Origin of the sequence: Chromohalobacter sp. (assembly GCF_039830575.1) — a bacterium.
GTDB classification, from domain to species: domain Bacteria; phylum Pseudomonadota; class Gammaproteobacteria; order Pseudomonadales; family Halomonadaceae; genus Chromohalobacter; species Chromohalobacter israelensis.
The window spans coordinates 1-113,880 of sequence record NZ_JBDOOX010000015.1 but is presented as its reverse complement, the minus strand read 5'-3'; the positions used below and the strand labels follow the sequence as shown (position 1 = coordinate 113,880).

Genomic DNA, 113,880 nt, shown 5'->3' with positions numbered 1-113,880 from the left:
ATTTTTCCGACGAGGCGCTGCGCCAACCGCACATCCGCGAGGCCGACCGCGTCCTGCGATCATGCGTGCACTGCGGCTTCTGCAACGCCACCTGCCCGACCTATCAACTGCTGGGCGACGAGCGCGACGGCCCGCGCGGGCGCATCTACCTGATGAAGGAGCTGCTCGAAAGCCGCGACGATGACGACCAGGTCACCCACGAAACGCAAACCCACCTCGACCGCTGCCTGAGCTGTCGCAACTGCGAGACCACCTGCCCCTCGGGGGTCGAGTACCACAAACTGCTCGACATCGGGCGCGCCGAGGTGGACCGCCGTGTGGGACGCTCTGCCAAGGAGCGAGCCCTGCGCTACGGGCTGCGCAAGGCGCTGGTCGAGCCCCGGCGGTTTCAAGCGTTGCTCGCCCTGGGCCAGACTTTCCGCCCGCTGGCGCCGACCTCGCTGAAGGCCAAGATTCCGTCCCGCGCGTCCCGTGCGGGACGTACCGCACCCGCGGCACATACCCGCCGCATGCTCGTGCTCGAAGGCTGCGTGCAACCGGGGTTGTCGCCGAACACCAATGACGCCGCAACCCGCGTTCTCGACCGACTGGGCATTGCCCTGAGCTCGGCCCCCGCGGCAGGCTGCTGCGGCGCCATCGACTATCATCTCAATGCCCAGGAGGCTGGCCGCGAGCGCATGCGGGCCAACATCGACGCCTGGTGGCCATACATCGACCAAGGCGTCGAAGCCATCGTGCAGACTGCCAGCGGCTGCGGGGCGTTCGTCAAGGAATACGGCGACATGCTCGCCGACGACCCGCGCTACGCCGACAAGGCCAAACACATCAGCGCCCTGGCCAAGGACCTGGTGGAAATCCTGCGGGAAGAAGACCTGGACGCATTGGCGATTCACGGCGACGCACGACTCGCCTTCCATTGCCCTTGCACGCTGCAGCACGCCCAGAAACTGGGCGGCGCGGTGGAAAGCGTGCTCGGCCGCCTGGGGTTCACACTGTCCCCGGTGCGCGATCCCCATCTATGCTGTGGATCGGCGGGGACCTACTCGATCACCCAGCCCGCCTTGGCAACACAATTGCGCGACGACAAGCTCGACGCGCTCGAGGCCGGTCAGCCCGAGCAGATCGTCACCGCCAACATTGGCTGTCAGACTCACTTGGCAGGTGCAGGCCGCACCCCGGTCCGGCACTGGATCGAAGTCGTCGATGAGGCGCTGACCACGGCACCGAATGACGAGGCGCGGACAGCGTAGCTCGTAGCTCACATTTCCCACAGGAGACCTGCATGAAAACTCAAGCCGTACTCGAACTCAGTGACGTCAACCGGCTGCTCGACGCCGGACAACAGGAAGCCGAGGCCAATGGCTGGGCGGTAACCATCGCCGTGGCCGATGCCGGCGGCCATCTGCTCGGCTTGCGCCGCCTGGACGGCGCAGCCCCGTTCAGCGCCGGGATTGCCACCGAAAAGGCCCGCAATGCCGCCATCGGCCGCAAGGAAACCCAGGCCTTCGAGGACATGATCAACAATGGCCGCACCGCCTTCGTCAGCGCGCCGATGCAGGCGTTGCTCGCCGGTGGCGTGCCGGTGGTCGTCGAAGGCGAGGTCATCGCCAGCGTGGGGATCTCGGGCGTCAAGCCCGACCAGGACGTGCAGGTCGCCAAGGCGGCCGTGGCAGCGCTTTCCTGAACGCCCTGCGAGACATCCTGACGAAAATCTCACCCCGCGAGGCACGCGTCGGCGTGCCTCGCGATTCGCCACACTTTCTGCCCCCGCCAGTTACGGTGACGCTGTCGCCGATGCCGTGCGAGGAGACCGAGGTAGCCACCGACATGCTCGCCACGAGTCGAAGGCGCCCAAGCCGCATGCGCGAGTGGCATGTCACTCGCGCATGCGGCATGAGCTTCCTCATCACCTTAATTTAAAAACACCATACGACTCGCGCACTTTTTTAATGACTCACCAATGCTTTTATTAAATCCCGAAAGACACACTCGGAATTAATCCAGCAACACAATAGCACCAATATAATCATTATTGACATAAATGCTTACGCGCCCTTAAATAAAAGCATAATTAAACTTGGGGGACAGGGCAATGCACGATCTCGAAGAACAGCAGGACGATAATATATTCATACTGCTCGAAAATACACGCTGTTCGAACGGCAACCGTACGTCTTTATTATTCGAGAACCCGGTTTTCGAGGTTATATGCTATCGCAACGACGCGTTGCGCGCCGCCTTGCGGGAGATCGACGAGCTGCGTGGACAGGGCTATTACCTCAGCGGTTACCTCGCCTACGAAGCCGGTTATGCGCTTTCCGACAAGCAGGATTTCGCCTTTTGCCGGCGCCCTTCGAGCGACACGCCACTGGTGCATTTCTATGCGTTTCGGGACGTACGGCGTTTGTCCCAGCAGCAAGCGAGCCGGTTCCTCGAGTCACGGACTCCCGATGCCACGCCGTCGGCCATTCGCCACCTGGCACTCAATGAAACTCGCGACCGTTACCTCAACAATATCGAAAAGATAAAGTCCTATATTCGTGAAGGCGATACTTATCAAATCAACTACACACTGAAGTATCGCCTCGAATACCAGGGGTCGCCGATCGCCTTGTATAGAAAACTTCGTCATCGACAAAAAGTCGAATTCGGCGGATTTCTGAACTTTCCGGAATATTCGGTCCTTTCCTTGTCGCCGGAGCTGTTCCTGCGCAAACAAGGCACCGCGCTGGAATCCAAGCCCATGAAAGGCACTTTCCCGCGCGGCGTCACGCCGCAGGAAGATGCCGGCATTCTCGACACCATGCGTCATGATGCCAAGACACGCTCGGAAAACGTGATGATCGTCGATTTGCTGCGCAACGACATCAGCCGTATCGCCTCACCGGGGTCAGTAGCCGTCAAGAACCTGTTCGAAATACAGACATTCGAGACGCTGCACCAGATGATTTCCACGGTGACCGGCAGTATCGCCCCCGATGCCAGGATCGAGCATGTCTTCCGCGAACTGTTTCCGTGCGGTTCGATCACAGGCGCCCCGAAGATACGCACGATGCAGATCATCGAAGAACTGGAGCGCGAGCCACGCGGCGTCTATACCGGCGCGATCGGGTATCTCACGCCGCACAACGACTTCTGCTTCAACGTTCCCATTCGCACCTGCATCGCGCATGCCGACGGTACGGCGGAGATGGGCGTCGGCGGCGGCGTGCTCTTCGATTCCAATGCCGAGGCGGAGTATGCGGAGTGCCTGCTCAAGGCACGCTTCCTGACGGGACTCAATCAGGACCTGCAACTGATCGAGACGATGCGTTATTCCAACGCCGAGGCACGCATCGAGCACCTCGAGGAACATCTGCAGCGCCTGGCGCGTTCGGCGCACGATCTGCAGTTCGTCTTCGATGGGCCACGCGTGCGTGACGCCCTCGGCGAGGCCATCGCGGATCTTCGTCACGACGCCAAGGTGCGCTTGTTGATGGCACACGACGGTCAGCTCGAGGTGACCACGGCTCCGCTGCCGGCCATGCCCGAGAGTACGCAGACCGCCCGCCTGGGGATCAGCGACCAGCGTATCGACCGACGCGATTTCCTGCTGCAGTACAAGACGACGGAGCGTTCGCTGTACGAGCAGGCTTACCAGCACCACCGAGAGGCCGGCGACTACGACGTCGCTTTTCTCAACGCTGAAGGACGCCTGACCGAGGCGAGTCGCCACAACCTGTTCATCGAAAAGGACGGCCTGCTGCTGACGCCGCCGCTCGAGGAAGGCGTATTGCCCGGCATCGCCCGGCGCATGCTCATCGAAACGAGTTGCGAGCGTTGCTGCGAGCGCCCGCTGACCCCGCAGGATCTGCTGGACGCCGATGCCATCTGGTTGACCAATGCCGTGCGTGGCGTCGTGCCGGTCACGCTCGGCAAGCAGGCTCGCCAAACCCTTATCGCCGTGGCCGGTCAGGAGGCTGCACATGCTTTGCTTGATTGATAACTACGATTCCTTCACCTACAACATCGTGTCCTATCTCCAGCAGTTGGGCACCGATCCCTGGATCGTCAAGAATGACGCGATGACGCTGGACCAGCTGGCACATCACGACATCGACGGCATCCTGATATCGCCCGGCCCCTGCACGCCGGAGCAGTCAGGCATCACGCTGGCGGTCATCAAGGCCTATGCCGGCAAGATACCGATCCTGGGCATCTGCCTGGGTCACGAGGCCATCGCTCAAGCCTTCGGCGGTCGCGTCGAACATGCCCGCGAGGTCATGCACGGCAAAGTGTCGACGATCCACCATGATGGCAGGGGCGTCTTCTCGGGCGTGATCAACCCCGTGCGCGTGACGCGCTATCACTCGCTCATCGTCACCCGTCAGTGCATGCCGGCCGATTTCGAGATCAGCGCCTGGACCTGCGACGAACGCGGTCGCATCGATGACGTCATGGGAATTCGTCATCCCACCATGGACATCGAGGGGGTGCAGTTTCACCCCGAATCGATACTCACCGAGTACGGCCATCTGATGCTGGCGAACTTTCTCAAACGCCTACCGACGGCGCGACGACGCGAGGCCGCTGTCAGCGCCTAGCCGAACATCGACACACCGCTCCGCGGGGTGACAACCCGTATACAGACGTTTTCGTAAAGGACTTACTTTCATGTACACCGCCACCGACCCCTTCGCCCCGGCACGTGAAAGCGAGATTCTCGCGCGCCTCACCGACAACTGGAATCAACGCGTCACGGTGCGCAAGGCACGGCTCGACCTGAGCGATTACTACGACACCAGCGCCCCGGACTTCCCCCCATCGATGGTGCCCTTCTGGGACGATCCGCGCTTTCAGGCCATCGACGAGGCGGAGAAACGCCGCGTGCTCGCCGGCGCCTGGATCAATTACAACGAGAAGACGATCTTCGTCGAGGACAAGGTCATCAATCCGTTGTGCTCGCTGTTGATGATGGACGCCCTGCCAGGCGTCGACGATACCGTGTCCAAGAAGGCCATCGCCCAGACACAGGTCGACGAGCAGTTCCATATCCTGATGTGCCTGGAAGTCTGCGACTGCGCGCGCCGCCAGCACCAACTCCAGGACCTGCTCATTCCCACGCCCCTGCTGGGGCAACGCATGGAGGCCAGCCTCGCCAAGGCGGAGAACGAGCGCGAGTTCGCCCTGATCCGCATGGCCTACGCCACCGTGGCCGAGATGACCATCAACGTGTTCCTGAAGCGGCTCTCGCAGGACCGCAGCATTCAGCCCCTCAACCGTCTCAACACCGAACTTCACCGGCAGGATGAAGCCTCGCATGCGGCCATTTTCGGCGAAATCACCCGCGCCGTTTACGAAAGCCTGGGGGCCGGGCAGCAAGCCATATTTCGCGCTCACCTGTTGCGCGCCATCGACGACTTCGTCGAACTCGACGTGGGCTTCTGGCGGGTCATCCTCGACCACCTCGAAATTTCCGAACGTCACGGCATACTGCAAGACATGACCGCGAAAAGCCGCGCAAGCCGCTCACTTCGCGATTACGCGGCATTGGTCAAACTATTGCGGCAGATCGGCATCGACGAGGGGCCGAGCTTCATCTTTCAATAACGACATGCCCAGGGCATCGACTGAAAAGTGCCTAGGCATGGAACTCGCGACCGGCCAGCGTCGGTGCGATGATGCCGGTGCGCACCACGAAGTCGCCGAACGCTTCGCCCGGCTCGCGCTCGGCGGCGTAGCGTCGGATCAAGGGCGTGAGTTCCTCGAGAATGGTCGCTTCGTCGATGTTCTCGCGATAGAGCTTGTTGAGCCGCTCGCCGGCGAAACCGCCACCCAAGTACAGATTGTAACGCCCGATGGTCTTGCCCACGAAGCCGATCTCCGCCAGGTACGGACGCGCGCAGCCATTGGGGCAGCCCGTCATGCGCACGATGATGGCGTCGTCGGCAAGCCCTGCCTCGCGCATGATCGCGTCCAGACGATCGATCAACGACGGCAGGTAACGTTCGCTTTCGGCCATCGCCAGACCACAGGTCGGAAACGCCACGCAGGCCATGGCGTGGCGGCGCAGCGGCGTCGCCTCGACCGTCATCCGGTAGCGATCCAGCAGATCGTCGATGATCTCGCGACGCGCCTCGGGGACCTGGGTGATGATCAGGTTCTGGTTGGTGGTCAGCACGATGTCGCCGTCGTGCGCCTGGGCGATCTCGCGCATGCCCGTCATCAGCTGCGGCCCGCCGTCGCCGTCCGCCAGGCGGCCGTTCTGGACGAACAGACCGTAATGCCAGAGGCCGTCCTCGCCCTGGTACCAGCCGAGCCGATCGCCATTGTGCGTCAGCGCCAGCTCGCGCGCCGGCGACAGTGCCTCGCCCAGGCGCGCCTCGACCTCCTCGCGAAACCCGTCGACCCCCAGGGCCTCGACGGTATATTTGAGTCGCGCCTGCTTGCGATCGTGTCGATTGCCGTTGTCGCGCTGCACCAGCATGATCGCCTCCGCCACGGCCACGACGCGATCCGGCGTGCAGTAGCCGACGATGTCGGAAAGCCGCGGGAAGGTCGCAGGCTCGCCGTGCGTCATGCCCATGCCGCCCCCGATGCAGACATTGAATCCCTTGAGTTCGCCTGCCTGGACATCGGCAATGAAGCCGACATCGTGGGCGAAGACATCGACGTCGTTCTCCGGCGGAATCGCCAGGGCGACCTTGAACTTGCGCGGCAGATAATGCCGCGTGTACAGCGGCTCGACCTCGTCTTCGGCTTCCCGGGGGCCGCCCGCCACGCGTTCTTCGCCGAGGAAAATCTCGTGGTAGGCCCGGGTACGCGGCAACAGATGCGCACTGATCTCGTGCGCGAGATCGTGGACCTGGCGATGGATCGTCGAGCGATGGGGGTTGGCGGTGCAGATCACGTTGCGATTGACGTCGCCGCAGGCAGCGATGGTGTCCATCATTGCCTTGTCCAGTGCCTGCAGGTGCCCGCGCAGATTTTCCTTGAACACGCCGTGATACTGAAAGGTCTGGCGCGTGGTGATGCGCAGCGTGCCATTGGCATAACGCCTGGCGTTATCGTCCAGCGTCAGCCACTGCTCGGAGGATACGCGACCGCCCGGCAGGCGCAGGCGCACCATGAACGAGTACAACGGCTCCAGCTTGCGGTGACGGCGGTCGTCGCGCAGATCGCGGTCATCCTGCTGATAGAAACCATGGAACTTGGTGAGCTGGGTGTCAGCGTCGCTGACCGCCCCCGTGGCGCGATCCGCCAGGCTTTCTTCGAGGGTGCCGTACAAGTAGTGGCTGTCGACCTTGAGACGCTCGTTCGGATGCAGCTCGTCGAACGATACGTCGCGCAATTTGGCGATGATATCCATGTCGGTCTCCCGCATCTCAGTAGACGTCGCGCTGATAGCGCTTTTGCTGCTGCAGGTCGCGCAGGTACTCGGCAGCGGCCTCTTCATCGTGACCGCCTTGCTCGCGGATGACATCGAGCAAGGCCTGATGCACGTCCGGCGCCATGCGATCGGCATCGCCGCAGACGTAAAGGTAGGCACCGGCCTGCAACCATTCATAGAGTGTGGCGGCCTGTTCGCGCAGACGGTCCTGCACATAGACCTTGTCTTGCTGGTCGCGCGAAAACGCCACGTCGAGCCGTGTCAGCAATCCCGTCTTGCGCCACTGCAGCCACTCGGCCTGATACAGGAAGTCGCTGCGCCGTCGGCGATCGCCGAAGAACAACCAGTTGTCGCCGCTCGCGTCCCGTGCCTCGCGCTCCTGCAGGAAGGCACGAAACGGCGCCACGCCAGTACCGGGGCCGATCATCACGACCGGTGCCGAATCGTCGTCGGGCAGCTTGAAATGCTTGTTGTGGTCGATGTAAATCGGCACCTGGTCGCCGGGCTTCACGCGGTCGGCCAGATAGGTCGTGGCCACGCCGTTGCGGGCACGGCCGTGGGTCTCGTAGCGCACCACCCCCACCGTGAGGTGTACCTCGTCCGGCGCGGCGGCCTGGCTCGAGGCGATCGAGTACAAGCGTGGCGGCAGCTTGCGCAGAGCACGGATGAAGCTCTCCGCTTCCACGCCCTCGACGGGAAAGCGCTCCAGCACATCGATGATATGCCGCCCCTGCAGCCAGTCACGCAGCTCGTCACGCGATTCCTCGTCGAGCAGGCGCCGCAGCTCGGCATCGTCGCTGATCTCGGCCCACTGATTGAGGAAGGGACGCGTCAGAGTGGTAATCTCGAAATCGCGGAGCAAGGCGTCCCGCAAGCGCCGCCCCTCCTCGAGCGGCGCCTCGCCATCCAGCCGCAAGGCCGCCAGCAGCTCATCGACGTAGTCGGGGTCGTTCTGCGGCACGATGCCCACGGCATCGCCCGGCAGGTAGTCCAGCCCCGACTCCTCCAGCGAGAGCTCGACATGCAGGGTCTGCTTGTCGGAGTCCTCGGTGTTGAGCGGCTTTACCTCGAGCACTTCCGCCTGGAAGGGATGGGAACGCGAATAGGTCGCCACAGCACGCTCGGCGCTGGCAGCGCCCCCGCCATCGGTCGGCGCCGAGGCCCCCGCAAGCTCGGCGAAGGCCGCGAGGGTGGACTCGATCCACTGGCTGGCGGTGTCCTCGTAGTCGACATCGGCATCGACACGCGCGCACAAGCGCTGGGCGCCCAGGGATTCGAGCCGCGAGTCGAGTACCTTGCCGGATTCGCAGAAGTATTCGTAGCTGGCGTCCCCCAGCCCCAGCACCGCGAAATGATGATCCTCGCCCAGGCGCGGCGCCTTGCGGCCGGCCAGCAACTCGTAAAAGCCCAGGGCACCATCGGGGGGATCGCCGTCGCCTTGCGTGCTGACCACCGCCATCAGGCGTGTGGCGCGCTTGAGATCCTGCTTGCCGAAGGACGCCATATCCTTCAATTCGACCTCCAGGCCCCGCTCGCGTGCCCGAGCCGCGGCCTGCTCGGCCACGCCCTCGGCATTGCCGGTCTGACTGCCGAACAGCACGGTCAACGGTTCGCCCGGGGGCGAGGCCGACGACACGACACTCGCCTCGCTCACCGGCGCCTGCGCGTCCAGGCCGGCCAGGTAGCCCTGCAGCCACGCGCGCTGTCGGGCATCGAGGTCGGCCAGCGCCGCGTTGAGCCGATGTGCCTGATCGGCGCTGAGGGGACTGTTCGATTCGGACAGGGGTCCTTGCGACATTGGGCCTCTCATCATTGCCATGGGTGGACGTAAGACGAAGACCTCTAGGCTAGGCAAGTCCTAAAAGAATGAAAAATTCTAAAGCGCGATTTTTATATTCTCATAAGGATTAAAAGTGGTCTGGCGGCAGGTATCATTTGCCTGCGAACCACCTGGCCTCGCCGACAATGACTCTCTAGACTGGGGCCGAGTGCTTCCCTCACCTCAAGGAGACGACATGAGCGCATCGCCGGTCACCACGCAGTGGATCGACATTCCGTCGCATGACGGCCAGAGCTTCAAGGGCTATCTGGCCCTGCCACCCGCGGGCCAGGGGCCCGGTATCGTGCTGATTCAGGAAATCTTCGGCGTCAACGCCCATATCCGCAGCGTCGCCGAGCAGTACGCACAGGACGGCTACGTGGTCCTCGCCCCGGATGTCTTCTGGCGTCAGGAACCGGGCGTGGAACTCGCCTACGAAGGCGCCGACATGGACAAGGCCTTCAAGCTCGTTGGGGACATCGACTTCACGGTGGCCGTCAAGGACCTTGCCAGCACCACCCAGGCCTTGCGCCAGCGCGCCGAATGCGACGGCCAGGTCACCGCCATCGGCTACTGCATGGGCGGCATCCTCGCCTATCTCGCCGCCATCGAGTCGGGCGTCGACCGCGCGGCAAGCTTCTATCCGGGCGGCATTCACAAGCACCTGGACAAGGCGTCGCGCCTCGACGTGCCGGTGCAGTTCCATTTCGCAGGCAACGACGGGCACATCCCCGCCGAGACCGTCGACCAGGTCCGCGCCACCTTCGCCGACCGCGACGACGTCACGATCCACGTCTACGAAGGGGCCGACCACGGCTTCAACTGCTGGGCCCGCGGTGCCTACCATCGCCACGCCGCGGCGCTCTCCCACGGCCGTGCCCTGGTCTTCCTGGAAGGGCGGGACTGATCGCGGCACGCGCCCACGCCCGCGAGGTCGCGACACCGGGCCTCGCCGGCCCATGAGCGGTTACCCTCTGCGCCTACCATGGAGCTCCCATGTCATATCGACTCTTTATCGCCAACAAGAACTACTCGTCCTGGTCCATGCGCCCATGGGTGGCGCTCAAGGCGCTCGACATTCCCTTCGAAGAGGTACTGACACCGTTCGATGGCGCCGGCCCTCAGACGGCTTTCACGTCGTTTTCGCCCACCGCCAAGGTGCCATGCCTGCATGAGAACGACAGCGTGGTCTGGGACTCGCTTGCCATCATCGAGTATGTCGCCGAGGACCACCCGGACCTCTGGCCTCGGTCACGTGCGGCCCGGGCCTGGGCACGTTGCGCCACCGCCGAAATGCATTCCGGATTCCCGGCCTTGCGTGACGAATGCTCCATGAACTGTGCGTTGCGCATCGAACTGGGCACGCCGAGCGAGGGACTCCAACGGGACCTGGAGCGGCTGGAGACCCTGTGGTGCGAAGGCCTGCAACGTTTCGGCGGGCCGTGGCTCGCCGGTGAACGTTTTACGGCCGTCGATGCTTTCTTCGCTCCGGTGGCAGTGCGCGTCCAGGGCTATGACCTGCCGCTCGGAGAGACGGCACTCGCCTATGCGCAACGTCTGCTCGAGCATCCCGGCGTCGCTGAATGGGTATCGCAAGGCATAGCCGAGCCATGGGTCGACGACCCCCATGAGCAGGATTGCCGTCGCGGCCGACGCGTCCTTGCAGACCGCCGCACATAACGACCACGCTCACGCACCGCTCACCGGGCGGTGCGGCCTTCGAGACGACTCGCCGATCGACGAACGCCGTGTTTCATCATCCAGAACACCTGCGTCACCGCCTACGTCGCGTGCTTTTCTGCCTCGCCCCACCCTCGGTCTAGACAAACAAAAAACCCTTTAAAAACAATAATTAAAGAATAAATAATCATGCCAGGAATTGCCTGGTGTAACGCACGATCAAGGGGAGCAGTGTCACTCGGCGTGGCGATGCGGACCAAGAAGCAACTGACAACTCATGAGATGGCTTCTCATTTACATTTGTTCTCGTTTACTATTCCACGCGATCGAGCACAGGGTGCGTGTCTCCGGGATCGATCAGTACGGTAATCACCATCAGGAGCCTCTCATGACATCGCTACGACACCTCTGCATGGCGACGGCCGGTATCGCCGCGCTTTCCGCGACGCTTCCGGCCGACGCCAGGTCCCTGGAGACCGCCTACGGTACGGTGGAGGTCGCCGACGATCCCGCGCGTGTCGTCACGCTCTATACCAACGCGCTGGATACGTCCCTCACGGCTGGCGTGAAACCGCTGGGCGCCGTCGCCACGCGAGGCGGCGACGGCGTGGCGCGTTATTTCGGCGAGCAGGCCGATGGCATCGAGATCGTCGGCACCCCGCGCGAGACCAACATCGAAGCGGTAGCGGCGCTCGCGCCGGACGTCATCCTGGCCTCGCCGCAATTGCCCGAAGCTCAGTACGACCTGCTGTCGCGTATCGCACCGACCGTGGTGCCGGATGTCGAGCCCTACCAGATGGAGAGCTGGGAGAACGAGGCACGGGCCTACGGCAAGGCACTTGGGCGCAGCGACGCCATCGATGACGCTATCGCCGAGATCGACGCCAAGGCCGAGGCGTTGAGCGAACGCCAGAACGGCTCCCCGACCGCCAGCCTGATTCGCTGGATGCCGCAGGGCGCCATCGTGATGGCCGACAACATCTTTGCCGGCACGCTGCTCACCAAGAGCGGTTTCACGGTCGATGATGGCGGTACCGTCAAGGGGGGACGTCCGCACAGCGACCCGTTGAGTCTCGAGAACCTTTCGCGGATCGACAACGACTGGCTGTTCCTGGCCACGCTGAACGCCGAGGGTGACGAGGCCTACGAGGCGGCCAGGCAATCACCGGCCTTCGAGCGTCTCGATGTCGTCCAGCGCGACCGGGTGGTCAGCGTCGACGGCCAGCTGTGGACCAGCGCCACCGGGCCGATGGCGGCCAAGGCCATCCTCGACGATATCGCCTCCGCCATGGATACGGCCCAATGATTGCGCTCCCGGGCGCTTGAGCACTTGCTGGTAGCGATGCCTTTCTTATGCGTGTCCTGACTCATTGCCTGTCATTCGGCAAGCCTCGCTCCCTGATCCGCCTGTGGCTTGGCCTGACCGGCCTGCTGGCCGCCATCGCGCTGTCGAGCTTGCTGTACGGCGCCGGCGATATCGGCCCCGCGCGCGCCTGGCAGGCCTTGCAGCACATGGGCACCGCCAGCGGCGGCGAGGCTCGTTTCGTGCTGACCGAGCTACGCATGCCACGGCTGTGGATCGGCCTGGTGGTGGGCGCCGCCCTCGGCATCGCGGGCGCGCTGCTGCAGGCCGTGACACGCAATCCGCTGGCAGAACCCGGCTTGCTGGGCGTCAGCGCTGGAGCCGCCTTCGCCGTGACGCTGGCGATCCTGTGGGGGGCCGATACCGCCACGCTACGCGTCTCGGTCGCCCAGCTCGGCGCCCTGGGCGGGTGTCTCTGCGTGCTCGCCGCCGCGCGCCTGCAAGGCATCGGCGATGACCCCGTCCGCCTCATCCTGGCCGGCGCCATCCTGTCGGGTCTGCTGCATTCGCTGTCGTCGCTGATTCTCCTCTACGACCAGTCCACGGCGGATGAAATTCGCTTCTGGGTGGTGGGCAGCCTCGCCGGCCGCCAGCTCGACGACCTGGTACCGCTGTTTCCCAGCCTGGGCATCGCCGCATTGCTGACCGTCATGCTCGCACGCCCACTGGCGGCGCTGGCACTGGGCGAGCAAGTCGCCATCGGGCTGGGACATCACCCTCGTCTGGTGCGTCTGCTGGTGATCGTGGTCGTCGCCCTGCTGGTGGGCGGCGCCACTGCCGCCGCCGGGCCCATCGCCTTCGTGGGACTGGTGGTCCCCTTCGCCGCGCGCGCGCTGGCCGGCCCCGACATTCGGCGCACGCTATGGTTGTGCCTGCCGCTGGGCCCTATCGTCGTCGTCAGCGCGGATATCGTCTCGCGGCTCGTGGTACCGCCCTCCGAACTCCCGCTGGGCGTGCTCACGGCGCTGATCGGCGCCCCCGTGCTGATCGGCGTGGTACGTGGCCGCCGGCTGCCGACGCTATAGGCCGCACATGTCCGACGCTTCATTCACGACACCTTCCGCGGGCCACGCCATGACGTCCCCCGTCGATGCTTCGAACGCGGTGCGCCAGGACAAGTACTACCTCGCGTTGCCGCTGGGCCAGCGCCCTCCCCTGCGCGTGATCGTCGACAAGCGCAACCTGCTCGCCAACCTGCTGTTGCTGGGTCTTCTGCTGATGCTGGCAGGCGTCTCGCTGAACACCGGCAGCGCCGCCTCGTTGTCGCTGCCGGCGACGCTGCGCGCCCTGTTCGGAGAAGGCGACCCGCTCGACATCTTCGTGATCCGCGACTTGCGTCTGCCTCGGGTGGTTGCCGGCATCGCCACGGGAGGCGCCTTTGCCCTGGCCGGCTGCCTGATGCAGACCGTCGCGCGCAACCGCCTGGCCACGCCAGGGATCGTCGGCCTCGACAACGGCGCCACCGCTTTCGCCGTGGCCTCCGTGGTGGGCACCGGCATCAGCCTGGCCCCGCCGGCGATGGCCTTGACCGGCGCCGCCGTCGCCGCGGCGCTCACCTTCGGCTTGACGGGCCGCATCGGCGTGCGCGGGTATCGATTCCTGGTCGCCGGCATCGGCGTCGGTGCCGTCTTTGGCGCTCTCACCCAGCTCATGCTGACGCGCGTCTCCATCGACGCCGCCAATGCGGCCTACCCGTGGACGGTGGGCAGTCTCAACGCCCGCCCCGATCACGCGGTACTGAGCCTGTCGCTGGCCCTGCCGCCTGCCTTGCTGGCTGGCATCTGGCTGACCCGCTCGCTGACCGTGCTGCGACTTTCCGATGCCGTTGCCACCGGTCTGGGCGTCGCGACGAGTCGTTGTCGAATGATCGCTCTCGGCATCGCGGTGGTCCTGACCGGCCTGGCCGTGGCGGTGGCAGGCCCGGTGGGCATGGTGGCACTGATCGGCCCCGAGTTCGCGCGCCAGCTGAGTGCCAGGAACACCGTTCCCGTGGTCGGCGCGACCCTGGCCGGCGCCGTGGTCATGATCGCCGCCGACCTGCTCGGGCGCGTGCTGCTCGCGCCCATCGAGATCCCCGTGGGGATCGTCACCGCCCTGATCGGCAGCCCGCTGCTGCTGTGGATACTCTTGAATCCCAACGCCAGGACCGCGCCATGACACACGACATATCCGCCGGCGAGCGCGACGCTACCCGGCCCGACACGCCCTCGACCACGCCAGCGCCGGACATGACGGTACGGGATCTGTCACTGTCCTACGGCCCGGTCGCGGTGATCGAGAACCTCGACCTGCGATTGCCGCCGGGCCGGGTCACGGCGATCGTCGGCCCCAATGGCTGCGGCAAGTCGACGCTGCTGGCCGGCCTTTCGCGGCTGCTCAAGCCCCGGGACGGCACGGTGCTGCTCGATGGCGCGGACATTCAGCGCCTGCCGAGCCGCCAACTGGCCAAGCGCCTGGCGCTGCTGCCGCAACAGCCCCATGCCCCCGAGGCGCTGACCGTGGCCGAGCTGGTACGCTTCGGTCGGCACCCGCATCAGAGCTGGCTACGCCAATGGTCTCCGGAGGACAAGCGGATCGTCGACGCGGCGCTGGACATGACGGGCCTGACGCCGCTTGCCCAGCGCCCCGTGGATGCCCTCTCCGGCGGCCAGCGCCAACGCGCGTGGATCGCCATGGCCATCGCCCAGCAGACCGCAACGCTGCTGCTCGACGAGCCCACCTCGGCGCTCGACCTCGGCCATCAGGTCGAGGTCTACGAACTCATCCAGTCGCTGGCGACAGCGGGCAAGACCATCGTCATGGTCATCCACGACCTGGCGAGTGCATGCCGCTACGCCGATCATCTGATTGCCATGCATCAGGGCCGCGTCGTCGCCGAGGGGCCACCCGGCGAGACGGTCACGCCGGCGCTGGTCAAGCGGCTGTATGGCGTCGAGTGCTCGCTGATGACGGACCCCGCCACGGGCGCGCCACTGCTCACCAACGTGCGCCGCACGCGAGACGTCCTCGACGGCAGCGCGACCTAGCCGCCCTGTCACGGACGCGCATCTCTGGCTACCATCACGCCAGCGGCCCGCCCGGGTAACACGCCCGGTGCCGCACTCTTCATGATCAATCAGGAGCATGTCATGCGTGATGGGTTTCACTTCTACGAGCCCCGCCAGGGCCACGACCTGCCGCACGATCCCTTCAATGCCATCGTCGGGCCCCGCCCCATCGGCTGGATCTCTTCCCGGGACCGCGACGGCCACTTGAATCTGGCGCCCTACAGTTTCTTCAACGCCTTCAATTACACCCCGCCGATCGTGGGCTTCTCCAGCATCGGCTACAAGGACAGCGTGCGTAACATCGAGGCTACCGGCGAGTTCTGCTGGCACCTGGCGACCCGAGCACTCGCCGAGCAGATGAACGCCAGCTGCGCGGCCGTGGCCCCCGAAGTCGACGAATTCGCGCTGGCCGGCCTGACGCCGCGTTCCTCCCGGGTCGTCGGGGTCCCGCATGTCGCCGAAGCCCGCGTTACCTTCGAGTGTCGGCTGAGCCAGGTGGTGCGTCTGCAGGCCGCCGACGGGACGTCGCTCGACACCTGGCTGGTGCTCGGCGAGGTCGTCGGCGTGCATATCGACAAGCAACTGCTTCGCGACGGCGTCTACCAAACCGCCGCAGCCCACCCCATCCTGCGTGGCGGCGGTCCCGCCGACTACTTCGAGATCAGCGCCGAGCAGAACTTCAAGATGGCTCGCCCGACATGACGACATTCCCGACACCGGCGCGCGAATGCCAGCATGTGTCGCCGCCCGTGTCGTCCCAGGCTTGTTGTTCCATACTGTCAGCGTCCCCGACGTGACATGGGCGACACGACGGGGCGCAGATGGCAACATCCCCGAAACACGACCGTTGACCCTGAAGGAGGCAGACCATGGCAGGCGGATGGTCTAAAGACGGCGCCGTCCAGGAGCAGATCGACAGCACCATCGAGGACGCCCTGGAACGCGCGCGGAGCGAGCTCCCCAGCGGGGAGAGTCTCGCGTACTGCGAAGAATGCGGCGAGGCGATTCCCCAGGCGCGGCGCGAAGCGATAAAGGGCGTGCGATTGTGCATCGCATGTCAGAGCGAGCGCGACAAGCAGCGCACCACCGTGAGTGGCTACAATCGGCGCGGCAGCAAGGACAGCCAGCTGCGCTAGCCCCGTGTCTGATGCTTCTCCGTCACGCCTGAACCTGCCCGCATGATGTCCAGCGAGGCGTGACACTCCACCTCCTGGCCGGGCGCGGCCATTTCAGTCGCACCGTCTTCCCTGCCCCCGGGCGGTGGCATTCCCTCTGCTTTCCCCGTTCAAGCGGCGTCCTGCCCGCCGGTCCGGCGCTGGCTGCCGCCTGCACGCGTCCGCGCATCTTTCGACCTGTATCCCGGGCCGCCTCCTGCGGAAAGATTATCGTCGGCCATGACTTCACAAACCTCTTTGAAGATTGTATAAAATATAAAACCCAACAAGATCGAACGAAGGTGGCTCATGAAACGGGTGCACGTCATCGACTCCCACACGGCGGGAGAGCCGACGCGGCTGGTCATGGAAGGCATGCCGGCGCTTTCCGGTCGTACCATCGCCGAGAAATGCGACGACTTCCGCGACAACCACGATGCATGGCGACGGGCCATCATGCTGGAACCGCGCGGGCACGACGTGCTGGTCGGCGCGCTGTACTGCGCCCCCGAATCCAGTGATGCCAGTTGCGGGGTCATCTTCTTCAACAATAGCGGCTATCTCGGCATGTGCGGCCACGGCACCATCGGGCTGGTGGCATCACTGCATCATCTGGGGCAGTTGGCGCCGGGCTGTCACAAGATCGACACGCCGGCGGGCCTCGTCAGCGCCACGCTTCACGACGACGGCGCCGTGACCGTGCGCAATGTCCTCTCCTACCGTCATCGCCGCCGGGTCCCCGTCGAGGTGCCGGGCTACGGCACCGTACACGGCGACATCGCCTGGGGCGGCAACTGGTTCTTCCTGGTCAGCGATCACGACATGACCCTCGAACTCGACAACGTCGAGGCCCTCACCGACTACACCTGGGCCATTCGTCAGGCGCTGGAGGCGCAGTCGATCACCGGGGAAAACGGCGGCGTGATCGACCACATCGAACTCTTCTGCGACGACCGCGAGGCCGACAGCCGAAATTTCGTGCTCTGCCCCGGCAAGGCCTATGACCGCTCGCCCTGCGGCACCGGCACCAGCGCCAAGCTCGCCTGTCTCGCCGCCGATGGCAAGCTGGCGCCGGGGCAGATCTGGACACAGGCGAGCATCTGCGGCAGCCGCTTCGAGGCCTTCTACGAGCGGGAGGGCGATGGCATTCGTCCTTCGATCAAGGGGCGCGCGTATCTCAGTGCCGACGCCACACTGCTGATCGATGAGCGGGATCCCTTCGCCTGGGGAATCGCGGGCCCATGACGCCTTTCATCTCGACGCCTCAGCGCCGGTCACCACGCTGCGCTGAGGTCACTACATGCAATGGACCAACCTTCGAGGAACAACGATGAACGATGCCATCTTTACCGGCTGCATTCCCGCACTGATGACGCCATGCACCGCCGACCGCCAGCCGGATTTCGACGCTCTGGTCGCCAAGGGCCGTGAACTGATCGAGCTGGGGATGAGCGGCGTGGTGTACTGCGGCTCCATGGGCGACTGGCCGCTGCTGAGCGAAGCACAACGTCAGGAAGGTGTCGCCAGGCTGGTCGAGGCGGGCATCCCGACCATCGTCGGCACCGGAGCGGTCAATTCCCGGGAGGCCGTTTCCCATGCGGCCCATGCGGCCGAGGTCGGTGCCGCCGGGTTGATGGTCATTCCCCGCGTCCTGTCCCGGGGCACGTCCGCCACCGCACAGAAGGCCCACTTCTCGGCCATCCTGGAGGCCGCGCCCGAGCTGCCGGCGGTGATCTACAACAGCCCCTACTATGGCTTCGCCACTCGTGCTGACCTGTTCTTCGCGCTTCGCGCCCAGCATCCGAACCTGATCGGCTTCAAGGAGTTCGGTGGTGCCGATGATCTGCGCTATGCAGCGGAGCACATCACCTCACAGGACGCCGAGGTCACTCTGATGGTCGGCGTCGATACCACCGTCTATCACGGCTTCGTCAACTGCGGCGCCACCGGCGCCATCACCGGTATCGGCAATGCCTTGCCCCGCGAAGTGCTGCATCTCGTGACGCTCAGCCGGAAAGCCGCCCAGGGGGACGTGGTCGCGCGCCGTCAGGCCAAGGAGCTCGAAGAAGCGCTCGGCGTGCTGTCCTCCTTCGACGAAGGCGCCGACCTGGTGCTTTATTACAAGCATCTGATGGTCCTCAACGGCGAGCAGGAATACGCGCTGCACTTCAACGAGACCGATGCACTCAGCGACGCCCAGCGGCACTATATCGAAACCCAGTACGAGCTGTTCCGTACCTGGTACGCGAACTGGTCCGCCACCCTGGACGATGCCTGATGCACCACCCTGCCTGACACGACGCGCTGTCCAGCGGCACGCTGGCAGATCGCGCCCTGCCATACCGGGAGGTCCAAGACCTCCCGGCTCCCTTTCCCGGTGCCACGCCCCGCGTCTTCTCGGCAACCCGGGACGGCACCGGTGCCGCCCTGCCTCCATCTTGGACATTCACGACAGGTTGTATACAGTATGCGAAATCCAATCTTCGGCAGGGGCCGGCCATGGCGACTTACAAGACACGCGCGCAATTCGTCGCGGACGACCTGCGCGGACGCATACTGGGCGGTGAATTCAAGGGCGGCACCCAACTGCGCCAGGATGCCCTGGCCAGGGACTACGACGTCAGCCGCATTCCTGTCCGCGAAGCCCTGCTGACCCTGGAATCCGAAGGCCTGGTCGAGTTTCATGCCCACCGGGGCGCCTTCACCACCGAGCTTTCCGTGGCCAAGATTCGTGAACTGTTCGATCTGCGCGTACTGCTCGAGACCTACGTTCTGCGCCATGCCATCAATGGCCTCACCGACGCGGATCTGAAAAAGGCCGAAGACATCCTGCTCAAGTACGATGAAGCACTGAATTCCGGCGGCGATATCGATAACTGGAGCGAGTACAACTTCGCCTTCCACCAGGCGCTGTACGCGCCGGCAGACTTGCCTGAAACGCTGTCGCTGATCAGCCAGTTGAACACCAAGTCCGATCGCTACATTCGCATGCAACTGGTCTATACGCAGGAAATCGAGAAGGCCGAACGAGAGCACCACGGCCTGCTCGAACTGGCCCGCCAGCGCGATGCCGACAAGGCCTGCGAATTGTTGAAGACGCATATACAGGAAGCCTGCGAAGGCATCGTCGCGCTTCTGGACGAACGCGCGAAGCAGGTGGAGGCTCCCTAGCGCCGCTCCTCTCGCCGCCCCTCTCTTCGAGCACGCCCTCCCCCTCGACCTGCCAGCGATGCGCCACCGGGCGCATCGGCACTGGCGTTCCCTGCTCCCCTCGTCTCCGCCCCACGCGGTCAGACACCTGCCTGTCATCCCGTCCGAGGTCGCGTCTCTCTACTGCCGGCACCGTATTCGCGCATCGCATCACGACTTTGGTCGATGCGGTATTGAAGCTGGCATCGACATATCTTATATTTTATACAATCGACAAATACAACAGGCACCACCGCGAGGAAATCTCCATGGGCTCACAGGATCAGGCCGTCCACGACAATGCCGATCAGGCCGACGTCATCGTCGTCGGGGCCGGCGTGATCGGTATCGCCAGCGCCCTCGCGCTGAGTCGCCGAGGCTTGAACGTGATGGTGGTGGACAAGCAGGCCCCCGGCATGGGGGCTTCCTTCGGCAACGCGGGCCACATGGCCACCGAGCAGGTCTTTCCCATCGCCGATGCGTCGATCATCAAGCGCCTGCCTGGCATGCTGATGGACCCCAAGGGGCCACTGCGTCTGGACTGGCGCTATCTTCCCAAGGCGCTGCCCTGGTTCATCCGCCTGCTGTCGAATCTGCGCCCGGCGCCTTATCAGGCCAGTGTGAGTGGACTTCGCACCCTCAACGAGGCGAGCCTCGACGCCTGGCGACGGCTCCTCGACACGGTCGATGGTGCCCACCTGCTCAAGCAAGACGGCTCCTTCATGGTCTACGAGCAGGACAGCTCGTTGGCCGCGCTGCAGGCATTGCAAGCCTGCATGGCAACGCAGGGCGTGCCGGTCGAATCCTGGTCGGGCAACGCCATCCGTGATGTGGCGCCACAACTTTCCGACGCGATTCGCGGCGGCCTGTTCTTTCCTGCGACCGGCCATGTCGTCGACCCCCTCGCGCTCGTCCGGCATCTGGTGACGGCGGCCAAGTCGGCGGGCGTCACGTTCTGTCAGGACGACGTCGTCTCCGGCCACGTTCATGCCCAGGGAGTCACGCTCGAGGCGGCCGGCGCCGGGCGGCTCCACGGCCGCCAGGTGCTGGTGGCCTGTGGCGCTCACTCGGCACCGCTCACCACCCGTCTCACCGGGATACGCGTCCCGCTGGATACCGAGCGAGGCTATCACCTGATGCTGCCCGGCGAGCAGTCGCGCCTGCCCCTGGCGGTCACGTCGATGGAGCGTCGCTTCATCATGACACCGATGACGGACGGCCTGCGTCTGGCGGGCACCGTGGAATTCGCGGGACTGAAACGACCGCCCGACATGGAAAGGGCCTGGCAGCTGCATCGCTTGAGCCAGGGCCTGTTCAAGACGCCCCTCGATGCCGCCGCAGCGACCCCCTGGATGGGATTTCGTCCCTCGCTGCCCGATTCGCTGCCCGTCATCGATAGCGCGCAAGACGGCAGGGTACTGCTGGCGTTCGGGCATCACCATCTGGGGCTTACCCAGGCCGCGGTGACGGCCGAACTGGTGGCCGAGCTGGCAACGTCAGGCGCCACGGAAGCCGGCACTTCCCGGCGGCCGCCTTCTGTCCGTGACCGAGCACTTCCCGAGCTGGCGCCTTACCGGCTCGATCGCTTCTAGACGCAATCCCCTCAACTCAGACAACAAGACCGAAGGAGATCTCATGTCCTCACCTCAAGGCCCCACAAGGCTACCCGGCATGATGGAGGTGCTCGCCGTCATGGTGGGCTTCATCGCCATCATGTTCCTCAGCATCAACGTACTCGGCCTTCCCATTCAGCTTGCGCTGTTCGCCTCCTGGTTCCTGGTCATGGCACTCGGCCTCAAGCTCAAGATGGCCTATGCCGACATGCAGCGAGGCCTCATCGACGGCATCCACAATGGCATGGAGGCGGTACTGGTGCTGACCACCGTCGGTGCGCTGATCGGCACCTGGATCGCCGGCGGAATCGTGCCCAGCATCATCTATTACGGGCTGACGGTCATGAACCCGCAGATCTTCCTGTTCGCCGCGTTCGTGATCTGCGCCCTGACCTCGCTATCGACCGGTACCTCCTTCGGGACCGCGGGCACCGCCGGGGTGGCCATGATGGGCATCGGTCACAGCTTCGGCATTCCGCTTCCGCTGGTGGCCGGCGCGGTCATCTCCGGCGCTTACGTCGGCGACAAGATGTCGCCGCTGTCCGACACCACGGTGATGACCGCCTCGCTGTGCAAGGTCAACCTGATCGACCACATCCGTTCCATGATGACGGTCAGCGCGCTCGCCATTCCCATCGCCTCCATTCTGTTCCTGATTGTCGGCTTCTTCTATGTGAGCGGTGACGTGGATACCTCGCGCGCCACCGTCGCCATGCAAGCGCTCGAGGCCAACTTCACCATCAGCCCCTGGCTGCTGCTGCCGGCGGCGATCGTCATCGGGTTGCTGACGCGCCGCTACCCGGCCATTCCGGTCATCACCTTCGGCGCGGTGCTGGGCAGCATCTGTGCCTGGTGGGCACAAGGTGTCGGCCCCATCGATGCCATCCGCATCGCCTACGTGGGCAACGCCATGCAGTCCGACGTGGAGTTCCTGAATACCCTGCTCAATCGCGGCGGCATCGAGTCCATGCTCGGCGTCGTGGCGCTGATCCTGTTTGCCCTGGGGCTCGGCGGTTTGATGAGCCAGGTGGGCATCCTCAAGGCGATCAGCAATGGCTTTCTGCGCTGGGCCAACAATCCGGGCCGCTTGACGGTATCGACCATGCTGGGCGGCTTCTTCGGCAACTTCTTCGGTGGCGCGGCCTATGTCTCGCTGATTACCGCCAGCACCATCACCGAGAAGAACTATGACGATCAGGGCGTGGATCGGCGAGTGCTCTCGCGCAATGCCGAAGCCGGCGGCACCATCACCACCCCCATGGTGCCCTGGACCGACGGTGGTGTCTTCATGGCCACCACCCTCGGCGTCTCGACCATGGCCTATCTTCCCTTCCTCTGGTACCACATGCTGGTGATCGCGATCACGATCCTTTACGGCTACGCCAACATCGCCATCTGGCGGACCCAGCCCAAGGCGGATGGCCAGGATAACGCCAACCCACGGCAGAACTTCCAGGCCTCCTAGCGCGTCGCCAGGAGTGCCTGCGTCATCCGACAAGCCCTGCGTCCTGCAGGGCTTGTTCGGTTGCAAGAGACTTTCCACGACCCGGTCATTGGCTCATGGACCGCATGCACCGCGTGATACAATAGCGCCACTTTCGTATCCGCAACGCAGGACGCCGCCATGTCCCTCGATGACCTTCATCTCAATCTTCGCAACCTGACCCCCGAGGACTATCCGCAGCTCAAGACGCTGATGGACCGTGTCTATCACGATATCGGCGGCGCGTGGCCGAAGCGCACCATCGAGCGCTTGATCAGCGAGTTCCCCGACGGACAGATCGCCATCGAGGATGACGAGACCCTGGTCGGCGTGGCGCTGACCGCCCGCGTCGACTATGAGGAGTTTTCCAACCCGCACCGCTACGACGATCTGATGGACCAGCGGGAGATCATTCTCAATGCCCCCGAAGGCGACGCCATGTATGGCCTGGACGTGTTGATCGATCCGGCCTATCGCGGTTACCGGCTCGGCCGGCGCCTCTACGAGGCCCGCAAGGATCTGTGCAAGTCATTGAACATGCGGGCCATCCTCGCCGGCGGGCGGATTCCCAATTATCACCAGTACGCCAGCGAGATGTCGCCGGCCGAGTATCTGGATCAGGTTTCGCGCAAGGAGATTCACGACCCCATCCTCTCCTTCCAGCTGGCCAACGACTTCCAGGTCAAGCGGCTGCTGCGCAAGTATCTGCCGGAAGACGAAAAATCCCAGGGCTACGCGACCCTGCTCGAGTGGAACAACATCCTTTTCGAGCCTGCCGAGTCGGTACTCGACACCCGCAAGACGCAGGTACGGGTGGGCGCGGTGCAGTGGCAGATGCGCGAGTTCTCCTCGGTGGAGGCGGTCTTGCAGCAGGCCGAGTACTTCGTCGATGCGCTGTCGGACTATCAAAGCGATTTCGCGGTTTTCCCGGAGCTCTTCAACGCGCCGCTGATGGGCCTGCAGGATCGTGCCGCCCAGCAGGACCAGATCGCCGCCATCCGCTTTCTGGCCGGCTTCACCGAGCGTTTCAAGACCGAGCTGTCGCGCATGGCGGTGTCCTACAACATCAACATCGTCGCCGGCTCGATGATCGAGGAGCACGAGGACGGGCACCTCTACAACATCGCCTACCTGTTCCACCGTGACGGCAACATCGAGGCCCAGGCCAAGCTGCACATCACGCCTCAGGAGCGTCGCGACTGGATCATCGAGGGCGGCGACGACCTGCGGGTCTTCGATACCGATGCCGGGCGGATCGGCATCCTGATCTGCTACGACGTCGAGTTCCCGGAGCTCTCGCGCCTGCTCGCGGATCAGGACATGGACATCCTCTTCGTGCCGTTCTGGACCGACACCAAGAACGGCTACCTGCGGGTGCGTCACTGCGCCCAGGCGCGGGCCATCGAGAACGAGTGCTACGTGGTGCTCTGCGGTAGCGTCGGCAACGTGCCTTCCATCGAGAACATGGAGATCCAGTACGCGCAGTCCTCGGTATTCTCGCCCTCGGATTTCGCCTTCCCCCACGATGCGGTGCTGGCCGAGACCACGCCCAATACCGAGATGATCATGTTCTCGGATCTGGACCTGACCCGTCTCACGGTGGTCCGCAACGAGGGCTCGGTGACCAACTTGAAGGATCGCCGCCAGGACCTGTTCGACCTGCGCTGGCGCGACTGGTCGTGGAAATCGGGGGGCCGGCCATCCGGCTCGCGTCAGGACGATGCCTGAGTCGAGGCGCTGACGGGGAACGGCGAGAAGGAGTCCCGCGATGAAATGGTGGAACGCCTGGCGTGGCGCGCGTCACCCCTTCCCCGCCGAGGCCTGGGCCGAGGGCCTCGCGCGGGTGCCCCTGTTGCAGGCGTTGCCGGCGGAGGAGGCAAACCGCCTCGGCGAGCGCGCCTGGGCCTTTCTGCGGCGCAAGCGACTGGCGCTGTTCGACGACGAACTGTTCGATCTCCCCGCGCGCCTGGCCCTGGTCGCCCAGGCGTGCCTGATGACGCTGCACTGGTCGGAAGACGAGGCCCGCGAGGCCTTCGCCAACGTCCACGAGGTGCGCGTGCTGCCGGAGGCGTTCCGCCGCAGGGTCGAGGAGATGGACGAGGCGGGCGTGGTCCACGAATACGAGGACGAGCGCGTCGGCGAAACCTGGCATCAAGGGCCCATCGTGCTGGCGTTGTCGGACATCCAGGAAAGCGGCGGCTGGGGCGGCTTCAACGTCGTCATCCACGAGTTCGCCCACAAGCTGGACATGGGCAACTCGCTGGACGCCGACGGCTTCCCGCCCTTGCCGCGCGATATCGATGCCCGCGACTGGCACCGCGTCTTCACCGGCGTGTGGGACGACCTCCAGGCGCACCTGGCTCGCGGCGACGCGCCCCCCATCGACGACTATGCCGCCAGCCATCCCGGCGAATGCTTCGCGGTCTGCTGCGAGTACTTCTTCACCGCACCGGACATCCTCGACGCCGCCTATCCCGAGCTTTACGCACTGCTTGCCCGCTACTTCCGGCAGGACCCGCTGCAGCGCTGTCCGTCTCACTGAGCGCTCACTGGCGAGTGCGGGCGCGCTCGTAGAGCGCCGGGCCCTCTCCCTGGGCCTCGTCACCTTGATCGCTGCCATCGGCCGTGCCATTCCCGCGGTCCTCGCCGTCGGCGGCCGGGTCGGCACCGTCACCGACCACTTCGGAGAGCGTTTCCAGCGGCGACGACACCAGATTCTCGAGCGCCTCGCGGATCGCCTGGCCGGCCACGCTGCCGAAATCCACCGCGCCGGGATCGTCGAGCGGCAAGCGCATGGGGATGTCGAGTTCAATGGTGCCATCCTCGCTCTTCAGGACGCCGACCAGCGTCTTGAGCGGCAGATCGGTGGCCGAGGCATCGACCTCCTTGCCGAGCTCGAGCCGATGCAGCACGAGGTGATTCCGTGCTCGCAGCCGGCCTTGCTCGAGCCGGTAATCGAGATCCAGCGTGGCCTGGCCCCGCTCGACGGCGTAGCCACCGAACTCGCGCAGATAGGGGGCCAGAGTCTCGAGATCGAGATGCTCGAAGTGCAGGTTCAGGTTGCCGTTCAACGCATCGCCGAGCGGATCGAAGGTGCCATCGATGCGCAGCGGCGATCCCTCCGCCACCTGGCCCTCGAGCGTCAGCTGGGCGGCGCTCGCCTGCTCGGCACCGATCTGTCGCCACTCGCCATTCAACTCGGCGAAATCCAGCGCGAAGGGGCGCGGCAGATGACGGTCCGTGAAGGCCACCGCCCCACGCTCGATGGCCAGCGTGCCGATCGCGACATGCATGCCCGAGCCTCCGCCGCCCCCTGTCTGCTGCGGCGGCTGCCAAAGGTCGAGGTTGGTGTCGAGCCGCTCGTCGATCGTCACATCGAGCCAGGGGGCCTCCAGCGACACCCGCTCGGCGGTCAGTGCCGGCCGCGCGCTGGCGAACGTCAGCCCTTCCACGGCGAGGCGCTCGGCGCGAGCGACGGGCCGATCCGTGTCGGGGTCATGCATCTCGAGCCCTTCGATCCCGCCCTGACCGTTGACCTGGGTGCCGGCATCGCTGGCACGGCCTGAACGCAGTCGAATCCGGGCGTCCAAGGCGCCCGACGACGGCTCGGCGCGCACGACATGGGCCAGGTAGCCCGACAGCGCGGTCAGCGGTACCTGATCGGCGTCGAGATCGATATCCAGCGTCCATGGCGAGAAGCCCATCTCGCCCGTTCCCTTCAGCGTGCCACCACGCCAGTCCGCCTGACCTTGCAGGGCAAAGGGACGATCATCGCTGTTGTCATAATGCCGTGCCTCGAGATCGAGGTTTTTCAGGCTCAGCGTCAGCGGCGCGTCGGGACGCCGGTTGATCCAGTCCAGCCGACCGTCGCTGACCGTGAGCCGATCGATGCGCAGCGGTGCCGAACCGCCTCCTCCACCGCCGTCGCCGAATAGCCGAGCCAGGTTCCACTCGCCCCCGGCGCGCCAGATGAGTTGCAGACGCGGCGCCGTCAGATCCACCCGTTCGAAGCGCCAGCCGGCGTCGAACAACGAGTGCCAGTCGAGGGTCGCCACCACCCGCCGGCTCGCGAACACCGGCGTGTCGGCCTGACCGGCGATACGCAGTCCGTCGAGCGTCACCTGGTGGCGCCACGGGGTGAGGGTGACGTCATCGATGGTGACCTGACGGCCGCTGCGCTCGGTCAGCATCTGGCTGAGGCGATGGTCGATATATGCCGGTAGCGCCCACCACCAGGCGACCAGCAAGAGCACCACCCCCGCCAGTACACTCAGTCCCCAGCCAAGGCGGCGCTTGTGCGCCGGTCGTGCCGTACTGCGATGGGAATGCGGCATGTCGTTTCCCGTTTCGTCGGATCATGGATGAAGACGCATCCGGACAGTAGAAAACGCCCGCTGACCAGGCATGTCATGGCATGCCTGGCAGGGGCGTTTCCGACCTGGCGGCGCGTCGTGTCGCGCGTTACTGCAACAGTCGATCGGCGAGCTCGTCGAGGTCGCTCACCGTCATGTCGGGCTCGTCACCCCAGGGATCGAAGGGGGCCTCGGCACTGCGCCGAATCCAGGCGGCATGCAGGCCGGCATACTTGGCACCTATGATATCGAAGGGGTTGCTGGACACCAGCCAGGTGTCGGCGGCTCGAGATTCGGTGCGCTGGCGCAGATAGGCATAGACCGCCGGATCGGGCTTGAAGCGCTTGATGTCGTCGACACTGACCACGGCGTCGAAGCGTGCCTTGATGCCCGCTTGCGACAGCAGCCCGGAGACCGCCTCGTCGGTGCCATTGGAAAACGCCACGCAACGCACCCCGGCGTTGGCGAAACGCGCCAGCCCGGCGTCCACATCGGGAAATGCGGGCAGGCGCGTATAGAGATCCAGCAAGTGTTCCTTGGCGACATCGGACAGGCGGCCACCGAGCGCACGGTCGGTGAATTCAAGGGCCTCGCGGGTGCAGTCCGAAAACCGCGCATAGGCCCCCATCAGGGAGCGACGAAACGCATATTCGAGTTGCTTGTCGCGCCAGCGTTGCGAGAAGACGTGCGCCTTTTCGGCATCGCCCAGCTCCGTGGTCAATGCTTCCACCACACCATGGGTGTCGATCAAGGTGCCGTAGACGTCGAAAGCCAATACACGCTTGTTCATGTGTCGTCCTTATCACGCTGCCCAAGGGAATGCTGAAGAAATCGGCGAGCAGGATGAAGCACAAGGCGCCCGAAGCACAGAAGACGAGACATGACTTGGCAGTGGACGAGTCTTCGAGCATCGCGCGACGCAGTGATTCGCCTGCGTGGCCATGGATGCAGTGTTTCCCTGAGTGGATGGCGGGAAACCCCAAGCCCTTTCAGACTGGTCGTTTTTGCGAGTCACGACAAGCGGATTGCGGGCCGAGACATGACAGCGCGAGCCCAGCGCCGCACAATAGGCGGTGACAGGCCGACGGTCGCCGTCGGCACGCACGATTCCGGTCAACGAGGCAACGCATCCCCATGGCATTCAAGGTATATGTAGACGGTCAGGAAGGCACCACAGGACTGCGGCTGCTCGATTATCTCGCCGCACGCGACGATATCGAGCTGCTGCGCATCGACGCCGACAAGCGCAAGGACGCCGCCGAGCGCGCACGCCTTCTCAACGCCGCCGACGTGGCCTTTTTGTGCCTGCCGGACGCTGCCTCGCGCGAGGCCGTGGCCCTGCTGGACAACCCGGCGACCTGCCTGATCGACGCCAGCACCGCCTTTCGCACCGACCCCGATTGGGCCTACGGCCTGCCCGAGCTGTCACCGGGGCAGCGCGATGCCATCCGCGCCACCAAGCGCATCGCCAACCCGGGCTGTCACGCCAGCGCCTTCGTCATGCTCACGCGGCCCCTGGTCGAGGCCGGCCTGCTGCCCGCCGCGACACCGCTGACAGCATATTCGATCACCGGCTACAGCGGTGGCGGAAAGCAACTGATCGCCGCCTACGAAGCCGGCCAGGACGACGCACGCCTGGCCGCGCCGCGCCCTTATGCCATGGGCCTTGCCCACAAGCACCTGCCGGAGATGCGCGTGCACGGCGGCCTCGACCAGGCGCCGGTCTTCACCCCCATCGTCGGCCCCTTCCTCAAGGGCCTGTCGGTGACGATTCCCCTGCATGTCTCGCAATTGCCGGCAGGCACCACCGCCGCGGCACTGCACGAGGCCTATGTCGCGCACTATGCCGACGAGCCCTTCGTGCGCGTGATGCCGCTGGATGACATGGCCAACCTGGATGGCGGTTTCTTCGAGGTCCAGGGCTGCAACGATACCAACCGCGTCGACCTGTTCGTGTTCGGCAATGCCGAGCAGATCGCGCTCGTCGCCCGGCTCGACAACCTGGGCAAGGGCGCTGCCGGCGCTGCGGTGCAGAGCATGAACGTGCACTTGGGCCTGGACGAGACCACCGGCCTCTCGGCGTGAGCGCCGGGGCTCGCTCCATGATCGACATGCCCTTCGTAAAAGCCGCTTGCCGTTAGCGAGCAGTGTGGCCAGGGTCCCGGCGCTAATCAGAGGCTCTCCTTGGCAAGACGGAAACCGGAAAACGCCCAACGCGCATGTGGCGGGAAGAAGTTGCGATAGGTGGCACGAATGTGATCGGCCGGCGTCGCGCAGCAGCCACCCCGCAACACCATCTGGCCGGACATGAACTTGCCGTTGTATTCCCCCAGGCTGCCCGGCAACTTGCGAAACCCCGGATAGGGGCGATAGGCGCTGCCGGTCCACTCCCAGACATCGCCGAACATCTGGCTCGGCGCGCCGGTGGTCGCGGCGGCAGCTACCGGCTGCAGATGGTCCTGCTCGACGAAGTTTCCCTGCCCGACGCTGCCCCGAATGGCGGCATCATGGGCCACCGTCTCCCACTCGGCCTCGGTGGGCAGGCGGGCGCCGGCCCACTGTGCATAGGCATCGGCCTCGAAGAAGCTGACATGGCAGACCGGCGCGTTCATGTCGACCGGTACCAGGCCGCCCAGGGTGTAGTGATGCCAGACGCCGTCGCGCTCGACCCAGTAGAGCGGCGCCTGCCAGCCTTCTGCCTTGACCGTCGCCCAACCATCCGATAGCCAGTAGTCAGGTGTGTCGTACCCTCCCGCCTGCATGAACGCGAGAAACTCGCCATTGGTCACCGGACGCTCGGCGATCTGGAAAGCCTCGACGAACTGGCGGTGGCGCCCCATCTCGTTGTCATAGGCGAACCCCTCCTCGGTGTCGTCATGGCCGATGCAGCGAACGCCGGCCGGGTAGGCATGCCAGCCGAGCGCAGCCACGTCATGCTCAGGGGACGACGCCAGGTCGTCCCGGTAGACCGGGCACAAGGGGTTCTGGGCCAGGATGTGCTTGATATCCATCAGCAGCAGCTCCTGATGCTGCTGTTCGTGCGGCAGGCCCAGCTCGAGACGCCGGAGAATCTCCTGGAGATGTTCCTGCGGTGGATCGCTGAGCAGCGCTTCCATGGCCCGGTCGACGTGAGCGCGATAGCGATAGACATCGTCCACGGTCGGCCGCGAGATCATGCCGCGCTCGGGCCGGGGGAACGGCGTGCCGTGGGTCACGTAATAGGAATTGAAGAGATGATCGTACGCGGGATCGAGGGGCTGGTAGGCGGAATGAAACGGTTTCAGGATGAAGGCTTCGAAGAACCAGCTGACATGGGCGATGTGCCATTTCGGCGGGCTGACGTCCGGCATGCTCTGCACCATGTAGTCTTCCTTGTGCAGAGGCGCGCAGATGGCCTCGGTGGCGGCACGGATCCGCTGGTACGTGCGCAGCCATTCCTTGGTATGCAGGTTGTCCGGCGTTTCGATCGTCGAATCTTTAGCGGGTGACATGAACGACTCCTTTCTCAGTATCACTCCATTGACGTGGATCCGGCGGGCCAGGCCGCCGGGGCCTAAAGGGCAAAGCGTATCGATCCTGTAAACAGCGAGAGCGCTTCCGCGCCGAGTCCTCCGACGATCAGCAGCACGCCCGCCACGGCCATCGTGGAACGCGCCCACAGGCCCGACAGCACATGCACGGCGGACTGGCGACTGCCGAACATCATCGGCGCGACGATGCGCAGGTAATAGAACAGCGAGACGACGGTGTTGATCACCGCCACGAGCGCCAGCCAGGCGTAACCGCCCTCGAGGGCGACGCGAAACAGCATCAGCTTGCCGAAGAATCCCACCAGCGGCGGGATGCCCACCAGGGACAACAGCGACACGATCAGTATCGTGGCCGCGATCGGTGCGTGCCGGGCCAGTCCCCGGTAATCGTCCAGCGCGGTACGTCCCCGCAGGTGCGTGACCACGGCGAAGGCAGCCAGGTTGGCCGTGGCATAGCTCGCCAGGAAGAACACCAGTGCCGGCAGGGCCTGATCGCTGATACCCACTACCACGATGGCCATCAGGGCATACCCGGACTGGGAAACCGATGACCAGCCCAGCAGGCGACGCACGTCCGTCTGTCGCAACGCCGCCACGTTGCCCAGCGTCATGGTGGCGACGGAGATCGAGGCCACGATCGCGCGCCAGGCGACATCCGGCGGCAGCAGGGAAACGAAGCGGGCCAGCGCTACCGCGGCGCCGATCTTGGGAATGACGGTCAGAAAGGCTGCCGCCGGTACCGGTGAACCCTGCGCCACGTCCGGCATCCAGGCGTGAGCCGGAAACGCCGCCAGCTTGAAGGTCAGCCCCAGCACCACACAGGCCGTGGCGATGGTCAGTGCCAGGCGATCGCTGTCCGTGGCAAGCGCCTGGGCGATGTCCGGATACCCGGTACTGCCGGTCAGGCCGAACAGCACCACCACCCCGATCGTCAGCAATGCATTGGTCAGGGCGCCGATCAGGAAATACTTCATCCCGGCCTCCAGCGCGGGCGCCCAGCCACGGTGATAGGCGGCCAGCGGGTAACTGGCCACCGAGGACAGCAGCACGCCCAGCACCAACTCCATGGTATCGCTGGCCGAGGCCATCATGATGACGCCCAGCAGAGCGAACAGCACCAGCGCGTAGTACTCGCCATGGCGGCGATCGGTCCGCATCCATTCAGGCGACATCGCGACGACCAGCGCACCGGCGACCAGCACCACCAGTTTGCTGGCGAGCGCCACGCCATCCAGCGCCCAGACATCGGCAAACGTCAACCGCGGCGCCCCGCCCCATTGCGCGACGGTCAGCCCCGCGCCGAGGCCGATGGCGAGCAGGGCCAGCACGGCTGCCCAGTGATGTTGCCGCTGACGGACGAAGCTGGAGAACAGGACGATCGCCACGGCACCCAGCGTCAGGCTGATTTCCGGCAGTACGTCACCGATAGGCATCAGTGGCCTCCCACCAGCAGCGTCGCCGATGCCTCGACCAGGGTCAGCAGAAACGCCGGCGCCACGCCGATGATCACGAAGCCTGCCGACAGCACCGCGAGCACGCCCCACTCGATGGGACGCAGATCCTCGAACTGCGCCCAGCGCTCCGGCATCGCCCCGAAGAACACCTTCTGCAGCATCTGCAGAAACAGCGCCGCCGTCACCAGGATGCCCAGCACACCGATGACGGCGAGCCATGGATAGACACCGAAGGTACCGGCAAAGATATGGAACTCCGCCACGAAACCGGCCAGGCCGGGCAGGCCCAGGCTGGCAAAGGAGGCGAGCACGGCGAAGGCGGTCAGCCACGGGGCCTGACGAAGCAGCCCCCCGTAGCTGTCCAGGTCATACTCCTCGGTACGCTGCCAGAACGAGCCGCAGATGAGGAACAGCGCCCCGGTAATCAGACCGTGCGCCACCATTTCCACCGTGGCCCCCACCAGGGCCAGCTCGCGGGCATATTCGGCGTCCTGGATCAGGGCGCCGGCCACCGCGATCCCCAGCACCGTGTAGCCCATGTGATTGATCGACGTGTAGGCAATGCGCCGCTTCAGGTTGCGCTGGCCGAGCGCCACGAAGGCCCCGTAGAGAATCGATGCGACCGCGAACAGCGCAATGACCAGGGCATGGCGAGAGAACGTCTCCGCCATCATGGCGAACGGAATGCGGATGATCCCGTAGGTGCCCATCTTGAGCAGCACCCCGGCGAGAATCGCCGAGACCGGCCCCGGGGCATCGACATGCGCCTGGGGCAGCCAGGTATGCACGGGCACCATCGGTGTCTTGATGGCGAAGCCGAGCATGAGGGCGAGAAACACCAGAGCGGCCGTCATGCCCGCACCCGCCAGCGGTTGCTGCTCGATGACCACGCGCATGTCGAAGGTATGCGGCTCGACCGACAGATAGAGCCCGATGATCGCCAGCAGCAGCAACAGCGAGCCGCAGAAGGTGTACAGAAAGAACTTGAACGCGGCGAGCTGCGCCTGACCATGCCCCCAGCGGCCGATCAGGAAGAACATCCCCACCAGGCTCAGGTCGAAAAAGACATAGAAGAGCAGCAGGTCCAGCGCCAGGAAGACACCCAGAGACACGGACTGCAGAAAGAGCATCCAGGCGTAGTACTGGCGAGGCTGATGCTTCGTGTCCACGGGGTAGGCGATGCTGGCCGAGAAGACCAGGGCACTCATCGTCGCGACAGCCAGGGCAATGCCATCCACGCCCAGCCTGTAGCCCATACCCAGGCCGGGTACCCAGGGCACTTCCTCGACGAACTGGAATAGCGCGCCTTGCGGATCGAACTGTCGCCACGCCCAGATCAGCAATAGCACCGGCAACACCGAAACCGCGATGGCACATCGGCGAGCCGTGGTCTCGGTCCAACGGCTTGAAACGGCGAGTGCGAGGGCCCCCAGCATGGGAAGCCCTAGGGCTGCAGTCAAAATCAAAGGAGCGCTCCTATGCTCAGGATGATCAGGATCGCGGCGAGTCCGGCCGCGATACCGGTGTAGTAGTGATGCATCTGCCCGGTATGCGCCCGACGTGCCACTTGTCCCGCCCAGTCGATGCCCTTCGCGAGCTGGTTCGTGGCACCATCGAACGCGCCTTCGCCACGCCGTTCTCCCAGCTTGGCCAGCCACGCACCAAAGCGGGCACTGCCCCGGATCCCGGCATCCACGGCGCGATCGTCGAAGCGTGCCAGGCCATGGCTGAACATCAGCACGGCATTCGCGCCACGTGTTGCCAGCATCGGCAGGCCCAGCCAGTCCGCCACGCCGGTTCGCGTGGCACCATGTCGGCGCGCCCCCGTCACTTCACGACGCACCGCCCAGAAGCCCAGGACCACGCCCAGCGCCACCAGCAGTAGCGATACGATCAGTTCCCACAGCTTGGCCTTGGGAAAGTGCACGGACAGCAAATCGGCGAGGCCATTTCCGACACCGGGCCACCAGAGTAGCGACAGCGCCAATGTGCCTGCCGCCAGCAGGTAGAGCGCGGCGGCTTCCGCCCGGGAGTGGCCGGGCCGGGAGACAGCCTCGCTCATGCGGTCATGCCGCCCCGGACCGAACGCCAGCAGTTGAAAGCGCGTGGCGTACAGCGCACTGAGACCTCCCGCCACGGCGACGATAACGGCAAGCCAGGACGCCTGATGGCCGGCGGCCGTGACGATCTTCTCCTTGCTCCACGCCGCACTCAGCGGAACGACGCCCGCCAGCGCCAGGCTGGCCACCATGCTGGCTGCCGCGACGCCAGGAAGCAGGCGACCCAGGCGCATCGCCGTCAGCGAATAGCTGTCGACATGGCGTTCGGCGATGCCGGCGGCCAGGAACAGCGCCGCTTTGGTGAATGCATGCGTGACGAAGTGCACCAGGGCGACGCCGGGAAAGCCCGCCCCTGCCGCCAGCCACATCAGGCCATATTGGGCCGATGTCGAGGCGGCCAGCAGCTTTTTGGCATGGCCCTGAAGATAGGCCACGAGTCCCCCTGCCAGGGCAGTGGTCAACCCCAGCGTGATGGCGACCGGCGCAAACCAGGCGACGGCGGAGAGTTCCGCATGCAGCCGGACCACCAGGTAGATCCCCGCCGCGACCATGGTCGCCGCATGGAGCAATGCCGACACCGGTGTCGGCCCGGACATGGCGGCAAACAGCCAGGGAGAGAACGGCACCTGGGCGGATTTCGCGGCGGCGGCCAGCACGACGCCGGCAACGAACACGTCCAGCCGCCACCCATCGAGTTGGGCCAGGTCTGCAAAGGCAAACGACCCCGTGCCGGCGAACGCTGCCGCCGCGGCGATGTACAGCCCCAGATCCCCGAAGCGAGTGACCAGGAACGCCCAGGCGGCATCCCGCAGGTTGCCGGCCTTCTGCCATTCATGGGCGATGAGCGCCCACGAGCATGCCCCGACCAGTTCCCAGGCGATCAGCAGGGTGACGAAATCCTCGGCCAGGACGAGCAGTTCCATCGCGCCGACGAACGCCGTCAGCAGCGCCACCAGTCCGACGGGGGGGCGCACCGTCTCTCTGCCACTGACCGGCGATGCTTCATGGTAGGCGCTGTAGACGATGATCGGCGCGGCGATCAGTGGCACGACGATGGCGAACACGGCGCTGGTGGACGTCATCCCGAGTGACAGAACGATTCGGGAGCTCCAGCGATAGGTGCCGCCCCAGTCCGCCGTGACCGCGATGCTCACGAGCAGCAAGGTAGCGACCGTGATCGCCACCCCCGCCAGGGTCAGCACGGCACGGCCCCTGTCGTCGCCCGGCCAACGCTTGCCGACCCCATGGATGACGAGGGCAGCCAGCAGCGGCAAGAGAGGAACGAACCACAGCATCAGTGCTTCAGCCCGGTCAGCGATTCGGTCATGTCGGCCTGTTTACCGCGGAAGACCGCGACCACCAGGGCGAACCCCATCGCCATCTCGATGGCCATCACGGCCATGACGATGATCGTCAGCAGTTGGCCTTCCGGCGCTCCGGCCCCGCTGAAGGCCCAGAACGCCACCGCCGCCAGCATGACACCGTTGAGGATCAGCTCCAGTCCCATCATCAGCATCACGAACGACTGCTGGGAAAGCGCGCCATAGATCCCGATACCGATCAGTGCCGCTGCCAATAGCAAAAGTGTGGTGAGTGTCATGCAAGCCTCCCTGCCTGTCTGTCCCGCTCAGTGATGATGGTGATGATGGTGATGCTCGCCCTCGCCCTCTTCGTCCTCCTCGGGCTTGCCTGCCGGGTCGCCGCCCGGTTCCAGCCCCGGCGGCATCGAGCCCTCCGCCGCCGCGCCATAGCGCCCGCGATGGCTCGACAGCACCACCACGCCGATCATGGTGGTCAGCAGCACGAGACCCGCCGATTCGAAAATCAGCATCGAATCACCGAGCATTTCGTTGCCCAGTGATCTGACGGGGTCGAGGCCTGCCGGCACCGGCTGATCGGGAAAGACTGCCAACAGGGCCATGGCGCCCAGTACCAGAAAACCGGCGACGCCAGCCCCGATGGCGATACGTTCCTGATGGACCATGTTCATGGGATTCAGGCCGGCCGGGTTCATCATGAACATGACCATGAACAGCGCCATGACCGTCATTTCCACGGCCATCATGAAGAACATGGCAACGCCCAGGTATTCCGCCGCCAACAGGATCATGATCATGCCCACGGCGATGAACGACACCAGCAGAAAGAAGGAGGCCCGTACCATCGAATCGGTGCGAAACACGCGCCACCCGGTGACCACCGCCAGCGTGGCCAGCAGCAGAAACGCGATATCGACACCGAGGCCGTGATTCATGCTCTCCATCACAACAGCGCTCCTATCCCGGCCCATACCAGATCGATGAACGACAGCGGCAGCAACACGACCCACATCAAGGTGACGCAGCGCTCCGGCGCCAGTCGCGGCAGTAGCCGCCCGAGCAACAGCAGCACGCTCAATACCGCCAGCATCTTGAGGGACATCCATACCGGGCCGGGCAGCCAGGGCCCCAGCCAGCCCCCCAGGAAGGCAGTCGCTGCCACGCCGCTGAACGCGACCAGCATGCCCGCCCGGGCCATGTCCCAGACCAGCCGTGGCGGCCCCGAGATCTCCGAGGCCGTGCCGCCGGCAAGATCCGTCGAATCGGCCAGATTCAGCGGCCCCCAGAAGGTCATGCCCAGGCCGACGATGAGAAACAGCGGCAGTCCCAGTGGCTGGCGGATGACATTCCACAGGCCTTCCTGCGAAGCCACCACCTGGGTGAACTGCAGCGATTCGGCCGGCAATGCCACGCCGATCAGCACGAACATGCTGATCAGGATGTAGGAAAGCCCCAGCGCCACGTACCGGTACCCGCCGATCAAGGCCAGTAACGAATTCGCCGACCAGCCATGCAAGAAGATGACGACGGTCGCCAGCGCTTCCACGCTGCCCCACAGCACCACGCTGGTGACCAGGTCCGTGGCGACCAGCGATGCCGACCATGGCACCACCGCCAGCCCGCCCGCCGCCAACGCCAGATACAGGGCCGGTGCCAGCCGCCAGGCCCGCCAATCCGGCGCTTCGGTGGCATTGGCGTGCTGGGTCAGCAACCAGGCGCCGCGCGCCATCGGCGCCAGCCAGATACCTCCGGCCTGGGGGGTGCCAAGCGCGCTGGCAACCAGGCGATCGAGCACGGCAACGGCATAACCGCCGACAACCAGCATGAAGATCACCATGAGAACCGGCAGAAACAGCTCGCTAAACATCGTTCCCGGTGCCTCCCCGTACCGCCCGGGACTCGCCGGATGGCCGTGTGCCGACAGGTTGATCGGTCAACCCCGCGACATCCAGACTGGCGACCGCCGCCAGGGCATCGCCCCACTCCAGCCCGGGTAACAGCTCGTCGAAGAGCGCGCTCGCATCCGCTGGCCGCCGCGCCGACCAGGGGCCCCTCGGTGTCTCGACGCTACCTGTCCGCTCCGTGTGTACCCTGTCGCGCTCGGCCAGACGGGCCAGATGAAGGGATTGGTCGATTTCGTCCAGAAGCTGCCGCCAGCGAGCATGGGTATCGCCCGCGGTCTGACAGACGGGGGAGAATCCCAGTCGTCGATAGCCGGCATCCTCCGCGCGCAGATCATCATCCAGTCCGGCGGCTCGGGCGGCGGGCCCGCCGATCATGCGTGCCTGCTCGGGGCCGAGCACGCCGCCGCCCGCCGTCAGGCGAAAGAAGCCGCTACGTGATAGTGCGCGCCGCAACCCATCGAGGGTACTCGACGTCGACAATCCATGCGCCAGACGCAAGGTCCGCAGGCTCACGTTCTCCAGGCCCGCCAGGTGCAAGGCATGGAACAGCCGGTGAAGGTGATGGCGAGCCCGGGCAAGCTCGACCTCCGCAATGGGGGCAGGGCGCTCGCGAGCGTCGAAAAACACCTCGTCGAGAGGCTGTGGGTACGGCGCCAACTGCGTTTTCCATGTCTGCACGAGATCCCCCTGCAGGGTGATCTCCGCCGCCATGCCGGGCGGAAATGCGAAGAAGAACGGCCCCAGCCGGAACGTCAGTGAATCCAGCGTCAACCCGTCGCGAATGTCATCCTCCATGTTCATGGCCATGGGCCGCCCGTAGGGCACCCCGCCCATCATGCCTTCGCCGCCCTGGCCGAAATCGCCCTCGCCTTCCCAGGGGTTGGGTGGCTCGTCCGGCAAAAGACGATGGGCACTGCCGCGGCGACCTTCCATCAGTTCGCGATGCGCCGTGACCAGTGCACCGGGCAGGTCGTCGAGATCGTCGATACGGGCCACGCGTTCCAGATGCGGCCAGGGGTCGCTGCGAAACCACAGCGTCGTGAAAGGGTATAACAATTGGTCATGCACCCGGCGCAGGGGCTCGAAACGGTCGGCCGGAACCTCCCCCGCCACCAGCAAGACACTGGCATGACGCGGCGAGTCGACCAGTTCGATTCGCGGCGATAGTGCGATGTGCCGCAGCACGCCATCCCCCTGCTTGCCCAGCACGGGAAACACGGGAACGCGGCCACGCGCGGCGAGTCTGTGCAGCCAGCTCACTGCCACTTGAACACCCCCTCACGCCAGGCATAGACGATGCCCACCGACAGGATGGCGAGAAACATGCCCATCTCCATCATTGCCTTCATGCCCTTCTCGACGAACACGACCGCCCACGGGTACATGAACATCATCTCCATCTCGAAGGCGATCAACAGCAGCGTCATGGCGTAGTAGCGAACGTGGTAGCGGTTCCAGGCGTGGCTGTCGGGCGTTCCCCCGCCCAGAAACGGCGCGCGCTGGGCCCAGCTGGGCCGCGGCTGATGACGCATGGGCAGCCACTGCACCAGCAGTCCAGTACCCAGCACCACGACCAGAATGACGAGAAAAGCGAACAGCTCCATGCGAATCCCTCGCGTTGCTGATACAAACGAACCTGGGGCATGCCCTTGGCCTTGCACTTGTGCACGCTCGGCTTCAAGGACTGGATGACGACCCTGAACGCCATATGAACACGTGCAATGTCATTGCTGGACAAGTGCGCTTCACGTGCAATTGCACATGCAATCGAAAGTGACGATGGCTGCTCCGTGACGATGCGCAGAATGGCCAAGCCATCGGCATGAAGGATTGACATGACGTGACGATGTCCAGGCAACGCAAGCCAACATGCGACAATTCCTTGTCCGAGTTGAAGTGACGCCTGCCCCTATGTATAGGGAAGGATCGCGGACGACTCAACCTGCATCCGGCCCCCAGGTTAAACATCGGCAGCATCATTCCGGCGACCACGACGAATGTCCGGCCCGAGGCTCGGCGCCGGCGTCTCACAGCAACGCGACGATCACCGCTCCCACCGTGCCGCCGGTGAGGATCAGCGCCAGCAGCGCCCAGAGACCGTCGTTGGCCATCAGTGACAGGCCGAACATCATCAAGGCCAGGCCCGCGCCGTTGGCGGAGAAAGGCACCACTTCCATCAGTGGCATGGCCAGGGCGATGAGAAAGCAGAAAATCGCGATGAGGTAGGTCCCGGCACGCTGCGTCAGCCAGGTCAGGCGCGGTTTCAAGCCACGGTCGATGACGCGCGCAGGCTTGTGCATCCACGTCAGCGCCCGGTCGAGCTTGCCGTGGGGCACCGAACGTTTCAGCAGCCATTGCGGTAGCCAGAACGTGCGCCGCCCGACCAGCAGCTGGCCCGCCACCAATAGCACCAGCAGCGCCATGAGCGTGGGCACCCCGGGGATGTCGCCCACCAGCGGCAAGAGCGTGATCACGCCGGGCACCAGCAGCAATGGCCCGAAGGAGCCCTGGCCGACCGCCTGCAGCATCTCGCCCAGCCGTATGCGCTCGGCATCGGTACGCGGCGCCTGCCCGATCCTGTCGAGAAGTTGTGACAATCCCGCGAGTTCCTGCCGCCGCTCTTCCGTCATGCGCGTCCCTTGCTCCTCCATGAACCGAGCTTGCAGCCTAGCAGGACACGCTCGTCATGCCGAGATACGCCTATCCCGTCTCCGGCGTCAGCTGCTGACGATGCAGCGTGTTGCCGGCAGCATCCATCAGGCTCACGGTCAACGTCTCGCTGTCGCCGTCGAGATCGACCTGGCCGAAGAATTGATAGCCCCGGGATGGCGGCAGGTTCGACTCGCCATCGGGCGGGGCTTTCTGGAAAACTACTTCCGGCCCGAAAGTCGCGTCCAGCGCGCCGGGGCCGAAGGTGCCGGCATGCAATGGACCGCTGACGAATTCCCAGAAGGGCGTGAACTCCTGGAAACGGGCACGCTCCGGCGAATAGTGATGCGCGGCCGTGTAGTGAACATCCGCCGTCAGCCACACCACGTTGTGGATCTTGTCGTCCCGGATCGACCGCAGCAGCCTGGCGATCTCACGCTCACGCCCCAGGGGAGCGCCCGCATCCCCGTTGGCGATGGCCTCGTACGCCTCGCCATCGCTGACCACCAGACCGATGGGCATGTCCGAGGCGATGACCTTCCATGTCGCCGTGGACGCCTTCAGCGAGCGGTGCAGCCAGTCGAACTGATCCTCCCCCAGAAAAGCCGTCTGCGCGGAGCTCTCGGTCTGGCGATTGCGGCTGTTGGCGCCACGATAGGTTCGCATGTCGAGCATGAAGACCTCGAGCGAGGGCCCATACGCAAAGCGCCGATGGATGCGTCCCGGCGCGGTCGAGCGCTGGCGAATCGGGGTATGTTCGAGAAAGGCCTGACGCCCGCGCGCCGCCAACAGCGACACGTTCTTTTCCGTGTAGCGTTCGTCCTCGAGCCGCTCGCCGGGATACCAGTTGTTGGTCGTCTCGTGATCGTCCCATTGCGCGAGCATGGGCACCTCGGCATTGAAGCGCCGCAGGTTGGCATCGAGCAGGTTGTAAGTGTGCTGGCCGCGATACTCGTCCAGCGTTTCCGCCACCTTGCGCTTGGCCGGGGTGACCACGTTGCGCCAGGTCTCGCCATTGGCGAGGGTCACGCTTTCTTCCAGAGGGCCGTCGGCGTAGACGGTGTCGCCGGAGTGGATGAAGAAATCCGGACGCTGACGGCGCATGGTGTCGTAGATCGTCATGCCGCCACGCGATTCATCGATACCCCAGCCTTGCCCGACCGTATCGCCGGACCACACGAAGCGCACGTCCCGCGCCCGGGAGGGCGGCAGGCGCAGACGCCCCTCGACCGGCTCGCTCAGGGCACGCGGGTCATCCAGCGCGGCGAAACGCACGCGATAATGCAGGGTATCGATGTCACCGAGTCCTGCGACGTCCAGCTTGCCGGCCAGGCCACCGCTGGGCAGCACCTCGGGGCCGCGCAACTGCCGCGCGCCACGGAAGGCGGGATTGTCGGCCAGTTCGACGAGCATCAGGGCGGGGCGGTCGCTGCGCGACCAGAGCATCGCCCGGTCGTGCAGCATGTCGCCGCTCATCACCCCCGAGGTCACGCGGGGACGCCGTGACTCGGCCAGCACGATCAACGGTGCCAGCGACGCCGCGCCGAGCGCGACCCCGGCCTTGACGCCCCACCCCAATACATCGCGACGGGAATAACGCATTGCCCCCTCCCCACTGAGTGTCCATGACATGCGCGGTATCCATGAACCCTCAGCATCGGGCGCGGCCATGACGCCGGCATGGCAAGCGCATGACGATTGGATGGCAGGGGACGTGCCGCGGCCTAGGTCGTCAAACGCTGCAGCGCGTAATTCGCGATCGCCGTATCCTGGACCCCGGTACCGGTGAGATCGCAGACGGTGATGCTGGCCTCCGACAAGCGCAGCGGCAGTCGCTTGTCGATGACCTCGCCGAGCTCGTATACCTTGAAGGGAACCTCGGCGCGTGTCTCGCCGGCCTTGACGAAGGCCTTGAGTTCGCCGTTGCACTCGCTTTGCGCGCGAGTATCGCAGACGAAGGCGTCGGCACGCGTCATCACGCTGTCGGCGAGCTCGCGCTTGTCCGGGCTATCCGAGCCCATCGCCGTGACGTGCACGCCTTCGGGCAGGTCGGCGGCTTCCAGAATCGGCGCCGTCGAGGGCGTGGCGGTGACGATGATATCCGCCGCGCGGCAGGCCGCATGCACATCGTCGTGCACGTTGACCGTCAAGCCGCGCTGCCGCAGGCGCTCGGCATACGCCTCGGCGGCCTCGCGGCGGCGCGCCCAGACGTCGACGCTGTCGATGTCTCGCACCAGGCGCAACGCCTCGACCTGCAGCTCGGCCTGCTCGCCCGCGCCGAGCACCGCCACGCGGCGACTGTTCTCGCGTGCCAGGTACCTGGCCGACAAGGCGCCGGCCAAGGCAGTACGCACCGCCGTCAAATAGCCTTCATCGAAGAGCACGGCGTCCACCACCCCGGTCCGGGCCGAGAACACCATCATCAGCCCGTTGAGGCTGGGCAGCCCCTGCTTGGGATTGTCGAAGAAGCCCGGGCTCACCTTGATGGCGAAGCGCTCGAAGCCGCGAATGTGCGCGGTCTTGACGTCGACCTCCCCGTTGGCCTCCTCGATGGCCATCGACAGGATCGGCGGCTGCACGACCTCGCCGCGTCCCAGGGCCGCGAAGCCCGACTCGATGGCGGCCAGGGCCGCCGTATCCAGGGACACGGCGGCCTCGATCGCCTCGCGTTGGTGGAGTTGCATGACGTCCTCCCGTCGGCAAATAGAGAAAGAGAGAAGCCGGGAAACACTTACCGGCCGGCGAGCGCCCGGGCGCGGTCGAGGGTCTCGAGCGAGACGCCGTTACCGGAGACGATCAGTGCGACACGCTGGCCGCGAATGTCGAGGGCATGCTCGTCGAGCGCCGCCAGCCCCACGGCCGCCGCACCCTCGACCAGCATTTTCTCGGTAGCGAGCAATTCGACCATGGCGCGGGCGATGGCGGCTTCCGACACCTGATGATGATCGTCCATCACGCTGCGCACCAGGTCGAGGGTGTAACGATTGTTCAGGCCGATACCGCCGCCCAGCGAGTCGCCGAGACTGGCGACCTCCTCGACGTTCACCGGATGCCCCGCCTGCAGGCTCTCCCACATGGCCGCCCCCCGGGCGAGGCTGATGCCGGTCACGCGCGTCGCCGGGCGAATCGCCTTCACGGCTGCCCCGATACCGCCCAGCAGGCCGCCGCCGGACAGTCCGACGATGACCCGGTCGAGCGCCGGCTGATCTTCCATGAGTTCGAGGCCGATGGTGCCCTGCCCGCTCACGATCAGCGGATCGTCGAAGGGGGGAATCGCCGTCATGCCCGAGGCCACCAGGCGATCGACCTCGGCGAAGGCATCATCCTGACTGTCTCCGACGCGGCGGGCCTCGGCGCCCAGCGCCTCGATGGCCTCGACCTTGTTCTCGGGCACCAGGCGCGATACGCAGATGGTCGCCGGCAGCCCGAGCTGACGCGCCGCATACGCCACGGCGCGCCCATGGTTGCCCGTCGAGGCCGTGGTCACACCGCACGCCAACGCCTCGCGTCCGTCCCGTTCGAGCAAGGCCGCGAGCATGTTGGTGGCGCCGCGCAGCTTGAACGCGCCGGTGGGCTGGCAGGTCTCCAGCTTGAGGAACACGTCGGCCTCGAAACGCCGCGACAGCGCCTGCGAACGTACCAGCGGCGTGCGCGTCACCTGTCCCTGCAGGCGCGCACGCGCCCGGTAGATCGATGCCAGGCTGATATCGGGCTGGGACTCGGTCATGGATCGCTCTCTCGTCACCTGCCACGGGCTCGCCCTGTCCACGGTAGGCAAGCCGCGTTCACGCTTTCAAGTCCCCCGAACGGGTCAGCTCGTCGGTCACCTTGTCCACCGCCCGCTTGGCGCGGGCCACGATCTCGTCGACCTCCGCACGAGTCGTCACCAGCGGCGGCGCGAAGCCGAGGATGTCGCCCTGCGGCATGGCACGCGCGATCAGGTTCTCGCTCATCGCCGCGGCACTCACCCGCGGCCCGACCTTGAGGGCCGGATCGAAGAACGCCCGCCCGGCCGGCGCGGGCGAGAACTCCAGTGCCGCCAGCATGCCCACGCCTCGCACCTCGCCGACCAGCGGGTGCTCGCCGAACGTCTGCTGCATGCATTGCTGCAGATAGGCGCCGGTCTCGGCGGCATTGGCGGTCAGCCCTTCGCGCTCGATGATCGCCAGGTTGGCGAGACCGGCGGCACAGCCCAGGGCGTGGCCGGAGTAGGTCCAGCCATGGCCGATGGGGCCGAACTCGCCCGTGCCCTGCTCCAGCACCTGCCACACGCGATCGCCGACGATGACCCCGGAAAGCGGCTGGTAGGCGCTGGTCAAGCCCTTGGCGATGGTGATCAGGTCGGGCTTGATGGCGTAATGATGGCTGCCGAAGTCGGCGCCGATGCGACCGAAGCCGCAGACCACCTCATCGGCGATCAGCAGCACGTCGTACTTGGCAAGCACACCCTGGATCGCCTCCCAGTAACCCTCGGGCGGCGGCACGATGCCCCCGGTGCCCAATACCGGCTCGCCGATGAAGGCCGCCACGGTCTCCGGGCCTTCGGCCAGGATCATCTCCTCGAGCTTGGCGGCACAATGCGCGGAAAAGTCGCGCTCGCTCATGCCCTCGCGCTCGGCGCCACGATGATAGTAGTAAGGCGCCTCGGTATGCAGGATGCCCTCGATGGGCAGGTCGAAGTGGTCGTGGAAGGCCTTGAGCCCCGTCAGCGAGCCGGAGGCGATGCCGGATCCGTGATACCCCCGCTGACGCGCGATCACCTTCTTCTTCTGCGGCCGTCCCAGCACGTTGTTGTAATAACGCACGATCTTGAGCTGGGTCTCGTTGGCGTCACTCCCCGACATCCCGTAATAGACCTTGGACATCCCGGGGCCCGCCAGCTCGAGGATCTTCTCGGAAAGCTGGATCTGCGGCTCGTTCGAATGGCCGACGTAGGTGTGGTAATACGCCAGCTCCAGTGCCTGGCGGTGAATCGCCTCGGCGACCTCGGTACGGCCGTAACCGATATTGACGCAATAAAGCCCCGCGAAACCATCGATGAACTCGCGGCCGTCCTTGTCGACGACATGGATGCCTTCACCGCCGGCCATCACGCGTCCCGGCGCCTCGCCATGGGCGAAATCGCGCAGATGCGTGGAGGCGTGAAAGGTCACCTTGCGGTCACGATCGATCAGGTCTTGATGCTGACTCATATCATTCTCCCGTAGCTGTCTCGGCTCACGCCGATAAAACCGAACGTCAAAAACGACGTAGAACTCATTTCCCACCCACGATGACGAGCGCCGGAGGCAAGGCGGCGTGAGGGTCCTTTGCCATGGATGGCAAAGGTAGCGCCCAGGGAAGGGTTCACAGCGCCCTCGCGACGTCTTGTCACCGGCAAAGCCCTCTTGACCTTGCCGGGTCGTGAAAGAAACGTTTATCAAGTCACGCGCACTTTGTTGGCTCGTGATTCGTGACAACGAGCCTAGCTTCCGGACACGGAGCCCAACGCCCCCAGGCAGTAATACTTGGTCTCCAGATATTCCTCGATGCCGGCGGTGCCGCCTTCGCGGCCGAGGCCGGACTGCTTGACGCCGCCGAAAGGCACCGGCGGGCCGGTCATCTTCACCGAGTTGATCGCCACCATGCCGTATTCCAGGGCCCGCAGGAGCTTCCAGATGCGCCGAATGTCGTGGGTATAGACATACGCCGCCAGGCCATACTCGGTGTCATTGGCCAGCTTGATGACCTCATCGTCGTCCTTGTAGGCGGTGATGCCGGCCACCGGCGAGAAGTTCTCCTCGCGCCAGACCTTCATGTACGGCGTCACCCCGGTGAGCAAGGTGGGCATGAAGAAGTTGGGGCCCGGCGCCATGGACTGATCGCCGTGCACCAGGGTCGCCCCCCGCGAGATGGCGTCGTCGACGATGGCGGCGGCCTTTTCCACCGCCTGCTGATGGATCAGCGGCCCCAGATCGATGTTGGTCACCAGCCCGTTCCCGACCTTGAGGGCTTCCATGCAGGCGACGAACTGCTCGACGAACTCGTCATGGATCGACTCGTGGACCAGAACCCGGTTGGCCGCCAGGCAATCCTGACCGCTGGTCTGGAACTTGGCGGCCACCGCGGCACGCGCGGCTTCGGCGGGGTCCATGTCGGGCCCGACGATGAACGGCGCATTGCCGCCCAGCTCCAGGGAGACACGCTTGACGCTATTGGCGGACTGCTCCAGCAACAGCCGTCCCACGCGGGTGGAGCCGGTGAACGACAGCGCCTTGACGCGGTCCTCATCGCACAGCAGCTGGGACACCTCGGCCGGCTCGCCCAGTACCACGTTGAAGACCCCGGCAGGAATCTCCGCCCGTTCGGCGAGTTCTGCCAACGCCAGTGCGGAGAACGGCGTCTCGCCGGCCGGCTTGACGATGACCGTGCATCCCGCCGCCATCGCCGCGGCGGCCTTGCGCGTGATCATTGCCAGCGGGAAGTTCCAGGGCGTGATCAACGCCGCCACTCCGACCGGTTCCTTGAGCGTCCCCAGTGCGGCATTGGGAATATGGCTGGGAATGGTCTGACCGAAGGTGCGCTTGCCTTCCTCGGCGAACCATTTGATGAAACTGGCACCGTATTCGACCTCACCCCGCGCGTCGGGCAACGGCTTGCCCTGTTCCCGCGTCATGATGATCGCCAGATCCTCGCGGTGCTCGATCAGCAGGTCATACCATGCCAGCAGCCGCTCGGCGCGCTCGTCGGCACGCAATGCCCGCCACTGGACGAAGGCGCTGTCCGCGGCGTCCACCGCGCCGCGCAGTTGAGGTGCCTCGAGCCAGGGGATGTGCCCCAGCACCTCACCGGTGGCGGGATCGACGACCGCTTCTTCGCGCCCCCCATCGCCATGGGTCCATTTGCCATCGATATAGGCGTACTGACGCAATAGACGCGGATCGTTGAGTTTCATGCTACCTCCCGAGAAACGAGCCGGCCCTGGCGTTGCTTTCAACGCGGTACCGGAAGGGTCGTGGCGGATGGCGTGCATCCGATGGCCCTAGGGTAAGGCAGCACGAAAGAAGAGAGTTTTTGTCTCGCGGGGCGGGAAAGACGGTTTTTTTCGAGTCTCGACGCCAAATCGAGGTTTTTTCTGCACGCCCGCCATCGCCGCATCGTCGATGGCGGACGCGCCGGGGCTCAGATGTCGTGACGGGGCAGCAGATGCAGTTTGCGCAGGCGCTCGTGGGCATCCATGTAATCGGCGGCGGGCACCGCCCGATACACGTTGTCGCCGGCAACGTGCTTGACCAGCACGCGACGCTCGCCGGCGGCACACGCCTCCCCCTTGCCATGCAGGGTGACGACGACCTCGGGGTCGCTCTCCAGCGTCGCCTGGCACCGCCCTTCCGCGTCACTGGCTTCGCGCACGACGACGGTTTCGCCCAGCAACCAGCGCGGCGACGCGCGACGCGAATGGTGAAACCGCCGCGCCAGAGCATGACAGGCACCGACACTCGGCGATGCCGCCAGCGCGAACGCCGCCCAGATGGCCAGAAAGCCCAGCGGCAAGCGCAACAATCCCAGCGGCAGCCAATGCAGTACCAGGCTCAGGGCAAAGGCGATGGGCGTGGCCATCACGATCAGCGTGCTCAGGGCAAACGAAGCCGGCACGCCCGCAAAGCCCAGGGAAATCAGGGTGCTCGCCAGATGGTCGTCACGCAGGCTGTCATGGTCGAAACACGAGACGCGAATCACGCGCACGGCGACCAGCAGCCAGTACACGGCTACCAGTGCCAGCAAGGCGAGAAAAAAGGCGAATGGAAACCCCAATGCAGTCTGGATGAGCAGTTCCATGACGGCACCTCCCGGGTGATCCCGATGATTGAGCGGCGTGCTCCCCGGCGGGAGCGACAGGAAACGCAGTCAGGACGTCCGCGCTTCCCGGCGGCGTCGCCTCGGTGCTTCCTCGATCGGCATCGAACGGTTCCGGGTTCGACACTTACCTGGCAGCGTTGTGTATCGGGCGACGCTCATGTAGTACCGATAGCGTAGCGTCATGCGCGCCGGGACGCGTCACGACTTTGGTCGCAACGCCATGCGCGACGACGCCTCAATCCGTCGCGCTGGCATCGCGCGTCTCGATATCGTGCATGGCGCGCACGACCAGCGCACGCTCCACGCCCAGTTCGCGCGCGGCACTCGCCGGCGGGACCTCGCCGAGCAGTTCGCGCAGGGCCAGCAGGGTGGCCGTCAGCGGTGGCTCTCCACCACGCCGATGGCGCTCGACCGCCGCCATCACTACCGCGTCGTCGAGCGCCGCCAGCCGTTCGCGCCAGCGCATCAGACGATCCGCCGGCTGGGCTCCAGGCGCACGGCCACCGCCTTGGAGGTGGGGGTGTCGGTGCCCACGCCGACGCTTTCCAGCGGCACCAGCGCATTGGTCTCGGGATAATAGGCGGCAGCGCATCCCTCGGGCGTGTCATAGGCGACGAGCTTGAAGGACGGCGCACGGCGGGGCTCACCGTCATGATCGAGACCGACCAGATCGACCCACTGGCCGCTTTCGAGCCCCAGCCTCGCCAGATCGTCGGGATTGACGAATACCACCCGACGCTGGCCCTTGATGCCTCGATAGCGATCGTCGTAGCCGTACACCGTGGTGTTGTATTGATCGTGACTGCGCAGCGTCTGCAGGGTCAGCCAGCCTGCTTCGCGACGCGTCTGCAGCCGTTGATGCATCACCGCCTCGGGAAGCGGCGCGCTCGAGAAGGTCGCCCGTCCGGACGGCGTGTCAAAGCGGCGCTGGCTGGCGGCGTTTTCCAGCCAGAAGCCACGTGCCTGGCGCAAGCGCGCGTTGAAATCCTCGAACCCGGGAATCACCGCCTCGATCTCGTCGCGGATACGATCGTAATCCGCCACCAGGCCAGCCCAGTCGACGACACCGGGCGCCACCCCGCGGCGCGGCAGCACCCGCGCCAGCGTCGCCTCGGCGATCCCGGCGATGATCGCCGGCTCCGAACGCAGCCACTCGGAGGCCGGTGCCTGGATCCCCGCACTGCCATGCACCATCGACATCGAATCCTCGACGCTGACTTCCTGCGACGCTCCGGTCTCGCCCTGACGATCGATCTCGGTACGGCCCAGACACGGCAGAATCAAGGCATCGCCACCGACCATCAGGTGGCTGCGATTGAGCTTGGTGCTGATCTGCACGTTGAGCGACAACCGGCGGAAGGCACGCTCGGTCCGCTGGCTGTCCGGCGTGGCCCGGGTGAAGTTGCCGCCCAGGCCGATGAAGACCTCGGCCTCGCCTTCTTCCAGTGCACGAATGGCGCCCACCGTGTTGTGGCCGGGGGCGCGCGGCATGGCGACGCCATAACGCGCCTCCATGGCATCGAGCAGCCAGGCGGGGGCCTTTTCGTCGATGCCCATGGTGCGATCGCCCTGCACGTTGGAATGCCCGCGCACCGGACACGCCCCGGCGCCGGGGCGCCCGATGTGTCCGCCCAGCAACAGCAGGTTGACCAGCTCGCGCACGGTATCCACCGAGTGCTCGTGCTGGGTGATGCCCATCGCCCAGGTCACGATCATGCGCTCGGCGCCGGCGACGATGCTCGCCACCTCCTCGAGCTGGCTGCGCGTCAGCCCGGCCTGATCCTCGAGGGTCGCCCAGGGCGTGGCCTCGACCCGTGCCCGCCACGCCTCAAGGTCGGCGGTGTGCGAGGCGATGAAGTCGCGGTCCGGCGTGAAGCGGCCTTGCGCTTCCAGCGCGAACAACGCCTTGGCGATGCCGCGTGCCGCCGCCATGTCGCCGCCCATCTTGGGCTGATAGTAATGCGAGGAAATGCGATGACTGCCGTGAGTCAGCATTTCGCGCTTGTTCTGGGGATCGGCGAAGCGTTCCAGGCCGCGCTCCTTGAGCGGATTGAAGCTGACGATGCGCGCGCCCCGCTCCGCCGCACGGCGCAAATCGCCGAGCATGCGGGGATGGTTGGTCCCCGGGTTCTGCCCGAAGACCAGGATGGTGTCGGCATGCTCGAAGTCTTCCAGTTGCACGGTACCCTTGGCGACACCGAGGCTGGCCTTCATGCCCACGCCGCTGGCCTCGTGGCACATGTTCGAGCAGTCCGGAAAATTGTTGGTGCCGTAAAGGCGCACGAACAGCTGATAGAGGTAGGCAGCCTCGTTGCTGGCCCGCCCGGAGGTATAGAACAGTGCCCGGTCGGGGTCGGGCAGCGCCGCCAGACGCTCGGCGATCAAGGCGAACGCCGCATCCCAGTCGATGGGCACGTAGCGATCGCGGGTCGCGTCGTAGCGCATGGGCTCGGTGAGCCGCCCCTGGTCCTCGAGACGAAAATCGTCCCACTCGCGCAGCTCGCTCAGCGTATGACGCTCGAAAAAGCGCCGCGTGACGCGTTTCTTGGTGCTTTCCCAGGCCACGGCCTTGACGCCGTTTTCACAGAATTCGAACGACGAGCCATGCAGGGGGTCGCCCCACGCACAGCCGGGGCAATCGAAGCCCTGCGGCTGATTGGTGGCCAGCAAGGCGCGCACGCCCTTGAGCGGCGCCTGGCTACGCTTGAGGTGTCGCCCCACGCTATGCATCGCGCCCCAGCCCCCGGCCGGGCCGGTGTAGGGTTCGACGCTGGGCGCACGGGTCAGCGCCGGATCCGATACGGGCACCCGGGACGTCATGTCCGGCGACGCCGCGTCGGCGGCCTCGCGTTCAGTGGAAGCGGAAGGTTCGACAGTGGAAGACATAAAGCACTCGATACGTGATAAGCGATACTGCGATCAACGGCGCCGTGGAAACCGCCCGGAAAGGCGCCGGTGAGTCGTGGACAAAAAGGGTAACTGCCGGATGCGCCGCAGCGTCACGTCACCGTGTCGTCGGCACTCGCCGGGCCACTGAGACGCTCCAGACGCCGGCCACGGTGGCAACAGATGAGGTTGAGGTCGCAGGCCCGCGCGATCTCGACCGCCAGGGACGAAGGCAACGACAGCGTGGCCAGCGTGGTGATCCCGGCACGCACGGTCTTCTGCACCAGTTCCATGCTGCAGCGGCTGGAAAGCAGCACCGCCGCCGGCATCGCCTGACGCGTCAAGCCATCGCCGATGATCCGGTCCAGCGCGTTATGGCGACCGATGTCCACCCCGCGTGCCAGCACTTCGCCGTTTTCCGCCAGACCCAAGGCGGTATGCAGCCCCGGACGCGCATGCCGCTGGAGGCGCTCGATACCCTTCAGCAGCGCCTCGGGCGCTAGCGGCGCGCGCGATGGCAGCCGCGTCAGGCCCTGCATCAACTGCGCCTCCTCGGCCACCCCGCAGGCGCCGCAGCTCGACACCGAGGCATCCGCGCGCCGCAACCCGGCTGCACGTTCTTCGACCCGGGGCGACACCGACAGACGCACCGCCAGTCCATGACGCAACCGCGACAGATGCACCGCCTCCACCTCCGCGGCCCGTGCGATCCACCCGGCGGTGAACGCATGCCCCAGCGCCAGTGGCTCGAGCGCCTCGGGTGTCGCCAGCAGCGTCACCATGGCGGTGTCGTTGAGCGTCAGGGTGATCGGCTGTTCCTGCGGGCCCTCCAGCGCACGCAACGGCCGGCCACACTGGTCGTCGTAACGCGCGATGGCGGAAAAGGCATGCGATGTCATCGGCTCTGGTGGCATGTGAAGGTTCCATCGGGACACATAATGACCGGCGCGAAGCCCATCGCTCGCGACGACCGCCCAACGATTCGGCGCGGTCTCGAACCGCCGTGCGGCAGGCACGCCCACCCTGCGGTCCGGGTGACGGCGCGACCTCTATCCTTCACCCTAGCGCGCCCTGTGCCTCTGGACCAATCGAACTAGGCGATGCATCGATAGAGCCCCTCGATCAAGTCGCGGGGGTTGCCATCTGCCACAGGTCGAGCACGGCTTGCAGACGACGTCCTCGCGGCGTTCCCTGTGGCCACAGCAGGCCGACGCGATCGCCCTCGCCGGGCAGGCGCCGCGCCACGAGGTCCAGCGCCCCCTCGCCACCTTGCAACCAGCGGCGGCGAACGAACTGCTCGGGCAGGATCGACACGCCCAGCCCCGCCAGCAGCCACTCTCCCAATGCCGCGGTGGCATCGGTTTCCAGGGCGGGCGTCAGCGTCAAGCCGTGAGCCGCCAGGCGCATTTCCAGCAAGTGGCGCTGATGCATGTCCGGCGTCAGCAGACACAGCGGGTACTCGGCCAGCTGCGACCACTGCGGCGCCTCGGGCAAGGCAAAATGCGCAGGGGACGCCACCAGGGCGGGGTACTCGTCGAACAGGGGACGGTGCGCGAACCCCGCCATCGCCGGCGCATCCAGATAGCCGATGACCAGGTCCAGGCCACCGTCCTCCAGCCCCTGCGCCAGCATGGGCGTCGCCAGTTCGCGCACGCGCAGGACCAGACCGGGATGCGCGGCGCGCAGCGTCGGCAGCCATTCGGTGAGCGCATTCAACGCGGTGGGAATCACCCCAAGGGTCAGGCGGCCGACCAGCGGCGCCGGGGACGCCAGGTCACCGCGCAGGGCCTCGAACTCGCCGAGGATGCGGCGTGCATGGCCCAGGACCCGCTCGCCCTCGGCGGTGAAGCCCTCGAAGCGATGACCGCGACGAATCAACGGCGTGGCCAGTTCCTCCTCGAGCTGCCGCAGGCGCGCCGACAGGGTCGGCTGGGTCACATGGCACGCCTTGGCGGCGCGACCGAAGTGACGCTCTCGCGCCAGGGCACATAAAAAGGCGAGTTGGCGATGATCCATGATGCGCTACGAGGCGTCGTCGTGCAGCGATAACGGCGGCGTGGTGCGCTTCACGGTCTTGGTGACGATATAGGTGAAGTAGCGCTCGATGCCCAGGTCGGACATCAGCCAGGCATCGATGGTGCGCTGATAGGCATCGATGGAATCGGCCTCGAACTTGACCAGATAATCGACACCGCCGCCCACCGCCACGCATTCGGTCACCTCCGGCGTGTCGGCGACGGCCTTCTCGAAGCGCGCGAAGCTCGCCGCATGATGAGTCCCGAGTTCGATCTGCACCCACACCGGAGTGCGCTTGACGACCCGCGACGGATCGAGGCGTGCGCCATAGCCCTGGATGACGCCCGCCTTCTCCAGGCGACGCACGCGCTCCCAGCACGGGCTGACCGAGAGGTTGATCGCCTCGGCCAGCTTCGATTTGGTGATGCGCCCGTCATGCGACAGGATGTCGAGGATCTTGAGATCGTAGCGGTCGAGTTTCATGCGGCCTGGCGGTCCTTCCTCAACGCTCGAGACTGTCGACGACTTGCGCGATCACCGCGATGGTATCGCCCATGTTGAGCTGTGACGGGAAACGTCGCGCCACCAGCACGCCATCGCGCTGAGCCCGGTAGACGACCGGCTCGCTGCCGGTGCGCGTCATGTCGTAGACGCGTGCGATCACATCGCCGCGACGCACCGTTTCGCCCAGTGCGAAGACCATCTCCAGCAGGCCGCTGTGCTCGCTCTGGACATAGCAGGACGCATCGGGCATGTCCACGTAAACCTGCGGCTCGGCGGGCGTCTCCAGCGTTCCTTCGACCATCCCGTAATGGATCAGGAAGTTGCGCACGCCGCGCTCGGCGATGGCCATGCGCTCCGGCGTCGTGGTGCCACCCCCGCCCAGCTCGGTGGTCACGAAGGTCTTGCCCTGCGATTCCACGGCGGTGTCGTACAGCTTGGTGGCATCGAGCTCGAACATCATCATCGCCACCGGAGCGCCGAAGGCCACGGCGCCGGCCAGGCTGTGCGCTTCCTGGTCGCGATCGTCGAGGCGATGCGCGGCGGCGAACGGCAGGATGTCCAGGGTACGGCCGCCGGAATGCAAGTCCAGCGCCACGTCGCACATCGGCACCAGCTCACGGGTGAAGTAGTCGGCGATCTGCTCGGTGACGCCGCCGTCCGGGTTCCCGGGGAAGCTGCGGTTGAGGTTGCCGCCATCCAGGCCCGAGGTGCGCTTGCCGGCGGTCGCGGCGGGCACGTTCATGATCGGCACGATGATCACGCGCCCGCGCACGTCCTCGGCCCGCAGCGTGTTGCTGAGCTTGAGCAGTGCGGTGATGCCTTCGTATTCATCGCCGTGGTTGCCGGCGGTGAGCAGCGCCGTGGGCCCGGGGCCGTTGTTGATCACGGTGACCGGAATCATCACCGCGCCCCAGGCCGATTCATCGGTGGAGATCGGCAGTTTGAGAAATCCGTGCTGCACGCCTTCGGCGTCGAAATCGACGGTGGGTGACACCGGGCTGGGTCGCTTGCTCATGTCATGTTCTCCTCGTCTCGCGTCCCACGGCTCAGCACACGAAGAGCTGGCGGGGGAAGTTGGCCAGCGTCTCGCAGCCAGTCTCGGTAATCAGAATGCTTTCGGTGATTTCCAGGCCCCAGTCGTCCTCCCAGAGCCCCGGCATGAAGTGGAACGTCATCCCCGGCTCGAGGATGGTGTCGTCGGATGGGCGCAGGCTCATGTTGCGCTCGCCCCAGTCCGGGGGATAGCTGATGCCGATCGAGTAGCCGCAACGCGCCCCGCCCCGGTCGAAGCCATACTTGTCCATCGCCGCGCCCAGCGCCATGGCGATGTCGGCGGTGCGATTGCCCGGCTTGGCCACCGCCAGGCCGTTCTCGATCCCCTCGAGCAGGGCCGACTCGGCACGGATGAACGCACTCGGCGGCGTGCCCAGGAACACCGTGCGCGACATCGGCGCATGGTAGCGCTTGTAGACCCCGGCGATCTCGAAGAAGGTGCCCTCGCCCTGGCGGAAGGGCGTATCGTCCCAGGTCAGGTGCGGCGCGGCGGCATCCTTGCCGGTGGGCAGCATGGGCACGATGGCCGGGTAATCGCCACCGAAGACGCGACCATCGGGATCTGTCCAGCCCTCGATGCCCACCCGGTAGATCTCGGAGACCAGCTTGCTCTTGGGCAGGCCCGGCTGAATCACCTCGAGGATGCGCGAATGCATGCCCTCGACGATCCTCGCCGCGATACGCATGTACTCGATTTCCTGCGGCGACTTGATCGCCCGGCACCAGTTGACCAGCGAATTGGCATCCTCGAAACGGGCATGCGGCAGCTCACGCACGAGGCTCAGGTACGCCTTCGCCGAGAAATAGTAGTTATCCATCTCCATGCCGATGATACCGTTGTGCCACCCTCGATCCGGCAGGATCGACTGCGCCAGGTATTCCATGGGATGCATATCGGGATTCTGGACGTAATAATCCGGGTAATAGGTGATGTTGTCCGGATGGATCCAGCAGGTGCGCAGCGCACCGTTGGCATCCATGCGACGCCCGTACCAGACCGGCTCGCCTTCGAGGCCGAGCAGCACGCACTGATGGACATAAAAGGACCAGCCATCGTAGCCCGTCAACCACGCCATGTTGGACGGATCGCTGACGATCAGCACGTCGATCCCTCGATGCGCCATGGCCGAACGCACCTTGTGCAGCCGGCTGGCGTATTCCTCACGAGTGAAAGGCAGGGAAACCTGAGACATGAAGCCACTCGCCCGACAGAATTGCTCATCCCTGTTCTCCCGGACGGGAGGCAGGACCATGCATTCGATGAAATGAATTGTACTGACATAAGGAAGGGAAAAATCAGTACAATTGTCGATCAATGCGTCGCCGACGATACTAGCATTCACGCTCAGCGTGCCGTCAAAGGCTTTATTGTGTCATGACAATTGACCTGACTCCGTATCTGCCGTCCCAGGGGCCCAAGTATCTCGCCATCGCCCGAGCGCTCGCCGAAGCCATTCGCCAGGGCGAACTCACGCCGGGCACGCGTCTTCCGCCGCATCGGTGCCTCGCCGACGCACTGGCGGTCAGCGTCCAGACCGTCTCGCGGGCCTATGCCCAGGCGGAAAAGATGGGCCTGGTGCAGGCCCGGGTGGGCAGCGGTACCTGGATCAACACGCTCGACGACAGCCAGGAGGCGGAATACCTGCGCAGCGCGGACCTCCCCACGGAGGGCGCGCCGGTGGACCTGTCCATCGCCCACCCCGTCTGTCCGCCCGGCCATCATCTGCGCTTTCGCGAGACGCTGCGCGAGGTGGCGGACAGCGCGCATCCCGACGCCATCGACGCGTGCCGCCCCATCGCCGGACTCGCGCATCAGCGCGAGCGCGCCAGTCACTGGCTTCAGGAAACGCTCGGCGTCCCCGGCACCCCCGACGACCGCGTGCTGTGCAACGGCGCCGCCCACGGCGTCATGCTGGCCATCGCCACGCTGGTTCAACATGGCGATGTCGTGCTCACGGAAGCGCTCACCGACCATGGCCTGATCGCCCTGTCGCGCACGCTGGGTCTGCAACTGCGCGGTGTGGCGATCGACGAGCAAGGCGTGATTCCCGAGGCCCTCGACGCTGCGTGCCGCCGCTATCATCCGCGTGCGGTATGCCTGACACCGACCCAGCACAATCCCACCGGCGCGACCATGGATGCCGACCGGCGCGACGCCATCGCCGAGGTGCTGGCACGCCACGGCACCTGGTTGATCGAAGACGACACCCATGCCCTGCTCGAGCCCCCGGGGCTGACGCCGCTGACCGCTCGTCTGCCGCGCCAGAGCTTTCATGTCACCAGCCTCACCAAGGCCACCGTGCCGGGGCTGAGAGCCGGCTACCTGAGCGTGCCACGCGGCCAGTTGCACCACACCCTGCCGCGCCTGCGCGCGACCAGCTGGATGGCCACGCCCCTGATTTTCGAGATCGCCGACCGCTGGCTGGCCGATGGCAGCGTCGAGGCCCTGGCCGAGGAACAGCGCCAGCTGCTCGCCGAACGCCAGCAATTGACCCGCTCGCGCCTGCAGGGCCATGTCATGGCCTCGCGCCCCACGGGGCTGCATGTCTGGCTCGCCTTGCCACGCGCGTGGCGTGCCGAGGAGCTCCAGCAGCAAGCGCTGCGCGAAGGCCTGGCGATCGCCACCGCTCAGCCGTTCATGGTGGGTCAGGGAGCACCGCCGCAACGCGTCCGTCTGAGCCTCGGCGCCGAAAACGACCTCGAGCGTTTCGATCAGGGCCTGACGATTCTCGCGCGATTGCTCGGCGAAGCCCCGCCACCAATGCTACAAAACGTATGACGCGATGACGCACCGGGCGGTTGCCCGCCGTCACGCACGCCACTCATTCATCATCGATCCGCACGCCAATCGATTCGTACGCCACGAGGTTTTCATGCGCATCCTGATTCATGCCGACGACGCCGCGCTCTGGAAGGAACGACTCGCCGCGAGGCTGCCCGACGCCACCTTCGCCATCAGCGGCGAAACCCGCGATTTCCAGGCCGACTACCTGGTGGCATGGAAGCCGCCGGCCTCGCTGTTCGACGCTCAGCCCGCGCTCAAGGGGATCGTCAACCTCGGCGCCGGCGTGGATGCGCTGCTCAACAATCCCTCGCTCCCCCAGGACATTCCCATCGTCAAGCTGCGCGATGCCGGCATGGGCGAGTTGATCGCCGATTATGTGCGCTATGGCGTGCTCCACTTCCAGCGCGACTTCGACCGCTACCGTCGCCAGCAGCACCGTGCCGAGTGGCGGGAACATGCCGTCACGCCCAAGCGCGAGTGGCGTGTGGGGGTGCTCGGCCTGGGCGCCATCGGACTGCACGTCGCCCAGCGTCTCGCCGACGACGGCTACCCGGTGCATGGCTGGAGCCGTTCGCCCAAGGCCATCAATGGCATCACCTGCCATCACGGCGACGATGGCCTGACGACCCTGCTGGAACAGGTCCATACCCTGGTCACGCTGTTGCCCGACACCCCGGCCACGCGACACGTCATCAATCACGAGACGCTGGCCGCGCTGCCCCACGGCGCCGGCCTGATCAACCCCGGGCGCGGCACGCTGATCGACGAGGCCGCCCTGCTCGAGGCGCTGGGCACCGGGGAGGAAGAAAACGGTCGGCTGCGCGGCGCCATGCTCGACGCCTTCCCCACGGAGCCGCTGCCCGGCGACAGCCCCTTGTGGTCGCATCCGCGCCTGTGGATCACGCCGCACATGGCCGGACCGACCCCCGTCGACGAGGCCGCCGAGCAGGTCGCCAAGGCCCTCGGCGCCATGCATGCCGGCGAGGCCATCGACACCGTGGACCCCAAGGCGGGCTATTGAGCCGCGAGCGCCTCGGCGTCCTCGCGCCCCGTCATCGGCACCCGCGCGCCCCGGGCATCGAAGACATGGCAATGAGCCACCGGCAACGCCAGCGACAAGCGCTGCCCCTCGCGGGCGGCGTGGGCGCCATCCAGGCGCACCACCAGCCAGGTCTCGACACCGGGCAGGCGCGTATACGCCAGGGTGTCCGCGCCTAGCGGTTCGAGCATCTCGACCGTCACGTCCAGTGTCGCGGCCGCCTCCTCCGAGGCAGTCGCTTCGACGAGGTGTTCCGGCCGGATGCCGAGGGTCGCCGCGTCTCCCTCGGGCAGGATCGCGGGGAGCGCGACCTGGGCGCCATTGGGCAGCACCACGCCGCCAGCGTGCGCCGTCACGGGCAGGAAGTTCATCGCCGGCGAGCCCAAAAAGCTGGCCACGAAGCGTGTCGCCGGTCGTGCGTAGAGCGCCATCGGCGTGCCGCACTGCTCGACGTGACCGCCGTTCATCACCACCAGGCGATCCGCCAGCGTCATCGCCTCCACCTGGTCGTGCGTGACGTAGACCGAGGTGATGCCGAGTCGCTTCTGCAGGCGCCGGATTTCCAGACGCATCTGCACCCGCAGCTTGGCATCGAGGTTGGAAAGCGGCTCGTCGAAGAGAAACACCTGCGGCTCGCGGATGATCGCCCGCCCCATCGCCACCCGCTGCCGCTGCCCGCCGGAGAGCTGGCGCGGACGTCGCTCGAGCAGGTCGTCGAGCCCCAGCAAGGCGGCGGTATTCGCCACCCGACGGCGGATTTCGTCCTTGGGCGTGCCTCGGTTCTTCAGGGCATAGGCCATGTTGCCGGCCACGCTCATGTGCGGATACAGCGCGTAATTCTGGAACACCATCGCGATGTCGCGCGCGGCGGGTTCCAGCTCGTTGACGCGCCGTCCGTTGATCGCGAGCTCGCCCGCGGTGATCGGCTCCAGCCCCGCCAGGATACGCAGCAAGGTCGACTTGCCGCACCCCGACGGCCCGACCACCACGATCAGCTCGCCATCGGCGACGCTCAGGTCGATGCCGTGCAGGGCCGTCATGCCATTGGGATAGCGTTTGCGGATTCCGTCGAGTCGTAAGGTCGCCATATCGAATCCTCATTGGGCGCCGGTCGACACCGGGCGCGCTCATTTTTCGCTGTCGACCAGCCCTTTCACGAAATAGCGCTGCATCAACAGGATCACTCCGATGGGCGGCAGCATCGCCAGCACCGCCGTAGCGGTGACGTAGTGCCACGGCACCAGGCCATCGGCACTGGTCAACAGGCGCTTGAGGCTGACCACGATGGTCAGGTAATCGGCATCGTTGGTGATCAACAACGGCCACAGATACTGGTTCCAGCCGTACAGGAACATGATCACGAACAGTGCCGCGAGATTGGTCTTCGACAGCGGCAGCAGGATGTCACGCAGGAAGCGCCAGGGGCCGGCACCGTCGATGCGCGCCGCCTCGACCAGCTCGGGCGGCACGGTCAGGTAGAACTGCCGCATCAGGAACGTCGCCGTGGCACTGGCGATCAACGGCAGGATCAGCCCCGCGTAGCTGTCCAGCAGCCCCAGGTCGGCGACCACCTCGAACGTCGGCAGGATGCGCACTTCCACCGGCAGCATGAGGGTGATGAAAATCAGCCAGAAACACAGCCGCCGCAAGGGAAAGGCGAAGAAGACGATGGCATACGCCGCCAGCACCGAGATCGCGATCTTGCCCACGGCGATGCCCAGTGCCATCAGCGTCGAGTTCACCAGCAGGGTCGTCACGTCGGTGCCCAGGCCGCCGACCGCCCCGCCGAGCAGCTCGCGATAATTGTCCAGGCCGGCGTCGCCGAATCCCAGCGGCGCCGTTTGCGAGTAGAGGTCGCCGAGCGTATGGGTGCTGGCCGTGACGGCCAGCCACACCGGCAGCCCGAACAGCAGGCAGCACAGCCCCAGCAATCCATGACTCAGCCAATCCAGACCGGGACGACGATAACGCATCAGTACTGCACCCTTCGTTCCAGGTAGCGAAACTGCACCCAGGTCAGCCCTCCGACCAGGGCCATCAACAACACCGACTGCGCGGCGCTGGCGCCCATGTCCTGGCCGACGAAGCCATCCTGGTAGACCTTGTACACCAGGGTGGTGGTCGCGCCGCCCGGGCCGCCGGCGGTCACCGTGTCGATGGTTCCGAAGGTCTCGAAGAAGGCATAGACGCAGTTCATCACCAGCAGGAAGAACGCGGTGGGCGACAGCAACGGAAACGTGATGGTCCAGAAACGCCGCCATGGCCCCGCCCGGTCGATGACCGCCGCTTCCAGCAGGCTCTTGGGCACCGCCTGCAAGGCGGCAAGGAAGAACACGAAGTTGTAGCTCATCTGCTTCCAGATCGAGGCCATGATCACCAGGGCCAGGGCCTGGGCACCGTCGAGCTTGTGATCCCATGCGATGCCCAGATGACCCAGCGCACCGCTGACCAGGCCCAGCGTGGGGTCGAACAGAAACAGCCAGAGGACACCGGCCACCGCCGGCGCGACCGCGTAGGGCCAGATCAGCAGCGTCCGGTAGCCGCGGGCGCCACGCACGACGCGGTCGGCCATCACCGCCAGCCCCAGCGCGATGCTCATCGCGCCGAGCGCCACTGCCAGCGAGAAGACCAGCGTGGTCCCCAGCGCCTGGTAATACGTCGCATCGCTCAAGACGGCCTGGAAGTTGGCCAGACCGGCGAATTCCCGCGACAGGCCGAAGGCGTCCTCGACGTAGAACGCCTGCTCGATGGCCTGCAGCGATGGCCAGAAGAAGAACACCAGGACGATGGCCAGCTGTGGGGCCATCAGCAGCCAGGGCGTGACGCGGTGACGCTGAAACGGAGCGCTCATGACAATTCCCGAAACCACAGAGACTCGATGACGGCGAGCACGAGCTCGCGAACGGGGCCCCCGCCGAGCGGGCGCCCCGTTCGCATGTCGACGGCGTCAGCGATTGGCACGTTCGAACTTTTCCAGCAGCTCGTTGCCACGCGCGGCGGCCTGATCGAGGCCGTCCTGCGGCGATACATCGCCTGCGAAGACGTTTTCCAGCGCACCGTTGATGATGTCGCGAATCTGCACCATGTTGCCCAGCCGCAAGCCCTTGGAATTGTCGGTGGGCTGGCCGGCCGTGATCTGCTCGATCGCCACGTCGGTGCCGGGATGCTCCGCGTAGAAGCCTTGTTCGCGGGTCAGGTCGGCCGCCGCCTGCGTGATCGGCAGGTAGCCGGAGTACTGATGCCAGTCCGCCTGGACCTCGGGCGTGGACAGGTATTCGAAGAATTCGGCCACTCCCTGACGGTGCGTCTCGTCCAGCCCGTTGAGCACCCACAGCGAGGCCCCGCCGATGATCGAATTGTTGGCCTGCTCGACCACCTCGGCATCGTAGGGCAGCGGCGCCACGCCGAAATCGAAATCGGCATTTTCCTTGATATTGGCGTAGGAGGCCGAGGATCCCATCATCAACGCGCACTCGCCCGCGTAGAACTTGGGCGCGGCGTCATCGAAGCGTCCCCCATAGGCGAAGCGCCCGTCCTTCTGCCAGCGCGTGAGGCGCTCGATGTGGTCGACGACGGCGGTGCGATTGAAGCGCAGCCGCGCATCCGTGCCCTCGAAGCCATTGGCCCGCGAGGCAAACGGCACGTCGTTGATGGCGGAGTAGTTCTCGAGCATGACCCAGGAAGGCCAGGTCGTGGTCAGTCCGCAGCTCGCCGCCCCGCTGTCGACGATCTTTTCCAGCGCGTCGCCCAGTTCCTGCCAGGTACGGGGGATTTCCTCGACACCCGCCTGCGCCAGCCGCTCGCGGTTGTAGTACGTCACCGGCGTCGAAGAATTGAAGGGCAACGACAGCATGTTGCCCTCGGGGTCGGTGTAATAACCCGTGACCGCAGGCAGGTAGGCCTGGGGATCGAAGTCGACATCGGCCGATGCCATCAAACGATGCACCGGTACGATGGCCCCCTTGGCGGCCATCATCGTCGCCGTACCGACTTCGTAGATCTGCACGATATCCGGCCCCTTGTCGGCACGGTATGCGGCGATCGCGGAAGTCATGGTCTCGCTGTAATTGCCCTTGAAGACGGGCGTGACGGTATAGGCATCCTGACTGGCATTGAAGTCGGCCGCGATCTGCTCGACCTTGTCCCCCAGCGCACCGCCCATGGCATGCCACCAGGTGATCTCGGTATTGGCCTGGGCACTTCCCATGCCGGTTCCCAGCGCGAGGACGGTGCCAAGTGATGAAAGCAGCAAAGCACGTTGCATGAAAGGCTCCTTGTTCGGTGCACGAGGCTCGATGCCACTCGCGCCACCCTAGACAAGTAATCTTTCAATTAGATGACCGTTTCACGGCCAAAAAAAAGACCCGCCAATCGGCGGGTCGGAAGAACAGCATAGGCTGTCGAGAGAGAAACGGTCGTCGGCTCAGTGATGGAAGCGCTCGGCGGCCTGGCGCGCCAGTTCGCGGATGCCGTCCCAGTCTTCGTTTTCGACCAGGGACTTGGGCGTCAGCCAGGAACCGCCCACGCACATCACGTTGGGCAGACTCAGATAATCGTCGGCGTTGTCCACCGTGATGCCGCCGGTGGGGCAGAACCGCGCCTCGGGGATCGGGCCGCCGAGGGCCTTGATCGCCTTGGCGCCACCGCTGGCCTCCGCCGGAAAGAACTTGAAGCGCCGATAGCCATACTGCCAGCCGGTCATCAGCTCCGAGACGGTGGCGATCCCCGGCAGCATCGGCACCGGGCTTTCCACGCCATAGCGATACAGGGCCTCGGTGGCGCCGGGCGTGACCACGAAATCGACACCGGCTTCCTCGGCGAGACGGTACTGGGCCGGCGTCAACACGGTACCGGCACCGATGCTGACGCCCGGCAACGCGGCCCGCATGCGGCGAATGGCATCCAGCGCGCAGTCGGTGCGCAGCGTGATCTCGAGCACGTTGAGGCCACCCTCGACCAGGGCCCGCGCCATGGGCACGGCATCCTCGAGGCGTTCGATCACCAGCACGGGAATGACTTCCACCTTCTGGCAGATGCTGTCGAGTTCCGTGGTACGGGTGGAGGGCAGCTGTTTGTCGATAGTCATGGGATGCTCCGGTGGTCGGGAACGCGCTGGCCTAGGGGGCCCAATACGTCGCGATGGGTTGGGAAAGGAAAGCGCGAATCGGCAACTGGCGCACGTCGTCGCCCGCCAATGCCTCGGCCAGGACACGGCGCTTGTCATTGCCGGTGATGTGCAACACGTGCAGGCCGGCATCGGCCAGGCGCGATGCGCTCAACGTGATGCGTGCCTGGGGCACGCTCGGCGCATGCACCGCTACCGCCGCCGCGGTGGTTTCCAACGCCGTCGCCAGCTGCTCGCTATCCGGAAACAACGATGCCGTGTGTCCATCGCCGCCCATGCCGAGGATCACCACGCTGGCCGGCCACGGCAGCGACTCGAGGCGCTCGACGACCGTCTCGACACCGGCCTCGGGCGTGTCATCGCCGGTGGTCAGGGGATGAAAGCACGCCTCGGCGGCCGGCCCCACGAGCAGCGTCTCGCGTACCAGGCGGGCATTGCTGTCGGCATCGTCCGCTGCCACCCAGCGCTCGTCGGCCAGGGTCACGTCGACACGCGCCCACGGCAACGCCTTGGCCGCCAGGGCGGTGAAGAACGGCTTGGGCGTGGAGCCGCCGGACACCACCAGCAACGCCCGTTCGCGCTTGGCCAGATCGGCCTCGAGGGCCTGGGCCACGGTATCCGCCAGACGCTCGGCGAGCCGCTGACGGCCTTCTTGAGTCGTATTCATCATCAGTAGTCTTCGTACCAGGAGCGGCCGTCCTGAGTGATCATGGCGATCGACGCCACGGGCCCCCAGGAACCGGCCGGATAACGACGCGGTGGCATGTTGCGAGCCTCCCAGCCGGCGATCAGCTGGTCGATCCAGCGCCATGCGAACTCCACCTCGTCACGGCGGACGAACAGGTATTGCTGGCCCTTCATGACCTCGAGCAACAGACGCTCGTAGGCATCGGGAATCCGCGTCTTGGGAAACGCATGATTGAAATCCAGGTGCAGCGGCCCGGGCCGCAGACGCATGCCCTTGTCGAGCCCGCTGTCCTTGGTCAGCACCTGCAGGGCGATGCCCTCTTCCGGCTGCAGGCGGATGACCAGCTTGTTGGCCGCCAGGCCGCGCTGGTCGGGATCGAAAATATAGTGCGGCTGCTGACGGAAATGGATGACGATCTGCGACATCTTTTCCGGCATGCGCTTGCCGGTACGCAGGTAGAACGGCACTCCGGCCCAGCGCCAGTTGGCAACCTCGAGCTTCATGGCGACGAAGGTCTCGGTATGGCTCGAGGTGTTGGCGCCTTCCTCCTCGAGATAACCCGGCACGCTCTCGCCATCCACGGAACCGCCGATGTACTGGCCGCGCACCACGTTGCGCGACAACTCTTCGCCTTCCAGCGGCTTGAGCGCCTTGAGCACCTTGACCTTTTCGTCGCGAATGGCGTCGGCGTCGAGGTTCGACGGCGGGTCCATGGCGATCAGGCACAACAGCTGCAGCAGGTGGTTCTGCACCATGTCGCGCAACTGACCGGCCTGGTCGAAGTAGCCCCAGCGGCCCTCGATACCGACCTTCTCGGCGACGGTGATTTCCACGTGCGAAATCTGGTTCTGGTTCCACTGGTTGCCGAACAGCGGGTTGGCGAAACGCAGTGCAATCAAGTTCTGGACCGTTTCCTTGCCGAGATAATGGTCCATGCGATAGATGCGGGACTCGGGAAACACCTCGCCGATGGCGTCGTTGATCTGCTCCGAGGATTCCAGGTCATAACCGATGGGCTTCTCGACCACCACGCGGGTTTCGTCGTCGAGGCTGCCGCTGGCTTCGAGGTTGGCGCAGATATCACCGTAGATGCTGGCCGGCACCGCCAGGTACACCACCATGGGACGCTTGGCGGCCTCGCGCCACTCGCGAATGACGTCGTAACCTTCCGCGGTGGCGAAATCGAGCCGCTGATACTCGATGCGCGCCAGGAAGCGCTCGAGGCTCGCCTGATCCAGCTCGCTGGCCTTGACCCGCTTGCCGAGCGCCTCCTTGACGCGACCCCGGAAATCATCGAGCCCGTATTCCTGTCGGGCCAGACCCAGAATCCGCGTGGTCTCGCCCAGCAGCCCCTCGCGGTCGAGGTGGTACAATGCCGGGTAGAGCTTGCGCAGCGCCAAGTCGCCGAGCGCCCCGAAAAGGGCCAGATCGACATCAGGTGTAGTATCTCGACTCATGACCCAGCCCCCAAAAATCTGGTTAATTTACCTATAAAATAAGCCATTCCAGGGCTCCTCGGCAAACCAATTATGTAACTTTACTACCAAAGCGGCAGGTTTATCATGGCTTCGATGCACGACGCCGCTTGGCGCTCCTGCATCGTCACGCTAGGATGCCTTTCTAACACAATGTCGTTATTTGACTAGGTCGTGTTCGAAAGGGCGGCAAACGCAGCCGCCTTCGTACACGCCCCGCTTCGACCCCCTTGGCAGACAGAGACGCCCATTACGCATGCCAGCCTTCGACTTGATCGACCGTATCCGCTCACGCCTGGACGAGCTCAATCGTTCAGAACGCAAAGTGGCCGACGTGATTCTCAATGATCCCGCCGCCGCCACCGGCATGAGCATCGCCACGCTGGCACAGGCGGCCGCGGTCAGCGAGCCCACGGTCAACCGCTTCTGCCGTAACTTCGACGCCAAGGGATACCCCGATTTCAAGATCAAGCTGGCTCAAAGCCTAGCCGGGGGCACGCCCTATGTCAGCCGTAGCGTGGAACGCGACGACGATGCCTCGAGCTACGGGGACAAGATATTCGGCGCGACCATCGCCGCCCTCGACGACGCCCGGCGCGCGCTGGATGCCAAACGCGTCGAACGTGCCGTCGATTACCTGATTCAGGCCAAGCAGATCAGCTTCTTCGGCCTGGGCGCCTCGGGCCCCGTCGCTCAGGACGCGCAGCACAAGTTCTTTCGCTTCAACCTGCCTGTCACCGCCTACGAAGACGTGCTGATGCAACGCATGGTGGCCGCCGCCACGCATACTGGCGACGTCATCGTCATCGTCTCGTACACCGGGCGCACCCGGGAACTGGTCGAGATCGCCCGTGTCGCCCGCGACAATGGCGCCATCGTGCTGGGCATCACCGCGCCCGACTCGCCGCTCGCCCACGAGTGCACGGAAACCCTCGAGGTCATCACGCCGGAGGATACCGACGTCTACATGCCGATGACCTCGCGCATGATCCACCTGGCCTTGATCGACGTACTGGCGACCGGGGTCACGCTGCGTCGCGGCGAGGATTTCCTGCCGCATCTCAAGAAGATCAAGGACAGCCTGCAGGCCACGCGCTTCCCGGCGCGCGAGGACTGAAACGCGTCCCCATCAACGCCGGCTCTATCAAGGAGTATGCCCATGCGCTGGCTCGTCGCCTGCCTGTTGTTCGTCGTCAGCACGGCCGTCCTGGCCGACACCTTCCGTTTCACGGCCATTCCCGACGAAGACCAGTCGCGGCTCGAGGAACGCTTCGACAAGGTCGCCGCCTACCTCGAGAACGCACTGGGCGTGGAAGTCGAGTACGTGCCGGTGAAATCCTACGGTGCGGCCGTGTCGGCGTTCCGCAACGATCAGGTACAACTGGCCTGGTTCGGCGGACTGACCGGCGTGCAGGCACGCCGCCTGGTTCCCGGCTCCCGGGCCATTGCCCAGGGCAAGGAGGACGCCGAGTTCCGCACCTACTTCATCGCCAACCGTGACAGCGAGATCGACGTGCAGGGCGACGACCTGCCCAAGAACGTGCAGGGCAAGGCGTTCACCTTCGGCGCCAAGACCTCCACGTCCGGACGGCTCATGCCCGAGTACTTCATTCGCGAGCAGTTCGGCGCGCCGCCCAAGTCGCTGTTCTCGCGAGTCGGTTTCTCCGGCGACCACTCCCGCACCATCGCCCTGGTCGAATCGGGTGCGTACGACCTCGGCGCGGTCAACTTCAAGGTCTGGGACGCCGCCGTCGCCGATGGCCGCGTCGATACCGACAAGGTCGATGTGATCTGGAAGACGCCGACCTACCCCGACTACCAGTGGACCCTGCGCGGCGACGCCGACGAGCGCTACGGCGCGGGCTTCACCGGGAAGGTGCGCAAGGCGTTGCTCGACATGACCGATCCAGCGCTGCTGGCGAGCTTCCCGCGCTCGGGCTTCATTCCCGCCGACAACGACGACTATGCCCCGATCGAGGACGTCGGCGAGGAACTCGGTCTGTTGCGGTGAGCGTGGCGACTCTGGTTCGTTTCGATGCCGAGCGCCTGGGGCACGCGCAGCATACGGTGCTCGCCGAGCTCACGCTGACGCTTCATGCCGGCGAGCGCGTGGCGCTGCTCGGCCCCAGTGGCGTGGGCAAGTCGACCCTGCTGGCGGCCTTGCGTCGGCGCCTCGCGCAGCGCGCGGCCTGGTGCCCGCAAGAGCACGGCCTGGTACCGCCGCTGGCGGTCTACCACAACGTCTACATGGGGCGCCTGGAGCGCCATTCCGCCCTGGCCAATCTGGGCAACCTGCTGCGCCCGCGGCGCAATGCCTGGCGCGAGATCCAGATATTGTGCGACGCACTGGGGCTCGACGGCCTGCTCAAGCGGCCGGTGAGCCGACTGTCCGGCGGCCAGCGCCAGCGCGTGGCCATCGCCCGGGCACTGTACCAGGCCCGCGAGGTGTTTCTCGGCGACGAACCGCTGGCCAGTGTCGATCCCCACCAGGCGGAGCGACTGCTGGCGATGATCCAGGCCCGCCACGCGACCTGCGTGATCGCCCTGCATCAGCGGGAACTCGCCTTGCGTCATTTCGACCGTGTATGGGGACTGCGCGACGGCCGTCTGGTACTCGATGCCCCGGTTCGCACGCTCACCCTCGCCGACCTCGATGCGCTTTACCCCGATGCATCACCCCTCACTGACGGGAGCCGGGATGGGTCCTGAACGTGCCCCCGGTCTGCTCGCGGGCGACACCTTCAACCTGAGGCTCGCCCGGCGCTCGCTGGGGCTACTGGCCCTGTGTCTGATACTGCTGCCGTTCGCCGACCTGGCCGTGACCACGCATGATCCGTGGACGGAACTGGGTCGCATGCTCGACGGGCTGCTGCGCCCGGACTTTCTCGCCACCGAATCGCTCGCGCATGCCATCGCCCTCACCGTGGGATTCGCGATCTGGGGCACCCTGCTCGGCATGCTGCTGGGTTTCCCCCTGGCACTGCTCTTCCACCGTTCTCGACTGGTGCGCGGCGGATGCGCGTTCGTGCGCGCCATCCACGAGCTGTTCTGGGCCCTGTTGTTGCTGCAGGTCTTCGGGCTCTCCGCGGTGACCGCCATCGCCGCCCTGGCCCTGCCCTATGCCGGCATTTTCGCCAAGGTCTACGCCGAGATACTCGAGCTCACGCCCCGTGCGCCGGTCGACGCCCTTCCCGAGGGAACCGGGCGTCTCTCGCGTTTCGCGTATGCCGAGCTGCCCATGGTCTGGGCGCGACTGGCAGGTTATACCCGCTACCGTTTCGAGTGCGCCATGCGCTCGAGCGTGCTGCTGGGATTCGTGGGCCTGCCGACGCTCGGCTTTCATCTCGAGAGCGCCTTCCGCGAAGGACGCTATGCCGAAGCCGGCGCCCTGCTGTGGATGTTCTACCTGCTGATTGCCTCGCTGGGCTGGTGGGGCCACCGGCGTCTACTGCCGTGGCTTGCGCTGGGCAGCCTGTTCCTGCTGGGTCCCTGGCCGGACGTCGACGCCACGCTGCTATGGCGCTTCGTCAGCGTCGATCTCTGGCCCCGCCCGCTGCTCGAGGGCGACTGGACGGGGCTGTGGCGCTGGCTCGGCGACATCCCCGACCTGCTGCCGGCGATCGGCAACACCTTGCTGCTGGGGTTGCTGGGCACCGCCGGCAGCCTCGTCGTGGCCTTGCTGGCGTGGCCGCTGGCCAGCCGCCATTTCGGCAACCGCATCACGCGCGTGATGGGCAAGGGCGGCCTGGTGCTCATGCGTTCCACACCGGAGCTGATGCTGGCCTTCATCTTTCTGCTGCTGCTCGGCCCCTCGATGCTTCCCGCCTGGCTCGCACTGGCCTTGCACAACGGCGCCCTGATCGCCTTCCTGGTGGCACGCCACGCGGACGCCTTCACGCTGGACGGCCCGCCGCTTCCGGCCACCGGACGCTACGCCTATGCCTTGCTGCCGCGGCTTTACGATGGCCTGCTGGCCCTGCTTTTCTATCGGGCAGAAACCATCATTCGCGAGACCGCCCTGCTGGGCATGCTGGGAATCGCCACGCTGGGCTTTCACATCGACTCCAGCTTCGCGTACCTGATGTTCGATCAGGCATTCTTCCTGCTGCTGGTCACCGCCGGCCTGAACATCGCCGTCGACGCCATCGCCCGCCGTTATCGGCCTCGCGAGACCTCCTCCCATTGCGACCGCCGTGTACCCGGAGACGCCGCATGCTGACCACGACGCTGCTGTTCATCGCCACCGCCATGGCCGAGATCGTCGGCTGCTACCTCCCCTGGCTGTGGCTGCGCCAGCAAGGCTCGCCCTGGCTGCTGGTACCCGCCGCCGCCAGCCTGGTCCTGTTCGTCTGGCTGCTGAGCCTGCATCCCGCGGCCAGCGGGCGTGTCTACGCCGCTTATGGCGGGGTCTACGTGGTCTGCGCGCTCGTCTGGCTATGGGGCGTGGATGGCGAGGCCCTGCGGCCCACCGACTGGATCGGCGCCGCGCTCGCGCTGACCGGCATGGGCGTCATCGCCAGCGGGTGGCGATAACGAAACACCGTTCAACCTTACGTTTTACTGCGTTTCTCTACGGGCGAACCTGCTAGCTTCTGATGAAGCGAGGCGCACCCCGAGACAGGGCGACCTGCGCGACTCACCGGCCTTGGCACTCGATATCGCGACTCCCTGTCGCGATCCTTACCGGAGGTTCCCATGCGCACACCCGCTCCACCACCCGCTGCCGAGACGCCCACCCGCGAGGATGCCGGCGCGGCCACTTCCGATACCGGCCGAGCGCCGCCCCGCACGCGCAGCGCGGGCAACTTCGCCAACGACGCTGCCCGCGCCGCCGACGCCGGGCGCAAGGGGGGACGCATGAGCCCCACCAATTTCAAGCATGACCCCGGCCGCGCCGCCGAGGCAGGTCGCAAGGGCGGCCGCCAGAGCCCGGGCAACTTCAAGCAGGACAGTGAACGTGCCCGAGAAGCCGGACGCAAGGGCGGACGCCAGCGCGCCTCTCGCTCCGCGTGACGATCACCTCGCACATGGCCAGTCACTTGCGAGGCCACGCAGGTATTGCCTACGTCCCACGCCGCCCTGACTGACAGTCGACCGCGTGGCACTGACATAGGCTTGACGGCATGACACTGGCATTCGGCGCCTGCGCCGAATGCCAGTGTCCAAGCGCCGTTTCCCTGCGCCCGCACATGCGGGTTTGGCCTCTGGCCGGACCGCCCTCCAGGGCGGTCATTTTTTGACACCTCGCGATGCTCTCAAGTCGCGTCCCACCCGCCGCCGCGCGTGTCAGCCTCTCGAGACAGTAGCCATCAATCGGCGACTCGCGTAGGGTAAGCGTCTGTATACGTTGCCATTCAATTTGTGGATCGAGCCAGCGGCATTTGCCGACGAAAGGGAAGACGTCTGCATGACGACACCGGCCATGATGTACGTGCATGACTGGCGCGCCTGGCAGCCCGGCCGCCGCGATACCGCACACTCACGCCTCAGCGTTGAGGAAAAGCCTGCCGGCGCCCAGGTACCGGCGATGCTGCGTCGCCGACTGACGAGCATCGGTCGCGCGCTTTGCGACATGCTCGCCGAACTCGATGCCGAGGCCGACTACCCGCTCTTGTATGCCTCACGGCACGGCGATGGCGAGCGCACCCTGGCGATGCTCGAAGCGCTCGCCGACGAAGCCCCCCTGTCGCCGGCCCGCTTCGGCCTGTCGGTGCACAACGCCATCCCCGGCGTCTACTCGATCGGCCGCGGTAACCGCCGCACCCAGCAGGCGATCGCCGCGTCGGGCGACGAGTTCGCCGCCTTGCTCAGTGAAGCCCAGGGCTATCTTCACCAGGGTGAGCCATCGGTCATCGTCGCCTTTGCCGAGCAGCCGATTCCCGCTCGTTTCACCGCGCATTTCACGACACCGGTGGCGGCTGCCGCCGTCGCGTTACGCCTCTCGCTGACACCGTCCGATACCGCCTGGCCACTGCATCAACGGGCTCTGGCGAACGCGGGCTCGGCGAACGACGCTGACGCCCCCCAGCCCAGCGACCTGATCGACTGGCTGTGCGGCTTGCGCGACGAGCTGCCCTGCCATCGTCAACGCCTGGCCTGGCGGCTGGAGCGCACCGGATAGACGATGGCGATCCCGATACCGAGGCGATGTCGCCCCCTGCCGATCGCACGTCCCTCGGGGACGCTGTGAGCCGAACGCGGTAACATGTACGAACACCTGATACGCCTTACGCCCGATCGACGACAAGGGAGTCGCCCATGACGAGCGAGCTGGAACAAGAACTCAAGCAATTGATCATCGATACCCTCGAACTCGAGGACGTGACCCCGGAGGATATCGATCCCGACGAACCGCTGTTCGTCGAGGGGCTCGGCCTGGATTCCATCGATGCCCTGGAACTGGGGCTCGCCCTGCAGAAGCGTTACGGCATCAAGCTGGAAGCCGACAGCGACGAGACACGCCATCACTTCCGCAACCTGCGCACCCTCGCGGCGCTGGTCGAGGAGCGGCGCAACGCGTAGAGCCGAGCATGAATGTCCGTATCGCCCCCGTGAGCGCGCCGCGCTCTCCTCTCTTCAATCTTCTGCTCGGCATCCTGGCACTGGGCTGGCCGCTGGCCGCGCACGTCCTGCTGCCGCACCTGGGCGCCTGGCCGTTGCTGGTTGCCATCCTGGCACTCGCCTGGTGGCGCCTGCCCGCCGCACGCCGAGGATGGGGCTGGGTCCTGCTCATCGCCGGCGGTGCCTTGATCGCCGCCGGCTACGCCGAATTCGGCGTGCGAGCCTGGCCGGTGGTGCTCAACGCCGCCATGCTCGCCGTCTTCGCCTATAGCCTGGCGCACGGGCCCAGCGTGATCGAGCGCCTGGCGCGACGCCGCGAGCCGGCACTGGGTCCGCGTGGCGTGCGTTATACGCGACGCGTCACTCAGGCCTGGTGCGTCTTCTTCCTGGTCAATGGCAGCATTGCGCTATGGACGGCCCTTTATGCCGACATGGCCACCTGGACGCTCTACAACGGCGGCATCGTCTACGCGCTGCTGGCCATGATGTTTCTCGGCGAATGGCTGATTCGCCGCCGAGTGAAAAGCAGGCCCGAGGAAACGCCCCATGACCGATAGCGCCATGACCGATCGTTCCCGTGCCTTCGCGCCGCTGCTCGACGCCCCCTGGCGCGACCGCGATACCGACCGTGCCGTGGCCTGGAATCCCGAGGCACCGGCCGACACGGCCTGGCGGTCACTGGCGTCGCTGCACGCCGCCATCGGCGCCTGGCAGGCGACCCTGGCGACCGGCGCCGACACCCCATGCGGCTGGGTGCTGAGCACGCCGGACCCCATGTCCTTCTGTGCGGCCTTGATCGCCGCCTGGGAACGTGGCGATCGCGTCATCCTGCCGGCCGACACCCGCCCCGCCACGCTCGAGGCGCTCGACGCCGACAACGCAGGACGCCTGGGCGACCTCCCCGGCGCCCTGACCGCCAGCCCCGGCGCGCATGCACCGAGCTGGGGGGAGCTGGCGCCGCAGCGCGTTGCGGTGACGCTCTACACCTCGGGTTCCACCGGCGAGCCGCAGCGTCTCGACAAGACCTTCGCCCAGCTCGACGCCGAACTGGCCATGCATGCCGCGCTGTGGCCGCTCGACGCACGTCTGGTCCTGAGCCAGGTCAGCCACCAGCATATCTACGGCCTGCTGTTCGGCATCCTGCGGCCGCTGTGCGAGCGCGCGCCGTTCGCCGCCGACGTGTGCCGCTACCCGGAAACCCTGCATGCCTGGCTGTCGCGGTGGCAGGCGCAGACCCGCCGCGAGGCGGTACTGATCAGCGCGCCCCCCACCCTGGAACGCCTCCCCGAGACGCTGGACTGGCCGGCGGTCGGTGGCATCCTGTCAGGCATCCATTCGTCCGGCGCGCCCCTGGCGTTCGACGCCGCCGCGCATGCCGAACGCCTGCTGGGCTGCGCCGTCCGCGAAGTCTACGGCAGCTCCGAAACCGGTGGCATCGCCTGGCGCATCCAGCAGCGCGACACACGCTGGACCCCGCTGCCGGGGGTCGACGTGCGTGCCGACGACGACCAGCAACTCTGGCTGCGCACGCCCTGGCTGCCCGAGCCGGCGGCCTGGACGGCACAGGCTGACCGCGTGGTGATCGAGGCACAACGCTTTCAATTGCTCGGACGCACCGACCGCATCGCCAAGGTCGGCGGCAAGCGCGTCTCGCTCACCGCCTTCGATCATGCCCTCGGCGCCCTGCCTGGCGTTCGCCGGGCACATTGCCTGGCGCTGCCACGCCGTGACGGCCGCCTGGGCGCCGTCGTGGCGCTCGACCCCGAGACGATCCCGCACACTCACGAGGCGCGCCGAGCCCTGATTCGCCGCCTGCGGGATGCCCTGGCGCCGCGCTTCGAGAACGCGGTATTGCCCCGTTACTGGCGTTTCGTCGAACACTGGCCCAGCGATGCCCAGGGCAAGCTCGGCGCGGCCTGCCTGGCGCGCCTGTTCGCGGACCTCGACGACCCGCGGGCACCGCGCTGGCTGGACGACGTCGCGGACGGCCCGAACCGCGCACACCTCACGCTGGAGGTTCCCGAGCGTCTGGCCTACCTGGACGGCCATTTCGATGACCAGCCCGTGGTACCCGGCGTGGTCATGGTTCGCTGGGCCTTGCATGCCGCGCGCGACCGCCTCGGCTGCCATGGCGTCTGCCGGGACATGACACGCGTCAAGTTCCCCCTGCTGTTGCTGCCCGGGGAACGCGCCGTCCTGGCGCTCGAGACCACGTCCCAGGCCACCTCGACCCGGCTGCGCTTCACACTGACCAGCCAGCGCGGCGTCCATGCCACCGGCACCCTGACACTCGTCGCGCCGGAGGAGTCGTCCCATGCATGACAACGCCCGCCCTTGCGTGCTGATTCCGGTGTACAACCATGCCGAGGCGGTGGGACGCACCTGTGCACGTCTGCGTCACCTCTCGGTGCCCGTGATCCTGGTCGACGACGGTTGCGAGCCCGCCTGTGCCGAGGTGCTCGACCGCCTGGCCGACGAGCCGCAAACGCATCTGGTCCGGCTGGCACGCAATCGCGGCAAGGGTGCGGCGGTCAAGGCCGGTCTTCGCGAGGCACAACGCCTGGGATTCACCCATGCCTTGCAGGTCGATGCCGATGGCCAGCACGACGCCGACGACCTGCCTCCGTTTCTCGCCGGGCTCGATGCCCATGACGAGACGCTACGCATCGGCTATCCCCGCTTCGACGCCAGCGTGCCGCGCCACCGTTTCTATGCTCGCTACCTGACCCATTCACTGGTCTGGCTGAGCACGCTGTCCTTCGCGCTGCGCGATACCATGTGCGGGGTCAAGCTCTATCCCGTGGCGGCCACCAACCGCCTGATCGCACGCCATCCCTGCGGGGATCGCATGCAGTTCGATACCGAATTGCCGGTGCGCTGGGTGTGGGCGGAACGCGCCATCGAAAACCTGCCGGTGCGGGTGAGCTATCCGCTCGATGGCGTCTCGCATTTCGCCATGTGGCGCGACAACCGACAACTGACCCTCATGCACTTGCGCTTGCTTGCCGGCATGCTGCGTCGGCTTCCCCGCTTGCTGCGTCGCCATGCGCGCCTGACCAGGAGTACCCGATGACCTCCCGCGACGACGACGTCTCCCACGACACGCAGCATTGGTCGCGCATTCAAGAGTCCGGCACGCTCGCCGGCATGCGCCTCATGGTGTGGATACGCCGCCGCCTGGGCCGCTGGCCGTTTCGCCTCATGCTGGTGCCGGTGATCGCCTATTACTATGTCGTGCGTCACATTCCCCGCCAGGCCTCGCAGGAATACCTCAAGCGCGTCTGGCCGTTGCATGCCGGTCACGCGCCCCGCTGCGTGCACTGGCTGAGCCTGCGTCACTTCCTGGTCTTCGGCAGCATGCTGATGGACAAGATCGACGCCTGGAGCGGTCGCAGCCTGGAGGCCCGCGTCGATGGCGAGGACCGGGCTCGCCTCGACACCGCCATTCGCAGCGGCCGCGGCGGCCTGGTGCTGGTCTCGCACGTCGGCAACCTGGAAATCTGCAGTGCCATGCAGGAGCGTCGCGACGACTTCCACGTCGTGCAGATCATGCACACCCGCAACGCCAGCAAGTTCAACGAGCTGCTGGCCCGCAGCAGTCTGCGGCGCGCGCCGGAAATCATCGAGGTCAGCGAGATCACGCCCGCCACCGCGATGCTGCTGGCCGAACGCATCCAGCAAGGTCGCTTCGTGATGATCGCCGCCGACCGCGTCCCGATTCACGACGACGGGCGTACCCAGACCCTGGATTTCCTGGGCGCACCCGCCGCCTTCCCCGAGGGACCGTTCCATCTCGCCACCCTGCTGCGCTGCCCGCTCTATACGGTGGCGTGCCTGCGCGACGAACGGGGCTACCGGGTCGAGTTCGACACCTTCGATGACACGACGCACCTCAGGCGGGCCGAACGCGATGCCTGGCGCGAGCAGGCCATGCGCCGCTACGTGGCGTGGCTCACCGAGCAATGCCGGCGTCAGCCCCTGCAATGGTTCAACTTCTTTCCCTTCTGGAGTTCCCGCGAGAAAGGTGACCGCCATGATGCCTGAGCCACACCCGAGCCACTCGATACCGCCAGCCGGAAGCTATCGCATGCCACGCCGCCTGATCGCCTGTGCCTGCCTGCTGCTCGCCAGCGTTTCGCTGAGCGCCCATGCCTTCGATCGCCAGGACCTCCAAGCTCAGCTCGAACGCACCACCGCGATCGAAGGGCGTTTCACCCAGACCCGCTTTCTCGCCGATGTCGACACCGAGTTGCAAAGCCGGGGCCGCTTCGCCTACGTACGCGACCAGAAGGTCGTCTGGCAACTGGAAACCCCGGTCGAGGATACGCTGGTGCTGACTCCGGCCAACGCCGAGGATGCCACGCCAGGCGAGGGCGCCGGTGACGCCGGCCGCGAGCAGGTCGCCGCCTTGTTGCTCCGCCTGCTCGGCGGTGACTGGTCGGCCCTGGAAGAACGCTTCACGCAGACGCTCGACGGCACCCGCGACGCATGGCGTGTACAACTCACGCCACGCGACGCCGAGCTTGCCGCGCGCATTGCCGAGATCCGCCTCGCCGGTGGTCGTCATGTCGAGCGTCTGGTGATGGAAACCGCCGACGGCGATCGTTTGCGCATCGAGTTGAGCGATCAGGCGCCGATGTCCCCCGAGGCCATCGACGCGCTGCCCGACGCACGCTGACCGGACCCAGGATCGCCCATGCCGTCTCAGTCCACCGCCAACCGCCTCCCCCGCCATCTCGCCTGGGCCTGGCTGGTCGTTCACATCCTGTGCCTGGTGGCGCTGGGGTGGCTCGTTCGCGATGGTCTGCCCGCCGACACGCGGCTGACGGCCATGCTGCCGGAGGATCGCCAGGCCCCCTTGGTGGAGCGCGCCAGTGCCAAGCTGGGCACCGGCTTCGAGGATCGCTTCGTGGTGCTGCTCGCCGCCGACGATCTCTCGCGTGCCACCCCGGCGCTTGCCGAGGCGCTGGACGAGATGCCAGCGCTGGTGGAGACGCTGGTCTGGCGGGATACCGACCTGCTCGATGCCGACCCGCGCAAGGCCCTGGATGCCTATCGCTACCGCTTGCTGACCCCGGCCATTCGCGAGGCGATCGACGCCGATGGCGGCATGTCACTGGTCGCACCCGCTCTCAAGACCCTGTTCTCGCCCTCGGCGCAGCCCGAGCCGATACGCGACCCGTTCGGACTCCTCGACGCCTGGCTCGAGACGCGCACCCAGAGCCGGATCGCACCGCGCGACGGACGTCTGGGCGTGACCATCGACGGCCAACGCTACGACCTGGTGATCGGTGAACTGGCCGCATCGCCCTACGCCCCCGAGGCACAGACACGCCTCACCCGGGCGCTGACGGACTTCCAGACGGCGCATCCCGACGCCACGCTGCTGCGATCGGGATTGATCTTCCATGCCGCTGCCGGTGCCGAGCAGGCCAAGCGGGAAATCTCGACCATCGGCCTCGGGGCCTTGCTGGGCCTGATCGCGGTGCTGCTGTGCGTGTTTCGTTCCGCGCGGGTACTGCTCGCCCTGCTGCTGCCCCTGGGCAGCGGCCTGCTGCTGGCGCTGACCGCGACCCTGGCACTGTTCGGCAGCCTGCACCTGCTGACCCTGGCCTTCGGCGCCAGCTTGATCGGCATCGCCATCGATTACGCCCTGCACTTGCAAAGCCATCGCGCCATTGCCGGTCGCGGTTTCCGGCTGCGCCCCCTGCTGCCCGGCCTCGCCCTTGGCCTGGCCTCGAGTCTGGTCGCCTACCTCGCCCAGACCCTCACCCCCTTGCCCGGACTGCGCCAGATGGCGGTCTTCGCCGCGCTCGGCCTGGTCGGCGCCTGGGTGAGCGTGGTGCTCTGGCTGCCACGCTTGCGCCTGCCCGTCTCGCCGGCCACCGCACGTCTGGCCCAGCGCTGGGAAAGCATGACGCGCACGCCGTGGCGCCCGACCCCCGGCTGGGTCGGGGTCGTCGCCGTGATCCTGCTGGCCCTCTGCGTCTGGCGACTGCAAAGCGACGACAGCCTGCGCCTGCTCAACTCCTCACCGACGGCATTGCTCGAGCAGGAGCGTCTCGTGCAGCGTCACTTCGGCAACGACACCGGCACGCACTACCTGCTGGTGCGCGGCGATGACGAAGACGACCTGCTCACGCGCCTGGACGCCCTTCATGCCCCCCTCGAGTCACTGCGCCGCGATGGCGTGATCGCGGGTCACACCGACCTCGCCGACAGCGTACCGCCGCCCGCTCGGCAGAAGGCCGACCTCGACCGCGTCGAGCGTCTCTATCGGGAACCGCTCGACACCCTGTTCGCCCGGGCGGGACTCCCCGAGACGCTGGCCGAACGCGCGCGTACGCGTCTCGACGACACGCCGGTACTGGATGTCGATACCTGGCTCGACACGCCCCTGGGCGAGTCCCAGCAACGCTTGTGGCTGGGCGAGACCGATGACGGTGACGTCGCCGCCACGGTCGTGCTGCGCGGCGTCGAGGATGGTGCCGGGGAGCAGCCCTTGCGAGCGCTGGCCGACGCGACGCCCGGCGTCACCTACGTCGACCGTATCGAGCGACTGTCGGGCCTGCTCGGCGAATTGCGCACGCACATCGCCGAGTGGCTGGCACTCGGCCTCGTCTTGCTGAGTCTCGGCCTGGGACTGCGGTATCGACGGCGCACCTGGCGAGTGCTACTTCCCCCGCTAGGCGCTACGCTGATCGTATTGGCCAGCTTCGCCGTCGCCGGCGTGCCGCTCAATGTCTTCAGTCAGTTGGGCCTGCTGCTGGTATTGGGTATCGGGCTCGACGCAGGTATCTTCAATGCCGAACATCCGCGCCAGGCAGCGGCCTGGCTGGCCATCAGCCTGTCCACGCTGACCAGCCTGCTGGCCTTCGGCCTGCTTGCCTTCAGCGCCACCCCAGCCCTGCATTACCTCGGCCTGACGTGTCTGATCGGTCTGGCGGCGGTGTGGGCGCTGGTCTACTTGCTCAGACCCGGTCCCCGAGGAGCGCCAGAATGAACCCAAGCGTCCCAGACTGCGATGTCGCGATCATCGGCGCGGGCCCGGCCGGCGCCGCCGCCGCCGCGCGCCTGAGTCAGCTCGGCCAACGCGTGCACGTCATCGAGCGCAGCCATTTCCCGCGCTTTTCCATCGGCGAGAGCCTGCTGCCGCAGAGCATGGCCTATCTGGATGCGGCCGGCCTGCTGGAAACCGTCCAGGCGGCGGGGTACCAGCCCAAGAACGGCGCCGCCTTCACGCACCGCGCACGCACCACCACCATCGACTTTCGCGACAAGACCACCCCCGGCTGGGGCACCACCTACCAGGTGGAGCGCGCCGATTTCGATCAGCGCCTGATTCACGCCGCCGAATCCTATGGTGCCACGCTCGAGTTCGGCACCACGGTGAGCGCCTTCGACGCCGATCCCGAACGCCCCACGCTGCAGCTCGACGACGAACACGGCGGGACGCGCCGCTTGAGCGCCCGCTTCGTCCTCGATGCCAGCGGCTACGGCCGCGTGCTGGCACGCCTGGAGTCGCTCGAACGCGACCCGCGCGCCGAGCCGCGCATGGCGATCTTCAGTCACGTCGCCGATGGCATCGACGAGGCGGCGTTCGATCGCGAGAAGATCCTCATCGGTGTCCATCCCGAGGACTCGGGCATCTGGTTCTGGCTGATTCCCTTCGCCGAGGGACGCGCCTCGGTCGGTGTCGTGGGCGACATCGCCGCGCTCACCGCCCAGGGCGATACGCCCGAGGCACGCTGGCGGGCCCTGCTCGATCAGGAGCCACGCTTTCGTCACCTGCTGCGCAATGCACAGCGTCTGCGCGAGGTAGGGGAAATACGCGGCTACGCCGCCAGCGTCACGCGCCTGCACGGCCCGGGGTATGCGCTGCTGGGCAATGCCGGGGAGTTTCTCGATCCGGTATTTTCCTCCGGCATCACCATCGCCCTGCATTCGGCGCACCTGGCCGCGCCCCTGGTCGACCGGCAGCTGCGCGGCGGCGAGGTCGACTGGGAGGACGAGTTCGAGACGCCGCTGCGCTCAGGCGTCGAGACGTTTCGTGCCTTCGTCGAGGCCTGGTACGCCGGCACGCTGCAGACCATCGTCTTTCACGAGGCGCCACCACCGCACTTCAAGCGCTGGATCAGTGCCGTGCTCGCCGGCTATGCCTGGGACCACGAGAATCCTTTCGTCACTGCCTCGCGGCGACGCCTGGCGGCCCTCGCCGAAGTGTGCGGCCACCGCGACGAGGTACGCTCATGAGCCTGTCACGCCGCATGCTGGGTGCCGTCGCGCTGCTGAGCGCCTCGCTGATAGTGACGGGCTGCTCGCTGACGCCGCCCATCGCCCCGCATCCCGCACTCGACCGGGCCGAGCGCGCAGCGACCCTGACCCGGCGTTTGACCTTCGAGCCGGGGGACGAGACGACGGCGTCGGATGCCTCGCCGCGCACGCTGATCGCCGTGATGCGCCTCGCCCCCCAAGAACTGCGCGTGGTACTGACCACGCCATACGGCCAACGCCTGACGACCCTGGTGCGTGACGCCTCGGGCAGCCGCTTCGAGCAAGGCGATGCGCCCCGCGAGGAAGCCCTGCCCTTCCCGCCGGACTGGCTGGCGACGCGCCTGGAGTGGTCGTTGTGGCCGCGTGCGGCTCTCGAGGAAGCCTTCGCGGGGAGCGACTGGCGTCTCGACGAGCGCGATGGCCATCGACTGATCACCTATCGCGGCACGCGCATTGCGCGGATCACGCCGCCGCCGAGCGGGCGGGATGCCTCGCGGGAGGTCGTGCTCGACGACTTCCAGGGCGACTACCGACTACGCATCACGCCCCTCGATGCCACCCCCGACCACGAGACCGCCCCATGAGCGTACCGTCTTCCCGACAAGCGTGCCGACTGTCCCGCCCCGGCGTCGTGTGCAGTCTCGGCGACGATCTCGACGTCATCGCCGAGGCGCTTTTCCAGGGACGCCGCGGACTGACCGTCAGCGACGCCTTCACCCCCGGCCGCGACCTGCCGCTGGGCAGCGTCACATGTTCGCTGCCCGATTGGGACAGCTGGCCATTCGAACAGCGCAGTCGCAACAACCGCCTGCTGGCACTGGCCCTGCAGCAGCTCGAGGACAGCCTGGCGCCGCTGCGTGAGCGCATCGCGCCGGAACGCATTGGCGTGGTCATCGGCACCAGCACCTCGGGCATCGGCGAAACCGAGAGCGCCATCGCCGCAGCGGGCCACGACGGTCCGCTGCCCGACACGTTCCGCTACGCCAACCAGGAACTCGGCGCGCCGGCACGCTTCGTGGCCGACCGCCTCGGCGTCAGCGGGCCGGCCTACGCCCTCTCCACGGCGTGCAGCTCGAGCGCGCGGGCACTGGCCAGTGCCCGCCGCCTGCTCGCCAGCGGCGCCTGCGACGCCGTGATCGCCGGCGGTGCGGACAGCCTGTGTCGCCTGACCGTCAACGGCTTCACGAGTCTGGAGGCGATCAGCGAACGTCCCTGCCTGCCGTTTTCCGAGCATCGCGACGGCATCAACATCGGCGAGGCGGCAGCCTTGTTCGTGGTCACGCCGGACGAGGGCGGCATCCAGCTCGCCGGCGTGGGCGAATCCAGCGACGCCTACCACATCTCCGCCCCGCGGCCCGACGGCAGCGGCGCACACGAGGCGATGCGCCAGGCCCTGGCCACGGCCCATTGCGCCCCCGAGGCCGTGGACTACCTCAATCTGCATGGCACCGGCACGCCCCACAACGACAGCATGGAAGCCAGGGCGGTGACGACACTGTTCGAGACACCGCCGCCGTGCAGCTCCACCAAGGGGCTCACCGGTCATACGCTGGGCGCCGCCGGGGCGCTCGAAGCCGCCTTCTGCTGGCTGGCGCTGACACGCCAGCAGCGGCCGGTGCATGTCTTCGACGGCCATCCCGACCCCGAGCTGCCATGGCTCGACCTGGTGACGTCCGAACACGCTGCCGGCCGCATGCGCTACGCGTTGAGCAATTCCTTCGCCTTCGGCGGCAACAATGCCGCCTTGTTGCTGATGCGCGAGGAGGCCTGACATGCAGACCGACACGCCCTGCGCCATCGAGCCGCTGGTGCCGCATCGCGGTGCGATGTGCCTGCTCGACACCCTGCTGCACTACGATGCCGACGGCGCCCGTGCCGAGGTCGTGCCCGACGCGACGGACCTGTTCATGGAAGCGGGCGTCATCCCTGCCTGGGTGGGACTCGAGTGGCTGGCCCAGGCGGTCGCCGCCTGGGCAGGCATGGGAGCGCGTCTCACCGGCGCCCCGCCGCCGCCCGGGTTTCTCATCGCCAGCCGGCGTTACCGGGCGCGGGTCGATGCCTTCGCGCTGGGCGAGCCGGTTCATGTGCACGTCACCCGCGACTTCGTCGCCGACAACGGCGTGCGCGCCTTCAGCGGCACCCTGACCACGCCCGCGGGCGAAGCGCTCGCCGAAGGCCAGTTGAGCATCTTCCAGCCGGATACCGCGTCGCTTTCCCCGGCACCATCCACCAGCCGAGAGACATGATGAACGACACCATTCTGGTCACCGGCGCCAACCGTGGCATCGGTCGCGCCACCGCGTTGCGTCTGGCGCGCGACGGTTTCGATATCGTTGTCCACTACCGCTCGCGCGAGCAGGAAGCCGAGGCCGTGGCCGAGGACATTCGCGCCCTGGGGCGCGAAGCACGCCTGCTGCGTTTCGACGTGGCCGAGCGAGGCGAGGCCCGCGCGTGCCTGGAAGCCGATATCGAGCGTCACGGCGCCTATTACGGCGTGGTATGCAATGCCGGGATCACCGCCGACAACCCTTTCCCCGCGCTCACCGAAGACGACTGGGACAGCGTAGTGCATACCAACCTCGACGGTTTCTACAACGTGCTGCATCCGCTGGTCATGCCGATGATCCGCCGCCGCAAACCGGGGCGCATCGTCACCATCGCCTCGATGTCGGGCGTGATCGGCAACCGGGGACAGGTCAACTACAGCGCCGCCAAGGCGGGGGTCATCGGCGCCACCAAGGCATTGGCCATCGAGCTCGCCAAGCGCCATATCACCGTCAACTGCGTCGCCCCGGGCTGGATCGATACCGACATGACGCATCACCTGCCCCAGGAAGAGGTGCGCAAGCTGATTCCCATGCGACGCACCGGGCAAGCCGAGGACGTCGCCGGCGTGGTGAGCTTTCTCTGCTCCAGCGACGCCGCCTACATGACGCGCCAGGTATTGCCGGTGAATGGCGGCATGTGCTGAAAAGGCGTGTCGCGTGCCACCATCAAGCTTGGCGCAACGGGGCCGATAATGGGGAGACCCTCGTGGTAATGGATACGACACAATGAAACGCTTGGTTCTGACGCTCGCCGTGCTGCTCGCGACCGCCCTGCTGGGGGGTGCACTGCTGTCGGTCACGGATCTCGCCTGGCCGCTGCCGCCTTCGGCCCTGATCCCGTTGGGCGCCTTCGTGCTCGCACTGGGCGCGCTGGCGATCCTGGCCCTGCTGGGTCTGGCGTTCTGGCAGCAGCTCGTGCAGCAGCAGCGAGCGTTACGCGACAGTCTCGATGCCCTGGCGCACCACGGGCGCACCCAGACCACCGCCCTGCTGGCCGAGCATTTCATGCAGCATGCCGAACGTCTGCTGGAGAAGGAAGGACTGGACCCGAACAAGCGCAATGTGCTGCGCTGCCTGTCCATCGATGCATTGCGCGGAAACAGCGGGCGCGGCGATCCCAACTATGCGCGCCTGGCACGGCTCTTCGAGTGGTTCGATGGCGAGGCGCGCGCCACCGACGACGGCGTCGAACGGCGGCGGCTGCTGGTACCGGTATTGATGCAGTATGCGGAAATCGCCGACCAACTATGCCGGGTCGGCGAAAGCGACGCAGAGCGCCTGAGGGAGTTCTTGCGCCATCAGCCGCCGCCGGCGCAGACGGAGGACGCCGACTCGGCGGAATGAACCGCCGGCAGGCGGCCCCTAGGCTTGCCCCTTGACGGCGGCCGTGACGGTGACTTCCACCTTGAGCTCGTCGGCAGGCATCGGCGCCACGACGCAGGTCCGTGCCGGGGCATGCCCGGTGGGCACCCAGGCATCCCACACCGTGTTCATCGCCGCGACATCATCGCCCGAGCGCAGGTACACCGTGGCCGTGAGCAGGTGACTGCGGTCCGAACCGATTTCCTCGAGCAGGGCATCGACCCGGGCCAGCACGCTCTCGGTCTGCGCGGTGATATCGCCGTGGCGGGCCTCCGGGCCGGCTACCTGGCCGCATAGATAGGCGACGCCGTTGTGAATGACGGCCCGACTCATGCGGGCCTTGGTATCGTGGCGCTGAATGATCATGACGGATCCTCTTCGTTCGCAGCACTTGGTGGTCGTTTTCCACCCCGGCCGATGACAGGGCCTTGTCCCCGGCCCTCGTCATCGTTGGGGGAAATGAATCGTTAGCGAAGCAGCAGCAAGGGAGATTGGGCACGGCGGATCATCGCCGTGGTGGTACTGCCCACCAGGAACTGGCGAATGCGGGAATGGCCGTAGGCGCCCATCACCAGCAGTTCGATGGCGTGCTCGCGCTGATAATCGCACAGCACCTTTTCGACCTCGCCGGCGATGATCCGGGTGTGCACGGCGCTGCTGGTCGGCGCCAGCTTTTTCTCCGCCCAGGCCAGTTGCTCGCGATGCTCGTCGGTGTCGGCCCCCACCAGCACCAGGTGGCATTCCAGACCGCGCAGCAGCGGGCGATCCGCGAGCAATTCGACCATCTTGCGGGTAGTCGGCCCGCCATCGAAGGCAATGAGGTAGCGCGAGGGGCTGGTGAAGGTTTCCGGCACCACCAGAATCGGCCGGTGCAGCCCACGGATCACGCGCTCGAGATTGCTGCCCATGTGCTCCGGCGCCGCCTCGGCCGATTCACCGCGCTTGCCCAGCACCACCAGGCGAGATTCCTCTTCGATCTCGACCAGCGCCTCGACCAGCTCCCCGTTGCGCTGACGCGTCTCGACCTCGGCAATGCCGGCGGCCTCGGCCCGCTCGCGCGCCGCGCTCAGCATCAGGCGGCCATGCTCCTGGGCGAGCTTGCCGCGCTGCTCGTCGAGGCTGGCCAGTTCCTCCAGCAGGTGCTCGCGCGAGCCGAGCCCGATGTTGCCGCGCGGGTCGAACTGGCTGGGTGCCTGGTTACGATCCAGCACATGCACGAACGACAGCGGCACCTCCATGCGCTGGCTCGCCCAGATCGCCGCATCGCTCACGGTTTCCGCATAGTTCGAGCCATCGATGCAAGCCATGACGTGAGGTGCTTTCATGTGGCGGGCTCCTTCCAATGTTCTTGTCGAGTCCCATCGAAATGGGGCTAATTGCATGATACTCAGGCAGGGGGAGACTTGTCGTCTCCCCTTTAAGGCGTAGGCCCAAGGCTCAGGTCACGACTCAGTGGCCCATGAGTTTTTCCACGGCGTCGGGCTTGTCGTGCACCGCGAAACGGTCCACCAGGGTGGCGCTGGCTTCGTTGAGCCCCACGACCTCCACCTCGGTGCCCTCGCGGCGGAACTTGATGACGACCTTGTCGAGCGCGCCCACGGCGGTAATGTCCCAGAAGTGCGCGCGGGTCAGATCGATGCGCACGCGCTCCACGGTTTCCTTGAAGTCGAAGGCGTCGGTGAAGCGATCCGCCGAGGTGAAGAACACCTGCCCCACCACGCGGTAGACGCGAGTATGCTCGTCGCCCATTTCGCTGCCTACGTACAGGATCTGGCCGACCTTGTTGGCGAAGAACAGCGATGCCAGCAGCACGCCGACCAGCACGCCGATAGCCAGGTTATGGGTCGCCACCACCACGGCCACCGTGGCGAGCATGACGATGTTGGTCGACATCGGATGCTTGCGCATGTCGCGCAGCGACTCCCAGCTGAAGGTCCCGATGGAGACCATGATCATCACCGCCACCAGCGCCGCCATGGGAATCTGCGCGACGAGGTCGCCGAGGAACACCACCATGATCAACAGGATGACACCCGCGCACAGCGTGGAAAGCCGCGTGCGCCCGCCGGATTTGATGTTGATCACCGACTGCCCGATCATCGCACAGCCGGCCATGCCGCCCAGGAAGCCGGTCGCGATGTTGGAAACGCCCTGGCCCTTGCACTCACGGTTCTTGTCGCTGGGCGTGTCGGTGAGTTCGTCGACGATGGTCGCGGTCATCAGCGACTCGAGCAGCCCCACCACGGCCAGTGCGGCGGAATACGGGAAGATGATGGCCAGGGTCTCGAAATTGAGCGGCACGTCGGGCCACAGGAACACCGGCAGCGTATCCGGCAGCTCGCCCATGTCGCCCACGGTGCGCACCATGGAGAAGTCGCCCAGCATGTAGATCGTGGTGAGCACGAGGATGCAGACCAGCGGTGACGGCAGCATGCGACCGATGACCGGCACGTAGGGGAACAGGTAGATGATCGCCAGGCCGCCGGCGGTCATGGCATAGACGTGCCAGGTCACGTCGGTCAACTCCGGCAATTGCGCCATGAAGATCAGGATCGCCAGGGCATTGACGAAGCCCGTGACCACCGACCGCGAGACGAAGCGCATCAAGGCCCCCAGACGCAGGTAGCCGGCCACGATCTGCAAGACCCCGGTCAGCAGGGTCGCGGCAAGCAGATACTCCAGCCCGTGCTCCTTGACCAGGGTCACCATGAGCAGCGCCATGGCGCCGGTGGCGGCGGAAATCATCCCTGGCCGACCGCCGGTGAAGGCGATCACCACGGCCATGGAAAAGGACGCATAGAGCCCCACCTTGGGGTCGACCCCGGCAATGATCGAGAAGGCGATCGCCTCGGGGATCAGCGCCAGCGCCACCACGGCGCCGGCCAGGACGTCCGATCGGACGTTCGAGAACCAGCGTTGCTTGATTGATGCGTACATGCTTGTGTCCATCGATGAGAAAGGTCAGGTATTGCGCGCGGCGCGCCTGGCGACGGCTCGTCCGGTCACGGGCATCGTGTCATGTATCGATGTCGAGAATGCGACGGGAGCCGAACAGACGGCCGAACACGGCCCCGCGACGCTGGGTGGCGTCATGTGGAACCGCGCGGGAGCGGGAAACGCTCCGGGGGAGAGGAAAAAACGCTAGGGCGGCGTTGCGCTCATGAAATCAATCGGCCTTGAACGGTCGGTTTCGGGCACATGGCGTCATGTGCCCGGGAAAGCGCGGGATTCTACCAACTCGGCGAGGCCTTTGCACCTTTGGTCGAAGTGGCACCCGCGTTGCGCCAGTCGAAGCGCGGCCAGCCACGTTGCTCGGCGACACGCGCCAGGCGGGCATCGGGCTGCGTGGCATGCGCATGGTCGACATGCTCGAGCAGCGGCAGATCGTTGTACGAATCGCTGTAGCCCCAGAGGATGTCGGGGCGCGCGCGGGCGGCCTCACGCTCGGCGAGCCAGGCCTCCAGCGCCGTCAGCTTGCCAGACTGGTAGGTGACGATGCCGGTGGGCTCGCCGGTGAAGCGGCCCTCGGCGTCGAACGCCGGCGGCGTGGCCAGGGCGTCGTCGGCACCGACCTCGCGTGCGATGGGCTCGACCAGATGATACATCGAAGCCGAGATGATCAAGGTGTCGTGCCCCTGGTCACGATGCCAGGCCAGGCGTTCGAGCGCGCCCGGCATCAGACGCGGCCGGATCCAGGTCTCGACGAACGCCACGACCTCGTCGCGCACCGTGTCGTGCCGGCGCCCGACCAGCGGCGCCAGCACGAAGCGCAGGTGCGCCTGCATGTCCAGCGTGCCGGCGTGATACTGCTGATCGTGACGCGCCACCTGCTCCATGAACGCTTCGCCATCCTCCACCCAACGGCGCCTTACCAGCCAGGCGATCCACAGGCCGGTACAGTCACCGTCGAGCAGGGTGTCGTCGAGATCGAATATCGCCAGATGGCGCCTGTCATCGGGCATGCCGCCTTGCTCCTCGTGAAAACGAGGCGACATTCTAACCGCTCGAGATGACAGCCGTCTGTCACGCTTCGTTGCCCGATGTCTCGTCACCCGCCGAGGCGCGGCCCGACGACGTGCCGGATGCCGCCGCTCCATTCGGGGGTTGGCCTTGCGAAGACGCACCGCCTGCCTTGTTCAAGTGCCCCTTGAAGGCCTCCATGATGTCCATCGGCAGCGGGAACACGATGGTCGAGGCATTCTTGTTGCTCATGTCGCTGAGCGTCTGCAGATAACGCAGTTGCAGTGCCGCCGGGTTGCTGGACATGACATCGGCGGCCTCGACCAGCTTGTGCGAGGCCTGCAGCTCGCCCTCGGCATGAATCACCTTGGCGCGACGTTCGCGCTCCGCCTCGGCCTGGCGGGCGATGGCGCGGATCATGCTCTCGTCGAGATCGACATGCTTGATCTCGACATTGGCGACCTTGATGCCCCATGACTCGGTCTGGGCGTCGAGGATTTCCTGGATGTCGTCGTTGAGACGGTCGCGCTCGGACAGCATCTCATCGAGGTCGTGCTTGCCGAGCACCGAGCGCAGGGTCGTCTGTGCCAGCTGGCTGGTGGCGACCCCGAAGTTCTCGACCTGAATGATCGCCTTCTCGGGGTCGACCACGCGGAAGTAGAGCACCGCGTTGACGCGCACGGTGACGTTATCCTGGGAAATGACGTCCTGCTCCGGCACATCCAGCGTCACGGTACGCAGATCGACGACCTGCATCTTCTGGACCCCGGGGATCAACAGCAGCAACCCCGGCCCCTTCACCGCCTGGAAACGCCCCAGGAAGAACACCACGCCGCGCTTGTATTCGGGCAGGATGCGTACCGCCGCGAACAGCAACAGCAGCAGAACGACGATGGGCACGAGATAGGCATAGTTTGCGAACATGGTGCGTACTCCTCTTCAGACCCCTTCTGGAACACCACCGGGATGATGGCCGTTCCGCGATACTGGCGGCATCGGGTACGGGGCTTACGCCCCGTCCGACGCTTGCGGCGTTTCCGCCAACGGCTCGACCATCAGCGTCAGCCCGTCGACGGCCACGATGCGAACCTGCTGGCCACGCGCGAGCCGCCGGGAGCAACGTGCCCGCCAGCGTTCGCCGTGCACCATCACCTTGCCCTGCACCTCGAAACCCGCCAGTACCGTGGCCACCTGCCCGACGAGTTCTTCCTGTCCCCCCTGGGGACGATGCCGCTGCACGCTCAAAAAACGCATTACGACCCATAGCAGGAAGCCGGCGGCGATCAGGGCAATGCCGCCCACCATGGGAAGGGCCAGGCGCTGGTGAGTGTCATCCATCAGCATCACCGAGCCGGCGACGAACGCCGCCAACCCGCCGAACCCCAGCACGCCGATGCTGGGCACGAACGCCTCGGCGACCACCAGCGCCATGCCCAGGAAGACGAGTACCAGGCCGGCATACCCCACCGACAGCACCTGGAAGGCATACATGGCGAGCACCAGGCAGATGGCGCCGATCACGCCGGGAAACAGGGTCCCGGGGCTCAACAGTTCGAAGATCAGGCCGTAGAAGCCGACGATCATCAGGAAGTAGGCGACGTTGGGATCGGTGATCACCGCCAGCACCTGGGCCCGCCAGTCGGGCGGCTGCCGCTCGAGGGCCATGCCCTGGGTGGAAAGCGTGCGCTCGCCGTCGTCCATGACCACGCGGCGACCGTCGAGCTGCGTGAGCAAGTCGTCGAGGTCGCTCGCCACGATCTCGATGACATTGGCCTCCAGGGCCTCGCTGGCCGTCAGGTTGGCCGCCTCGCGGACCGCGCGTTCGGCCCACTGGGCGTTGCGCCCATGGCGTTCGGCGAGCGAGCGGATGGTGGCCACGGCATCCTCGAGCACCTTGCGCTCCATGGCCGACGACGATGTCTCCTGAGCGTCGCCCTCCTGCGCTTCGTCCGGCGCCGACTCGCCGCCACCGCCGCCGAGCTGCACCGGCGTCGCCGAACCGAGATGCGTGGCCGGCGCCATGGCAGCGACATGGCTGGCGTAGAGCAGGTAGGTACCGGCACTGGCGGCACGCGATCCGGCGGGCGATACGTAGCTGACCACCGGGATCGGCGAGGCCAGCATCGCACCGATCATGTCGCGCATCGCGGCGTCCAGCCCGCCGGGCGTGTCGAGTTCGAGAATCACCAGCGATGCGCCGGCTTCCTCGGCACGCTCGAGTCCGCGCTGAAAGTAATCGCTGGTGGCGGGGCCGATGCTGCCGTCGATGCTCAGCACCACACCCAGAGACGCGTCGCGCTCGGACTGCGCGCTTGCCCACCATGACAGCCCCAGCCCGACCATCAGCAGGCAGGCCCACAGCAGATATCGCCGCCTCGCGAGTGCTTCGCTATGCCATCGCATGATGCCTCTCCTCACATGACAAACGCCCCGTCCACGCGGCGACGTGCACCTGATCAGTCACACGGCATGGGGCGCGTCGACCACGTGGTCGTGCCTTCATCGTCACGGCATACGCGATTCCCGTCGGGAACGTCGGGACGCGCCTCGGTGGAAGGAGCCGGCGCCATGCCTCTCAGGTGAATCTCGGGACGCACGATCACCTCGCGATCGTGCTGCCAGTGCCGGTCCGGCACGTGCTGGCGGTCATGCCGCCAACCGGGGTCGGAGCGCTGCGACTCGAGCGGCAGCAGACGTCCGCTGTCCGGGTCGTATACCCTCACGTCCCCGGCCACCACCGACAACGTCAGCGCCATGCCCACCGCGGCCACCGACATCCTGACAAGAAGCCGGACATACCGGCGCTTTCCCCTCGTTGCCATGCTTGTCTCCCGCAGCCCGTGACACCCTTGGCGGTGTCGGTATCGTCAGTCTAGTTCACCCACATCGCGCAGCCATGCCCATAGCGCATCGCAGGCCGGACGCGGGGCGCGCGCCCGTGGCCGCACCAGCCAGAACGCCTCGTCGGTGGGCATGGAAAGCGCAAAGGGCGCCACCAGATCGTCGCGTCCCTCGAAGAGGCGGCGATGCGTCAGGGCCACCCCCGCACCGCGGGCCGCCAGGGCCAAGGTCGCCACCTGCGTATCGCAGATGAACGAGGCACAGCGCGCCTCGAGCCCCTCGACACCGGCCAGCGACAGCCAGCTCGGCCAGCCCAGCGCGAAACCGGCGGCATGCAGCAGCGTATGGCCCGCCAGGTCTTCCGGCTTGTGCAGTTGCCGCGCCACGCCGGGCGCACAGACGGGCAGCATGACTTCCTCGTTGAGCAGCACCGCCTCCATGTCCGGCCAATCGCCCTGACCGTAGCGAATTTCCATGTCCACCCCCTCGGCGCTGAAGTCGCCGGGCCACACGGCACTCACCAGACGTACCGTGACATCGCGATGGCGCCGATGGAAATGGGTCAGCTCGGTGGCCAGCCATCCGGCCTGGACGGCAGGCGTGGCTCGCAGCGTCACCGGGGCATCCGGGTGGGGGCCGAAGACTTCGGCGGTGCCCTCGGCGATGCGCGTGAAGGCCTCCTGGATGCTCGGCAACCAGGCCTGACCGGCCGGCGTCAGCGACAGGCTGCGGGGATGGCGCACGAACAAGGCCTGGCCGAGTCGGTCCTCGAGCAGGCGAATCCGCTGACTGACGGCCGACTGCGTGACGCCCAGTTCGCGGCCGGCCTGGGTGAAGCTCAGGGTGCGCGCCGCGGCCTCGAACGCCTGCATCCATAGAATCGGGGGCAACGACATCATGGCCTCGTCGGTGGTGGCAACCTCGCCATGTTCTTCAATAAGCCACCCATTAGCAAATCTTGGCCTCAGGTCCGAGATTCATCGTTTGTCTAATGTCGCCATGAGGCGACATGCTAGTGACCGATTCGCACGACCCAATATCAGGAGGCCAGCATGCAGTCCCAGAGCCAATCCCCCGCCGTCGAGATGAGCGAGCTGTTCCCTTACGCACAAGGGCCCGCACTGCGCACCAGCCAGGCCCACGACAAGGCGCTGGAGATCACCTGGGAAAACGCCGACAGCGCGCGCTTCAGCTACCGCTGGCTGCGCGACCACTGCGCCTGCCCCGAGTGCCGTCATCCCATGACGCGCGAGCGTCTTTACATGCCGCTCGAGGACGAAAACTTCCTGAACGCTCGGCCCGAAGCCAGCGTCGAGGACGGCGTGCTGGTGCTGCGCTGGGCCGACGGTCACGAGTCGCGCTTCGACGCCGGCTGGCTGCACCAGCGCCGTCCCGAATCGCGCATCGATGACGGCGTTCCCCGTGCCGAAGCCTGGCGCGAAGGTTTCACCCCGGCACATGTGCCGCATGCTGAGATGATGGGCGGCCACGAGGGCCGGCGCGAGTGGCTGACCGCCCTGTTGCGCGACGGCCTGGTCCTGCTCGACGACGGTCCGCGCGAGCTCGAGGAGGTCGTGCGCATCGCCGAACTGTTCGGGCCGATGCGGGCCACCAACTTCGGCGCACGTTTCGACGTCCAGTCCAAGCCGAACCCCAACAATGCCGCTTACACGGCCATCGGCCTCGAGCTGCACACCGACCTCCCCAACTGGCGCCATCCGCCGGACATCCAGCTGCTGTATTGCCTGGAGAATGAAGCCGAAGGCGGCGAATCGCTGTTCGCCGATGGCTTCGCCGTGGCCGAGGCGCTGCGTCATGAAGCGCCGGAGCTCTTCCTCCGTCTGCGCGATACGCCTATCGATTTCCGTTTCCAGGACGAAGACAGCGACATCGCCGTGCGCGCGCCGGTCATCGAGGTCGATGACACCGGCCGCATTCGTGAAGTCCGCTTCAACAACTGGATTCGCGACACCCTGCGTCTCCCGCCGGAAGAAGCCGATGCCTGGTACGAAGCATACCTGATCTTCTGGCAGCGCCTGCGCGAGCCGCGTTTCCGGGTCGACTTCGCGCTCGAACCTGGTCAGATGGTGGCCTTCGATAACCGCCGTGTACTGCATGGGCGCGGCGCCTTCGATCCCAATACCGGCCGTCGTCATCTGCAAGGCACCTATTTGGATATCGACCACCTCGAATCGCATCTACGCGTGTTGGCGCGCCACGCCTCTACAGTCGCGCCCGCTACTCCGACAACATCCACCAATGAAACGGGAGTTTCCTGATGTCTCATTCGCTTCGTCCCTTGCTCGTCGGGCTACCGCTCGCCGCCGGTATGGGCTTCGCCATGCCGGCCCAGGCAGCCGACACGGTCGCTTTCGGTGTACCCTCGTGGCCTGGCATCACGGTCAAGACCGAAATCGCCAGCCAACTGTTGGCGCCCCTCGGCTATGAATCGAAAACCGATGACGTCGGCCTGCAGGTCATCTACCAGGGCATGGAAAGCGGCGATCTGGATGTCTTCCTGGGCGGTTGGCTACCGGCACAAGAGCCGATGCTCACACCGATGGAAGACAAGGGAAGCGTGAAGCGTATCGTCAACAACGTCGATGGTGCGCAAATGACGCTGGCGGTGCCCGAGTATGTCTACGAACAAGGCGTAACCTCGTTCGAAGACCTCGACGAGCACCGCGACATGTTCGACGGCAAGATTCATGGCTTCGGCGCCGGCTCCGCCGCCAGCGAGATCCTCAACAAGGCGATCGATAACGACACCTGGGGACTCGGTGACTGGCAGCTAGTGGATACCAGCACCGTGGGTATGCTCAGCGCGGCGCGCGATTCCATCTCGCGCGAGGAGCCCATCGTCTGGGTCGGCTGGACGCCGCACTGGATGAACCTCGAGCTGCCGATGCGCTATCTCGACGACAGCAAGAACCTGCTCGGTGAGGGCAACGGCGCCAGCCAGGTGCTGACCCTGATGAGCTCGGACTTCGCTGACGACAACCCCAACTTGACGGCGTTCTTCAAGAACTTCACGTTTACCGCCGAACAACAAAGCTGGATGATCAAGGCCTTTGGTCTTGATGAGAAAGAGCTCGGCACTGTGGCCACGACCTGGATCGAGGATCATCCGGATCGCGTCGAGGAAATGCTCGACGGCGTGACCACTACCGATGGCGACGCAGCTTGGCCGGTAGTGAAAGAGGCGCTGTCACTGTAAGAGTGGTCCGCGCCCGACACGGCACGCAAAGTGCCGTGTTTTCCCCGTGCGGGCTCTCACGTATGCTTGGCGCAGTTCACGCATAGAGTGCCCGCATGTCTCGTTCTCTCGGAATTCTCTTCATCTTGCTCGGTGTCATGCTCGGCTGTGGCCTGCTCTGGCAATGGCTCGCCATGCACGACATTCTGACCCCGCAAGCGCTGCTCCATCTGCTGCAAAATGCCGCCTCATGGCGCGACGCCCCCTGGGCGCCCCTGGCCGTCATGGGTGTGTATGCCCTCACTTCCCTGGTCGTCTTTCCATTGAGCGTGCTAGTCGCTGCCACCGGCCTGGTCTTCGGCCCCGCCTGGGGCTTCGTCTACGCCATGCTAGGGACGCTGTCGGCGTCGATCGCCACTTACTGGGTAGGGAGAGCGCTGGGACGCGACGCACTCCTACGCCACGGCGGCCAGAAGCTCAACGGCCTGGCGCGACTCCTCGCGGGGCGCGGCGTTCGCACCATGGTGTTCTTCAATCTGCTGCCCTTGGCACCCTTCACCTTGACCAACATGCTCGCTGGCGCATGTCACCTGCGCTTTCGCGACTACATGGTCGGCTCCACGCTGGGCATTGCACCGGGCTTGCTGGGCGTCACCCTGCTGGGCAGTCAGCTCGGCTCGCTGATGACCGCGGAAAGTCGCGAAGGCTTGCTGGTCGCCAGCGCCGGCATCGTCGTGGCGGTGGGCTTGCTGTGGGGGCTCAAGCGCTATGCCGACCGACGCGGCAAGCGCGTGACGACGCGCCCGCCGCAGTGACATTCACTTGCTGGGGACTTCTTCCACCGGCGGCGTCTCGCTGACCGGCAGGGTTTGAAACACCGAACGCAGCACGCGGCCGCGATGCCGTAGCAGGCGCCACTCGGCCTCGAGACGACCGCGAACCTTTTCCCAGGCGCCATCGTCGCGTTCCGCCGCACTCGTCTCGGCCTCCAGCACCTGCCGGTAGACCGTCAGGCAGCGCTCGGCACAGCGACGTTCATCGAACGCATGCGCGCTCTCCAGCGCCCCCTGACGCAAGGCCTCGCGCCGTGCCGAGGATTGCAGCGTCTCCAGCGCATTGGCGAAGGCGTCGATATCGTCGCCGGGGAGCATGATGCCGTTGACACCGTCGCGCAGGACTTCACGCACGCCACTGGCGTTGATCGCGACCACCGGCAAGCCCGCCGCCATGGCCTCGGCGATCACCATGCCCTGGGTTTCGCTGTGCGAGGCGAAGGCGAAGGCATCCATGGCGTGGTAGGCATCGATCAAGGCCTGGTCATGCAGCTTGCCGGTGTAGTGAAAACGATCCGCCACACCCTCGCGGGCCGCGTGTTCGTGCATCGCCATGCGTGCCTCGCCCTCGCCGACGATCAGGGCGCGCGCCTTGGGATGTCGCGCCAGAAAACGCGCCAGCGCGGCCGCCAGGAAATCGAGGTTTTTCTCCATCGCCAGACGTCCCACATGCCCCACCACCATGGCGTCATCGGGAATGCCGAAGCGCTGACGCCAGCGCCCGCCGTCACCCTGCGCGAAAGTCCGCGTATCCACGCCACTGGGAATCACGCGCACCTTCTCGGCACGCACGCCGCGCTGGGCCAGCAGCTCAGCGATGCTCTCGCTGGGTGCGATCACCGCATCGCACAACCGCGTGTATTCACTGGCCAGGGCAATGGCGAAACGCTGCATCCGCGGTGAATCGCCGGGAACGTAATGCGTGTAATGCTCGTAGAGCGTGTGGTGGGTGAAAATCAGCGGCAGGCCGTAGGTCTGCGCCACGCGCGCCGCCGTATCCCCCAGCAGGAAGGGGTGGTGCGCATGCACCAGATCGGGCTGGAACGCCTCGATCGCTTCGTACAATTGGCCGGGAACCGGCACGGGGAGGGAAAAATCGCTGCCGTTGAACCGCTGCATGGCCACCACGCGTACGACATCGCGCTCGAAACGCGGCTGTCCGTCCAGTTTCGGCGCCACGATCAGCACGCTATGTCCCTGGCGCTGCAAGCAGCGTTTGAGACGCTGCACGGATTCACTCACCCCACCGACGATCGGGCAGTAGGTGTTGGTGAACATCAGGATATTCAATCCCTCGACTCCCTGTGACCTCGGAAACGCGGCGCGGGGCAGACCCTCTCCGCGAGGCGGCACATCATAGCAGATAGCATAGCCTTGTCGGACACCTCGGGATATCAAGGCGGCGTATCGGGCAACGCCGGCACACGGCCGGTCATCTCCGTGATCATGAAATCGACGAATTTGCGTACCCGCGCGTTTTCCCGCATCCGCTCGCTGTAGAGCAGGTAAAAATCCGCGCGCACCCCCTGCCACTGCGGCAGCAGGGGCACCAGATCGCCGCTCGCCAGGTATTCATGCACATCCCACCAGGAGCGCAGCAATATACCGTGGCCATCGAGCGCCATCCGCGTCATGGCCTCGGCATCGTTGCTGGCCAGTCGACCATTGACGCGCACGGCCCGTTGGCCGCGCGTCCCGTCAGTCGCCTCGAACCGCCACAAGGAATAATCGGTGTCGTTCTCGCGTACGATCAGACACCGATGGTGGGCCAGATCCTCCAGCGTTTCCAGCTTCGGGGCATTGGCCAGATACGCCGGCGCCGCACAGAGTATCCGGCGATTGGAAAGCAGCCGCCTGGCAATCCAGCGCGAATCCGGCGGCTCGCCGACGCGAATGTTGATATCGAATCCCTGCTCGTCGAGCCCCAGCGGGAAGCTGGTCAGTTCCAGCAGCAGCTCCAGTTGTGGATGCAGCTCGGCAAAGCGCGAGATCAGCGGCGCCACATGGCGACGCCCGAAGCCGAACGTGGCGTTTATGCGCAGCCGTCCCGACAGCAAGGCGTCCTGATCACGCAGTGAGGATTCGAGATCGCTCAGGTCGCCGAGGATCATCGCGCCACGCGTCAGATAGCGCTCCCCTTCCGCCGTCAGCGCTAGCCGCCGCGTCGTCCTTGCCGCCAGCGACACCCCCAGACGTGCCTCCAGCTGCTGCAACCGCTTGCTCACCGCCGACAGCGACAGCCCGAGCTCACGCGCCGCGCCGGTCAGGCTGCCGGCCTGAGCCACCCGCTGAAAGAAGGCCAGATCGTCGACCGCCGACATCGGATTCTCCACTTCAACGCAACATTAAATCCAATAATACCCGGATTGTCCCGAAAACTTCAGCCTCTACACTAGGGACAAGCTGCTGGACAAGCCAATGACGAGGCCAAACCAATGTTCGACGGATTTCGCGAATTCGATATCGAGGTGGAAAACGGACTCGTCATTCATGGCGTGATCGGCGGTGAAGGCCCGCCATTGTTGCTGCTCCACGGCCACCCTCAGACCCACGTCATCTGGCATCGACTCGCCCCTCGTCTGGCCGAACGTTACACCGTGATCGCCACCGACTTGCGCGGCTACGGCGACTCCGGCAAGCCTGAGGGAGACCGCCGACACCTCAACTACAGCAAGCGGCGCATGGCATTGGATCAGGTCGCCGTCATGCAGGCATTGGGGTACGAGCGTTTCTTTCTCTGCGGGCATGATCGTGGCGGACGGGTCGCACACCGGCTGGCACTGGATCATGCCGAGCGAGTCGAAAGGCTGATGGTACTGGACATTGCGCCGACGCTGGCGATGTACGAGGCCACCGACCTCGCATTCGCGACCGCCTACTGGCATTGGTTCTTTCTGATCCAGCCCAGACCGCTACCCGAATCCTGGATCGAAGCGGCACCCGCCGATTACGTCACCCGAATCATGGGAAGCCGTCATGCCGGGCTGGACCCGTTCGATCCTCAAGCGATCGCCGAGTACCAACGCTGCCTGGCGCTTCCGGGCGCGGCTCACGGGCTGTGTGAAGACTATCGTGCCTCTCGCACCATCGACCTGGAACACGACCGCTCGGACCGGGAGGCCGGCCGACATCTATCCGTTCCACTGAAAGTACTCTGGGGGGAATTCGGCACCATCGAACGTTGCTTCGATGCACTCGCCGAGTGGCGTGCCGTTTCCGGCGCTGGCGTCGAGGGCGGCACGCTGCCCTGCGGACATTACCTCCCCGAAGAAGCACCGGATGCAATCCTTCATCAACTCATCGACTTCATGAGGTAAGCCAACCATGGCCAACGACCAGGCACCCCGCAAGGCTCACAGCATCGCCGTCATTCCCGGTGACGGCATCGGCACCGAAGTCACGCCGGAAGGCGTTCGCGCCCTGAAGGCCGCGGCCGAACGCTTCAACATCGATCTCACCTTCGAAGACTTCGACTTCGCCAGCTGCGACTACTATCTCGAGCACGGCCAGATGCTGCCGGATGACTGGAAGGCCACGCTCTCCCGGTTCGATGCCATCTTCTTCGGCGCCGTCGGCATGCCCGAGAAGGTTCCCGATCACGTGTCGCTGTGGGGCTCGTTGCTGCAGTTCCGGCGCGAGTTCGACCAGTACATCAATCTGCGCCCCTGCAAGCTGATGCCCGGCATCAAGAGCCCGCTGGCCGACCGCCAGCCCGGCGAGATCGACTTCTACGTGGTACGCGAGAATACCGAGGGCGAGTATTCGAGCATCGGCGGCAAGATCTTCGAGGGCACGCCCCGCGAGACGGTGATGCAGGAAACCGTGATGACGCGCACCGGGGTCGACCGCGTTCTCAAGTACGCTTTCGAGCTCGCTCGGAAGCGTCCGCGCCGCAAGCTCACCTCGGCCACCAAGTCCAACGGCATCTCGATCACCATGCCGTATTGGGACGAGCGCGTGAAAGCCATGCACGGCGCGTACCCCGAGGTCGCGGTGGACCAATTCCACATCGACATTCTCGCCGCCAACTTCGTGCTCCATCCCGACTGGTTCGACGTGGTCGTCGCCAGCAATCTGTTCGGCGACATCCTCTCCGACCTGGGGCCCGCCTGTACCGGTACCATCGGCGTTGCCCCCTCGGCCAACATCAACCCCGAAGGCGACTTCCCCAGCCTCTTCGAACCGGTCCACGGCAGTGCCCCGGACATCGCCGGTCAGGGCGTCGCCAACCCCATCGGCCAGATCTGGTGCGGCGCGATGATGCTCGATCATCTGGGTCACGAGGACGCCGGCAAGGCCATGCTCGACGCCATCGAGTCGGTTCTCGCCAAGGCCGACCCCGGCGTGCTGACGCCCGATCTCAAGGGCCAAGGCACGACGCGCGACCTGGCGCAGGCCATCATCGAGGCGATCTAGATGCCGCACCCGAGCACGACTCGCGCCGACGACGCGCATCGCTTAAGGTAGGAAAAGGGCTCGGGGTGGCACGTACACCACGAGCCCTGACCGTGAACGATCTAGGGAGAGGATCATGACGTTATTCGAAGCACTTCGCGAAAGTCACGACAAACAGCGCACCCTGCTCGACCTGCTGGTCAAGACCCAAGGCGACAGCGACGGCCGCGATGAGCTGTTCAAGCGCGTGCGCGCCGAGCTGGAACATCACGCCGGCGCCGAGGAGCGGGCGCTCTACGTGCCGATGATGGAGCACGACATGACCCAGGAAAAAGCGCGGCATAGCGTGGCCGAACATCATGAGATCGATGAGTTGATCGAGACGCTGGAGGAAACCGACTATAGCTCGCCGGGTTGGGTCGCGGCCGCACGCCAGTTGCAGGAGCTCGTCACCCACCATCTCGACGAAGAAGAACAGGAAGTCTTCCAGCTGGCCGGGCGTGTCTTCGACGATGCCACCAAGCAGTCGCTGGCCGAGACGTACCAGGAGGAAATGCGTCGCCTGGCATCGTGATACCAGCTCCCGTGATACCAGCTCCGCTCATGCAAACGCCCCGGCGGTCACCGCCGGGGCGTTTACGTTTCGTTGGCGTGCGCGAACGATGCGCACGCCGTGTCGAGGCTAGCGATCCGAGGCCACGCGGAAGCGTACCACCGCCTGGTAGAGATCGGCGGCCTGCGTCTCGAGCGACCCGGCGGCGCCCGCTGCCTGCTGCACCAGCGCCGCGTTTTGCTGGGTGACCTGGTCCATCTGGGTGACGGCCTGGTTGACCTGCTCGATGCCCGAGGACTGCTCCTGCGAAGCAGCCGAGATCTCGGCCATCAAGTCGCTGACACGCTGGGCACCATCGCGAATCTCGCCCATCGCGCTATCGGCCTGGTCGACGAGTTCGGCCCCGGCATTGACGTGGCTCACCGAGCCCTCGATCAACGTCTTGATATCGCGTGCCGCGTCTGCACTGCGACTGGCCAGATTGCGCACCTCGCTGGCGACCACCGCGAAACCACGGCCTTGCTCCCCGGCACGCGCCGCTTCCACGGACGCATTGAGCGCCAGCAGATTGGTCTGGAAGGCGATGTCATCGATCATCGAGATGATATCGGCCACCTTGCTGGAACTGGAACGAATCTCGCCCATGGTGCTCACGACCTGGGAAATCACTTCCTGGCCATGTGCCACCGACGCCGTGGTGGCATCCGAAAGCTTGTTGGCCTGATTGGCGTTTTCCGCATTCTGGCGCACCGTCGCGGTCAACTCTTCCATGCTCGATGCGGTCTCCGCCAGCGACGCCGCCTGTTCCTCGGTACGCGAGGACAGGTCGTTGTTGCCCGAGGCGATTTCCCGCGAGCCCTGGTCGATGGCCTCGCTGGACTGACGGATACGGGCGATCGTGCGACTCAGTTCGAGTCGCATGCGCTCGATGGCGTACATCAGGCTTTGCGTATCGCCGTCGCGCAATGCAGTGGGCGTGGTCAGATCGCCCTCGGCGATGCGCCCCACCACGCGCGCCGCCTCGTCGGGCTCGCCCCCGAGACTGCGGTAGACGCTGCGGATCACCACCAGGAAGGCCGCCGTCAAGAAACCGCCCGCGACGAGCAGCACCAGTGCGTATGTCCAGAGCTTGTCGATGAAGGCGGCCTGGATATCGTTGGTATAGACGCCGGCCGCCATGTTCCAGCCCCAGGGCTGGAAACGCTCGACGTAGCTCAGCTTGGGAAAGAGCGCGTCACTGCTCGCATCGCGCGAGGCATACGGCAAGTAACCGCTGCCTTCCTCCGCGAGCGACGCCAGATCACGATAAACGGCCACGCCGTTGGGATCTTCGTAATTCGACATGTCCGTACCGGCGTCACGGCGCGGATGGTAGACGAGCTCGGCATCGGCGTTGAAGACGAAGACATAGTTGTCGCGGTCGCTGCCGAAGCGGATCGCATCGAGATCTTTCGTCGCGCGAGCCTTGGCTTCGGCTTCGCTCAATTCGCCCGCCTCGACCTGCTCGGCATAGCCGTTCAACAGGGTGTGCACCATGCCAATGGTGTTGGAAAGCGCCTGCTTGCGCTCTTCGAACATCACGTTGCGACTCTGCCACGCCAGGCTGACTACGATGGCGATCATCACCAGCCACATCAGCCCCAGCGTCAACCATAGCTTGCGCTTGAGTGTCCACCGCGTCGGCGTCGGCGCGACGCCGGCATCGTCTGCGGCCACGGGCGCCGTTGTCTCGCCCGAGTGAGCGACTACGCTCGAATCAGTCATTAACCCCCCCTTGCCCTTTGCGTACATTCATCATGATTGATGCAAGGGTATTATCGACCGTCGTGGCCTGTTCTTTAGGGTATTGCCGCAATGTGAGTGTCCACTTCGACCAGCACGCTCGCAGCGCAAGCACCGCTGCCTCTCCCCTATTGGTCGAATAGGTTCAACATACGGTTCAGAGAGTTCTACATTCAAAAGACAGGAACCTCGTCACACACCCTCACTTTCAACGACAAGGACCCCACGCCATGACCATGGGACGCCGCCAGTTTCTGGCTACCTCGACCGCTTTCGCCGCCACGGCGACCTTCGCGCCGACGCTATTGGCGCAGACGAACGGCACCGGTACGCCGCAGCGTTATCCCGACGATGCCTGGCAGGTACTCGACGATCGGTTCAAGCCTTATTACGTCTTCAACACGCCGCTGGAGCGCCAATGGAGCGGCGGCTTGTGGCTCGAAGGCCCCGCCTGGAACGCCGTGGGCCGCTACGCCGTGTTCAGCGACATCCCCCGTGCCCAGCAAATGCGCTGGGACGAGGCCAGCGGCACGGTCAGCGTCCTGCGCGAAGGCGTCGGCCATTCCAACGGCAATACCTTCGACCGCTGGGGACGTCTGGTGGCATGTGAGCACTCACCCGCCCGCGTGGTGCGCTACGAATGGGACGGCAGCCTGACGGTGCTGGCCACGCATTATCAGGGCAAGCGCCTCAACGCCCCCAATGACCTGGTCGCCCTCGACAACGGCGGCATCCTGTTCACCGACCCGGGCTACGGCGCCCACGTGGACTACGAAGGCCACAAGCGCGAACTCGAGCTCGACCCGGCGATCTATTACATCGATGACGACCTCGACGAGCCGAGACTGTTTTCCGATGCCCTCTACAAGCCCAACGGCATCGCGCTCTCCGCCGACAAGCGCACCCTCTACGCCAGCGATACCGCGCCTTCGCACTATCCCGATCAGCCGGCCACCATCTCGCGCTGGCGTCTGGCGGCGGATGGCACCGCTCAGGGCGACCGTGAGATCGTGATCTCGAGCCAGGACGAGGGCTACGACGGCATCACCCTGGACCAGGACGGCAACATCTGGAGCAGCGTCTCGGGCGGGGAAGGCAAGGACGGCGTGTCGGTCTTCACCCCCGGCGGCGAGCGCCTGGCTCGCATCCTGCTGCCGGAAGTGTGCGCCAACGTGTGCTTCGTGGGGAAGGATCGCAACCGGCTGCTGATGACGGCCAGCCAGTCGATCTACACCCTCTACACCGGCGCCCGAGGTCTCTGACGCCAAGCGTTGACCGTTATCGACCGTTGCCCGGTTTTCATCGTGGAGCCAGGCATTTTCATTACTCCGACCTCCCCTCTTGTGGTCGTGCGCCCGGCTCGTAATGTAGGGATATCGACAGCGCTAATCCCGCATTAGCGCAGCTTGCAGCCAACAGCGCGCCCGCGCGCGGATATCGCGATACGCGGACGTCGCCATAACACAACAGGCGCACGACATGATCGACCAAGCGTTCCTCACGCCGTCATCGAGTCACGACGGGGCTCTTGAGCAGGATTCCTCCACCATCGGCATGCATGCACCCGGTGTCTTCACCGAGGGGTGCGGTGCGCACCGCGAGGAGCGTTGAGCATGCTCGACGACTGGCTCGCCTTCAGCCTCGACGGTACGCCGCCGGCCGTCGATCGGGGCACGGTGCCGGGCGGTCGCTACCGTCTGCTGGCGCCGGGGCTGCTGGAGCTGACTCCCGACGCCCCTGCCCCCCATGCCCACGCCTGCGTCATCTCGGCGGGCATTCATGGCAACGAGACCGCGCCCATCGAGCTCGTCGGCGAATGGCTGGCACGCCTGGAAGCCGGCCGCTCGACGCTGGGCGCGCCGGTGCTGGTGATACTCGGCAACCTGGAAGCGATTCGCCGCGGGGAGCGCTTCTGCACCACGAATCTCAACCGCCTGTTTCGGCGTGACCTTGACCTCTCGGGACCCGAGCCCGACCGCGCCCGCGAGTTGATGAGTGCGGTGGACGCCTTCTTTGCCCGCCATCGCTTGCCGCGCCTGCACTACGACATGCACACCGCGATTCGCGAGAGTCGCTATCCGTGTTTCGCCGTCGACCCCCACGCCGAGACGCGCACGACGCACGAACAATGGCGCTGGCTGGCCGCCGCCGGCATGCAGGCGATCCTGCATCAACATCGCCATAGCTGGACCTTTTCGCATTATTCGAAGCATTATCACGGCGCGCAGGCCTTCACCCTGGAGCTCGGCAAGGTACGCCCCTTCGGCGAGAACGATCTGGCCGCGCTGACCGGCATGAGCCGCCTGCTCGACGCCCTGCTCGAGGGGCGCCCGGCCCCCGAGGGCGAGGTCGACAGCATGCGCTTCTTCGGTGTCGTCACCGAGCTGATGCGCCAGTCGAGCGACTTCCAGTTGCGCTTTGCCGAGACGACGCCCAACTTCACCGAGTTCGCCGTGGGTACGCCACTGGCGCACGATGGCGAGGTCGGCGACATCCGCGTCGAGGATGCCCCGGTCGCGGTGGTGTTTCCCAATGCGCAGGTGGAAGTCGGTGCACGTGCCGCGCTCCTGGTGCGTGCCTGCCCGCCGCCGTAGACGCGCCATTTCATTCGCCGCGCCGCGTTTCGCACACGGCGCTCATCACGACAACACTCACAACGACAACAACGACAGGACGATCTCCCATGCCCAAAACGACGCATTCATACAACAAAAGTCGTATCATCGGCCGCCAAGTCGAGTCTACTCGGTCGCTCGCGGCCTGCTAGAATCGCTCCCTTTTCGCGCTAGCCGCCCCAAGGTCACCACACCGCGCTCCTTGGCTTCTTCATCGCCGCCGGTGTGCCGACCGTGACTTACCGCCACGTTTGGAGCTTTTCATGGCTGATACGCCCATTCCCCTCGAAGTGCGAGACATCACCAAGCGCTTCGGTGACAACGAAGTCCTCAAGGGGCTCTCCCTCACCGCCCACAAGGGCGACGTGATCACGCTGATCGGCGCCTCCGGCTCCGGCAAGAGCACCTTCCTGCGCTGCATGAACCTCCTCGAACAGCCCAATGAAGGCGAATTGATCGTGCATGGCGAGAACATCGCCTTCAAGACCACGCGTCATGGCCGCGAGCCCGCCGACTGGAAACAGGTCGAACGCATTCGCGCCAAGCTTTCGATGGTCTTCCAGAGTTTCAATCTGTGGGCCCACATGACGCTGCTCGAAAACGTCATCGAGGCGCCGATCCATGTGCTGGGCAAGACCCGCAAGGCGGCCACCGAGCATGCCCGCGAGCTGCTCGATCGGGTGGGCCTGCTCGACCATGCCGACTACTACCCGGCCCAGATGTCGGGCGGCCAGCAGCAACGCGGCGCCATCGCCCGCGCCCTGGCCATGGATCCGGAAGTGATGCTGTTCGACGAACCGACCTCGGCGCTCGACCCCGAGCTCGTCGGCGACGTGCTCAAGGTCATGCGCGACCTGGCGAAAGAGGGCCGCACCATGATCGTGGTCACCCACGAGATGAGCTTCGCGCGCGACGTGTCCACGCAGGTCATCTACCTGCACCAGGGCATGGTCGAGGAAGCCGGGCCGCCGGAAGAAGTGCTGGGCAACCCCCAGTCGGAACGCCTCCAGCAATTCCTGGCACCCAAGCACTGATGCCGCGACGGGAGAACATCGCATGATCGACCTGCAGGGCTACGGCCCCCGGCTTCTCGAAGGTGCCCTGGTCACGGTGGAAGTCGCCGTGCTGTCGTTGTTGCTGGCCCTGGTCCTGGGCCTGCTCACCGCCAGCGCCAAGCTGTCTCGCCACCGACTCTTGCACCGGATCGCCACGCTCTATACCACCCTCATCCGCGGGGTGCCCGACCTGGTATTGATGCTGCTGCTGTTCTTCGGCGGCCAGATGGGCGTCAATGCCATCACCGACTGGCTGTATTACCAGTTCGATGTGGATATCTTCATCAACATCAACGAATTCGTCGCCGGCGTCGTCACCATCGGCTTCATCTTCGGCGCCTACATGGGCGAGACATTCCGGGGCGCCTTCCTCGCCGTCGACAGCGGCCAGCTCGAGGCCGGACGCGCCTACGGCATGTCCAGCCGTCTCATCTTCCGGCGCATTCAGTTTCCGCAAATGATGCGTCACGCCCTTCCCGGCCTGGGCAACAACTGGATGGTACTGCTCAAGACCACGGCCCTGGTCTCCGTCATCGGGCTTTCCGACATGGTGCGCATCGCCGCCGAGGCGACCAAGGCCACCCATGAACCCTTCCTGTTCATGATCCCGGTCGCCGTCATCTATCTGCTGATCGCGAGCGTGTCGGAGTGGGGCGTGGCGCGACTGCAAAAACGCTATAACGTCGGTTTCGGGGAGGCGGACGAATGGAACAACTGAACGCCTGGTTCACCGAACTGCTCGCGGGCAACGCCATCTTCACGGCCAACACCCTGGGGTATTACCTCGACGGGCTGGGCAATACCGTGCGGCTGGTCTTCTTGTCCCTTGTCATCGGCCTGCTGCTGGCCGTGCCTCTCGCCATTGCCCGCGGCTCGCGCCGCAAGTGGATCAAATGGCCGGTGTTCTTCTACACCTACGTGTTTCGCGGCACGCCGCTGCTGATTCAGCTATACATGATCTATTACGGCGTGGTGTTCATCGAGGGCATTCAGGACACCATTCTGTGGGTGGTGCTCAAGGATGCCTTCTTCCCTGCGCTGATCGCCTTCACGCTCAATACCGCCGCCTATACCACCGAGATCTTTCATGGCGCGATCAAGGCCACCTCGCGCGGCGAGATCGAGGCTGCAAGGGCATACGGCATGTCGCGCGGGCTCATGATGCGCCGCATCATCCTGCCCAGTGCCTTTCGTCGCGCCCTGCCCGCCTACGGCAACGAGGTGATCTTCATGCTCCATGCCAGCGCCATCGCCAGCGTGGTGACGATCATGGACCTCACGGGGGCCGCCCGCTTCGTCTATGCCCGCTTCTACGCGCCCTTCGACGCCTTCCTGTTCGTGGCGGCGATCTACCTGTGCTTGACCTTCGCCATCCTGTATCTCTTCCGCTATCTGGAAAAGAAACTCCTGGCGCACCTCAAGCCGATCAACGGTTGAAGCATTGCGCTTCACGACGACCGCGAGATTGTTGACATGAAAAAGCTGCTCACGCTGACCCTGCTGGGAATGTTCCTGGCGACCGGCACCGCCGAGGCACGGGGTACCGACGAGGTGCGCCTGGCCATCGACGTGCCTTACGAGCCCTTTGTGTATCGCACCCCGGAAGGAGAACTGGCGGGCTTCGAGATCGACCTCGGCAACGAGCTGTGTGCCCGCGCCGATCTCGAATGCACCTGGGTCGAGCAATCCTGGGACGGCATCATCCCCGGGCTTCTCTCGCGCAAATACGACGCCATTCTCTCCTCGATGGCCATCACCCCCGAGCGCGAAAACCAGGTGCTGTTTTCGATTCCCTACTACAACACCCCCAGTGTCTGGATCACGCGGCGTGACCGCGACATCGACATCAGCGACAAGGCCTCGCTCGAGGGGCTTTCCGTCGGCGTGCAACGCGGCACCATCCGCGACAGCTACGTCACGCAGATGTACGGCGACACCCTCGACATTCGCCGTTACTCGTCATCGCAGGATGTCGCCAACGACCTCGTCGCCGGGCGTCTCGATCTCTCGTTCGAGGACTATCCCCTGGCCGTGGACACCTTCCACTTCAATGAAGCGGACAGCGAGTTCAAGCAGATTGGTGACAGCATCAAGAAACCCGTTTCCATTTTCGGCAAGGGCGCGGCGATGGCCTTTCGCAAACGCGACGAGGCCCTCGCCGAGAAGTTCAATGCGGCGCTGCGCGACGTCTATGCCGATGGCACCTTCGATGAGCTGATGCACCAGTACTTCGACTACGACTTGTCACTCCCCGTCGGCGAATGATATCCGATGGCCGGCGGCTTCGGCCGCCGGCACTTTCAAGGAAAGATAATGCGACACCACACGCATCCCTTGCTGAGCCCCGTTCCCGGCACCCAGCGCGCGCTGGAAAGCTTCCACTTCGGCCCCGATGACGCGCGGCGCGTCTACATTCAAGGCTCGCTGCACGCCGACGAGCTCCCCGGCATGCTGGTCGCCTGGAAGCTCAAGCAACGCCTGAAAGCGCTGGAAGAGGCCGGTCAACTCAAGGCGCATGTCATCGTCGTCCCCGTCGCCAACCCCATCGGGCTCGACCAGCAGTTGATGGACATTCCGCTGGGGCGCTATGACTTCGAGAGCGTGAGCAATTTCAACCGGGGCTATCGCGATCTCACCGATGCCATCGCCGAGGGACTGGAAACCGCCCTGACTCAAGATCCCGTCCATAATCGGGACGAGATTCGGCGACGCTTCATCGCCGTGCTGGACGCCACCCAGGCCACCTCGACCTACGAGTCCCTGCATCTGACGCAGCAACGCCTGGCCTGCGAGGCGGATTTCATCCTCGACCTGCATTGCGACTTCCACGCCGTCGAACATCTCTATACCACCCCGGCGGCATGGCCCGACTTCGAGCCCCTGGCACGTTATTTCGGCGCCAAGGCCAGCATGCTCGCCACCGACTCCGGCGGTGGCTCGTTCGACGAATGCTTCACCCTGGTCTGGGAGCAGCTACGCGAGCGCTTCGGCGACCGCTTTCCCATTCCCTATGGCAGCCAGTCGATCACGCTCGAACTGCGCGGCCAGCAGGACGTGGAGCATGCCATGGCCGATCGCGATGCCGAGGCGATCCTCGACTGGATGCGCTACCACGCCCTGATCGACGGTGACGCGCCGCCGTTGCCGGCATTGCCCTACCCCGCCACCGAACTCGCCGCCATGGACTTCCTGCGCGCGCCGGCAGGCGGCCTGGTGGTCTTTCACATGGCGCCCGGGCGGGAAGTCAAGAGCGGCGACCTGATCGCCGAGATCATCGATCCCATCAGCGACGCCGTACACGCCGTGCGGGCCGAACAGGACGGCATGTTCTATGCCCGTACCCAGCGCCGCATGGCCACCGCCGGCATGATCATCGCCGACGTCGCCGGCCACCACGCGCACCGCAGCGGCTACCTGCTGGCGCCGTGAAACAGGGCTGACCCTCGAATGTAATAGCAGGACCGCAAAAGCAAGCGACGGCAAAAGTGGGCGGTGACGGATAGCACATCATTTAACCGTCGATTTTAGCCAGGCGCCGCTTTCACATTTCAGGCGTGTTGCGTCAATGCTGCCGCTTACGCGTGCACTGGAGAGCATGATGGCTTGATCCGTGGCCATGAGCTGGCCGGTGACACTGCCGGCAACGCAAATCGTACGCGCCTCGATACGCGGAGATACGCTGCCCGCTTCGTTGACCATGACAGAGTGCTCCCAGGCCGTGACATGGCCAACGATGGCGCCACTGATGACCAGCGCTTCATGAGCACTCACATCACCGTCGATACGCAGCGTCGAACCAATTAGGCTTCCGCCGGACGCGGACAAACATGGGGTGATTTCTGTCGGTGGGGATGTCGGTAAATCTTCCTTGGCGGGATTTTGCGGCTGAGTCGGTAGATTGGAGGCTTCTTGGGAGGGAGATTGACGCTGCTGCTGACGACAGGAAGACGGCTGGGCTGCGGAGGCACGATGTTTGATACGCCTCTTGCCGTCCAACACAATGATGATGAGCGCTATCAAGCTCAAGACGAAAAATACATCCGCGCCCCCCATAATGGCCCCTCGGTCAGCATAGAACGTACAAGTATAGGCAGGTTTCTACACACTGAGAAAACACGACTAACAAGCCTTTTCGTCAGCTACTCATCCTTTTGATCTCAAGCCGACAAGGCAATATTTCCTGATACGGTTATTCTTACTTACCCGACTCGGACCTACCCCTATGTTCAGCAAGCACAAACCCGACAGTGTTCCTGCCGACCATACGGTGCCGCCTCCCGCCTCCCCCAAAAGCACCGCCCAAGCGGACGGGTCACGAGACAAGACCGGGCGAACCGCTATCATCGGCGCCCAAACCAGCATTAAAGGTAACGTCATCGGCGAGGAAGAACTGATTATCGATGGCCAAGTAGCGGGTACCGTAGAGTTCAAGCACAACACGGTCAGCATCGGCAATACCGGCCGTGTGGAAGGGGATATCTATGCCCAGACGCTACACGTAGCAGGGCATGTCGAAGGCCGACTGATCGCCTCTCACAAGATTTCCATCCATCATACAGCATATATCGTTGGCACCATCATCACCCCCTGCCTGGTGCTGGAAGACGGAGCCGTCTTTCAGGGCAGCATCGATATGGACGCCGAAAACGAAGTCCTGCTCTCCACCTTTGAAGGCGAGGTCGACAAGTCGACGCCTCATCGCGCCCAGGACCAAGAAGACACGGTGGATGATTTTGAGGAAGCCGACGCGACAACGCCAACCTCTGAGGAAGACATATATCACGAGGATAAATCTTGACCCTGGCCTCCGCGCAGCAATCACCACCGAAAACGGGTAGCCCAAGCTGCCCGTTGCGTTGCAAGTAAGCCAGCACTTACCATCCTCACCCGCCGATAATCACCGTTCTCTCCAGGCCACGAACTGCATCGATAAGTAGCGCCTTATCCGCTTTGCTGACCGACCTCATCCCGCCTAGTATGAATCTCCAAGACCGCTTAGACGGCTCAAAAAATAACCGATACACACGGGACTACCGCATCAACACGATATGCAGTGGCCTGGGCGGTAGCGTGCCTGCTGACGGCTCCGCACCTCACCGAAGTGCTGACAGAGCAACAGAAGCCGGCAAAGGCAGCAGGCACGCGAATACTGCGTAGATTGCCGAAGTATTTTTAATTCTTTTTAAAATCAAAAGCTTAGGTTGGCAATGGCGGGCAAGGTAAGATTTATTGAACGCGCCGGCTCGTTCAAGTAGCAAAACGAGCGCGCTATCTAATACCTGTTAAAATTCGAGGAGGAGCATGCCAAAAAGCAAAGCATTTCATTCATTTGAGTCAAAACTTGCTTATTTTGATGACGATATTGAGCTTATCGATGTGCTCCGGGATGGTGTTCTAGGAGGGGATCTGACAGATCCGCAAACTAATAATCTTCTGAAGCACTTGAACCCTCAAAAGCACCAGCATTTGGCAAGACGTCAGAACTCCGAAGGTAGCAGAAGAAATACTATAAACCATCTGAGGCAGACGGTTTACTCATCCTATCTGAAAGACTTGTATGAAGAAGTAACCGATTATCTGAGGCTGATTTTAGAGCAAGCGTCACGTAATGGTTTTAATGCCAATCGAGTGATTGGAGAGCATTCCTTTAAAATGGATGCAAAGCTTGTGCTTGCCTTGGGGAACTGGGATGCAGTTTGCCAAGCGGTTACTGAATCGGTCTTCCAGTCTCTGGAAGCTGAGAGAAGCACCTTGAACTTGCTTAGAAAGGTTGCGAGTAAACTCGGCTTGGACATAGATGATCAACTAATCGACAATGCTCTTCCGTATTTGGAAGTACGGCATTTTCTAGTGCATTCGGATGGTCAATTAAGTCAGGAATATATTGCTAAATATCCTCATATTCATCGAAGAGGAAACGGCAACGTCAACCTGACTTACACACTGATAAGCAACGCAAGATCATCCGTTCAAGCATTGATAACAGCGTATGACGAAGAAGTAACGGGTAAGAACCTAATTTCGCCACAAGATCTTATGCCGTAGAAGTTTTAACAAGTGGCTGTTGGCGGACGCACCTACGCTGCGCTCCGGTTCGCCGCAAAGCCAAGCGTTAAATATTTACAAACCCGGAGAGTGAATTATGGACTTTGAGGATTTCAGAAAAAGAGAAGAGGAACTTCAGCGCCAAGTCTACGTAGCTGATGGGCACATCGTTATCAACGTGAGCTATGAGTATAACGTTGCGTTAAATAGCTGCGATTCAGCGGAGAAACTCCTACATTGGGTTTGGCATCTCACAGAAAAAACGTGGATGACCAACATGGCGATGCGTCGCTTTATTGAGTTGGCATGCCGAGAGAATGGAATCGAAATGAAAGATGCTTAGCTACCATTTTTGCATTCAACCAAATTTATAAAAATATTAGGATTTTCTATGCCTATATGTCGGGTCCCGTGTGATTAACCACCCGCCTGGTAAATAAGTCAGGCCGTTTAGTCTGCCATTCTTTCATCATCGCAATAGGTGATTGATGGTGCAGTGCCTTCTGCGGGATGTGGTGATTGTACAGCCAGGTATAGCGTTTCAGCGTCTGTTCCAGGTCCTCGCCTGAGGCATAGCGCCGAGTCGCCAGCACGTCGCTGATGCGGCCGTTGAAGCGCTCCACCATGCCGTTCGTTTGCGGCTTTCCCGGCTTGATCAGGCGGTGTTCGATGTCATGTGCCTGGCACTCCTGGTCAAACGGATGCCGGCCGCTGGGCTTGCGCTCACCTGCACGTGTGAAGCGATCGGTAAAGGATTTGCCGTTGTCAGTCAGCACCGTCTGGATCTTGAAGGGCGCCTTCTCTTCCACCTGCTTCATGAACGCGCGAGCATCCTTCGCGGACTGACTGCTTCGGATCTCCAGATACACCCAACGCGTGGCGCGATCGATGGCGACGTACAGGTAGCGTTTCTGCTGCTCGTCGGGCATCCGAGGCAGGTGCTTGATGTCGATGTGCACATACCCCGGTTCGTAGTCCTTGAAGGGCTTGTGCCTCGGTTTCTCGTCATCTCCGATGTCCTGCCGAGCCAGTTCCGCCAGTGTCGGCACGCCGCGCCGCTGGAGCATGCGATGCAGGCCGGAGCGAGACAACCGGGAGTTCAGGAACTCACGCGCCACGACGAGGAGATCATCCAGGCCGAGGCGAAGGAATTCGCGTGCTGCGATCAGCACCTCCTCCTGCTCGGGCGTGAGCGTGGCCAGCAGGTTGTGACGCGTGTGCGATCGATCATGGACATCGTCACGGTAGCGCCAGCGCCGTATGGTCGCGGTGGCGACACCATACTGGCGAGCCAGCTCGCTATCCGTGATGCTGGAGGGCGCTGCCTGGATCTCGGCCCGGATCTTCGGTGTCGTGGTCGCTTGTTTATGCAGCTTGATGTCCATGAACTTGCTCCCGGATGAATTGCTGAAGAAGCTCTCTCGCTGCTAGCAGAGGATAACTTCTATAGGCGATCCGATCATCAGGGACCCTACACCTATAGTGATTACTTTTGACATTGAAGGTGCGCCTCCCCAAGAGAGGAATCGAATCCAAAGCTTTTTTGAGCGTTTTGGGTGGCAGAATCTAGGCGGCAGCTCGTACCGGTATCCGAAGCTCGGTACACAAGATCAGCCGGTTGAGGATTGGTTCAATCACGTTATTCCGGCACTTACACTGTTCCGCCAATATTTAATAAACAGTGAAAGGCCGTTAAGTTCCTTTACACTTGATACCCAATCTACCACGGGATATGAACCTGAAAATTCATTTGGCTCACCTCCGCAGACTGGTGACGCGATAAGGCTATACAGACCTGGAAATACTGCCTTTGGTGAACGCAACCTACGCGACTGGATTGATGACCTTTCTTACCCCTACTAAGTCGGAAGTTATTTAAAATCGGCTGCACAGCGACCGATTTTCCGCCGCTTCGCGGCTACAAACCGGCGCGTGAGCCGGGCGTTATGCAATCAAACCAACGGAGAAACACCTATGAAAAAAGCAATATTAGTAATTTCGGCAATAGTAGCATTTTCAGGCGTAGCGCAAGCAGAGGACTATTTACACGGTCAATCTGGCACTACATATCAAAGTATTGGTAATACAACCTATGGTTCCAATGGTTCCACTTCACAACAAATTGGAAATACCTCATACGGCAGCAATGGTTCAACATCACAACGTATTGGTAACACCACCTACCATTCTGACGGCTCGACATCTCAGCAAATCGGTAACACTCTTTATAACTCCGACGGCAGTACCGTTCAGCGCATAGGCAATACAACTTATGGTTCAGATGGTACAACTTGCCAAAAAATCGGCAGCCAAACCTACTGCAACTAAATGCATAACAAGGCCAGCCAGAGGGACAGCCAAACCGCTGCGCGCTTTGTCTGCCCCTGCTGGCGGCGTTAAGCGTTGACGCAGCCTTCCAAACGATGGTCAAGCCTTGCCGCACAGAGGAGGTCGTAGATGACCAAGTCCGAACTATCGAACGTCTATCGAGACTACATCACCTGCTTGAACAGGCAGGATTGGCCATCGCTGGCGCGCTTCGTTCATGCAGGCGTTAAGTGTCGGGTCCCGTGTGATTAACCACCCGTTTGGTAAATAACTCAGGCCGCTTGGCCTGCCATTCCTTCATCGCCGTGATCGGCGATTGATGATGCAGCGCTTTCTGCGGGATATGGTGATTGTACAG

The 113,880-nt window shown here is 65.0% G+C and carries 108 protein-coding genes and 1 pseudogene (1 of these 109 only partly in view); 61 read left to right on the top strand and 48 right to left on the bottom strand.

All coding sequences use genetic code 11. The features are described 5' to 3' along the window. The 5 genes from glcF to ABGX75_RS15145 form a co-directional block, all read left to right on the top strand. Positions 1 to 1,250: the 3' portion of a glycolate oxidase subunit GlcF gene (gene glcF, locus ABGX75_RS15165; RefSeq protein WP_347411127.1), read on the top strand. 10 nt of this gene lie to the left of the window's left edge; the window shows 1,250 of its 1,260 coding nt (coding positions 11-1,260); its start codon lies off the left edge, out of view; the stop codon is at positions 1,248 to 1,250. A 32-nt stretch (positions 1,251 to 1,282) separates the two neighbouring features. Then, on the top strand, positions 1,283 to 1,684 hold the full coding sequence (locus ABGX75_RS15160) for a heme-binding protein (protein WP_224113717.1): 402 nt from the start codon (positions 1,283 to 1,285) through the stop codon (positions 1,682 to 1,684). Positions 1,685 to 2,092: 408 nt separating this feature from the next. Next, entirely contained in the window at positions 2,093 to 3,982 is a 1,890-nt protein-coding gene (pabB, locus tag ABGX75_RS15155; RefSeq protein WP_347411126.1) for an aminodeoxychorismate synthase component I, read from the top strand. After that, complete coding sequence (locus ABGX75_RS15150) at positions 3,966 to 4,583, top strand: aminodeoxychorismate/anthranilate synthase component II (RefSeq protein WP_110061161.1); 618 nt, start codon at positions 3,966 to 3,968, stop codon at positions 4,581 to 4,583. Before pabB ends, ABGX75_RS15150 begins: the two co-directional genes overlap by 17 nt. A 70-nt stretch (positions 4,584 to 4,653) precedes the next feature. Beyond that, a complete protein-coding gene (locus ABGX75_RS15145; protein ID WP_110061021.1) occupies positions 4,654 to 5,589 on the top strand; it encodes a diiron oxygenase in 936 nt (311 codons plus the stop codon). A 31-nt stretch (positions 5,590 to 5,620) separates the two neighbouring features. Here the strand turns inward: ABGX75_RS15145 and cysI are convergent, their stop codons facing one another. Both cysI and ABGX75_RS15135 read right to left on the bottom strand, forming a co-directional pair. Beyond that, complete coding sequence (gene cysI, locus ABGX75_RS15140; RefSeq protein ID WP_110061022.1) at positions 5,621 to 7,348, bottom strand: assimilatory sulfite reductase (NADPH) hemoprotein subunit; 1,728 nt, start codon at positions 7,346 to 7,348, stop codon at positions 5,621 to 5,623. Between the two features lie 16 nt (positions 7,349 to 7,364). Continuing rightward, positions 7,365 to 9,167 carry an assimilatory sulfite reductase (NADPH) flavoprotein subunit gene (locus tag ABGX75_RS15135; RefSeq protein ID WP_347411125.1) on the bottom strand — a complete coding sequence of 601 codons (1,803 nt, stop codon included), beginning with the start codon at positions 9,165 to 9,167 and terminating at the stop codon, positions 7,365 to 7,367. 217 nt (positions 9,168 to 9,384) lie between these two features. Here ABGX75_RS15135 and ABGX75_RS15130 point away from each other — a divergent pair, with 217 nt between their 5' ends. From ABGX75_RS15130 to ABGX75_RS15060, 15 genes are all read left to right on the top strand, one after another. Continuing rightward, positions 9,385 to 10,095: a dienelactone hydrolase family protein gene (locus ABGX75_RS15130; RefSeq protein ID WP_179152899.1), complete on the top strand. Its 711-nt coding sequence runs from the start codon at positions 9,385 to 9,387 to the stop codon at positions 10,093 to 10,095. An 89-nt stretch (positions 10,096 to 10,184) separates the two neighbouring features. Further along, a complete protein-coding gene (locus tag ABGX75_RS15125; RefSeq protein ID WP_347411124.1) occupies positions 10,185 to 10,868 on the top strand; it encodes a glutathione S-transferase family protein in 684 nt (227 codons plus the stop codon). Between the two features lie 388 nt (positions 10,869 to 11,256). Continuing rightward, positions 11,257 to 12,174, top strand: coding sequence for an iron-siderophore ABC transporter substrate-binding protein (locus ABGX75_RS15120; RefSeq protein WP_347411123.1), 918 nt, complete (start codon positions 11,257 to 11,259; stop codon positions 12,172 to 12,174). A gap of 47 nt (positions 12,175 to 12,221) precedes the next feature. Next, the gene (locus ABGX75_RS15115; RefSeq protein WP_347411122.1) at positions 12,222 to 13,256 is read left to right on the top strand and encodes an iron ABC transporter permease; all 1,035 of its coding nucleotides are present in this window, start codon (positions 12,222 to 12,224) and stop codon (positions 13,254 to 13,256) included. A 49-nt stretch (positions 13,257 to 13,305) separates the two neighbouring features. Then, complete coding sequence (locus ABGX75_RS15110) at positions 13,306 to 14,388, top strand: iron ABC transporter permease (protein ID WP_258305766.1); 1,083 nt, start codon at positions 13,306 to 13,308, stop codon at positions 14,386 to 14,388. Beyond that, positions 14,385 to 15,257, top strand: a complete 873-nt coding sequence (locus ABGX75_RS15105) for an ABC transporter ATP-binding protein (RefSeq protein WP_110061028.1) — start codon at positions 14,385 to 14,387, stop codon at positions 15,255 to 15,257. Before ABGX75_RS15110 ends, ABGX75_RS15105 begins: the two co-directional genes overlap by 4 nt. Before the next feature lie 102 nt (positions 15,258 to 15,359). After that, positions 15,360 to 15,980 carry a flavin reductase family protein gene (locus ABGX75_RS15100; RefSeq protein WP_011507996.1) on the top strand — a complete coding sequence of 207 codons (621 nt, stop codon included), beginning with the start codon at positions 15,360 to 15,362 and terminating at the stop codon, positions 15,978 to 15,980. A gap of 167 nt (positions 15,981 to 16,147) precedes the next feature. Beyond that, positions 16,148 to 16,414, top strand: a complete 267-nt coding sequence (locus tag ABGX75_RS15095) for a DksA/TraR family C4-type zinc finger protein (protein ID WP_110061029.1) — start codon at positions 16,148 to 16,150, stop codon at positions 16,412 to 16,414. A gap of 327 nt (positions 16,415 to 16,741) precedes the next feature. Next, positions 16,742 to 17,677: a 4-hydroxyproline epimerase gene (locus ABGX75_RS15090; protein WP_110061030.1), complete on the top strand. Its 936-nt coding sequence runs from the start codon at positions 16,742 to 16,744 to the stop codon at positions 17,675 to 17,677. A gap of 85 nt (positions 17,678 to 17,762) precedes the next feature. Next, the gene (locus ABGX75_RS15085; protein WP_011507999.1) at positions 17,763 to 18,710 is read left to right on the top strand and encodes a dihydrodipicolinate synthase family protein; all 948 of its coding nucleotides are present in this window, start codon (positions 17,763 to 17,765) and stop codon (positions 18,708 to 18,710) included. A gap of 221 nt (positions 18,711 to 18,931) precedes the next feature. Further along, positions 18,932 to 19,603, top strand: coding sequence for a GntR family transcriptional regulator (locus tag ABGX75_RS15080; RefSeq protein WP_011508000.1), 672 nt, complete (start codon positions 18,932 to 18,934; stop codon positions 19,601 to 19,603). A gap of 287 nt (positions 19,604 to 19,890) precedes the next feature. Next, positions 19,891 to 21,213 (top strand): FAD-dependent oxidoreductase, encoded by a 1,323-nt coding sequence (locus tag ABGX75_RS15075; protein ID WP_347411121.1) that lies wholly within the window; start codon positions 19,891 to 19,893, stop codon positions 21,211 to 21,213. A 43-nt stretch (positions 21,214 to 21,256) separates the two neighbouring features. Beyond that, the gene (gene nhaC / locus ABGX75_RS15070; RefSeq protein ID WP_011508002.1) at positions 21,257 to 22,699 is read left to right on the top strand and encodes a Na+/H+ antiporter NhaC; all 1,443 of its coding nucleotides are present in this window, start codon (positions 21,257 to 21,259) and stop codon (positions 22,697 to 22,699) included. A 159-nt stretch (positions 22,700 to 22,858) separates the two neighbouring features. Further along, entirely contained in the window at positions 22,859 to 24,445 is a 1,587-nt protein-coding gene (locus ABGX75_RS15065; RefSeq protein ID WP_110061032.1) for a carbon-nitrogen hydrolase family protein, read from the top strand. Positions 24,446 to 24,485: 40 nt separating this feature from the next. After that, the gene (locus tag ABGX75_RS15060) at positions 24,486 to 25,259 is read left to right on the top strand and encodes a M90 family metallopeptidase (protein ID WP_347411120.1); all 774 of its coding nucleotides are present in this window, start codon (positions 24,486 to 24,488) and stop codon (positions 25,257 to 25,259) included. Between the two features lie 4 nt (positions 25,260 to 25,263). On the opposite strand, the gene ABGX75_RS15055 is transcribed toward ABGX75_RS15060, so the two are convergent. Further along, positions 25,264 to 27,051 (bottom strand): DUF748 domain-containing protein, encoded by a 1,788-nt coding sequence (locus ABGX75_RS15055; RefSeq protein ID WP_347411119.1) that lies wholly within the window; start codon positions 27,049 to 27,051, stop codon positions 25,264 to 25,266. Positions 27,052 to 27,178: 127 nt separating this feature from the next. Next, complete coding sequence (locus ABGX75_RS15050) at positions 27,179 to 27,859, bottom strand: haloacid dehalogenase type II (RefSeq protein WP_035413673.1); 681 nt, start codon at positions 27,857 to 27,859, stop codon at positions 27,179 to 27,181. A 344-nt stretch (positions 27,860 to 28,203) separates the two neighbouring features. On the opposite strand from ABGX75_RS15050, the gene argC reads away from it, so the two are divergent. Further along, positions 28,204 to 29,154 (top strand): N-acetyl-gamma-glutamyl-phosphate reductase, encoded by a 951-nt coding sequence (gene argC, locus ABGX75_RS15045; RefSeq protein WP_128691195.1) that lies wholly within the window; start codon positions 28,204 to 28,206, stop codon positions 29,152 to 29,154. An 86-nt stretch (positions 29,155 to 29,240) separates the two neighbouring features. Here argC and egtB read toward each other — a convergent pair whose 3' ends face one another. The 23 genes from egtB to doeA form a co-directional block, all read right to left on the bottom strand. Next, positions 29,241 to 30,560, bottom strand: coding sequence for an ergothioneine biosynthesis protein EgtB (gene egtB, locus ABGX75_RS15040; protein ID WP_347411118.1), 1,320 nt, complete (start codon positions 30,558 to 30,560; stop codon positions 29,241 to 29,243). 62 nt (positions 30,561 to 30,622) lie between these two features. Continuing rightward, complete coding sequence (locus ABGX75_RS15035; protein ID WP_347411117.1) at positions 30,623 to 32,032, bottom strand: NADH-quinone oxidoreductase subunit N; 1,410 nt, start codon at positions 32,030 to 32,032, stop codon at positions 30,623 to 30,625. Continuing rightward, positions 32,032 to 33,513 (bottom strand): NADH-quinone oxidoreductase subunit M, encoded by a 1,482-nt coding sequence (locus ABGX75_RS15030; protein WP_347411116.1) that lies wholly within the window; start codon positions 33,511 to 33,513, stop codon positions 32,032 to 32,034. Before ABGX75_RS15030 ends, ABGX75_RS15035 begins: the two co-directional genes overlap by 1 nt. A 2-nt stretch (positions 33,514 to 33,515) precedes the next feature. After that, a complete protein-coding gene (locus tag ABGX75_RS15025) occupies positions 33,516 to 35,408 on the bottom strand; it encodes a proton-conducting transporter membrane subunit (protein ID WP_347411115.1) in 1,893 nt (630 codons plus the stop codon). Then, a complete protein-coding gene (nuoK, locus tag ABGX75_RS15020) occupies positions 35,408 to 35,713 on the bottom strand; it encodes an NADH-quinone oxidoreductase subunit NuoK (protein ID WP_035413666.1) in 306 nt (101 codons plus the stop codon). The genes ABGX75_RS15025 and nuoK overlap by 1 nt, the downstream gene beginning before the upstream one ends. Positions 35,714 to 35,740: 27 nt before the next feature. Continuing rightward, positions 35,741 to 36,376, bottom strand: coding sequence for an NADH-quinone oxidoreductase subunit J (locus ABGX75_RS15015; protein WP_258305767.1), 636 nt, complete (start codon positions 36,374 to 36,376; stop codon positions 35,741 to 35,743). Beyond that, positions 36,376 to 37,299, bottom strand: a complete 924-nt coding sequence (locus ABGX75_RS15010; RefSeq protein ID WP_347411114.1) for an NADH-quinone oxidoreductase subunit H — start codon at positions 37,297 to 37,299, stop codon at positions 36,376 to 36,378. Before ABGX75_RS15010 ends, ABGX75_RS15015 begins: the two co-directional genes overlap by 1 nt. Continuing rightward, positions 37,292 to 38,602: a hypothetical protein gene (locus ABGX75_RS15005; protein ID WP_347411113.1), complete on the bottom strand. Its 1,311-nt coding sequence runs from the start codon at positions 38,600 to 38,602 to the stop codon at positions 37,292 to 37,294. The genes ABGX75_RS15010 and ABGX75_RS15005 overlap by 8 nt, the downstream gene beginning before the upstream one ends. Next, positions 38,593 to 38,940 carry an NADH-quinone oxidoreductase subunit A gene (locus ABGX75_RS15000; protein ID WP_347411112.1) on the bottom strand — a complete coding sequence of 116 codons (348 nt, stop codon included), beginning with the start codon at positions 38,938 to 38,940 and terminating at the stop codon, positions 38,593 to 38,595. Before ABGX75_RS15000 ends, ABGX75_RS15005 begins: the two co-directional genes overlap by 10 nt. 423 nt (positions 38,941 to 39,363) lie before the next feature. Beyond that, entirely contained in the window at positions 39,364 to 39,966 is a 603-nt protein-coding gene (locus ABGX75_RS14995) for an exopolysaccharide biosynthesis protein (RefSeq protein ID WP_287124235.1), read from the bottom strand. A gap of 70 nt (positions 39,967 to 40,036) precedes the next feature. Next, the gene (locus tag ABGX75_RS14990; protein WP_347411111.1) at positions 40,037 to 41,587 is read right to left on the bottom strand and encodes an alkaline phosphatase D family protein; all 1,551 of its coding nucleotides are present in this window, start codon (positions 41,585 to 41,587) and stop codon (positions 40,037 to 40,039) included. Positions 41,588 to 41,709: 122 nt separating this feature from the next. Continuing rightward, a complete protein-coding gene (locus ABGX75_RS14985) occupies positions 41,710 to 42,669 on the bottom strand; it encodes a cyclodeaminase (RefSeq protein ID WP_347411110.1) in 960 nt (319 codons plus the stop codon). A 47-nt stretch (positions 42,670 to 42,716) separates the two neighbouring features. Next, positions 42,717 to 43,712, bottom strand: coding sequence for a hydroxyectoine utilization dehydratase EutB (gene eutB / locus ABGX75_RS14980; protein ID WP_347411109.1), 996 nt, complete (start codon positions 43,710 to 43,712; stop codon positions 42,717 to 42,719). A gap of 58 nt (positions 43,713 to 43,770) precedes the next feature. Then, positions 43,771 to 45,177, bottom strand: coding sequence for an aspartate aminotransferase family protein (locus tag ABGX75_RS14975; protein WP_347411108.1), 1,407 nt, complete (start codon positions 45,175 to 45,177; stop codon positions 43,771 to 43,773). Between the two features lie 272 nt (positions 45,178 to 45,449). Further along, a complete protein-coding gene (locus ABGX75_RS14970) occupies positions 45,450 to 46,919 on the bottom strand; it encodes an NAD-dependent succinate-semialdehyde dehydrogenase (RefSeq protein ID WP_035413645.1) in 1,470 nt (489 codons plus the stop codon). Positions 46,920 to 47,146: 227 nt separating this feature from the next. Next, positions 47,147 to 47,803, bottom strand: coding sequence for a hypothetical protein (locus ABGX75_RS14965; RefSeq protein ID WP_011508019.1), 657 nt, complete (start codon positions 47,801 to 47,803; stop codon positions 47,147 to 47,149). A gap of 256 nt (positions 47,804 to 48,059) precedes the next feature. Further along, on the bottom strand, positions 48,060 to 48,290 hold the full coding sequence (locus tag ABGX75_RS14960) for a hypothetical protein (protein ID WP_035413643.1): 231 nt from the start codon (positions 48,288 to 48,290) through the stop codon (positions 48,060 to 48,062). Next, the gene (locus ABGX75_RS14955) at positions 48,290 to 50,710 is read right to left on the bottom strand and encodes an FdhF/YdeP family oxidoreductase (RefSeq protein ID WP_347411107.1); all 2,421 of its coding nucleotides are present in this window, start codon (positions 50,708 to 50,710) and stop codon (positions 48,290 to 48,292) included. Before ABGX75_RS14955 ends, ABGX75_RS14960 begins: the two co-directional genes overlap by 1 nt. A 113-nt stretch (positions 50,711 to 50,823) precedes the next feature. Then, positions 50,824 to 51,624: a formate dehydrogenase accessory sulfurtransferase FdhD gene (locus ABGX75_RS14950; protein ID WP_224113744.1), complete on the bottom strand. Its 801-nt coding sequence runs from the start codon at positions 51,622 to 51,624 to the stop codon at positions 50,824 to 50,826. Positions 51,625 to 51,832: 208 nt separating this feature from the next. Beyond that, positions 51,833 to 52,726: a LysR family transcriptional regulator gene (locus ABGX75_RS14945; protein WP_011508022.1), complete on the bottom strand. Its 894-nt coding sequence runs from the start codon at positions 52,724 to 52,726 to the stop codon at positions 51,833 to 51,835. 6 nt (positions 52,727 to 52,732) lie between these two features. After that, entirely contained in the window at positions 52,733 to 53,209 is a 477-nt protein-coding gene (locus ABGX75_RS14940; protein WP_011508023.1) for an Lrp/AsnC family transcriptional regulator, read from the bottom strand. A 19-nt stretch (positions 53,210 to 53,228) separates the two neighbouring features. Beyond that, the gene (doeB, locus tag ABGX75_RS14935) at positions 53,229 to 54,245 is read right to left on the bottom strand and encodes a N(2)-acetyl-L-2,4-diaminobutanoate deacetylase DoeB (RefSeq protein WP_179152921.1); all 1,017 of its coding nucleotides are present in this window, start codon (positions 54,243 to 54,245) and stop codon (positions 53,229 to 53,231) included. Positions 54,246 to 54,276: 31 nt separating this feature from the next. Then, positions 54,277 to 55,476: an ectoine hydrolase DoeA gene (gene doeA / locus ABGX75_RS14930; protein ID WP_035413636.1), complete on the bottom strand. Its 1,200-nt coding sequence runs from the start codon at positions 55,474 to 55,476 to the stop codon at positions 54,277 to 54,279. 182 nt (positions 55,477 to 55,658) lie between these two features. On the opposite strand from doeA, the gene ABGX75_RS14925 reads away from it, so the two are divergent. Together ABGX75_RS14925 and ABGX75_RS14920 are read left to right on the top strand one after the other, a co-directional pair. Continuing rightward, on the top strand, positions 55,659 to 57,062 hold the full coding sequence (locus ABGX75_RS14925; RefSeq protein WP_011508026.1) for a PLP-dependent aminotransferase family protein: 1,404 nt from the start codon (positions 55,659 to 55,661) through the stop codon (positions 57,060 to 57,062). Positions 57,063 to 57,156: 94 nt separating this feature from the next. Then, the gene (locus ABGX75_RS14920; protein ID WP_110061165.1) at positions 57,157 to 58,089 is read left to right on the top strand and encodes a glyoxylate/hydroxypyruvate reductase A; all 933 of its coding nucleotides are present in this window, start codon (positions 57,157 to 57,159) and stop codon (positions 58,087 to 58,089) included. Here ABGX75_RS14920 and ugpC read toward each other — a convergent pair. The 7 genes from ugpC to zwf form a co-directional block, all read right to left on the bottom strand. After that, positions 58,083 to 59,195 (bottom strand): sn-glycerol-3-phosphate ABC transporter ATP-binding protein UgpC, encoded by a 1,113-nt coding sequence (gene ugpC, locus ABGX75_RS14915; RefSeq protein WP_035413633.1) that lies wholly within the window; start codon positions 59,193 to 59,195, stop codon positions 58,083 to 58,085. The two genes, ABGX75_RS14920 and ugpC, sit on opposite strands and share 7 nt — an antisense overlap. A 39-nt stretch (positions 59,196 to 59,234) precedes the next feature. Then, positions 59,235 to 60,080, bottom strand: coding sequence for a sn-glycerol-3-phosphate ABC transporter permease UgpE (gene ugpE / locus ABGX75_RS14910; protein WP_011508029.1), 846 nt, complete (start codon positions 60,078 to 60,080; stop codon positions 59,235 to 59,237). Further along, a complete protein-coding gene (ugpA, locus tag ABGX75_RS14905) occupies positions 60,080 to 60,958 on the bottom strand; it encodes a sn-glycerol-3-phosphate ABC transporter permease UgpA (protein ID WP_128691217.1) in 879 nt (292 codons plus the stop codon). Before ugpA ends, ugpE begins: the two co-directional genes overlap by 1 nt. A gap of 96 nt (positions 60,959 to 61,054) precedes the next feature. Next, positions 61,055 to 62,371, bottom strand: coding sequence for a sn-glycerol-3-phosphate ABC transporter substrate-binding protein UgpB (gene ugpB / locus ABGX75_RS14900; RefSeq protein WP_347411106.1), 1,317 nt, complete (start codon positions 62,369 to 62,371; stop codon positions 61,055 to 61,057). Between the two features lie 159 nt (positions 62,372 to 62,530). Then, the gene (locus ABGX75_RS14895) at positions 62,531 to 63,193 is read right to left on the bottom strand and encodes a bifunctional 4-hydroxy-2-oxoglutarate aldolase/2-dehydro-3-deoxy-phosphogluconate aldolase (protein ID WP_011508032.1); all 663 of its coding nucleotides are present in this window, start codon (positions 63,191 to 63,193) and stop codon (positions 62,531 to 62,533) included. Between the two features lie 31 nt (positions 63,194 to 63,224). Further along, positions 63,225 to 63,902, bottom strand: a complete 678-nt coding sequence (gene pgl, locus ABGX75_RS14890; RefSeq protein ID WP_347411105.1) for a 6-phosphogluconolactonase — start codon at positions 63,900 to 63,902, stop codon at positions 63,225 to 63,227. Beyond that, positions 63,902 to 65,377 (bottom strand): glucose-6-phosphate dehydrogenase, encoded by a 1,476-nt coding sequence (gene zwf, locus ABGX75_RS14885; RefSeq protein WP_110061058.1) that lies wholly within the window; start codon positions 65,375 to 65,377, stop codon positions 63,902 to 63,904. The genes pgl and zwf overlap by 1 nt, the downstream gene beginning before the upstream one ends. 274 nt (positions 65,378 to 65,651) lie before the next feature. On the opposite strand from zwf, the gene ABGX75_RS14880 reads away from it, so the two are divergent. From ABGX75_RS14880 to ABGX75_RS14785, 20 genes are all read left to right on the top strand, one after another. Beyond that, positions 65,652 to 66,512 carry a MurR/RpiR family transcriptional regulator gene (locus ABGX75_RS14880; protein ID WP_011508035.1) on the top strand — a complete coding sequence of 287 codons (861 nt, stop codon included), beginning with the start codon at positions 65,652 to 65,654 and terminating at the stop codon, positions 66,510 to 66,512. A 42-nt stretch (positions 66,513 to 66,554) separates the two neighbouring features. Further along, positions 66,555 to 67,406, top strand: a complete 852-nt coding sequence (locus ABGX75_RS14875; protein WP_128691220.1) for a putative selenate ABC transporter substrate-binding protein — start codon at positions 66,555 to 66,557, stop codon at positions 67,404 to 67,406. Next, positions 67,403 to 68,104: an ATP-binding cassette domain-containing protein gene (locus ABGX75_RS14870; RefSeq protein WP_347411104.1), complete on the top strand. Its 702-nt coding sequence runs from the start codon at positions 67,403 to 67,405 to the stop codon at positions 68,102 to 68,104. Before ABGX75_RS14875 ends, ABGX75_RS14870 begins: the two co-directional genes overlap by 4 nt. Further along, positions 68,094 to 69,614, top strand: coding sequence for an ABC transporter permease (locus ABGX75_RS14865; protein WP_347411103.1), 1,521 nt, complete (start codon positions 68,094 to 68,096; stop codon positions 69,612 to 69,614). The genes ABGX75_RS14870 and ABGX75_RS14865 overlap by 11 nt, the downstream gene beginning before the upstream one ends. Further along, the gene (locus ABGX75_RS14860; protein ID WP_347411102.1) at positions 69,608 to 69,928 is read left to right on the top strand and encodes a YnfA family protein; all 321 of its coding nucleotides are present in this window, start codon (positions 69,608 to 69,610) and stop codon (positions 69,926 to 69,928) included. Before ABGX75_RS14865 ends, ABGX75_RS14860 begins: the two co-directional genes overlap by 7 nt. Before the next feature lie 162 nt (positions 69,929 to 70,090). Continuing rightward, the gene (locus ABGX75_RS14855; protein ID WP_347411101.1) at positions 70,091 to 70,408 is read left to right on the top strand and encodes a general stress protein; all 318 of its coding nucleotides are present in this window, start codon (positions 70,091 to 70,093) and stop codon (positions 70,406 to 70,408) included. A 394-nt stretch (positions 70,409 to 70,802) separates the two neighbouring features. After that, positions 70,803 to 71,516, top strand: a complete 714-nt coding sequence (locus ABGX75_RS14850; RefSeq protein ID WP_347411100.1) for a beta-ketoacyl synthase chain length factor — start codon at positions 70,803 to 70,805, stop codon at positions 71,514 to 71,516. A 137-nt stretch (positions 71,517 to 71,653) separates the two neighbouring features. Then, positions 71,654 to 71,917 (top strand): phosphopantetheine-binding protein, encoded by a 264-nt coding sequence (locus tag ABGX75_RS14845; RefSeq protein ID WP_035413616.1) that lies wholly within the window; start codon positions 71,654 to 71,656, stop codon positions 71,915 to 71,917. 8 nt (positions 71,918 to 71,925) lie between these two features. Then, positions 71,926 to 72,513 (top strand): hypothetical protein, encoded by a 588-nt coding sequence (locus ABGX75_RS14840; RefSeq protein ID WP_347411099.1) that lies wholly within the window; start codon positions 71,926 to 71,928, stop codon positions 72,511 to 72,513. Then, positions 72,503 to 74,278: an AMP-binding protein gene (locus ABGX75_RS14835; RefSeq protein WP_347411098.1), complete on the top strand. Its 1,776-nt coding sequence runs from the start codon at positions 72,503 to 72,505 to the stop codon at positions 74,276 to 74,278. The genes ABGX75_RS14840 and ABGX75_RS14835 overlap by 11 nt, the downstream gene beginning before the upstream one ends. Further along, positions 74,271 to 75,029, top strand: a complete 759-nt coding sequence (locus ABGX75_RS14830) for a glycosyltransferase family 2 protein (protein ID WP_035413612.1) — start codon at positions 74,271 to 74,273, stop codon at positions 75,027 to 75,029. Before ABGX75_RS14835 ends, ABGX75_RS14830 begins: the two co-directional genes overlap by 8 nt. Next, positions 75,026 to 76,000, top strand: a complete 975-nt coding sequence (locus ABGX75_RS14825; RefSeq protein ID WP_110061065.1) for a glycosyl transferase — start codon at positions 75,026 to 75,028, stop codon at positions 75,998 to 76,000. Before ABGX75_RS14830 ends, ABGX75_RS14825 begins: the two co-directional genes overlap by 4 nt. A gap of 43 nt (positions 76,001 to 76,043) precedes the next feature. Then, positions 76,044 to 76,634, top strand: a complete 591-nt coding sequence (locus tag ABGX75_RS14820; RefSeq protein ID WP_035413608.1) for an outer membrane lipoprotein carrier protein LolA — start codon at positions 76,044 to 76,046, stop codon at positions 76,632 to 76,634. A gap of 18 nt (positions 76,635 to 76,652) precedes the next feature. Further along, a complete protein-coding gene (locus ABGX75_RS14815) occupies positions 76,653 to 78,959 on the top strand; it encodes a hypothetical protein (protein ID WP_347411097.1) in 2,307 nt (768 codons plus the stop codon). Continuing rightward, the gene (locus tag ABGX75_RS14810) at positions 78,956 to 80,209 is read left to right on the top strand and encodes an NAD(P)/FAD-dependent oxidoreductase (RefSeq protein WP_301968872.1); all 1,254 of its coding nucleotides are present in this window, start codon (positions 78,956 to 78,958) and stop codon (positions 80,207 to 80,209) included. The genes ABGX75_RS14815 and ABGX75_RS14810 overlap by 4 nt, the downstream gene beginning before the upstream one ends. Beyond that, positions 80,206 to 80,814 carry a DUF3261 domain-containing protein gene (locus ABGX75_RS14805; protein ID WP_287124253.1) on the top strand — a complete coding sequence of 203 codons (609 nt, stop codon included), beginning with the start codon at positions 80,206 to 80,208 and terminating at the stop codon, positions 80,812 to 80,814. Before ABGX75_RS14810 ends, ABGX75_RS14805 begins: the two co-directional genes overlap by 4 nt. Then, entirely contained in the window at positions 80,811 to 82,001 is a 1,191-nt protein-coding gene (locus ABGX75_RS14800) for a beta-ketoacyl-ACP synthase (protein ID WP_347411096.1), read from the top strand. Before ABGX75_RS14805 ends, ABGX75_RS14800 begins: the two co-directional genes overlap by 4 nt. A gap of 1 nt (position 82,002) precedes the next feature. Continuing rightward, complete coding sequence (locus tag ABGX75_RS14795; RefSeq protein ID WP_179152932.1) at positions 82,003 to 82,476, top strand: hotdog family protein; 474 nt, start codon at positions 82,003 to 82,005, stop codon at positions 82,474 to 82,476. After that, on the top strand, positions 82,476 to 83,201 hold the full coding sequence (gene fabG / locus ABGX75_RS14790; protein WP_011508053.1) for a 3-oxoacyl-ACP reductase FabG: 726 nt from the start codon (positions 82,476 to 82,478) through the stop codon (positions 83,199 to 83,201). Before ABGX75_RS14795 ends, fabG begins: the two co-directional genes overlap by 1 nt. 82 nt (positions 83,202 to 83,283) lie before the next feature. Next, positions 83,284 to 83,901, top strand: a complete 618-nt coding sequence (locus ABGX75_RS14785; protein WP_011508054.1) for a hypothetical protein — start codon at positions 83,284 to 83,286, stop codon at positions 83,899 to 83,901. Positions 83,902 to 83,919: 18 nt separating this feature from the next. Here the strand turns inward: ABGX75_RS14785 and ABGX75_RS14780 are convergent, their stop codons facing one another. From ABGX75_RS14780 to ABGX75_RS14745, 8 genes are all read right to left on the bottom strand, one after another. Continuing rightward, the gene (locus ABGX75_RS14780) at positions 83,920 to 84,285 is read right to left on the bottom strand and encodes a RidA family protein (protein ID WP_347411095.1); all 366 of its coding nucleotides are present in this window, start codon (positions 84,283 to 84,285) and stop codon (positions 83,920 to 83,922) included. A gap of 101 nt (positions 84,286 to 84,386) precedes the next feature. Continuing rightward, a complete protein-coding gene (locus ABGX75_RS14775) occupies positions 84,387 to 85,244 on the bottom strand; it encodes a universal stress protein (RefSeq protein ID WP_347411094.1) in 858 nt (285 codons plus the stop codon). 124 nt (positions 85,245 to 85,368) lie between these two features. Then, entirely contained in the window at positions 85,369 to 86,856 is a 1,488-nt protein-coding gene (locus ABGX75_RS14770; RefSeq protein WP_043558588.1) for a SulP family inorganic anion transporter, read from the bottom strand. Between the two features lie 293 nt (positions 86,857 to 87,149). Then, on the bottom strand, positions 87,150 to 87,881 hold the full coding sequence (locus ABGX75_RS14765; protein ID WP_178999236.1) for an HAD family phosphatase: 732 nt from the start codon (positions 87,879 to 87,881) through the stop codon (positions 87,150 to 87,152). A 61-nt stretch (positions 87,882 to 87,942) separates the two neighbouring features. After that, positions 87,943 to 88,803: a slipin family protein gene (locus ABGX75_RS14760; RefSeq protein ID WP_347411093.1), complete on the bottom strand. Its 861-nt coding sequence runs from the start codon at positions 88,801 to 88,803 to the stop codon at positions 87,943 to 87,945. 84 nt (positions 88,804 to 88,887) lie between these two features. Further along, a complete protein-coding gene (locus ABGX75_RS14755; protein WP_301968874.1) occupies positions 88,888 to 90,282 on the bottom strand; it encodes a nodulation protein NfeD in 1,395 nt (464 codons plus the stop codon). A 53-nt stretch (positions 90,283 to 90,335) separates the two neighbouring features. Continuing rightward, the gene (locus ABGX75_RS14750) at positions 90,336 to 90,701 is read right to left on the bottom strand and encodes a hypothetical protein (protein ID WP_347411092.1); all 366 of its coding nucleotides are present in this window, start codon (positions 90,699 to 90,701) and stop codon (positions 90,336 to 90,338) included. Between the two features lie 45 nt (positions 90,702 to 90,746). Then, positions 90,747 to 91,619: a LysR family transcriptional regulator gene (locus ABGX75_RS14745; protein ID WP_035413528.1), complete on the bottom strand. Its 873-nt coding sequence runs from the start codon at positions 91,617 to 91,619 to the stop codon at positions 90,747 to 90,749. A 153-nt stretch (positions 91,620 to 91,772) separates the two neighbouring features. Between ABGX75_RS14745 and ABGX75_RS14740 the strand changes: the two genes are divergently transcribed. The 3 genes from ABGX75_RS14740 (at position 91,773) to ABGX75_RS14730 (ending at position 94,731) form a co-directional block, all read left to right on the top strand. Beyond that, the gene (locus tag ABGX75_RS14740; protein WP_035413526.1) at positions 91,773 to 92,999 is read left to right on the top strand and encodes a TauD/TfdA family dioxygenase; all 1,227 of its coding nucleotides are present in this window, start codon (positions 91,773 to 91,775) and stop codon (positions 92,997 to 92,999) included. Continuing rightward, on the top strand, positions 92,999 to 93,937 hold the full coding sequence (locus tag ABGX75_RS14735) for an ABC transporter substrate-binding protein (protein WP_035413524.1): 939 nt from the start codon (positions 92,999 to 93,001) through the stop codon (positions 93,935 to 93,937). Before ABGX75_RS14740 ends, ABGX75_RS14735 begins: the two co-directional genes overlap by 1 nt. Positions 93,938 to 94,032: 95 nt before the next feature. Then, positions 94,033 to 94,731 (top strand): TVP38/TMEM64 family protein, encoded by a 699-nt coding sequence (locus ABGX75_RS14730; RefSeq protein ID WP_035413523.1) that lies wholly within the window; start codon positions 94,033 to 94,035, stop codon positions 94,729 to 94,731. 3 nt (positions 94,732 to 94,734) lie between these two features. Here the strand turns inward: ABGX75_RS14730 and ABGX75_RS14725 are convergent, their stop codons facing one another. Beyond that, entirely contained in the window at positions 94,735 to 96,039 is a 1,305-nt protein-coding gene (locus tag ABGX75_RS14725) for a glycosyltransferase (protein WP_240673384.1), read from the bottom strand. Between the two features lie 104 nt (positions 96,040 to 96,143). After that, the gene (locus ABGX75_RS14720; protein WP_347411091.1) at positions 96,144 to 97,070 is read right to left on the bottom strand and encodes a LysR family transcriptional regulator; all 927 of its coding nucleotides are present in this window, start codon (positions 97,068 to 97,070) and stop codon (positions 96,144 to 96,146) included. A 114-nt stretch (positions 97,071 to 97,184) separates the two neighbouring features. On the opposite strand from ABGX75_RS14720, the gene ABGX75_RS14715 reads away from it, so the two are divergent. The 3 genes from ABGX75_RS14715 to ABGX75_RS14705 all read left to right on the top strand — a co-directional run bounded on the left by ABGX75_RS14715 (position 97,185) and on the right by ABGX75_RS14705 (position 99,718). Then, complete coding sequence (locus ABGX75_RS14715) at positions 97,185 to 98,066, top strand: alpha/beta hydrolase (protein ID WP_110061083.1); 882 nt, start codon at positions 97,185 to 97,187, stop codon at positions 98,064 to 98,066. 7 nt (positions 98,067 to 98,073) lie between these two features. Continuing rightward, complete coding sequence (locus ABGX75_RS14710) at positions 98,074 to 99,165, top strand: tartrate dehydrogenase (RefSeq protein WP_035413517.1); 1,092 nt, start codon at positions 98,074 to 98,076, stop codon at positions 99,163 to 99,165. A 115-nt stretch (positions 99,166 to 99,280) separates the two neighbouring features. Continuing rightward, positions 99,281 to 99,718 carry a hemerythrin domain-containing protein gene (locus tag ABGX75_RS14705; protein WP_011508070.1) on the top strand — a complete coding sequence of 146 codons (438 nt, stop codon included), beginning with the start codon at positions 99,281 to 99,283 and terminating at the stop codon, positions 99,716 to 99,718. 108 nt (positions 99,719 to 99,826) lie between these two features. Here ABGX75_RS14705 and ABGX75_RS14700 read toward each other — a convergent pair whose 3' ends face one another. Continuing rightward, the gene (locus tag ABGX75_RS14700; RefSeq protein WP_347411090.1) at positions 99,827 to 101,413 is read right to left on the bottom strand and encodes a methyl-accepting chemotaxis protein; all 1,587 of its coding nucleotides are present in this window, start codon (positions 101,411 to 101,413) and stop codon (positions 99,827 to 99,829) included. A 296-nt stretch (positions 101,414 to 101,709) separates the two neighbouring features. Here ABGX75_RS14700 and ABGX75_RS14695 point away from each other — a divergent pair, with 296 nt between their 5' ends. From ABGX75_RS14695 to ABGX75_RS14660, 8 genes are all read left to right on the top strand, one after another. After that, positions 101,710 to 102,741: an SMP-30/gluconolactonase/LRE family protein gene (locus tag ABGX75_RS14695; protein WP_347411089.1), complete on the top strand. Its 1,032-nt coding sequence runs from the start codon at positions 101,710 to 101,712 to the stop codon at positions 102,739 to 102,741. Positions 102,742 to 102,958: 217 nt separating this feature from the next. Continuing rightward, positions 102,959 to 103,090, top strand: coding sequence for a hypothetical protein (locus tag ABGX75_RS14690; RefSeq protein ID WP_263433922.1), 132 nt, complete (start codon positions 102,959 to 102,961; stop codon positions 103,088 to 103,090). A 2-nt stretch (positions 103,091 to 103,092) separates the two neighbouring features. Continuing rightward, complete coding sequence (locus ABGX75_RS14685; protein ID WP_347411088.1) at positions 103,093 to 104,073, top strand: succinylglutamate desuccinylase; 981 nt, start codon at positions 103,093 to 103,095, stop codon at positions 104,071 to 104,073. Positions 104,074 to 104,357: 284 nt separating this feature from the next. Beyond that, entirely contained in the window at positions 104,358 to 105,128 is a 771-nt protein-coding gene (locus ABGX75_RS14680) for an ATP-binding cassette domain-containing protein (protein ID WP_011508074.1), read from the top strand. Between the two features lie 22 nt (positions 105,129 to 105,150). Continuing rightward, positions 105,151 to 105,867: an ABC transporter permease gene (locus tag ABGX75_RS14675; RefSeq protein ID WP_011508075.1), complete on the top strand. Its 717-nt coding sequence runs from the start codon at positions 105,151 to 105,153 to the stop codon at positions 105,865 to 105,867. Beyond that, positions 105,855 to 106,586 (top strand): ABC transporter permease, encoded by a 732-nt coding sequence (locus tag ABGX75_RS14670; protein ID WP_301968881.1) that lies wholly within the window; start codon positions 105,855 to 105,857, stop codon positions 106,584 to 106,586. Before ABGX75_RS14675 ends, ABGX75_RS14670 begins: the two co-directional genes overlap by 13 nt. Positions 106,587 to 106,622: 36 nt before the next feature. Continuing rightward, positions 106,623 to 107,414 carry a transporter substrate-binding domain-containing protein gene (locus ABGX75_RS14665; protein WP_035413508.1) on the top strand — a complete coding sequence of 264 codons (792 nt, stop codon included), beginning with the start codon at positions 106,623 to 106,625 and terminating at the stop codon, positions 107,412 to 107,414. 48 nt (positions 107,415 to 107,462) lie between these two features. Beyond that, positions 107,463 to 108,578, top strand: coding sequence for a succinylglutamate desuccinylase/aspartoacylase family protein (locus ABGX75_RS14660; RefSeq protein ID WP_347411087.1), 1,116 nt, complete (start codon positions 107,463 to 107,465; stop codon positions 108,576 to 108,578). 78 nt (positions 108,579 to 108,656) lie between these two features. Here ABGX75_RS14660 and ABGX75_RS14655 read toward each other — a convergent pair whose 3' ends face one another. Then, positions 108,657 to 109,202, bottom strand: coding sequence for a polymer-forming cytoskeletal protein (locus ABGX75_RS14655; protein WP_181396260.1), 546 nt, complete (start codon positions 109,200 to 109,202; stop codon positions 108,657 to 108,659). Between the two features lie 169 nt (positions 109,203 to 109,371). On the opposite strand from ABGX75_RS14655, the gene ABGX75_RS14650 reads away from it, so the two are divergent. From ABGX75_RS14650 to ABGX75_RS14640, 3 genes are all read left to right on the top strand, one after another. Then, complete coding sequence (locus ABGX75_RS14650; protein ID WP_347411086.1) at positions 109,372 to 109,947, top strand: polymer-forming cytoskeletal protein; 576 nt, start codon at positions 109,372 to 109,374, stop codon at positions 109,945 to 109,947. A 503-nt stretch (positions 109,948 to 110,450) separates the two neighbouring features. After that, positions 110,451 to 111,194 (top strand): hypothetical protein, encoded by a 744-nt coding sequence (locus ABGX75_RS14645; protein WP_347411085.1) that lies wholly within the window; start codon positions 110,451 to 110,453, stop codon positions 111,192 to 111,194. A 97-nt stretch (positions 111,195 to 111,291) separates the two neighbouring features. After that, the gene (locus tag ABGX75_RS14640; RefSeq protein ID WP_347411084.1) at positions 111,292 to 111,537 is read left to right on the top strand and encodes a hypothetical protein; all 246 of its coding nucleotides are present in this window, start codon (positions 111,292 to 111,294) and stop codon (positions 111,535 to 111,537) included. A gap of 52 nt (positions 111,538 to 111,589) precedes the next feature. Here ABGX75_RS14640 and ABGX75_RS14635 read toward each other — a convergent pair whose 3' ends face one another. Continuing rightward, positions 111,590 to 112,579 (bottom strand): IS481 family transposase, encoded by a 990-nt coding sequence (locus ABGX75_RS14635; RefSeq protein ID WP_035409841.1) that lies wholly within the window; start codon positions 112,577 to 112,579, stop codon positions 111,590 to 111,592. Between the two features lie 589 nt (positions 112,580 to 113,168). Here ABGX75_RS14635 and ABGX75_RS14630 point away from each other — a divergent pair. Next, complete coding sequence (locus tag ABGX75_RS14630; protein WP_347411083.1) at positions 113,169 to 113,522, top strand: hypothetical protein; 354 nt, start codon at positions 113,169 to 113,171, stop codon at positions 113,520 to 113,522. A 226-nt stretch (positions 113,523 to 113,748) separates the two neighbouring features. Here ABGX75_RS14630 and ABGX75_RS14625 read toward each other — a convergent pair. Then, positions 113,749 to 113,880: pseudogene (locus ABGX75_RS14625) on the bottom strand (IS481 family transposase); the annotation flags it as partial.

Coding starts and splice junctions, on each gene's coding strand:
- ABGX75_RS14840 (WP_347411099.1), top strand. CDS start 71,926: ATGAATGTCCGTATCGCCCCCGTGAGCGCGCCGCGCTCTCCTCTCTTC.
- ABGX75_RS14955 (WP_347411107.1), bottom strand. CDS start 50,710: ATGTCTTCCACTGTCGAACCTTCCGCTTCCACTGAACGCGAGGCCGCC.
- ABGX75_RS14795 (WP_179152932.1), top strand. CDS start 82,003: ATGCAGACCGACACGCCCTGCGCCATCGAGCCGCTGGTGCCGCATCGC.
- ABGX75_RS15035 (WP_347411117.1), bottom strand. CDS start 32,032: ATGCCTATCGGTGACGTACTGCCGGAAATCAGCCTGACGCTGGGTGCC.
- nhaC (WP_011508002.1), top strand. CDS start 21,257: ATGTCCTCACCTCAAGGCCCCACAAGGCTACCCGGCATGATGGAGGTG.
- ABGX75_RS14755 (WP_301968874.1), bottom strand. CDS start 90,282: ATGCGATGGCATAGCGAAGCACTCGCGAGGCGGCGATATCTGCTGTGG.
- ABGX75_RS15095 (WP_110061029.1), top strand. CDS start 16,148: ATGGCAGGCGGATGGTCTAAAGACGGCGCCGTCCAGGAGCAGATCGAC.
- ABGX75_RS14785 (WP_011508054.1), top strand. CDS start 83,284: ATGAAACGCTTGGTTCTGACGCTCGCCGTGCTGCTCGCGACCGCCCTG.
- ABGX75_RS14675 (WP_011508075.1), top strand. CDS start 105,151: ATGATCGACCTGCAGGGCTACGGCCCCCGGCTTCTCGAAGGTGCCCTG.
- ABGX75_RS14865 (WP_347411103.1), top strand. CDS start 68,094: ATGGGTCCTGAACGTGCCCCCGGTCTGCTCGCGGGCGACACCTTCAAC.
- ABGX75_RS14970 (WP_035413645.1), bottom strand. CDS start 46,919: ATGAAACTCAACGATCCGCGTCTATTGCGTCAGTACGCCTATATCGAT.
- ABGX75_RS14660 (WP_347411087.1), top strand. CDS start 107,463: ATGCGACACCACACGCATCCCTTGCTGAGCCCCGTTCCCGGCACCCAG.
- ABGX75_RS14650 (WP_347411086.1), top strand. CDS start 109,372: ATGTTCAGCAAGCACAAACCCGACAGTGTTCCTGCCGACCATACGGTG.
- doeB (WP_179152921.1), bottom strand. CDS start 54,245: ATGAGCAAGCGACCCAGCCCGGTGTCACCCACCGTCGATTTCGACGCC.
- ABGX75_RS14975 (WP_347411108.1), bottom strand. CDS start 45,177: ATGAGTCAGCATCAAGACCTGATCGATCGTGACCGCAAGGTGACCTTT.
- ABGX75_RS15105 (WP_110061028.1), top strand. CDS start 14,385: ATGACACACGACATATCCGCCGGCGAGCGCGACGCTACCCGGCCCGAC.
- ABGX75_RS14940 (WP_011508023.1), bottom strand. CDS start 53,209: ATGAAACTCGACCGCTACGATCTCAAGATCCTCGACATCCTGTCGCAT.
- ABGX75_RS14835 (WP_347411098.1), top strand. CDS start 72,503: ATGACCGATAGCGCCATGACCGATCGTTCCCGTGCCTTCGCGCCGCTG.
- ABGX75_RS15090 (WP_110061030.1), top strand. CDS start 16,742: ATGAAACGGGTGCACGTCATCGACTCCCACACGGCGGGAGAGCCGACG.
- ugpC (WP_035413633.1), bottom strand. CDS start 59,195: ATGGCGACCTTACGACTCGACGGAATCCGCAAACGCTATCCCAATGGC.
- ABGX75_RS14950 (WP_224113744.1), bottom strand. CDS start 51,624: ATGCCACCAGAGCCGATGACATCGCATGCCTTTTCCGCCATCGCGCGT.
- ABGX75_RS14845 (WP_035413616.1), top strand. CDS start 71,654: ATGACGAGCGAGCTGGAACAAGAACTCAAGCAATTGATCATCGATACC.
- ABGX75_RS14715 (WP_110061083.1), top strand. CDS start 97,185: ATGTTCGACGGATTTCGCGAATTCGATATCGAGGTGGAAAACGGACTC.
- ABGX75_RS15075 (WP_347411121.1), top strand. CDS start 19,891: ATGGGCTCACAGGATCAGGCCGTCCACGACAATGCCGATCAGGCCGAC.
- ABGX75_RS14630 (WP_347411083.1), top strand. CDS start 113,169: ATGAAAAAAGCAATATTAGTAATTTCGGCAATAGTAGCATTTTCAGGC.
- ABGX75_RS14705 (WP_011508070.1), top strand. CDS start 99,281: ATGACGTTATTCGAAGCACTTCGCGAAAGTCACGACAAACAGCGCACC.
- ABGX75_RS15000 (WP_347411112.1), bottom strand. CDS start 38,940: ATGGAGCTGTTCGCTTTTCTCGTCATTCTGGTCGTGGTGCTGGGTACT.
- ugpE (WP_011508029.1), bottom strand. CDS start 60,080: ATGCGTTATCGTCGTCCCGGTCTGGATTGGCTGAGTCATGGATTGCTG.
- ABGX75_RS15080 (WP_011508000.1), top strand. CDS start 18,932: ATGGCGACTTACAAGACACGCGCGCAATTCGTCGCGGACGACCTGCGC.
- doeA (WP_035413636.1), bottom strand. CDS start 55,476: ATGTCTCAGGTTTCCCTGCCTTTCACTCGTGAGGAATACGCCAGCCGG.
- ABGX75_RS14655 (WP_181396260.1), bottom strand. CDS start 109,202: ATGGGGGGCGCGGATGTATTTTTCGTCTTGAGCTTGATAGCGCTCATC.
- ABGX75_RS14960 (WP_035413643.1), bottom strand. CDS start 48,290: ATGCGCTGGCGCGAACGGCTGGCGGCGCTCGACGACGCGGTAGTGATG.
- ABGX75_RS15150 (WP_110061161.1), top strand. CDS start 3,966: ATGCTTTGCTTGATTGATAACTACGATTCCTTCACCTACAACATCGTG.
- ugpB (WP_347411106.1), bottom strand. CDS start 62,371: ATGCAACGTGCTTTGCTGCTTTCATCACTTGGCACCGTCCTCGCGCTG.
- ABGX75_RS14680 (WP_011508074.1), top strand. CDS start 104,358: ATGGCTGATACGCCCATTCCCCTCGAAGTGCGAGACATCACCAAGCGC.
- ABGX75_RS14825 (WP_110061065.1), top strand. CDS start 75,026: ATGACCTCCCGCGACGACGACGTCTCCCACGACACGCAGCATTGGTCG.
- ABGX75_RS14765 (WP_178999236.1), bottom strand. CDS start 87,881: ATGCCCGATGACAGGCGCCATCTGGCGATATTCGATCTCGACGACACC.
- ABGX75_RS15115 (WP_347411122.1), top strand. CDS start 12,222: ATGCGTGTCCTGACTCATTGCCTGTCATTCGGCAAGCCTCGCTCCCTG.
- ABGX75_RS14750 (WP_347411092.1), bottom strand. CDS start 90,701: ATGGCAACGAGGGGAAAGCGCCGGTATGTCCGGCTTCTTGTCAGGATG.
- ABGX75_RS14965 (WP_011508019.1), bottom strand. CDS start 47,803: ATGGAACTGCTCATCCAGACTGCATTGGGGTTTCCATTCGCCTTTTTT.
- ABGX75_RS15120 (WP_347411123.1), top strand. CDS start 11,257: ATGACATCGCTACGACACCTCTGCATGGCGACGGCCGGTATCGCCGCG.
- ABGX75_RS14855 (WP_347411101.1), top strand. CDS start 70,091: ATGCGCACACCCGCTCCACCACCCGCTGCCGAGACGCCCACCCGCGAG.
- ABGX75_RS15145 (WP_110061021.1), top strand. CDS start 4,654: ATGTACACCGCCACCGACCCCTTCGCCCCGGCACGTGAAAGCGAGATT.
- ABGX75_RS14925 (WP_011508026.1), top strand. CDS start 55,659: ATGACAATTGACCTGACTCCGTATCTGCCGTCCCAGGGGCCCAAGTAT.
- pgl (WP_347411105.1), bottom strand. CDS start 63,902: ATGATGAATACGACTCAAGAAGGCCGTCAGCGGCTCGCCGAGCGTCTG.
- pabB (WP_347411126.1), top strand. CDS start 2,093: ATGCACGATCTCGAAGAACAGCAGGACGATAATATATTCATACTGCTC.
- ABGX75_RS15085 (WP_011507999.1), top strand. CDS start 17,763: ATGAACGATGCCATCTTTACCGGCTGCATTCCCGCACTGATGACGCCA.
- egtB (WP_347411118.1), bottom strand. CDS start 30,560: ATGTCACCCGCTAAAGATTCGACGATCGAAACGCCGGACAACCTGCAT.
- eutB (WP_347411109.1), bottom strand. CDS start 43,712: ATGACCGAGTCCCAGCCCGATATCAGCCTGGCATCGATCTACCGGGCG.
- ABGX75_RS14875 (WP_128691220.1), top strand. CDS start 66,555: ATGCGCTGGCTCGTCGCCTGCCTGTTGTTCGTCGTCAGCACGGCCGTC.
- ABGX75_RS15055 (WP_347411119.1), bottom strand. CDS start 27,051: ATGCCGCATTCCCATCGCAGTACGGCACGACCGGCGCACAAGCGCCGC.
- ABGX75_RS15110 (WP_258305766.1), top strand. CDS start 13,306: ATGACGTCCCCCGTCGATGCTTCGAACGCGGTGCGCCAGGACAAGTAC.
- ABGX75_RS14740 (WP_035413526.1), top strand. CDS start 91,773: ATGCAGTCCCAGAGCCAATCCCCCGCCGTCGAGATGAGCGAGCTGTTC.
- ABGX75_RS14770 (WP_043558588.1), bottom strand. CDS start 86,856: ATGTACGCATCAATCAAGCAACGCTGGTTCTCGAACGTCCGATCGGAC.
- ABGX75_RS14685 (WP_347411088.1), top strand. CDS start 103,093: ATGCTCGACGACTGGCTCGCCTTCAGCCTCGACGGTACGCCGCCGGCC.
- ABGX75_RS14780 (WP_347411095.1), bottom strand. CDS start 84,285: ATGATCATTCAGCGCCACGATACCAAGGCCCGCATGAGTCGGGCCGTC.
- ABGX75_RS14945 (WP_011508022.1), bottom strand. CDS start 52,726: ATGGATCATCGCCAACTCGCCTTTTTATGTGCCCTGGCGCGAGAGCGT.
- ABGX75_RS14760 (WP_347411093.1), bottom strand. CDS start 88,803: ATGTTCGCAAACTATGCCTATCTCGTGCCCATCGTCGTTCTGCTGCTG.
- ABGX75_RS14665 (WP_035413508.1), top strand. CDS start 106,623: ATGAAAAAGCTGCTCACGCTGACCCTGCTGGGAATGTTCCTGGCGACC.
- ABGX75_RS14820 (WP_035413608.1), top strand. CDS start 76,044: ATGCCACGCCGCCTGATCGCCTGTGCCTGCCTGCTGCTCGCCAGCGTT.
- ABGX75_RS14710 (WP_035413517.1), top strand. CDS start 98,074: ATGGCCAACGACCAGGCACCCCGCAAGGCTCACAGCATCGCCGTCATT.
- ABGX75_RS14735 (WP_035413524.1), top strand. CDS start 92,999: ATGTCTCATTCGCTTCGTCCCTTGCTCGTCGGGCTACCGCTCGCCGCC.
- ABGX75_RS15125 (WP_347411124.1), top strand. CDS start 10,185: ATGTCATATCGACTCTTTATCGCCAACAAGAACTACTCGTCCTGGTCC.
- ABGX75_RS14985 (WP_347411110.1), bottom strand. CDS start 42,669: ATGCAACTCCACCAACGCGAGGCGATCGAGGCCGCCGTGTCCCTGGAT.
- ABGX75_RS14645 (WP_347411085.1), top strand. CDS start 110,451: ATGCCAAAAAGCAAAGCATTTCATTCATTTGAGTCAAAACTTGCTTAT.
- ABGX75_RS14730 (WP_035413523.1), top strand. CDS start 94,033: ATGTCTCGTTCTCTCGGAATTCTCTTCATCTTGCTCGGTGTCATGCTC.
- ABGX75_RS14635 (WP_035409841.1), bottom strand. CDS start 112,579: ATGGACATCAAGCTGCATAAACAAGCGACCACGACACCGAAGATCCGG.
- ABGX75_RS14860 (WP_347411102.1), top strand. CDS start 69,608: ATGCTGACCACGACGCTGCTGTTCATCGCCACCGCCATGGCCGAGATC.
- ABGX75_RS15025 (WP_347411115.1), bottom strand. CDS start 35,408: ATGCTGTGGTTCGTTCCTCTCTTGCCGCTGCTGGCTGCCCTCGTCATC.
- nuoK (WP_035413666.1), bottom strand. CDS start 35,713: ATGACACTCACCACACTTTTGCTATTGGCAGCGGCACTGATCGGTATC.
- ABGX75_RS14695 (WP_347411089.1), top strand. CDS start 101,710: ATGACCATGGGACGCCGCCAGTTTCTGGCTACCTCGACCGCTTTCGCC.
- ABGX75_RS14920 (WP_110061165.1), top strand. CDS start 57,157: ATGCGCATCCTGATTCATGCCGACGACGCCGCGCTCTGGAAGGAACGA.
- fabG (WP_011508053.1), top strand. CDS start 82,476: ATGAACGACACCATTCTGGTCACCGGCGCCAACCGTGGCATCGGTCGC.
- ABGX75_RS14670 (WP_301968881.1), top strand. CDS start 105,855: ATGGAACAACTGAACGCCTGGTTCACCGAACTGCTCGCGGGCAACGCC.
- zwf (WP_110061058.1), bottom strand. CDS start 65,377: ATGAGTCGAGATACTACACCTGATGTCGATCTGGCCCTTTTCGGGGCG.
- ABGX75_RS14690 (WP_263433922.1), top strand. CDS start 102,959: ATGATCGACCAAGCGTTCCTCACGCCGTCATCGAGTCACGACGGGGCT.
- ABGX75_RS15135 (WP_347411125.1), bottom strand. CDS start 9,167: ATGTCGCAAGGACCCCTGTCCGAATCGAACAGTCCCCTCAGCGCCGAT.
- ABGX75_RS14995 (WP_287124235.1), bottom strand. CDS start 39,966: ATGACGGAAGAGCGGCGGCAGGAACTCGCGGGATTGTCACAACTTCTC.
- ABGX75_RS14640 (WP_347411084.1), top strand. CDS start 111,292: ATGGACTTTGAGGATTTCAGAAAAAGAGAAGAGGAACTTCAGCGCCAA.
- cysI (WP_110061022.1), bottom strand. CDS start 7,348: ATGGATATCATCGCCAAATTGCGCGACGTATCGTTCGACGAGCTGCAT.
- ABGX75_RS14895 (WP_011508032.1), bottom strand. CDS start 63,193: ATGACTATCGACAAACAGCTGCCCTCCACCCGTACCACGGAACTCGAC.
- ugpA (WP_128691217.1), bottom strand. CDS start 60,958: ATGAGCGCTCCGTTTCAGCGTCACCGCGTCACGCCCTGGCTGCTGATG.
- ABGX75_RS14850 (WP_347411100.1), top strand. CDS start 70,803: ATGACGACACCGGCCATGATGTACGTGCATGACTGGCGCGCCTGGCAG.
- ABGX75_RS15010 (WP_347411114.1), bottom strand. CDS start 37,299: ATGTTTAGCGAGCTGTTTCTGCCGGTTCTCATGGTGATCTTCATGCTG.
- ABGX75_RS15015 (WP_258305767.1), bottom strand. CDS start 36,376: ATGGAGAGCATGAATCACGGCCTCGGTGTCGATATCGCGTTTCTGCTG.
- ABGX75_RS14815 (WP_347411097.1), top strand. CDS start 76,653: ATGCCGTCTCAGTCCACCGCCAACCGCCTCCCCCGCCATCTCGCCTGG.
- ABGX75_RS14720 (WP_347411091.1), bottom strand. CDS start 97,070: ATGTCGGCGGTCGACGATCTGGCCTTCTTTCAGCGGGTGGCTCAGGCC.
- ABGX75_RS14745 (WP_035413528.1), bottom strand. CDS start 91,619: ATGATGTCGTTGCCCCCGATTCTATGGATGCAGGCGTTCGAGGCCGCG.
- ABGX75_RS14775 (WP_347411094.1), bottom strand. CDS start 85,244: ATGAAAGCACCTCACGTCATGGCTTGCATCGATGGCTCGAACTATGCG.
- ABGX75_RS14810 (WP_301968872.1), top strand. CDS start 78,956: ATGAACCCAAGCGTCCCAGACTGCGATGTCGCGATCATCGGCGCGGGC.
- ABGX75_RS15050 (WP_035413673.1), bottom strand. CDS start 27,859: ATGAACAAGCGTGTATTGGCTTTCGACGTCTACGGCACCTTGATCGAC.
- argC (WP_128691195.1), top strand. CDS start 28,204: ATGGCATTCAAGGTATATGTAGACGGTCAGGAAGGCACCACAGGACTG.
- ABGX75_RS15160 (WP_224113717.1), top strand. CDS start 1,283: ATGAAAACTCAAGCCGTACTCGAACTCAGTGACGTCAACCGGCTGCTC.
- ABGX75_RS15060 (WP_347411120.1), top strand. CDS start 24,486: ATGAAATGGTGGAACGCCTGGCGTGGCGCGCGTCACCCCTTCCCCGCC.
- ABGX75_RS15100 (WP_011507996.1), top strand. CDS start 15,360: ATGCGTGATGGGTTTCACTTCTACGAGCCCCGCCAGGGCCACGACCTG.
- ABGX75_RS14805 (WP_287124253.1), top strand. CDS start 80,206: ATGAGCCTGTCACGCCGCATGCTGGGTGCCGTCGCGCTGCTGAGCGCC.
- ABGX75_RS15130 (WP_179152899.1), top strand. CDS start 9,385: ATGAGCGCATCGCCGGTCACCACGCAGTGGATCGACATTCCGTCGCAT.
- ABGX75_RS14800 (WP_347411096.1), top strand. CDS start 80,811: ATGAGCGTACCGTCTTCCCGACAAGCGTGCCGACTGTCCCGCCCCGGC.
- ABGX75_RS15065 (WP_110061032.1), top strand. CDS start 22,859: ATGTCCCTCGATGACCTTCATCTCAATCTTCGCAACCTGACCCCCGAG.
- ABGX75_RS14880 (WP_011508035.1), top strand. CDS start 65,652: ATGCCAGCCTTCGACTTGATCGACCGTATCCGCTCACGCCTGGACGAG.
- ABGX75_RS14830 (WP_035413612.1), top strand. CDS start 74,271: ATGCATGACAACGCCCGCCCTTGCGTGCTGATTCCGGTGTACAACCAT.
- ABGX75_RS14990 (WP_347411111.1), bottom strand. CDS start 41,587: ATGCGTTATTCCCGTCGCGATGTATTGGGGTGGGGCGTCAAGGCCGGG.